This is a genomic window from Ensifer sp. VA4, from assembly GCF_055710065.1.
Window position 1 is genome coordinate 1 of record NZ_JBVQPO010000010.1, and the last position, 111,605, is coordinate 111,605.

107 protein-coding genes and 3 pseudogenes (1 of these 110 running past the window's edge) are annotated in these 111,605 nt (G+C 62.9%); 65 read left to right on the forward strand and 45 right to left on the reverse strand.

All coding sequences use genetic code 11. The annotated features are described in order from the left end of the window. Positions 1–689 (forward strand): annotated as a pseudogene (locus AC0C6X_RS18070) (adenylate/guanylate cyclase domain-containing protein); the annotation flags it as partial. 203 nt (positions 690–892) lie between these two features. On the opposite strand, the gene AC0C6X_RS18075 reads toward AC0C6X_RS18070, so the two are convergent. Continuing rightward, positions 893–1,468, reverse strand: coding sequence for a TetR/AcrR family transcriptional regulator (locus AC0C6X_RS18075; protein ID WP_472954467.1), 576 nt, complete (start codon positions 1,466–1,468; stop codon positions 893–895). Positions 1,469–1,565: 97 nt separating this feature from the next. Between AC0C6X_RS18075 and AC0C6X_RS18080 the strand changes: the two genes are divergently transcribed. Then, positions 1,566–2,354 (forward strand): SDR family NAD(P)-dependent oxidoreductase, encoded by a 789-nt coding sequence (locus tag AC0C6X_RS18080; protein ID WP_472954470.1) that lies wholly within the window; start codon positions 1,566–1,568, stop codon positions 2,352–2,354. 249 nt (positions 2,355–2,603) lie between these two features. Next, entirely contained in the window at positions 2,604–3,533 is a 930-nt protein-coding gene (locus AC0C6X_RS18085) for an aldo/keto reductase (RefSeq protein ID WP_472954472.1), read from the forward strand. Positions 3,534–3,720: 187 nt separating this feature from the next. Here AC0C6X_RS18085 and AC0C6X_RS18090 read toward each other — a convergent pair whose 3' ends face one another. From AC0C6X_RS18090 to AC0C6X_RS18150, 13 genes are all read right to left on the reverse strand, one after another. Next, positions 3,721–6,282 carry a GcvT family protein gene (locus AC0C6X_RS18090; protein WP_173517659.1) on the reverse strand — a complete coding sequence of 854 codons (2,562 nt, stop codon included), beginning with the start codon at positions 6,280–6,282 and terminating at the stop codon, positions 3,721–3,723. Positions 6,283–6,619: 337 nt separating this feature from the next. Continuing rightward, positions 6,620–7,000 carry a cytochrome C oxidase subunit IV family protein gene (locus tag AC0C6X_RS18095; protein WP_173517658.1) on the reverse strand — a complete coding sequence of 127 codons (381 nt, stop codon included), beginning with the start codon at positions 6,998–7,000 and terminating at the stop codon, positions 6,620–6,622. A 9-nt stretch (positions 7,001–7,009) separates the two neighbouring features. Then, a complete protein-coding gene (locus tag AC0C6X_RS18100) occupies positions 7,010–7,732 on the reverse strand; it encodes a heme-copper oxidase subunit III family protein (protein WP_173517657.1) in 723 nt (240 codons plus the stop codon). 11 nt (positions 7,733–7,743) lie between these two features. Beyond that, positions 7,744–8,448, reverse strand: a complete 705-nt coding sequence (locus tag AC0C6X_RS18105) for a cytochrome c oxidase subunit 3 (RefSeq protein ID WP_472954475.1) — start codon at positions 8,446–8,448, stop codon at positions 7,744–7,746. Next, the gene (gene ctaD / locus AC0C6X_RS18110; RefSeq protein WP_247958686.1) at positions 8,445–10,223 is read right to left on the reverse strand and encodes a cytochrome c oxidase subunit I; all 1,779 of its coding nucleotides are present in this window, start codon (positions 10,221–10,223) and stop codon (positions 8,445–8,447) included. Before ctaD ends, AC0C6X_RS18105 begins: the two co-directional genes overlap by 4 nt. Positions 10,224–10,335: 112 nt before the next feature. After that, on the reverse strand, positions 10,336–11,178 hold the full coding sequence (locus AC0C6X_RS18115) for a cytochrome c oxidase subunit II (RefSeq protein WP_472954478.1): 843 nt from the start codon (positions 11,176–11,178) through the stop codon (positions 10,336–10,338). 240 nt (positions 11,179–11,418) lie between these two features. After that, a complete protein-coding gene (locus AC0C6X_RS18120; protein ID WP_173517653.1) occupies positions 11,419–11,805 on the reverse strand; it encodes a c-type cytochrome in 387 nt (128 codons plus the stop codon). A gap of 201 nt (positions 11,806–12,006) precedes the next feature. Further along, positions 12,007–13,074 (reverse strand): ABC transporter ATP-binding protein, encoded by a 1,068-nt coding sequence (locus AC0C6X_RS18125; protein WP_247958684.1) that lies wholly within the window; start codon positions 13,072–13,074, stop codon positions 12,007–12,009. A gap of 9 nt (positions 13,075–13,083) precedes the next feature. Then, the gene (locus AC0C6X_RS18130) at positions 13,084–13,917 is read right to left on the reverse strand and encodes a carbohydrate ABC transporter permease (RefSeq protein ID WP_173517651.1); all 834 of its coding nucleotides are present in this window, start codon (positions 13,915–13,917) and stop codon (positions 13,084–13,086) included. Between the two features lie 5 nt (positions 13,918–13,922). After that, entirely contained in the window at positions 13,923–14,858 is a 936-nt protein-coding gene (locus AC0C6X_RS18135) for a carbohydrate ABC transporter permease (RefSeq protein ID WP_173517650.1), read from the reverse strand. A 96-nt stretch (positions 14,859–14,954) separates the two neighbouring features. Then, a complete protein-coding gene (locus AC0C6X_RS18140; RefSeq protein WP_247958683.1) occupies positions 14,955–16,217 on the reverse strand; it encodes an ABC transporter substrate-binding protein in 1,263 nt (420 codons plus the stop codon). Between the two features lie 67 nt (positions 16,218–16,284). Continuing rightward, positions 16,285–17,457 carry a PLP-dependent transferase gene (locus tag AC0C6X_RS18145; RefSeq protein ID WP_247958682.1) on the reverse strand — a complete coding sequence of 391 codons (1,173 nt, stop codon included), beginning with the start codon at positions 17,455–17,457 and terminating at the stop codon, positions 16,285–16,287. After that, entirely contained in the window at positions 17,454–18,170 is a 717-nt protein-coding gene (locus tag AC0C6X_RS18150; RefSeq protein WP_173517647.1) for a FadR/GntR family transcriptional regulator, read from the reverse strand. Before AC0C6X_RS18150 ends, AC0C6X_RS18145 begins: the two co-directional genes overlap by 4 nt. Positions 18,171–18,315: 145 nt before the next feature. Here AC0C6X_RS18150 and AC0C6X_RS18155 point away from each other — a divergent pair, with 145 nt between their 5' ends. Next, a complete protein-coding gene (locus AC0C6X_RS18155; protein ID WP_247958681.1) occupies positions 18,316–18,573 on the forward strand; it encodes a hypothetical protein in 258 nt (85 codons plus the stop codon). Between the two features lie 130 nt (positions 18,574–18,703). Here AC0C6X_RS18155 and AC0C6X_RS18160 read toward each other — a convergent pair whose 3' ends face one another. After that, positions 18,704–19,807: a M24 family metallopeptidase gene (locus AC0C6X_RS18160; protein ID WP_472954481.1), complete on the reverse strand. Its 1,104-nt coding sequence runs from the start codon at positions 19,805–19,807 to the stop codon at positions 18,704–18,706. A gap of 329 nt (positions 19,808–20,136) precedes the next feature. Further along, entirely contained in the window at positions 20,137–20,829 is a 693-nt protein-coding gene (locus AC0C6X_RS18165; protein WP_173517644.1) for a GntR family transcriptional regulator, read from the reverse strand. 175 nt (positions 20,830–21,004) lie between these two features. Between AC0C6X_RS18165 and AC0C6X_RS18170 the strand changes: the two genes are divergently transcribed. The 4 genes from AC0C6X_RS18170 to AC0C6X_RS18185 all read left to right on the forward strand — a co-directional run bounded on the left by AC0C6X_RS18170 (position 21,005) and on the right by AC0C6X_RS18185 (position 25,272). Continuing rightward, entirely contained in the window at positions 21,005–22,372 is a 1,368-nt protein-coding gene (locus AC0C6X_RS18170) for a glutamine synthetase family protein (RefSeq protein ID WP_173517643.1), read from the forward strand. Continuing rightward, positions 22,369–23,682, forward strand: coding sequence for an NAD(P)/FAD-dependent oxidoreductase (locus AC0C6X_RS18175; RefSeq protein WP_173518192.1), 1,314 nt, complete (start codon positions 22,369–22,371; stop codon positions 23,680–23,682). The genes AC0C6X_RS18170 and AC0C6X_RS18175 overlap by 4 nt, the downstream gene beginning before the upstream one ends. A 393-nt stretch (positions 23,683–24,075) precedes the next feature. Next, positions 24,076–24,990, forward strand: a complete 915-nt coding sequence (locus AC0C6X_RS18180) for a transglutaminase-like domain-containing protein (protein WP_173517642.1) — start codon at positions 24,076–24,078, stop codon at positions 24,988–24,990. Between the two features lie 132 nt (positions 24,991–25,122). Beyond that, complete coding sequence (locus tag AC0C6X_RS18185) at positions 25,123–25,272, forward strand: hypothetical protein (protein WP_173517641.1); 150 nt, start codon at positions 25,123–25,125, stop codon at positions 25,270–25,272. A 13-nt stretch (positions 25,273–25,285) separates the two neighbouring features. Here AC0C6X_RS18185 and AC0C6X_RS18190 read toward each other — a convergent pair whose 3' ends face one another. Beyond that, on the reverse strand, positions 25,286–25,678 hold the full coding sequence (locus AC0C6X_RS18190) for a YybH family protein (RefSeq protein ID WP_173517640.1): 393 nt from the start codon (positions 25,676–25,678) through the stop codon (positions 25,286–25,288). 67 nt (positions 25,679–25,745) lie between these two features. After that, on the reverse strand, positions 25,746–26,363 hold the full coding sequence (locus AC0C6X_RS18195; RefSeq protein ID WP_173517639.1) for a TetR/AcrR family transcriptional regulator: 618 nt from the start codon (positions 26,361–26,363) through the stop codon (positions 25,746–25,748). 115 nt (positions 26,364–26,478) lie between these two features. On the opposite strand from AC0C6X_RS18195, the gene AC0C6X_RS18200 reads away from it, so the two are divergent. The 7 genes and pseudogenes from AC0C6X_RS18200 to AC0C6X_RS18230 all read left to right on the forward strand — a co-directional run bounded on the left by AC0C6X_RS18200 (position 26,479) and on the right by AC0C6X_RS18230 (position 33,686). Beyond that, positions 26,479–27,576, forward strand: coding sequence for an ABC transporter substrate-binding protein (locus tag AC0C6X_RS18200; RefSeq protein ID WP_247958679.1), 1,098 nt, complete (start codon positions 26,479–26,481; stop codon positions 27,574–27,576). Between the two features lie 77 nt (positions 27,577–27,653). Next, entirely contained in the window at positions 27,654–28,568 is a 915-nt protein-coding gene (locus AC0C6X_RS18205; protein WP_246304329.1) for an ABC transporter permease, read from the forward strand. Positions 28,569–28,570: 2 nt separating this feature from the next. Then, positions 28,571–29,362: an ABC transporter permease gene (locus AC0C6X_RS18210; RefSeq protein WP_247958678.1), complete on the forward strand. Its 792-nt coding sequence runs from the start codon at positions 28,571–28,573 to the stop codon at positions 29,360–29,362. Next, positions 29,359–30,456 (forward strand): ABC transporter ATP-binding protein, encoded by a 1,098-nt coding sequence (locus AC0C6X_RS18215; protein ID WP_173517636.1) that lies wholly within the window; start codon positions 29,359–29,361, stop codon positions 30,454–30,456. The genes AC0C6X_RS18210 and AC0C6X_RS18215 overlap by 4 nt, the downstream gene beginning before the upstream one ends. Before the next feature lie 4 nt (positions 30,457–30,460). After that, positions 30,461–31,195, forward strand: a complete 735-nt coding sequence (locus AC0C6X_RS18220; RefSeq protein WP_173517635.1) for an MBL fold metallo-hydrolase — start codon at positions 30,461–30,463, stop codon at positions 31,193–31,195. A gap of 16 nt (positions 31,196–31,211) precedes the next feature. Beyond that, complete coding sequence (locus AC0C6X_RS18225) at positions 31,212–32,645, forward strand: aldehyde dehydrogenase family protein (RefSeq protein WP_247958677.1); 1,434 nt, start codon at positions 31,212–31,214, stop codon at positions 32,643–32,645. A 144-nt stretch (positions 32,646–32,789) separates the two neighbouring features. Further along, positions 32,790–33,686: pseudogene (locus AC0C6X_RS18230) on the forward strand (DMT family transporter). Positions 33,687–33,764: 78 nt separating this feature from the next. Here the strand turns inward: AC0C6X_RS18230 and AC0C6X_RS18235 are convergent. Both AC0C6X_RS18235 and AC0C6X_RS18240 read right to left on the reverse strand, forming a co-directional pair. Beyond that, entirely contained in the window at positions 33,765–34,943 is a 1,179-nt protein-coding gene (locus tag AC0C6X_RS18235) for an aminotransferase (RefSeq protein ID WP_472954488.1), read from the reverse strand. A 74-nt stretch (positions 34,944–35,017) separates the two neighbouring features. After that, positions 35,018–36,064, reverse strand: coding sequence for a LysR substrate-binding domain-containing protein (locus AC0C6X_RS18240; RefSeq protein ID WP_173517632.1), 1,047 nt, complete (start codon positions 36,062–36,064; stop codon positions 35,018–35,020). Positions 36,065–36,288: 224 nt separating this feature from the next. On the opposite strand from AC0C6X_RS18240, the gene speB reads away from it, so the two are divergent. The 11 genes from speB to AC0C6X_RS18295 all read left to right on the forward strand — a co-directional run bounded on the left by speB (position 36,289) and on the right by AC0C6X_RS18295 (position 46,275). Further along, entirely contained in the window at positions 36,289–37,350 is a 1,062-nt protein-coding gene (gene speB, locus AC0C6X_RS18245; RefSeq protein WP_472954490.1) for an agmatinase, read from the forward strand. Positions 37,351–37,442: 92 nt separating this feature from the next. Continuing rightward, positions 37,443–38,237 carry a transporter substrate-binding domain-containing protein gene (locus AC0C6X_RS18250; RefSeq protein WP_173517630.1) on the forward strand — a complete coding sequence of 265 codons (795 nt, stop codon included), beginning with the start codon at positions 37,443–37,445 and terminating at the stop codon, positions 38,235–38,237. A 61-nt stretch (positions 38,238–38,298) separates the two neighbouring features. Further along, positions 38,299–38,967, forward strand: a complete 669-nt coding sequence (locus AC0C6X_RS18255; RefSeq protein ID WP_247958720.1) for an amino acid ABC transporter permease — start codon at positions 38,299–38,301, stop codon at positions 38,965–38,967. Then, the gene (locus AC0C6X_RS18260) at positions 38,964–39,611 is read left to right on the forward strand and encodes an amino acid ABC transporter permease (RefSeq protein ID WP_472954492.1); all 648 of its coding nucleotides are present in this window, start codon (positions 38,964–38,966) and stop codon (positions 39,609–39,611) included. Before AC0C6X_RS18255 ends, AC0C6X_RS18260 begins: the two co-directional genes overlap by 4 nt. A gap of 73 nt (positions 39,612–39,684) precedes the next feature. After that, a complete protein-coding gene (locus AC0C6X_RS18265) occupies positions 39,685–40,764 on the forward strand; it encodes an ABC transporter substrate-binding protein (protein WP_472954494.1) in 1,080 nt (359 codons plus the stop codon). A 125-nt stretch (positions 40,765–40,889) separates the two neighbouring features. After that, positions 40,890–41,927, forward strand: a complete 1,038-nt coding sequence (locus AC0C6X_RS18270; protein ID WP_173517626.1) for an ABC transporter ATP-binding protein — start codon at positions 40,890–40,892, stop codon at positions 41,925–41,927. Then, on the forward strand, positions 41,924–42,778 hold the full coding sequence (locus AC0C6X_RS18275; RefSeq protein WP_173517625.1) for an ABC transporter permease: 855 nt from the start codon (positions 41,924–41,926) through the stop codon (positions 42,776–42,778). Before AC0C6X_RS18270 ends, AC0C6X_RS18275 begins: the two co-directional genes overlap by 4 nt. After that, complete coding sequence (locus AC0C6X_RS18280; protein WP_173517624.1) at positions 42,775–43,575, forward strand: ABC transporter permease; 801 nt, start codon at positions 42,775–42,777, stop codon at positions 43,573–43,575. The genes AC0C6X_RS18275 and AC0C6X_RS18280 overlap by 4 nt, the downstream gene beginning before the upstream one ends. Next, a complete protein-coding gene (locus AC0C6X_RS18285; RefSeq protein ID WP_247958673.1) occupies positions 43,572–44,351 on the forward strand; it encodes a carbon-nitrogen hydrolase family protein in 780 nt (259 codons plus the stop codon). Before AC0C6X_RS18280 ends, AC0C6X_RS18285 begins: the two co-directional genes overlap by 4 nt. 183 nt (positions 44,352–44,534) lie before the next feature. After that, positions 44,535–45,488: a ring-cleaving dioxygenase gene (locus tag AC0C6X_RS18290; RefSeq protein WP_472954498.1), complete on the forward strand. Its 954-nt coding sequence runs from the start codon at positions 44,535–44,537 to the stop codon at positions 45,486–45,488. Between the two features lie 223 nt (positions 45,489–45,711). Beyond that, complete coding sequence (locus AC0C6X_RS18295; protein ID WP_472954499.1) at positions 45,712–46,275, forward strand: NADPH-dependent FMN reductase; 564 nt, start codon at positions 45,712–45,714, stop codon at positions 46,273–46,275. A 12-nt stretch (positions 46,276–46,287) separates the two neighbouring features. Here AC0C6X_RS18295 and AC0C6X_RS18300 read toward each other — a convergent pair whose 3' ends face one another. From AC0C6X_RS18300 to cysQ, 5 genes are all read right to left on the reverse strand, one after another. After that, entirely contained in the window at positions 46,288–47,844 is a 1,557-nt protein-coding gene (locus AC0C6X_RS18300) for a VOC family protein (protein ID WP_247958671.1), read from the reverse strand. A gap of 92 nt (positions 47,845–47,936) precedes the next feature. Continuing rightward, a complete protein-coding gene (locus AC0C6X_RS18305; RefSeq protein ID WP_173517619.1) occupies positions 47,937–48,794 on the reverse strand; it encodes an SDR family NAD(P)-dependent oxidoreductase in 858 nt (285 codons plus the stop codon). 99 nt (positions 48,795–48,893) lie between these two features. Then, positions 48,894–49,127 carry a hypothetical protein gene (locus AC0C6X_RS18310; protein ID WP_173517618.1) on the reverse strand — a complete coding sequence of 78 codons (234 nt, stop codon included), beginning with the start codon at positions 49,125–49,127 and terminating at the stop codon, positions 48,894–48,896. After that, positions 49,097–49,609, reverse strand: coding sequence for a Dps family protein (locus AC0C6X_RS18315; RefSeq protein ID WP_247958670.1), 513 nt, complete (start codon positions 49,607–49,609; stop codon positions 49,097–49,099). The genes AC0C6X_RS18310 and AC0C6X_RS18315 overlap by 31 nt, the downstream gene beginning before the upstream one ends. 307 nt (positions 49,610–49,916) lie before the next feature. Further along, complete coding sequence (gene cysQ / locus AC0C6X_RS18320) at positions 49,917–50,693, reverse strand: 3'(2'),5'-bisphosphate nucleotidase CysQ (RefSeq protein ID WP_472954500.1); 777 nt, start codon at positions 50,691–50,693, stop codon at positions 49,917–49,919. 230 nt (positions 50,694–50,923) lie between these two features. On the opposite strand from cysQ, the gene AC0C6X_RS18325 reads away from it, so the two are divergent. The 24 genes from AC0C6X_RS18325 (at position 50,924) to ureG (ending at position 73,532) form a co-directional block, all read left to right on the forward strand. Then, positions 50,924–52,174 (forward strand): sarcosine oxidase subunit beta family protein, encoded by a 1,251-nt coding sequence (locus AC0C6X_RS18325; protein ID WP_472954502.1) that lies wholly within the window; start codon positions 50,924–50,926, stop codon positions 52,172–52,174. A 74-nt stretch (positions 52,175–52,248) separates the two neighbouring features. After that, complete coding sequence (locus tag AC0C6X_RS18330) at positions 52,249–52,527, forward strand: sarcosine oxidase subunit delta (RefSeq protein WP_173517614.1); 279 nt, start codon at positions 52,249–52,251, stop codon at positions 52,525–52,527. Further along, positions 52,524–55,481, forward strand: coding sequence for a sarcosine oxidase subunit alpha family protein (locus AC0C6X_RS18335; RefSeq protein WP_472954504.1), 2,958 nt, complete (start codon positions 52,524–52,526; stop codon positions 55,479–55,481). The genes AC0C6X_RS18330 and AC0C6X_RS18335 overlap by 4 nt, the downstream gene beginning before the upstream one ends. A gap of 10 nt (positions 55,482–55,491) precedes the next feature. Beyond that, positions 55,492–56,046 carry a sarcosine oxidase subunit gamma gene (locus AC0C6X_RS18340; RefSeq protein ID WP_173517612.1) on the forward strand — a complete coding sequence of 185 codons (555 nt, stop codon included), beginning with the start codon at positions 55,492–55,494 and terminating at the stop codon, positions 56,044–56,046. A 253-nt stretch (positions 56,047–56,299) separates the two neighbouring features. Continuing rightward, the gene (locus AC0C6X_RS18345; RefSeq protein ID WP_472954506.1) at positions 56,300–58,726 is read left to right on the forward strand and encodes a GcvT family protein; all 2,427 of its coding nucleotides are present in this window, start codon (positions 56,300–56,302) and stop codon (positions 58,724–58,726) included. A gap of 285 nt (positions 58,727–59,011) precedes the next feature. Further along, positions 59,012–59,914 (forward strand): branched-chain amino acid ABC transporter permease, encoded by a 903-nt coding sequence (locus tag AC0C6X_RS18350; protein WP_247958665.1) that lies wholly within the window; start codon positions 59,012–59,014, stop codon positions 59,912–59,914. Between the two features lie 4 nt (positions 59,915–59,918). After that, positions 59,919–61,304: a high-affinity branched-chain amino acid ABC transporter permease LivM gene (livM, locus tag AC0C6X_RS18355; RefSeq protein ID WP_173517609.1), complete on the forward strand. Its 1,386-nt coding sequence runs from the start codon at positions 59,919–59,921 to the stop codon at positions 61,302–61,304. Then, positions 61,304–62,197: an ABC transporter ATP-binding protein gene (locus AC0C6X_RS18360; protein ID WP_282439043.1), complete on the forward strand. Its 894-nt coding sequence runs from the start codon at positions 61,304–61,306 to the stop codon at positions 62,195–62,197. The genes livM and AC0C6X_RS18360 overlap by 1 nt, the downstream gene beginning before the upstream one ends. After that, complete coding sequence (locus tag AC0C6X_RS18365; protein ID WP_173517607.1) at positions 62,194–62,919, forward strand: ABC transporter ATP-binding protein; 726 nt, start codon at positions 62,194–62,196, stop codon at positions 62,917–62,919. Before AC0C6X_RS18360 ends, AC0C6X_RS18365 begins: the two co-directional genes overlap by 4 nt. A gap of 24 nt (positions 62,920–62,943) precedes the next feature. After that, positions 62,944–63,288, forward strand: a complete 345-nt coding sequence (locus AC0C6X_RS18370) for a DUF6867 family protein (RefSeq protein ID WP_173517606.1) — start codon at positions 62,944–62,946, stop codon at positions 63,286–63,288. A 115-nt stretch (positions 63,289–63,403) separates the two neighbouring features. Next, positions 63,404–64,522 carry a branched-chain amino acid ABC transporter substrate-binding protein gene (locus AC0C6X_RS18375; protein WP_173517605.1) on the forward strand — a complete coding sequence of 373 codons (1,119 nt, stop codon included), beginning with the start codon at positions 63,404–63,406 and terminating at the stop codon, positions 64,520–64,522. 485 nt (positions 64,523–65,007) lie between these two features. Continuing rightward, positions 65,008–65,841 (forward strand): urease accessory protein UreD, encoded by an 834-nt coding sequence (locus AC0C6X_RS18380; protein ID WP_472954510.1) that lies wholly within the window; start codon positions 65,008–65,010, stop codon positions 65,839–65,841. A gap of 121 nt (positions 65,842–65,962) precedes the next feature. Next, entirely contained in the window at positions 65,963–66,265 is a 303-nt protein-coding gene (locus tag AC0C6X_RS18385; protein WP_034794185.1) for an urease subunit gamma, read from the forward strand. A gap of 60 nt (positions 66,266–66,325) precedes the next feature. After that, positions 66,326–66,580, forward strand: a complete 255-nt coding sequence (locus AC0C6X_RS18390; RefSeq protein ID WP_173517602.1) for a DUF1272 domain-containing protein — start codon at positions 66,326–66,328, stop codon at positions 66,578–66,580. A 10-nt stretch (positions 66,581–66,590) separates the two neighbouring features. Further along, positions 66,591–66,896, forward strand: a complete 306-nt coding sequence (locus AC0C6X_RS18395; protein ID WP_173517601.1) for an urease subunit beta — start codon at positions 66,591–66,593, stop codon at positions 66,894–66,896. Then, positions 66,893–67,306, forward strand: a complete 414-nt coding sequence (locus tag AC0C6X_RS18400) for a lysozyme inhibitor LprI family protein (RefSeq protein WP_173517600.1) — start codon at positions 66,893–66,895, stop codon at positions 67,304–67,306. Before AC0C6X_RS18395 ends, AC0C6X_RS18400 begins: the two co-directional genes overlap by 4 nt. A 3-nt stretch (positions 67,307–67,309) precedes the next feature. Next, a complete protein-coding gene (locus AC0C6X_RS18405; RefSeq protein WP_472954516.1) occupies positions 67,310–67,954 on the forward strand; it encodes a Urease operon accessory protein in 645 nt (214 codons plus the stop codon). A 3-nt stretch (positions 67,955–67,957) separates the two neighbouring features. Further along, complete coding sequence (ureC, locus tag AC0C6X_RS18410) at positions 67,958–69,670, forward strand: urease subunit alpha (protein WP_472954517.1); 1,713 nt, start codon at positions 67,958–67,960, stop codon at positions 69,668–69,670. A 17-nt stretch (positions 69,671–69,687) separates the two neighbouring features. Next, positions 69,688–70,359: a TIGR02117 family protein gene (locus AC0C6X_RS18415; RefSeq protein WP_173517597.1), complete on the forward strand. Its 672-nt coding sequence runs from the start codon at positions 69,688–69,690 to the stop codon at positions 70,357–70,359. Positions 70,360–70,648: 289 nt separating this feature from the next. Further along, positions 70,649–71,188: a peroxiredoxin gene (locus AC0C6X_RS18420; RefSeq protein ID WP_173517596.1), complete on the forward strand. Its 540-nt coding sequence runs from the start codon at positions 70,649–70,651 to the stop codon at positions 71,186–71,188. 168 nt (positions 71,189–71,356) lie between these two features. Then, positions 71,357–71,653, forward strand: coding sequence for a putative quinol monooxygenase (locus AC0C6X_RS18425; protein WP_472954519.1), 297 nt, complete (start codon positions 71,357–71,359; stop codon positions 71,651–71,653). Position 71,654: 1 nt separating this feature from the next. Further along, positions 71,655–72,125, forward strand: a complete 471-nt coding sequence (ureE, locus tag AC0C6X_RS18430; RefSeq protein ID WP_472954520.1) for an urease accessory protein UreE — start codon at positions 71,655–71,657, stop codon at positions 72,123–72,125. Further along, a complete protein-coding gene (locus AC0C6X_RS18435) occupies positions 72,118–72,789 on the forward strand; it encodes an urease accessory protein UreF (protein ID WP_247958657.1) in 672 nt (223 codons plus the stop codon). Before ureE ends, AC0C6X_RS18435 begins: the two co-directional genes overlap by 8 nt. Before the next feature lie 131 nt (positions 72,790–72,920). Beyond that, positions 72,921–73,532 carry an urease accessory protein UreG gene (gene ureG, locus AC0C6X_RS18440; protein ID WP_247958656.1) on the forward strand — a complete coding sequence of 204 codons (612 nt, stop codon included), beginning with the start codon at positions 72,921–72,923 and terminating at the stop codon, positions 73,530–73,532. A 38-nt stretch (positions 73,533–73,570) separates the two neighbouring features. On the opposite strand, the gene AC0C6X_RS18445 is transcribed toward ureG, so the two are convergent. The 9 genes from AC0C6X_RS18445 to AC0C6X_RS18485 form a co-directional block, all read right to left on the reverse strand. Continuing rightward, on the reverse strand, positions 73,571–74,251 hold the full coding sequence (locus tag AC0C6X_RS18445) for a Crp/Fnr family transcriptional regulator (RefSeq protein WP_173517591.1): 681 nt from the start codon (positions 74,249–74,251) through the stop codon (positions 73,571–73,573). 264 nt (positions 74,252–74,515) lie between these two features. Then, the gene (locus AC0C6X_RS18450; RefSeq protein WP_173517590.1) at positions 74,516–77,833 is read right to left on the reverse strand and encodes an efflux RND transporter permease subunit; all 3,318 of its coding nucleotides are present in this window, start codon (positions 77,831–77,833) and stop codon (positions 74,516–74,518) included. A gap of 14 nt (positions 77,834–77,847) precedes the next feature. Next, the gene (locus tag AC0C6X_RS18455; protein WP_173517589.1) at positions 77,848–79,035 is read right to left on the reverse strand and encodes an efflux RND transporter periplasmic adaptor subunit; all 1,188 of its coding nucleotides are present in this window, start codon (positions 79,033–79,035) and stop codon (positions 77,848–77,850) included. 605 nt (positions 79,036–79,640) lie between these two features. Then, the gene (locus tag AC0C6X_RS18460) at positions 79,641–80,633 is read right to left on the reverse strand and encodes an ABC transporter substrate-binding protein (protein ID WP_173517588.1); all 993 of its coding nucleotides are present in this window, start codon (positions 80,631–80,633) and stop codon (positions 79,641–79,643) included. 99 nt (positions 80,634–80,732) lie between these two features. Next, positions 80,733–81,602: an ABC transporter permease gene (locus tag AC0C6X_RS18465; RefSeq protein WP_173517587.1), complete on the reverse strand. Its 870-nt coding sequence runs from the start codon at positions 81,600–81,602 to the stop codon at positions 80,733–80,735. Then, positions 81,599–82,483, reverse strand: coding sequence for an ABC transporter permease (locus AC0C6X_RS18470; RefSeq protein ID WP_173517586.1), 885 nt, complete (start codon positions 82,481–82,483; stop codon positions 81,599–81,601). Before AC0C6X_RS18470 ends, AC0C6X_RS18465 begins: the two co-directional genes overlap by 4 nt. Before the next feature lie 2 nt (positions 82,484–82,485). Next, complete coding sequence (locus AC0C6X_RS18475) at positions 82,486–82,821, reverse strand: hypothetical protein (RefSeq protein WP_173517585.1); 336 nt, start codon at positions 82,819–82,821, stop codon at positions 82,486–82,488. Further along, the gene (locus AC0C6X_RS18480; protein WP_472954523.1) at positions 82,818–83,282 is read right to left on the reverse strand and encodes a GNAT family N-acetyltransferase; all 465 of its coding nucleotides are present in this window, start codon (positions 83,280–83,282) and stop codon (positions 82,818–82,820) included. Before AC0C6X_RS18480 ends, AC0C6X_RS18475 begins: the two co-directional genes overlap by 4 nt. Continuing rightward, the gene (locus AC0C6X_RS18485; RefSeq protein WP_173517583.1) at positions 83,272–84,063 is read right to left on the reverse strand and encodes an ABC transporter ATP-binding protein; all 792 of its coding nucleotides are present in this window, start codon (positions 84,061–84,063) and stop codon (positions 83,272–83,274) included. The genes AC0C6X_RS18480 and AC0C6X_RS18485 overlap by 11 nt, the downstream gene beginning before the upstream one ends. Before the next feature lie 121 nt (positions 84,064–84,184). Between AC0C6X_RS18485 and AC0C6X_RS18490 the strand changes: the two are divergent. Further along, positions 84,185–84,593: pseudogene (locus tag AC0C6X_RS18490) on the forward strand (cupin domain-containing protein). A gap of 93 nt (positions 84,594–84,686) precedes the next feature. Here AC0C6X_RS18490 and hydA read toward each other — a convergent pair. Further along, positions 84,687–86,141, reverse strand: a complete 1,455-nt coding sequence (gene hydA, locus AC0C6X_RS18495; protein ID WP_173517581.1) for a dihydropyrimidinase — start codon at positions 86,139–86,141, stop codon at positions 84,687–84,689. An 81-nt stretch (positions 86,142–86,222) separates the two neighbouring features. Next, on the reverse strand, positions 86,223–87,473 hold the full coding sequence (locus AC0C6X_RS18500; RefSeq protein ID WP_173517580.1) for a Zn-dependent hydrolase: 1,251 nt from the start codon (positions 87,471–87,473) through the stop codon (positions 86,223–86,225). A gap of 283 nt (positions 87,474–87,756) precedes the next feature. On the opposite strand from AC0C6X_RS18500, the gene rutR reads away from it, so the two are divergent. Next, positions 87,757–88,410, forward strand: a complete 654-nt coding sequence (gene rutR, locus AC0C6X_RS18505) for an HTH-type transcriptional regulator RutR (protein WP_173517579.1) — start codon at positions 87,757–87,759, stop codon at positions 88,408–88,410. Between the two features lie 15 nt (positions 88,411–88,425). Here the strand turns inward: rutR and AC0C6X_RS18510 are convergent, their stop codons facing one another. From AC0C6X_RS18510 to AC0C6X_RS18520, 3 genes are all read right to left on the reverse strand, one after another. Next, positions 88,426–89,355: a DMT family transporter gene (locus tag AC0C6X_RS18510; RefSeq protein WP_472954526.1), complete on the reverse strand. Its 930-nt coding sequence runs from the start codon at positions 89,353–89,355 to the stop codon at positions 88,426–88,428. Positions 89,356–89,392: 37 nt separating this feature from the next. Beyond that, complete coding sequence (locus AC0C6X_RS18515) at positions 89,393–91,069, reverse strand: adenylate/guanylate cyclase domain-containing protein (protein ID WP_472954528.1); 1,677 nt, start codon at positions 91,067–91,069, stop codon at positions 89,393–89,395. Positions 91,070–91,421: 352 nt separating this feature from the next. Then, positions 91,422–92,321 carry a LysR family transcriptional regulator gene (locus AC0C6X_RS18520; RefSeq protein ID WP_173517577.1) on the reverse strand — a complete coding sequence of 300 codons (900 nt, stop codon included), beginning with the start codon at positions 92,319–92,321 and terminating at the stop codon, positions 91,422–91,424. A 106-nt stretch (positions 92,322–92,427) separates the two neighbouring features. Between AC0C6X_RS18520 and AC0C6X_RS18525 the strand changes: the two genes are divergently transcribed. After that, positions 92,428–93,450: a zinc-dependent alcohol dehydrogenase family protein gene (locus AC0C6X_RS18525; RefSeq protein ID WP_247958644.1), complete on the forward strand. Its 1,023-nt coding sequence runs from the start codon at positions 92,428–92,430 to the stop codon at positions 93,448–93,450. A 65-nt stretch (positions 93,451–93,515) separates the two neighbouring features. Here AC0C6X_RS18525 and preA read toward each other — a convergent pair whose 3' ends face one another. Together preA and AC0C6X_RS18535 are read right to left on the reverse strand one after the other, a co-directional pair. Further along, a complete protein-coding gene (preA, locus tag AC0C6X_RS18530; protein ID WP_247958643.1) occupies positions 93,516–94,829 on the reverse strand; it encodes an NAD-dependent dihydropyrimidine dehydrogenase subunit PreA in 1,314 nt (437 codons plus the stop codon). Positions 94,830–94,848: 19 nt separating this feature from the next. Next, positions 94,849–96,210, reverse strand: a complete 1,362-nt coding sequence (locus tag AC0C6X_RS18535; protein ID WP_472954531.1) for an NAD(P)-dependent oxidoreductase — start codon at positions 96,208–96,210, stop codon at positions 94,849–94,851. A gap of 205 nt (positions 96,211–96,415) precedes the next feature. On the opposite strand from AC0C6X_RS18535, the gene AC0C6X_RS18540 reads away from it, so the two are divergent. The 9 genes from AC0C6X_RS18540 (at position 96,416) to AC0C6X_RS18580 (ending at position 106,702) form a co-directional block, all read left to right on the forward strand. Further along, complete coding sequence (locus AC0C6X_RS18540; RefSeq protein ID WP_247958641.1) at positions 96,416–97,369, forward strand: sugar-binding transcriptional regulator; 954 nt, start codon at positions 96,416–96,418, stop codon at positions 97,367–97,369. 198 nt (positions 97,370–97,567) lie between these two features. Then, positions 97,568–98,878: an ABC transporter substrate-binding protein gene (locus AC0C6X_RS18545; protein ID WP_173517572.1), complete on the forward strand. Its 1,311-nt coding sequence runs from the start codon at positions 97,568–97,570 to the stop codon at positions 98,876–98,878. Between the two features lie 147 nt (positions 98,879–99,025). Continuing rightward, the gene (locus AC0C6X_RS18550; protein WP_173517571.1) at positions 99,026–99,898 is read left to right on the forward strand and encodes a carbohydrate ABC transporter permease; all 873 of its coding nucleotides are present in this window, start codon (positions 99,026–99,028) and stop codon (positions 99,896–99,898) included. A 5-nt stretch (positions 99,899–99,903) separates the two neighbouring features. Further along, positions 99,904–100,734: a carbohydrate ABC transporter permease gene (locus AC0C6X_RS18555; protein ID WP_173517570.1), complete on the forward strand. Its 831-nt coding sequence runs from the start codon at positions 99,904–99,906 to the stop codon at positions 100,732–100,734. Between the two features lie 11 nt (positions 100,735–100,745). Next, positions 100,746–101,747 carry an ABC transporter ATP-binding protein gene (locus tag AC0C6X_RS18560; RefSeq protein WP_173517569.1) on the forward strand — a complete coding sequence of 334 codons (1,002 nt, stop codon included), beginning with the start codon at positions 100,746–100,748 and terminating at the stop codon, positions 101,745–101,747. Then, entirely contained in the window at positions 101,744–102,517 is a 774-nt protein-coding gene (locus tag AC0C6X_RS18565) for an L-iditol 2-dehydrogenase (protein ID WP_472954534.1), read from the forward strand. Before AC0C6X_RS18560 ends, AC0C6X_RS18565 begins: the two co-directional genes overlap by 4 nt. Before the next feature lie 40 nt (positions 102,518–102,557). Beyond that, entirely contained in the window at positions 102,558–104,042 is a 1,485-nt protein-coding gene (locus tag AC0C6X_RS18570) for a mannitol dehydrogenase family protein (protein ID WP_472954535.1), read from the forward strand. 99 nt (positions 104,043–104,141) lie between these two features. Then, positions 104,142–104,810, forward strand: a complete 669-nt coding sequence (locus tag AC0C6X_RS18575; protein ID WP_247958638.1) for an HAD family hydrolase — start codon at positions 104,142–104,144, stop codon at positions 104,808–104,810. Positions 104,811–105,118: 308 nt separating this feature from the next. Then, positions 105,119–106,702 (forward strand): FGGY-family carbohydrate kinase, encoded by a 1,584-nt coding sequence (locus AC0C6X_RS18580; protein WP_472954538.1) that lies wholly within the window; start codon positions 105,119–105,121, stop codon positions 106,700–106,702. A gap of 368 nt (positions 106,703–107,070) precedes the next feature. On the opposite strand, the gene AC0C6X_RS18585 is transcribed toward AC0C6X_RS18580, so the two are convergent. Continuing rightward, positions 107,071–107,865, reverse strand: coding sequence for a response regulator (locus tag AC0C6X_RS18585; protein WP_173517564.1), 795 nt, complete (start codon positions 107,863–107,865; stop codon positions 107,071–107,073). A gap of 137 nt (positions 107,866–108,002) precedes the next feature. On the opposite strand from AC0C6X_RS18585, the gene AC0C6X_RS18590 reads away from it, so the two are divergent. The 3 genes from AC0C6X_RS18590 to AC0C6X_RS18600 all read left to right on the forward strand — a co-directional run bounded on the left by AC0C6X_RS18590 (position 108,003) and on the right by AC0C6X_RS18600 (position 110,472). Next, on the forward strand, positions 108,003–108,197 hold the full coding sequence (locus tag AC0C6X_RS18590) for a NepR family anti-sigma factor (protein ID WP_058320782.1): 195 nt from the start codon (positions 108,003–108,005) through the stop codon (positions 108,195–108,197). An 8-nt stretch (positions 108,198–108,205) separates the two neighbouring features. Next, positions 108,206–108,760: an RNA polymerase sigma factor gene (locus tag AC0C6X_RS18595; protein WP_173517563.1), complete on the forward strand. Its 555-nt coding sequence runs from the start codon at positions 108,206–108,208 to the stop codon at positions 108,758–108,760. A gap of 209 nt (positions 108,761–108,969) precedes the next feature. Beyond that, entirely contained in the window at positions 108,970–110,472 is a 1,503-nt protein-coding gene (locus tag AC0C6X_RS18600) for a sensor histidine kinase (protein ID WP_472954542.1), read from the forward strand. 41 nt (positions 110,473–110,513) lie between these two features. Here AC0C6X_RS18600 and AC0C6X_RS18605 read toward each other — a convergent pair whose 3' ends face one another. The 3 genes from AC0C6X_RS18605 to AC0C6X_RS18615 form a co-directional block, all read right to left on the reverse strand. Next, positions 110,514–110,945: a hypothetical protein gene (locus AC0C6X_RS18605; protein ID WP_472954544.1), complete on the reverse strand. Its 432-nt coding sequence runs from the start codon at positions 110,943–110,945 to the stop codon at positions 110,514–110,516. A gap of 129 nt (positions 110,946–111,074) precedes the next feature. Continuing rightward, entirely contained in the window at positions 111,075–111,443 is a 369-nt protein-coding gene (locus AC0C6X_RS18610) for an ElaB/YgaM/YqjD family protein (protein WP_173517560.1), read from the reverse strand. Between the two features lie 160 nt (positions 111,444–111,603). Further along, positions 111,604–111,605: a 2-nt sliver of a heme ABC transporter ATP-binding protein gene (locus AC0C6X_RS18615; RefSeq protein ID WP_472954546.1), read on the reverse strand. The gene runs 790 nt beyond the window's last position; only 2 of the gene's 792 nt are visible here; its start codon lies beyond the right edge, outside the window — the gene reads right to left on this strand; the stop codon is cut by the window's right edge — 2 of its three bases fall inside, at positions 111,604–111,605.

Here is a 111,605-nt window from a genome sequence, read left to right on the forward strand (position 1 = left end):
CAGCGCGTGAAAATGGCGTTGAAAGTCATCGTATCTACAGCGAGTTGGGGCACAAGGCCGGAATTGCGAATGCCGGGATCATTGCCGGCATTGCCAAAGCCACCACAGGTGACCCCGAGGCAGGCGGCGCTTTGATCGCGGAGTCATTCGAACTGGCAAAACTGATCGGCGACGACCATGGAACCGTGGTTGCCCTTATTGCAATTGGGGAAGGAACACGCGCCGAAGGGGACGACGCGGCTGCCGAGGCCTACTATCTGGATGCCCTCAAACTGCTCGACAAACTGGGTGACACCTATTGGCATGGCCACCTGTTGCAAAACCTTGCCCATTTCAGACTGCACAACGGTGACTGGAGGGACGCTGCGGCGCTCGCCGGCCAGGCCTTGGCGATCGGCGAGAGATATGACTACCCAATGGTCGTGAACCTCGCTATCGCAGCGATAAGCGGCGTGCTCGCAGCGAAAGAGGATTGGGACGGTGCTGCAGAAATCATCGGGGCAGTGAATGGTCGTCTTGCTCGCCTGGGCGTCCGGTTTGAACCGACAGACGATGCCGATTTTCAAAGAATCGTGTCTGCGGTTCGCAAGGCATCAGGAAACAAGCGATTCGCCCACTCGAGCGAAAAAGGCGCCAAGCGCCCATGGGAGGAGATACTCTCGTCATGCCGCGCCGCCGTTGCAAGTTAGGGGCTGTTCTAGGATCGTTTCTCGAATGGCGACCACGCCCGGTCAACCGTTCTCGATGCGGCGCGGAAGTACAAGTCTCGGTGCAATCAGGCCCCCGCAACCAAAGTCCAATACATACATAGAGCCCGCAAGGTGAAAGCCTGCGGGCTTTCGACGTTTAAAGGGCTGCAAAAAAAAGGGCGAGGGACAAGATACATTGCGTATCAGGCACTGCCGGCGGCCGTAGTCCCTTGGTGATCCCGCGCCGAAAGCCAGGTGCTGGTCTCCGTGAGGATCTCGTTGGACAGGGCAGGATCGTCGGCCATTCGGGCCAGGATCAGCGCGCCCACCATGGCAGACCAGGTTCCGATCGCGGCGCGGCGCCGATGTGCTTCGTCTGGGCCGGGTGCTACTTTGCTGAGGCGCGCGAATTGCCGCCTGAGTCCCGCGGTCATTTCGGCGCGCGCTTCCGCTGGTTGACGGATGACTTCCGATGCCAGAGCGGCAACCGGACAGCCATGGCCGAAATCGTCGCGATGCTCCGGGGAAAGATAACGGCTCGCAACAGTCGCCAGGTCCACGGACAGAGGCTCACCCTCACCTTGCAATTCGGCCAGCGTCTGGGCAATCAGATCGTCCTTGGATTTGAAGTAGCCGTAGAAGCCGCCATGGGTGAGACCGGCCGACTTCATCACATCCGTCACTGTGACGGACTCGAAACCACGCTCCCGGAACAGCCGACCGGCGGCCTCCAGAATGGTTCGCTTATTCTCTTCAACCTGCTGTCGGCTCACGCGCATCATCGTCTCCCAAAATTTCCTTTGACTTTATACATGATGTCCATCATATATCCAAATGCATGATGATCATCATGTATAAAACAAAGGAGCACACTCGATGAGCAAGAAGCCTGCAGTCCTCGTAACCGGTGCTTCCACCGGTATCGGCGCCGTCTATGCGGAGCGATTTGCGCGCCGCGGTCACGATCTCATTCTCGTCGCCCGCAATGCCGTTCGCATGGCAGCGCTTGCCGAGCGCTTGCGGAGCGAAACCGGTGTCGATGTGGACGTCGTTCCCGCCGACCTGACGGACGAGCAGGATCTGGCCAAGGTCGAGCAGCGCCTGAGAGAAGACGGTCGCATCGGTGTTCTGGTCAACAATGCCGGCACATCGATCCCGCGCGGCTTCCTTCAGCAGAAGAGCGAAGACATTTCGAAGCTGATCGCGCTCAACGTCACGGCCGTCACCAGGCTCGCGCATGCTGCAGCACCTCGTTTTACCGAGAGGGGAGACGGGGCGATCATCAACATTGCCTCGGTCGTTGGCCTTGCTCCGGAGATGGGCGCCACCGTCTATGGCGCGACCAAGGCCTTCGTGCTGTTTCTTTCCCAGGGGTTGAACGTCGAACTGGCAGGAAAGGGCGTCTATGTGCAGGCGGTCCTGCCCGCTGCGACGCGCACCGAAATCTGGGATCATGCGGGCGTCGATGTCGAGACGCTTGCCGGCGTGATGGAGGTCGGTGATCTCGTCGACGCAGCCTTGGTCGGCTTCGATCGCCGCGAGTTGGTGACGATCCCGCCGCTGCCGGACGCAGGCCAGTGGACCGGGTTCGACGCCGCGCGCCAGGCAATGCTCCCGAATTTCGCACAGTCCGAACCGGCTGAGCGTTATCGCTCTGCTGCATGATCAGATGGCGGGACCGGGAGCCGACGACCCTGTCGGCTCCCACGACGATAGGACAGCAAGGCGCTGGCCAGGCGGCCAGCGCCTTGCTGCCTTATCACCCGCCGTACCACCGTCGACAATGTCCGGACGTTTGCCAAGCGCCCCCGGACTGGTAGAGATTGAGGGGCAAGAATCGCCATTGCAGGCCGTTTGCGGCTGCGGTCGGGGATTCCGCCTTCAAAACGACGTCGATGATACGAGCGCAAATCGATGAAAAAGTTCAACCTGGGAACAACCGATCTCCCCGTTTCATCCGCCGTTCTCGGCCTCATGCGGATCGCCGATCTCAGCGACGATGCCATTCGCCGGCTCTATGGCAAGGCGCGCGACGTCGGCATCACCGTCTTCGATCACGCGGACATCTACGGCGGTGAGCTGCACGCCTGCGAGCGCCGCTTCGGCGACGCGCTCCAGCTGAAGGCCGCCGAGCGCGAACAGATCGTCGTCCAGAGCAAATGCGGGATCCGGCGCGGTTACTTCGATTTCTCCCGCGATCATATCCTCCAGTCGGTCGACCGGTCGCTCGCGGCACTGAAGACCGATTACCTCGATCTTCTGTTGCTGCATCGGCCGGATGCGCTGGTCGAGCCCGAGGAGGTGGCGGACGCCTTCGACAAGCTGCAGGCGGCCGGCAAGGTCAGGCATTTCGGCGTGTCCAACCACACGCCACGGCAGATCGATCTCTTGAAGACGGCCGTGCGCCAGCCGCTGGTCGCCAATCAGATTCAGCTCAGCATTGCGCACGCCCCGTCCGTTGCCTTCGGCATCGCTGCGAACATGGCGGGCCTGGAGCAGTCGATCGATCGCGACGGCGAGGTCGTCGTCTATTCGCGGATCAACCGCATGACACTGCAAGCCTGGTCGCCGTTCCAGCAGGGCTTTTTCGGTGGCGTCTTCGTCGGCGATGAGACCAATTACCCGGAGCTCAACCGTGTGCTGGACGAACTCTCCGGGAAATATGCCGTGTCGCCGTCGGCCATCGCTTTTGCCTGGATTGCCCGGCATCCGGCCAACATTCAGGTGGTCTTGGGAACGACGAGTCCTGAGCGGCTGGCAGACATCGTGCCCGGAGCCGACATCACGCTGTCGCGCGAGGACTGGTATCGCCTTTTCACCGCCGCAGGCCACGTGCTCCCCTGACATCCATCTTGCTGCTAAGCACATACGAAAGGGCCCGCTCGGATGTGAGCGGGCCTTTGGCTTTTGGGCGTAACGCGCTACAGCGTCGCGCGTCTTATGAGACGCGCAAAGGTCGCTGTAGCACTTTGATTTGCTGCATGTCTTTGTCGTTAAATCGAGGTCGATTTAAGGAGATATGCATAGTGGATCAGGTGCGCGGCTTCAGGTTCTCGGGATCGTAGAGCGGCTTGTAGCCGACACCCACGACTTCGACCGGATAGGTCTCGGCGAAATACTCGACATTCAGCTTGCGGCCGACCTGGCAATGGGACCAGGGCAGATAGGCAAGCGCGATGTTCTTGCCGATCGTGGGCCCAAAAGCGATGGAGGTGGTGTAGGAGCGACGGCCGAGTTCGTCGATCAGAACCTTGCCGGTTTCCGGGTCCATAACCGGCAAGTTACCGACCGGGTAGCGCTTCACGCCATTCCTGTCGGTGTTGTCAGTCATGACGAGCGTGCAGAGCATGGCGGGCTGGTGCTCGCGCGCCTTGTACTCCAGGTGCTTTGCCTTGCCGCGGAAATCCACGTCCTTGACCTTCGGACGGGCAAGGTCGGCCTCGATGAGGTTGTACTGGGTGAGAAGATCGGCGTTCTGCAGGCGCAGGCTCTTTTCCATGCGGCGCGAGTTCGCATAGGTTTCGACGCCGAAGGCCATGACGCCGGTGGCGCGCAGCGCGTCCCAAACGGCGAGGCCATCTTCGTACTTCATGTGCAGTTCCCAGCCCTGTTCGCCGACATAGGAGATGCGGAAGGCCGTGACCTTTTTGCCGGCGATCTCGATCGGCTTGATCGCGGCGAAGGGGAAGTTCTCGATATCGAGGCCGGCCGGATCGGCAACCACCTTCTTCAGCGTTTCGCGGGCGTTGGGCCCCCAGATGCCGATGGTGATGAACTTCTCCGAAACGTCGGTGATGGTGACGTCGAGGCCGCGATCTTCCGCGACGCGGCGCATGTAGTGGAAGTCGCGCGGCCCGGCATCGGCGCCGTTCACGAGGCGGCAGCGGTCGGCCATGCGGAAGACGGTGAAGTCGGCCCGCACCATGCCCTCGTCATCGAGGAAGTGGGTGTAGATGCCCTTGCCGATGTTGCCGTCGCCACCGATCTTGGCGGCGCAAAGCCACTCGAGCAGCTCGACATGGTCAGGACCCTCGATATCGACCATATGGAAGTGCGACAGGTTGACGATGCCGCAATCCTCGCTCATCGCCAGATGTTCGGCGTTGGAAACGCGCCAGAAGTGGCGGCTGTCCCACTCGTTCTCGCGCACCGGGACGCGGTCACCGTATTTTTCCAGCAGGTGCTCGTTGGCGGCGTAGCCATGGGCGCGCTCCCAGCCGCCGAGTTCCATGAAGTAGCCGCCGAGCTCCTTCTCGCGCTCGTAGAAGGGCGAGCGCTTGACGTTGCGGCCGGTGGCATAGGGCTCGCGCGTGTGCACGGCCGGGAAGTAGATCTTCTGCGCCGCCTCGAAGCAGCGGCCCTCGATGAACTTCTCCTCGAGCTGGTGCGGATAGAAGCGGGAATAGTCGATCGAGGCATGGTCGATCTCGGTGCGGCCGTCGGTCATCCAGTCGGCGATCAGCTTGCCGTAGCCGGGGCCGTCCTTCACCCAGATGGCGACGCAGTACCAGAGGCCGCGCACCTTCTGGCTCTCACCGCAGGAGGGGCCGCCGGCGGCCGATACTTGCAGCAGGCCGTTGAAGGAGTGGCTCTCGTTATAGCCGAGTTCGCCGAGGATCGGCGTCAGTTCCATGGCGCGCTCGAGCGGCTCGATGATCTGCTCCATCTCCAGGTCGCGCTGCGAGGGCGACAGGCGTGCCTCGTGCTTTTCGAGGATGTCGCGCGGATGGCAGAGGCGGGGATTGGTGGTCTCGTAATAGCCCCACTCGATCTGGCCGCCTTCGGTGGTCTTCGGGTCGCCGGTGTCGCGCATATAGGCCGAGTTGCCCTGGTCGCGCAGCAGCGGGAAGCCGATTTCCTTGCCGGTGCCTTCGAATTCGTTGTACGGGCCGAAGAAGGTGAGCGGATGGTCGACCGGCATGACCGGAAGGTCTTCGCCGACCATTTCGGCAATGAGGCGGCCCCAGATGCCGGCGCAGACGACGACGTGGTCGGCCATGATGGTGCCGCGATGGGTGACGACACCCTTGATACGGCCGTTCTCGACGATGAGCGACTTTGCCGGGGTGTTGCCGAAGACCTGCAGCTTGCCGGACTTTTCCGCCGCATCGACCAGCTTGCCTGCAACCGTCTGCGAGCGCGGGATGACGAGGCCGGCATCCGGGTCGAACATGCCGCCCATCACCTGGTCTTCCTCGATCAGCGGGAACATCTTCTTGATCTCGGCCGGCGAGACATAGTGTGCGCGGGTGCCGAAGGCCTTGGCGGAGGAAAGCTTGCGCTTGATCTCTTCCATCCAGACGTCGTCGCCGGTGCGGGCGACTTCCAGGCCGCCGATGCGGGCGTAGTGGCCCATCTTCTCGAAGAAGTCGATCGAATACTGCGTCGTCCAAACCGACAGATAATCGTGGCTGGTCGTGTAGCAGAAGTCGGAGGCGTGTGCCGTCGAACCGATATCGGTCGGGACGCCGGATTTGTCGATACCGACGATATCATCCCAGCCGCGCTCGATCAGGTGGTGCGCGATCGAGGCACCCACGATGCCACCCAGCCCGATGATTACGACCTTCGCCTTTTGCGGAAACTCTGCCATTGATTGCGACCCTAGTTGGATTGGATGCCGGATTTTAGGGCTTGATCCGCCGTGACTAGAGCCTGTCTACGACATTATCATCAAACTGCACGACCAGAGCCGGGCAATCTGTGGATGGCGAAGCGAGAGCTGTTGAGACGGTCATGCCACTGATTTCGTGAGAAAAAGCGCCCGCCGGCGCGAATGGGACTTTTCCACCATACAGCAAAATCGAGCGCATTCGAATGCGTCATCGCAGTGCGTCGATCATGTCGGTTTGAGATCGGAATGATCACTACAGCCGCACTGAAGCAATGGACGTTCAACGGCGCCACCTTTCGGTTGGCGCCGTTTGCGGTCACGGTGCGGCGCCGAAGAAGGCGAGGCGGGTGAAGAGCACGTAGTGCGATTCCGAAACCATGAGCGCCACGAGCACGAGCACCAGCAGGGGCGGCAGCAGGATCGCATAGATCAGCGCCAGCCGCTCCCAGGCCATGTGCATGAAGATCGCCACGATGAGCCCGGCCTTCAACACCATGAAGATCAGGATCAGGGACCATCTGAGATAGCCCTGCAGCCCGAGATAGTCGACGAGATAGGAGAAGGTGCTGAGCACGAAGAGCAGCAGCCAGACCACCAGGTAGAGCCCGATCGGGTGCTGCTGGTGTTCATGCGCTGGCGCCTGCACCTGCGCCTGAGCTTGCGGTACCGTGCCGGTGTGTGCCGTCGTCTCTGCCATGGCCATGCCTCACCACAGATAGAAGAACGCGAAAATGAAGACCCAGACGAGGTCGACGAAGTGCCAGTAGAGGCCGGTGATCTCGACGATCTCGTATTGTCCCTTGCGGCTCGTGAAGAAGCCGCGCCTGCCGGTGTCGAAGTCGCCGCGCCAGACCTTGCGGGCAATGATCAGCAGGAAGATGACGCCGATGGTGACGTGCGTGCCGTGGAACCCGGTGATCATGAAAAAAGTCGAGCCGAACTGGGCCGCTCCCCAAGGATTGCCCCATGGTCGCACACCCTCGGTGATCAGCTTCGTCCATTCGAAGGCCTGCATGCCGACGAAGGTGGCGCCGAAGAGGGCGGTCAGCAGCATGAGAAGCGCGGTCTTCTTGCGGTCGCGGCGATAGCCGAAGTTGACGGCCATCGCCATGGTTCCGCTGGAGGAGATCAGGATGAAGGTCATGATGGCGATGAGGATCAGCGGCACGTCGGTACCGCCGATGTGCAGCGCGAACACCTCGCTCGGATTGGGCCAGGGAACGGCGGTCGACATGCGCGCCGACATGTAGGCGATGAGGAAGCAGCCGAAGATGAAAGTGTCGCTGAGGAGAAAGATCCACATCATGGCCTTGCCCCAGGAGACGTTCTTGAACGCCCGCTGATCGGAGGCCCAGTCCGCGGCAAGGCCGGCAAGGCCGGTCGGGCGATGGAGCGGTTGTCTCACAGGCGAATGTGTCTCGGCGGACATGCCACGGCTCCTCAAGTCAAGAGTTGCCGGCAGAGCTCGACGAAATCATTGGCCCAGCCGGAAAAGAGCGCGAAAAGCACCAGCCAAACGGCCAGCATGAAATGCCAATAGGTGGCGCAAAGCGTGATCGACAGCACGGCCTTTTCGCCCATCGGGCCGGTACGCGTCTTAACGATCACCCGGGTAAGCGCGAACAGGCCGCCGAGGATGTGGAGGCCATGCATGCCAGATATCATGTAGAAAAAGCTGTTGGCCGGATTGTCGGCGAGCAGATAGCCGGCATCGCTGAGTTCGCGCCAAGCGAAGACCTGGCCGGCGAGGAAGGCCAGCCCCGCGGCAAGGGCGGCGATCAGTGCCGTGCGGCTCGTGTCGTCCTGGTGACGCTCGGCCGTCACCCGTGCTGCGTGGAGCAGCAGGCTGCCGAGCCCGAGGATGGCGGTGTTGAGCCAGAGGATCCGGGGCATCGGCGTCGACCACCAGTCGGTGGATGCCATGCGCATGAAATAGGCGCTCATGAAGAGGGAGAAGAGGGCTGCGACGACCGCGAGGAAGACGCCAAGGCCGATCTTCGCGGGCGGGATCGAAGGCCGATCGTGCGGGCGGAGATCGTAGGTGTGGCCGACCTCTAGCCACGGCTTGGAGAAGAGCCGCTGCCGGCTGAGCCACCAGCCAGCGATCGTGAGGATCACCACCAGGAAGATGAGGGCGACGTTCATGAGGCTCCCTCCGGCGCAAGGCCGGCCGAACCCGGCTGGTTCTGCGGAATGAAGTCTTCGGGCGCCCCGGGAACGCTGTAGTCATAGGCCCAGCGATAGACGACCGGCAGTTCCTTGCCCCAGTTGCCGTGACGCGGCGGCGTTTCCGGCGTCTGCCATTCGAGCGTCGTCGCCCGCCAGGGATTGCCGCCGGCCTCGCGACCATGGCGGATGCTCCAGACGAGATTGAACAGGAAGATGATCTGCGCGGCGCCGACCACCAAAACCATGATGGTGATGAATTCGTTGAGCGTATGGGCAGAGGCCGGGACGAAGGCGGTTTCGCCCATTTCATAGTAACGGCGGGGAACGCCGATCAGGCCGAGATAGTGCATCGGAAAGAAGATCAGATAGGCGCCGATGAAGGTGACCCAGAAATGCAGATGCCCCATTGGGCCGTTGAGCATCCTGCCGGTGATCTTCGGATACCAGTGATAGATCGCGCCGAAGATCACGAGGATCGGCGCGACGCCCATGACCATGTGGAAATGGGCGACGACGAACATCGTGTCGGAGAGCGGCACGTCGACGACGACGTTGCCGAGGAACAGGCCTGTCAGCCCGCCATTGACGAAAGTGACGATGAAGGCGAGTGCAAAGAGCATCGGCAGGGTCAGGTGGATGTCACCACGCCAGAGCGTCAGCACCCAGTTGTAGACCTTGATCGCCGTCGGCACGGCGATGATCAAGGTCGTCGTGGCGAAGAAAAAGCCGAAATAGGGGTTCATGCCGCTGACATACATGTGGTGCGCCCAGACGATGAAGGAGAGCGCGCCGATGATGACGATCGCCCAGACCATCATGCGGTAGCCGAAGATGTTCTTGCGGGCATGGGTGCTGATGAGATCGGAGACGATGCCGAAGGCAGGCAGCGCGACGATATAGACCTCCGGATGGCCGAAGAACCAGAAGAGGTGCTGGAACAGGATCGGGCTGCCGCCGCCGTGCTGCAACTGCTCTCCCATCTCGACGATCGCCGGCATGAAGAAGCTGGTGCCGAGCACGCGGTCGAACAGCATCATGACGCAGGCGACGAAGAGGGCGGGGAAGGCAAGCAGGGCCATGACCGTTGCCGTGAAGATGCCCCAGACGGTGAGCGGCATGCGCATCAGCGTCATGCCGCGCGCGCGGCCCTGGAGCACGGTCACGACATAGTTGAGGCCGCCCATGGTGAAGCCGATGATGAAGAGAATGAGGGACGAGAGCATCAGGATGATGCCCCAGTCCTTGCCGCCGGGTGTGCCCGAAAGCACTGCCTGTGGCGGATAGAGCGTCCAGCCCGCCCCGGTCGGTCCACCGGGCGCGAAGAAGCTCGCGACGAGCACGAGCACGGCGAGCAGATAGAGCCAGTAGCTCAGCATGTTGGCATAGGGAAAGACCATGTCGCGCGCGCCCAGCATCAGCGGGATCAGGTAGTTGCCGAAGCCGCCGAGGAAAAGCGCGGTCAGAAGGTAGATCACCATGATCATGCCGTGCATGGTGATGAACTGATAGTAACGATCCGCGTCGATGAAGGCGAAGGCACCGGGAAAGCCGAGCTGCAGCCGCATCAGCCAGGAAAGCACCAGGGCGACCATGCCGATGGCAATGGCGGTCGACGCATATTGTATGGCGATGATCTTCGCGTCCTGGCTGAAGACGTAGCGTGTCCACCAGCTATGGGGATGGTAGAGCTCCACGTCCTCCACTTCCGCCGGGCCAATCGGTTCGCCCGTACCTGACCGGATGTCGACCATATGCGAGAACCTCCCAACACCGGGTCATTTCAACGAAATGATCCAACGCTTTGAACCATGCAATTCCGCGTGGTGAGCCGCGGAATTGTTCTCGCCGTCGGGGCGCGTCGTCCTACTGCGCCGCGGCGGCGTTTTCTGCCTGTGCCGTTTGCTTCGTCTCAGTTGCTGCCATCATCTGCGAAAACGTTTGCTGGCTCGAAAGCCAGGTTTGGTAGTCGGCGGCGTTGTCGACGACGACCGTGCCGCGCATCTGTGGATGCCCGGTCCCGCACAGTTCGGCACAGAGCACCTCGAAGGTGCCGGTGCGCGTCGGCGTCAGCCAGAAATAGGTGACCATGCCCGGCACCATGTCCATCTTGGCGCGGAACTCCGGTACGTAGAAATCGTGCAGAACGTCGACGGAGCGCAGCAGGATCTTGACGGGCTTTCCGACTTCCAGATGCAGTTCGCCGCCTTCGATGATGACGTCATCCAGGGCTGCCGCATCATTGCGATTGAGGCCGAGCGAATTCTCCGGGGTGACGTCGCGCGTCTCGGAGGTTCCGAGCTTGCCGTCGGCGCCGGGCAGGCGGAAGCTCCACAACCATTGCTGGCCGACGACCTCGACCTCGGCGGCACCGTTTGGCACGGTGACGAACTGATGCCAGACGAAAAGGCCGGGTGTCAGCATGGCGGCGACGCCAAGCGTCGTGCCGCCGGCGAGCCATCCTTCGAGCTTCCGGTTTTCCGGTTCATAGGCCGCCCGGTTTCCCGGGCGATGGCGAAAACGGAGAACACAATAGGCCATGAAGAGCACCACGGCGACGAAGACGACGCCGGTGATCCAGAAGGTGATGATCAGCGTATTGTCGATGTAATTCCAGTTGGACGCGATCGGCGTCCACCACCATGGGCTCAACAGATGGAACAACACCGACCCGACGGCCAACAAAACCAGAATAACTACCACGGCCATTTCTGTCCCTCCTCGCCGCTCGCGGCTGTGGGCATGAATACGCAATCCGTAGAGCCTGCTGCATGTTTCCTTTAATCGTAGCCGATCAAAAGACCAAAACATGCAGGAATTCAAAGTTCTACAGCGACCTTTGCGCGTCTGATAAGACGCGCGGCGCTGTACTGCAATTATTGCACGAACGCAAAACAGTCGCAATTCGCCGTCTCGCCATGGGCGGCGCTTGCTTCTAATCTTTCTCGGCTACTGCGAATACTGCTTGAGATAGGCGATGAGGTTGGAGATTTCCGTGTCGTCCTTCAGTCCGGCAAAGGCCATCTTGGTGCCCTTCACCTTGGCCTTGGGGTTTTTGAGATAGTCGCGCAGCGTTGCCTCATCCCAGACAAGGCCGCCCTTACCGGCTTCGACCATCGCCTTGGAATAACTGAAATCGGGATGCGTGCCGGCGGTCCGCCCCAGCACGTGATTGAGCGAAGGGCCGACCTTGTTGGTATCGCTGTCGGCGATATGGCAGGTGGCGCATTTCTTGAACACGGTCTCGCCGGCGGCGGCATCGCCCTCTTGCGCGAGGGCAGCGATCGGACAGAGCGAAGTTGTCGAAAAGGCAAGGGCAACAACAAAATTTCGCATGACACTTCCTCAAAATCGCCGGGCGCAGGCAAGGAAGGCTATCGTCAGTTCGTCGTCTTGGCGGTGCTTGCTTCTCTCAATTGGCGCCACGGGCGGTTGATACTTGCGACATTGAAACGGTACGCCTCGCTTTGTGGAAGTCAACCGCCGCAGCCGACCGTTCGCCGGCTGCGCCTAAATTTTCACCAGAGGGATCGGCCGTCAGACGCGATTGCCGGCGGCGTTGAAGAAATGCAATCGCTCGACCGGCAGCCGTACGGGAAGCGAACCCGAGGCATTCAGGAACCTGCGGTCGTTGGTGAACGCCTTGAAGCCGGAGCGGCCGAAGGAGAGATGCAGGATGATGCCGAAGCCGGTCGGCTCGACCAGGTCGACGGTGGCCTTGAGCGCATCCGGTGCTTCCGCGCCGATTTCCACATGCTCCGGGCGGATGCCGAGGGTCGCCCGGGCGCCGTCGGTCAAGGCGGGATGCGGCTGTGCGGGGATGACAACGCCGCCTTCCGTTTCGAAGCGCGGGGCGGTGCCGTTCAGGTAGGTGCCCTCGAAGAAGTTCATTCCGGGCGAACCGATGAAGCCGGCGACGAAGAGGTTGGCCGGCCGGTCATAAAGATCGAGCGGGCTGCCGACCTGCTGCACGAAGCCGCCGTTCATGGCAACGATCCGGTCGGCAAGCGTCATCGCCTCGATCTGGTCATGGGTGACGTAGATCGAGGTCGCGCCGAGATCCTTGTGCAACTTCTTGATCTCGGCGCGCATCTGCTCGCGCAAGCGGGCGTCAAGATTCGAGAGCGGCTCGTCGAACAGGAACGCCTTCGGCTCGCGCACGATGGCGCGCCCCATGGCGACGCGCTGGCGCTGGCCGCCGGAAAGCGCGCGGGGCCGGCGTTCGAGCAGCGGATCGAGGCCGAGCTTGGCGGCCGCACTGGAGACGATGCTCGCGATCTTCTCCTTGGCGGTCTTCCGGAGCCTCAGGCTGTAGCTCATGTTCTTGGCGACCGACATGTGCGGATAGAGCGCATAGGACTGGAACACCATGGCGATGTCGCGGTCTTTCGGCGCCAGCTCGTTGACGCGTTTTCCGGCGATGCGGATTTCGCCCGAGGTCACGCTTTCGAGCCCGGCGATCATGCGCAACAGCGTGGACTTGCCGCAGCCGGACGGGCCGACCAGCACGACGAATTCGCCGTCGCCGATCTTCAGGTCGACATCGTGCAGGACCGGGTGGATGCCGTAGGATTTCTGGATGTTGGCGATATCGATGGAAGCCATGGGTAATCCTCAGCCTTTGACCGCGCCGGCCGTGAGGCCCTGGACGAGATAACGTTGAATGAGCAGGAAGAAGAGGCAGGCGGGGATGAGCGCAAGCACACCGGCGGCCATCATCTGCCCGAAGTCGACAGAGAACTTCGACACGAACGACAATAGTCCGACGGGGAAGGTCGCCTGGTCGTTGCCGGAGATCAGCATCAGCGAGAACAGGAGCTCGCTCCAGGCGGCGGTGAAGACGAAGCCGAGCGTCGCGGCGATGCCTGGCAGCGTCAGCGGCAGGATGATCTGGCGGAAGGCGACGAACTGCGTCGCGCCGTCGATCATCGCCGCCTCTTCCAGATCCTTCGGAATGCCGTCGAAGAAGGACTGCATCAGGAAGGTGGCGAAGGGCACGTTGAAGGCGGTGTAGACGATGACGAGGCCGGTCAGGCTGTTGGTGAGGCCGAGCGGCGACAGGATCTTGAAGATCGGCGCCACCAGCATCACCAGCGGGAACATCTGCGTCAGAAGCATCAGCGCCACCAGCCAGTACTTGCCGCGGAAGTTGAAGCGCGACAGGGCATAGCCGGAGAGCGAGGCGAGGATGGTGACGATGACGGCCGTCGAGCCGGAGACGATCAGGCTGTTCCTGAAGAACACCGGAAAGGCGCTGTGGCGCAGCACGAAATCGAAATGTTCGAGGCTGGCGTGCGACGGCCAGAGCCTGATGCCTTCGGAATAGAGCAGGTCGTTCGGGGTGACTGCGACCTTCAGCAGCCAATAGAGCGGGAAGAGCGCGAAGGCGATATAGGCGAGGATTGCCAGCCGGTGCGCGATCGTGAGGAAGAGAGGTTTGGCGCGCATTGGTCTCAATCCTTGCTCAAGAGCCACTGCCGCAGGATGACGATCAGCATCGAATAGGCGAGCAGCAGTGCCAGAAGCACCAGCGCGATCGCCGAGGCGTAGCCGAAATCCAGCCGCTTGAAGGCCTGGGTGAAGATATAGCTGGCGACAATCTGGGTGCGGTCGGCCGGTCCGCCATTGGTCATGACGATGATCAGGTCGGCGAAATTGGAGATCCACACCGTGCGCAGCAGAATGGTGATGGCGATCGTCGGCGCAAGGAAGGGAAGCGTGATCGAAAGGAACCGCTGCACCGGGCCGGCGCCATCGATGCTCGCGGCCTCATAGAGATCGCGGGGGATAGCCTGGAGGGCGGCAAGAAGCGTGATCGCGAAGAAGGGAATGCCCCACCAGACATTGGCGACGATCGGGCCCCACATGGCAAGCTGGGGATCGGAGAGAATGTTGCTCGGCCCGCTCATGATGCCGAGGCCGAAGAGCCAGTGCGGCAGCGGACCGACGACCGGATTGAACAGCCAGGCCCAGTTGAGGCCGGCGAGGAAGCTCGGCACCGCCCAGGGCAGGAAGACGAGGGCCTGTGCCAGGCCGCGGCCATAGAAGGGCTTGTCGAGCAGCAGCGCCAGAATCAGGCCGAAGACGAATTGAAGGAGAACCGAGGCGCCTGTCCACCAGAGCGTGTTGCGCAGCGCCCGGTAGAAGGCCTGGTCCTCGGAGAGTGCCCGGAAATGATCGAGGCCGACATAGGCACCGGAGAACGGGTTCAGGAGCTGGATGTCGCGAAAGGCGTAGGAGACGCCGAGCACCAGCGGCACCAGCATGACCGTGACGATCAGGATCAGCGCCGGCGCGCTATAGAGATAGGGCGCGGCGCCGTCGGCGATGCGCTTCATCAACGGCGTCCTGCTTTTGGGCAGGCCGCTTTGGCGGGCGACATAGTCCATCGATCGAATTTTCCCCTGTGCGGCCGCCGGTTTTTCGGGCGTGCCTATTTTCACGAATGAAAGGCCGGCGGCGGCAAGCCGCCGCCGGCCGAAGGCTTATTTCTTGCTGGCCAGGAACTTCTGCTGTGCCTTGGTCAGGTAGTCCGCCCACTGGTTGGCAAGTTCCTCCGGCGTGATGTCGCCGAGCAGAGCTTCCTGGGTGGTCTTGATGGCGAGCGAATCCTTGAAGAAGGCGAATTCTTCGAGGTAGGTCGGCATGACCGTCAGCACGACGTCCTTGTCGGCGAGCTCGTCGAACCAGCCCTTGAACTGCGGGCTTGCATAGAAGGGGTCCTTCTCGGCCGACTTGTGCACCGGCAGCGCGCCGGTGCGCTTGTTCCACTCGATGTTGCCTTCCGGTCCTTCGAGCGTCTCGATCAGCTTCCAGGAGAGGTCCTTGTTCTGGCTGGCGGAGAGCATCGACCAGCCGGCGAAGCCGATGGTGGTGAAAGCTTTGCCGCTCGGGCCCTTCGGCATGGTGGTGACGCCGAAATCGTCGGGCTTCATGCGCTCGGCAATGGCGATCAGCGCGTCCGGATCCTGGTCGAGGAAGGCGCAGGTGCCGCTGTAGAAACCGGCGACAATTTCGTTGAAGCCCCAGTTGACGCTGTCCTTTGGAGCCAAACCCTTCTTGTAGAGGTCGATAACCCAGGTCAGGCCCTTGACCCAGCCTTCGCTGTTCATGGTCGAGGTGCCGTCCTCGTTAAAGAATTTGTTGCTGCCGGCCATGGTGGCGCCGAACATCACCCAGCCATTGAGGCCGCCCGGACCGCCGCGCAGGCAGTAGCCGGATTTGCCCGGAAGCTTGGAGACGGCCTCGGACGCCTTGACGAAATCGTCCATGGTCTTCGGCGGCTCGCTGACGCCGGCTTCCGACAAGAGCTTCTTGTTGTAGAACATCGCCCGCAGATAGAAGCCGTAGGGCAGCATATAGGCGGTGTCGTTGACGTCGCGGCCGAGTTCGAGCGCGCGTTCGGTGAGGCCGCCGGTGTGTTCCCACTTGGCGAGGTAGGGCTCGAGGCTTTCGAGCATGCCGTTATTGGCGTAGAGCGACAGCCAGGTGTCGGGCATTTCCATCACGTCGGGCAGCTCGCCGGCGGAGACCATGGTGGCGAACTTCTGGAAGGCTTCGCCCCAGGGCAGCGAGATGATCTCGACCGTCGTGCCGGGGTTGGCCGCCTCGAACTTGGCAACGATCGACTTCAGCGTCTCGGTGCGCTCGGGGCTGGTGATGACCTCGACGAGTTTCAGCTTGGTGTCGGCGAGCGCGCTTCCGGCCATCAAGGTGGCAAGAAGCGTGGCGGTAATCAGTTTCTTCATTTTGTTCCCTCTTTTCTTCGTTGGTTTTGGTCAAAGTGGGGAGAGCGGGATCTGCATCCCGCTCCTGTCAGCCAGTCGAAGCGAAAGCGAGTGCCGCTTCGAGATCGCTCCAGAGGGCCTCCGTTCCCTCCAGGCCGACATGGAGCCGTACCGACCGCGGCGAGATGCCGAAGGCGGCCGCGGAATTGGGCTGGGCTTTCTGCGACAGCACGACTTCGCCCGGCACGATGAGGCTTTCATGTCCGCCCCAGGAAACGCCGAGCTTGAAGAGTTCGAGATGGTCCGCGAAACGCCTGACGTCGACGCCCTCGCGGAAGATGAAGGAGAACAGGCCCGAGGTGCCGGAAAGGCCCGGTGGCAAGGTGTTGCCGAGGCCGGGATGGCAGACCGTTTCGACCAGCGGATGGGCCTGCAGCCGCCGCGCCACGGTCAGCGCCGAGCGCTCATGCGACTTCATGCGGATCGGCAGCGTGCGCAGGCCGCGGATCAAGAGCCAAGCGTCGAAGGGCGAGAGCTTGCCGCCGAGATAGGGATAGGCCTCGGAGCGGATGCGGCCGATCAGTTCCTTCGATCCGGCGACGACACCGGCGACGACGTCCGAGTGGCCACTGAGATATTTGGACGCCGAATGGATGACGAGGTCGACGCCGAGCGAGATCGGCTGCTGGAAGATCGGACTTGCCCAACTGTTGTCGATCGCTGTGATGATGCCCTGGTCCTTGGCGAGGCGGGTAAGTGCGGCGACGTCATGGGTGTCCATCACCCAGCTCGTCGGGCTCTCCATGTAGAAGAGCTTGGCGCCGGGCAGGGCCTTCGCGACCGCTTCCTCGTCGCGGCCGTCGACATAGGTCACCTCGATCTTCATGCGCTTCAGATGCGTGCCGAACAGGCGGAAGGCATCGGGATAGACGTGGTTGACGGCGACGATGCGGTCGCCCGGCTCGACGAAGGAAAGCACGGTCGAGGAGATCGCCGACATGCCGCTGGCAAAACCGATCGCGTCCTCGCCGCCTTCGAGTTTCGCCAGCATCTCCTCGAACATGCGTACTGTCGGGTTGAGGCCGCGGGTATAGATCGGCCGCACGCGCTCACCCCGGTAGGAGGCGACCATGTCGTCGTAATCCTTGAAGGTGAAGAGCGAGGTCTGCACGATCGGCGGCACGACGGCATCGAAGGCGTGGCCTTCGTCATGCGCGACGATCAGCGAGGCGTGGTCGAACGGATCGAGGCCGTTGGTCATTTGGACATTTCCTTGATGTCTTCCTCGACGATCGCGAGGATTTTCAGCGTTTCTTCGCGCGCGGTGTCGGGATCCTGAGCCGCGATCGCGTTGAAGAGGGTGCGGTGGAAGGGGAAGGAGCGGCGGGCGAAGTCCGACCGGTCGAACGGTTCTTCCCAGAAGCGCTCGAAGGCCTCGCGCATCTGCTCGAGAAGCTGGCGGAAGAGCGGATTGTGGGTGGCATCATAGATCGCCAGGTGAAAGGCGAGGTCTTCCGGACCCGAGGTGCCCTTGGCGATATGCACCCGCTCCATCTCGTTGAGCTTCGTTTCGATGATCTTCAAGTCTTCGTCGGTGCGTCGGCGGGCGGCGACCATGTTCGCCTCGACCTCGATGCCGCGGCGGACCTCGAGCGTCATCAAGAGCACGTCGCGCAGATGCGCGGCGTCGAGCGTGAGCGGCATGTGGACGGTGGCGCCGGAGATCGTGCGCAGGAGATAGGTGCCGCTGCCCTTGCGCGCCTCGACGACGCCGAGCGCCTGGAAGTGGCGGATGACTTCGCGGATGGTGGAGCGGCCGACGGCCAGAGCCGTCATCAGCTCCCGTTCTGCCGGCAGGCGTTCGCCGGGTTTCAGGCCCGATTGTTCGATGTAGTCAGCCAACGCAGCAATGACCTGCTGGGCCCGGTCGGCCGGGGGCAGGGGCATCAGCGCCGCTCTTGCCGGTTCACTCATTCGGCTTCCTCCCAGAGGCCAAATTGGTCTGACATCCGAGCACTATGATCACGGCGGCGGAGGTCGTCAAGGGGGAACTGATAGACGCGCAGGTGTTGACCGCGCCCGCTCCCGGCGTAGACATGGAGGTAAGGAGCTTTTGGTGATGATGAAATCGGAATGTTGGTTCGTGATTGCAGCCGTGGTCGGCGCGTTCTTCATCGTGGTGACGGCCGCGGGCGAGGCCAAAGCGCAGATGCGCACCAGAAAGGGCGAGTATTACGAGGGAATCCAGCGCAAGCCCTATGGCCATTACTGGATCTGGCCGCCGGTCGAGCAGCGGGAGCCAGTCTATGGTCCTCGCCGCGGCAAGGAGGGTGCCGGAAGCGCGATGCCGAAGCCGCGCAAGCGACCGACCCAGTAGCCAGGCCGGCAGGGGAATAGGGCAAAGAAGAGCGGCGCCCGAAGGCGCCGCGAATTTCGTCAGCTCATTCCGTGTTCCGAAAAGTCGCGATTCCGACGGAAAACCGTTTCACACTTTTCCTGGAAGAGCCTTAGACCTTGGCGACGTGCACGTCGCGGGAGAGCGAGGAAAGAACCTCCGGCCCGTCTTCGCGCAGGATGACGATATCCTCGAGGCGGATGCCGAAGCGGCCGGGCAGGTAGATGCCGGGCTCGATCGAGAACACCATGCCCTCTTCCAGCACGGTTTCCGAGGTTGCGGTGATGTAGGGCGGCTCATGGCCGTCGATGCCCATGCCGTGACCGGTGCGGTGCACGAAGTATTCGCCATAGCCCGCATCGCTGATCACCTTGCGGGCGGCGGCATCCACGTCCTTGGCGAGCACGCCGGGGCGCGCGGCTTTCATTGCCGCCTGCACGGCCTTTTCGACGATGGTGTGGATCTGGCCGTACCCCTCGGGCGCGCGGCCGACGATCGCCATGCGGGTGATGTCGCTCGGGAAGCCCTGCTTGCGGCCGCCGATATCGATCACGACGGCATCGCCTTCCTCGATCACCCGCTCGCTTGCCGAGTGATGCGGGAAAGCGCCGTTGCCGCCGGCGCCGACGATCCAGAAGGCCGGTGCCGCGCCTTCGGAGGAGAAATGCCCGCGGATTTCGGCTGCCAGTTCCTTCTCGGTCATGCCGGGACGGATCTTCGAAAACGCCGCCTGCATGGCGCGGTCGGCGATGCCGGCGTTCATCTTCAGGAGTTCGTATTCGGTTTTGTCCTTGCGCATGCGAAGGCTGCCAAGCGTTGCCGGCGTGAACTCGCGGGCGGTATCTTCCGGCAGGGCATCGATCAGCAGCAGCGCGAAATCGGCACGCATGGTTTCGTCGAGCACGACGCGGCCGGGCTTTTCGGCACCGATATCGGCGAGCGCCGCCGTCAGGGCAGCGGCCGGGCCCTCGTCATCGGCCCAGTTGTGGAAAGCGATGTCGGTGTGTTCGCGTGTGCCTTCGGCGTTGAGCGCCGGCATCAGGAAAGCCTCCCTTTCCGGGCCGATCAACAGCAGGCAGGGCCGCTCGTCCGGATGCGGATGGTAGCCGATCAGCCAATCCATGTGCGATCCGGGCGCCAATGCGATGAGACCGACATCGTTTTCGGCCATCTTGCGGCGGAGCGCGGCAAAACGGGTCCTGGTGAGTTCCGTCATGGGGTTTCCTGTCTTGTTGGAGGCAATGGGATGCCGAACGTCATTCACGTCGCTGGCCGACGGACGGGTGGAGGACAGCGCCGACCGGTTCGGCGCGAAGTGTGTCTATGAGGAATGCTCGAGGCCGGTGCAGGTGTTGCCCCGGGATACGGATCTCTGGCTCTTCAAGCGGTCTCCTCCCCTCGAATGCACGCGCACAGGCTCGGAAAGCTGATCGCTTCCCGGCGCTATGCATTTGTATTTGCAAGACTTTGGTGCCGTGCTCCGGCATTGTCAATATAGAATTTTAGTCACACTAAAATTTGTGGATCTGCGGTGCCGGCGGCAGGTCAGGCGGCCAATCGCAGGAGACGCGCGACCGCCTGCTGGTCAAAGCCGCCGATGCCCTCCCTGATATCGGCAGCGATCGCATCGGCGACGGCCTCTTCGTCGCGCCGCCGAAGTGCCTCGATCGCTTCACGATGCCGGTCCACCACATAGAGTTCGGTGACGTGTTCCATGGCAATCCCGAGGATGGGGCCAAGCTGCAGCCAGACGCTTTCGATCAGCGGCATGGCGACCGGATCGGGGTTGGCCGTGTAGATCTTGCGGTGAAATGCCTGGTTGGCGATCAGTGCGGCCACCTTGTCGCCCCTGCGGATTTCCGTCTCGATACTGTCGTCGATTGCCGTGATGTTTTCGATCTGGCGCTCGGAAAGATGGGCGACGGCCCGGCGGGCCGCATGGCTTTCGAGCGCGATGCGCAGCGAGATCAACTCCTCGAACCGGGCGGGCGTAATGTGCGGCACGACGATGCGGCGGTTTTCCAGGAACTGCAGCGCGCCGATCGAGGTCAGCTGGCGCAGCGCCTCGCGCACGGGCGTCGGGCTGCTTTCGAGCGCTTCGGCAAGGCCGCGGATGGTGACAGAAGTGCCGGGCCGGAAGGCGCCAACCATGATCGCCTGGCGCAACCGGTTGAAGGCGTAGTCGTGCGTGGTCATGCCGTCGGGTCGCGCAAGTGGCGGCAAAACAAGGGGTTTCAAGTGCGCATGTCCTTCTGCCTGGTCCACGGTGGGAGCGGGATGCGAGCGGAGAGCCGCATACACTTGCCGGCGCCTCGCTCTACGTCACACGCCTGATAGCATTGCTCATGCTTGACTCCAACTCCTGAACTATGTCAACTTTCTGAAAATGTGATCACAAAAAGAGATTTGAGATATGTCGCTCGACGCGGAAGACCCCAGCGCATTCAAGGCATGGCTCGAGCAGAACGGGCCGATCGAGAGCATTCAAGCCGTCGTCTGCGACCTCAACGGCATCATGCGCGGCAAACGCGTTCCCGTGGAGCAGGCGGCGAAGGTCTTGGGCGGCGGCATCCGCATGCCGCTCTCGATCGTTGGCGTCGACGTCTGGGGTGAGGACATCATCAACAGCGAGCAGGTGTTTGCGAGCGGCGACCGCGACGGCATCTGCGGCGTCACCGGCCGCGGAGCGCTGCCGGTCAACTGGACCTCGCGGCCGAGCGCGCTGGTGCCGCTCTGGCTACAGCTCGAGGACGGCAAGCCGTTCCTTGCCGATCCGCGCCAGGCGCTGGCGGCGGTCGTGCGCGAATATCAGGAACTCGGCCTGCGCCCCGTCGTTGCGACCGAGCTGGAATTCTATCTGATCGATCCGGAGCCGGACAGCGCGGTGCCGCCGATCTCGCCCTATACCGGCAAGCGGCTCGATTCCGACGCGATCCTCTCGATCGACGAGCTCGACGATTTCGGTGAGTTCTTCTCCGACGTCTACAAGGAGTGCGCCCGGCAGAACGTACCGGCGGACGCAGCGATCGCCGAGAACGGCATCGGCCAGTTCGAGATCAACCTGTTGCACACCGACGATCCGCTGAAGGCGGCCGACGACGCCATTTTCTTCAAGCGCATCGTCAAGGGTGTGGCGCGCAAGCACGGGCTTGCCGCCACCTTCATGGCGAAACCTTACGGCACGCGTTCGGGCAACGGCATGCACATCCATTTCAGCCTGCTCGACGAGGAGGGCAACAACGTCTTCAACGACGGCAGCGACGAAGGTTCGCCGGTGCTGAAGCACGCCGTTGCCGGCCTCTTGCGCGGCATGGCAGAGACGACCCTGCTTTTTGCGCCGCATTTCAATTCCTATCGGCGGCTGAGGCCCGACACGCATGCGCCCACGGCCGTCTGCTGGGGATACGAGAACCGCACATCGGCGATCCGCATTCCCGGCGGCAACCCCAATGCGCGCCGTATCGAACATCGCGTCGCTGGCGCGGATGCCAATCCCTATCTCGTCATCGCCGCGATCCTCGGCGCCGCACTCGTCGGCATCCGCAACAAGTGGAAGCCGCCGGCGCCGGTTTCGGGTCGCGCCTATTCAGCGGAGAAACTGTCCAAAATTCCCGCCGATTGGGGGCAAGCGGTCGATACCTTCGAGGCAGGACCGATTGCCGCCGAGATCTTCGACCCCGTGCTGCGCTCGATGCTGATCGCCTGCAAGCGCCAGGAGATCGCCGGCTTTGCCGAGCAGGTCACGGATTACGAATTCAGCGCCTATCTGGAAATCGTCTGATGCTTACCAAACAGAAATCCTATGCCGGCGACGGCAGCTATCCGACCAGCTACTACGCCGCTTCCCGCAATATCATCCGCACACCGGTCCGGCTTAAGGGTCGCGTCGAGACCGACATCTGCGTCGTCGGTGCCGGTTATTCCGGCCTGTCGACGGCGATCCATCTTGCCGAGAAGGGCTACAAGGTCGTCGTCGTCGAGGGCGCGCAGGTCGGCTGGGGGGCGTCGGGCCGCAATGGCGGCCAGGTCGTCAACGGCCTCAACGCCAGCCTGTCGACCATCCAGCGCCGCTACGGCGAGGATGCGGCGCGATTCATCGGCGGGCTGGTGCAGGAGGGCGGCAAGATCATCCGCCGCCTCGTCAGCCAGTATCAGATCGACTGCGACCTGAAGCCGGGCAACATCTATGCCGCCTATACGCCTGCGCATATGAAGGAGCTCGAAGCCAAGCAGGCGCTCTGGCGCAAATACGGCATGGACGACCACCAGCTTCTCGACCGCGAAGCGCTCCGCAAGCTCGTCAAATCGGATGCCTATTGCGGCGGCATGCTCGATACGACCGGCGGCCACATGCATCCGCTCAATCTCGTGCTCGGCGAGGCGCGCGCATTCGAAAGCATCGGCGGGACCATCTATGAACAGTCGCCGGTGACGCGGGTCGACCACGAGGCGTCTCGGCCGACCGTCTACACTCAGAACGGCGAGGTTTCGGCGCGCATCGTCGTGCTTTGCGGCAATGCCTATCTCGGCGACGCGGTGCCGAAGCTCGTCTCGCGGGTTATGCCGGTCTCGACGCAGATAATCACGACGGCGCCGCTCGGCGAGGAACTGGCGCACGCGCTGATTCCGAGCGACATGTGCGTCGAGGACGTGCGTTACATCCTCGATTATTTCCGCCTCTCTGCCGACAAGCGGATGATCTTCGGCGGCGGCACCGTCTATGGCGGCACCGATCCGGCCGATGTGGTTGCGAAGCTCAAACCCAATCTCGAAAAGGTGTTCCCAGAGCTCAAGGGCGTGAAGATCGACTATGCCTGGAGCGGCAACTTCGCGCTCTCCTTCACCCGCGTGCCGCAGATGGGCCGGATCGGCTCCAATACCTACTTCGCCCACGGCTACAGTGGCCACGGCGTCACCGGTTCGCACCTTTTCGGCCGCACGCTCGCCGAGGCGATCGATGGCGACACCACGCGCTACGACGTCTTCGCGAAACTGCCCTGGTATCCATTCCCGGGCGGGCGGATGTTCCGCGCGCAATATTCGACGATCGGTTCCTGGTGGTACCAGTTCAAGGATGCGGTCGGATTGTAAGGCGAAAGACCGACGCCCCGCGAAGGAGTGGCTTGCCAGGAAGGCGCGCCCTTTGCGCGCGAGTCGGACAGTCGATTTCCCGCGGAGCGCAATTTCGCGTCGCCGGTCGTTGCGCTACTATCAAGCCTCTACTGCATGTTTCCTTAAATCGTCGCCGATTTAAGGAGAGAAACATGCAGCGATTCAAAGTGCTACAGCGACCTTTGCGCGTCTGAGAAGACGCGCGTCGCTGTAGGGCATCGGCCCGTCGGCTGGATGGGCCCGTTGCATCTTTGGCATGTGGCCAGTCCTTGGGAGTGACCGCATGCCAACGGATACCAAGGAGGGCCCGCATTCCCGCGGGCAAGGCAGGCGGGGAGCATTTGACTCCCGGTTGATCCTGGGAGGTCTCAGATGTTCGTGCGCTTTGGCTATGAGATCGGCATACGCTGTCCGCAACCGACTCCGATGATGACCTATCTTTCCGTAGTGCCCGAGCGGCGACGGACCCTTCGCCGCGAACATGGCCCGGTGTCTTCACCGCTGGTGAAGATGGAGCAGATCACTGATCCGCATGGCAACAATTGTCTGCGGATGACGGTGCCTGAAGGCGACTTCAAGCTGTCCTATGATGCAGTCATCGAGGACGATGGCAGGCTCGATGCCTCCGATCCGCTGGCCGAGGCGGTGCCGGTCGAAAATCTGCCGGCAGCGTGGCTGCCCTATCTCGCGGCGAGCCGCTATTGCGAAACGGACCGGCTTGGCGCGCTCGCCTGGCGGCTGTTTGGCGACGTGCCGCCGGGCTGGCAGCGCGTCCAGGCGATTTGCGACTATGTGCATGAGCGGCTCGTGTTCAGTTACGGCTATGCGCAGGCAATGCGAACGGCGCTCGAAGCCCATGAGGATCGCCTTGGCGTCAGCCGCGACTATGCGCATCTGGCGATAACCTTCTGCCGCTGCATGAACATGCCGGCGCGCTATGTGAACGGCTACATGGCCGATATCCCGGAGAGCGACAATCCGGCGCCGATGGACTTCAACGCCTGGTTCGAGGTCTTTCTCAGTGACCGGTGGCATACGTTCGACGCCAAGAACAACCAGCGGCGGGCGGGGCGCATTGCGGTGGCCCGCGGGCGCGACGCGGCGGATATTCCGCTGATCCAGACTTTCGGCAAGCATGAGCTGACGGCCTTCACCGTCTGGACCTGCGTCGAGACGGACAGCGCGCTGACGCGCTCGCATCGTGCCTCCGACGTTTCGCTGTTGACCCCGTGGTTCAGCGAGACCTGGTCGAAACATCTGCAGGAGCGCAAGCGCAACCGGCATTGAAGGCGCCGGTGTCGAACCGATTTTTTTACGGTTTGCGCCAATTGCGGAAAATAATATCTACAAACTCAATGGAGAATATAGGAGAACAAGACAGTCGATGGGCGCTGGCCCGCGCATGAACGGAGAGACGCGATGAACGCTGCTAAACCGATGGTCCAGTCCCGATACACGCTTTATGCAACCGCACCTCAGCGCCGGCCGCTTGTCCACCTAGTTCCGCACGCGATCGCCATCCTTGCCGCCTTTTCCTTTGTCAGCGCCATTGTCTTTGGCGCCATCTGATCTCCCGCCGTTATCAGCCGAGCCGCGACAGATGCTCGTGCACGGCAATCCATTCGCCTGAAGATTCCCGTTGGAACACGATCGTTTCCCGCTCGTCGGCGGTCGCGGGCTTGCCATTGAACTCCAGCTCGGTGTCGACGCGGTGCGTGAAGACTGCGACATTGCCGATCACCTGGACATGCCGCTCGCTCGACCGGCAGGCGCGCACGCGAAAACCATCCCGCTTCTCCCAAAGCGACCATTCCGCCTCGTATTCCGCCCGGCTCAAGAGTGGCCGGTTGAGTGTGTGGAAGATGAAGGTGGCGTTGGGCGCGAAGGCTGAGAAATAGGCGACACGGTCGTGCTGCGCAAAGGCGGCAACCAGCCCGTCGGCGGCGGCGAGCACCGACTGTTCGAGATCTTGCATCCGATTCCCTTTGTTTTTCCGCGGAGCGAGGTTCGCTCCGGTTCGTGTTCTCGTGAGGCGAGCGGGCTCAGCGTGCGGCGATCAGCGTCGCCAGCGGCCGGTTCTGACGGGAAACGCGCGCCTTCAGGTCGTCGAGCGACATCGTCTCGCGCTTGGCGAACTCAGTGAACATCATGTTGAGATTGTTGAAGAACATCTCGCCGACCGCTTCGACATCGACATCAATGGCGACGACTCCTTTGGCCTTCAGCTTGAGGATGAGGGTCGAGATCTGTTCGCAGAGCCGGCGATCGAGTTCGGTGTAGCGTTTGCTGAACGGGCTTTCCGGCTGCTGGATGGCGATCGCCATGGCCGTGCGCCACATCTCCTTGCTGAGATAATAGAGCGAGTGGTCGTAATATTCGCCGATCAGCGCATCGAGCGCGCCCATGACGGAGGCGGGCGGATTGTCGACGATCGAGCGACCCGCGGCAAGCACTTCCTCGACTTCCATCGACACGGTGGCGAGCAGGATGTCGCCCTTGTTTTCATAGTAGTTGTAGAAGGTTCCGACCGAGATCTCGGCGCGCTCGGCAATGTCCTCGATGCGCGCGCTGTCATAGCCGACCTCGCGAAAAAGCGCGGCGGCGGCGTCGAGAATACGCCGGTTCCGATCGGCCTTTTGCCGTGCGCGCAGTCCCGTCATCTGATGTTTCCCCGAATTATGAATTGGTTCAAAATTGAGATTGACTTAAAAAATGAATTCATTCAATCTTTTTTTGAAGACGCCGGAACGAGCGTCAAAACAAGAGGGCAACAGCATGATGCAGTCAGTTCGTGACGGTGCGCGCCTGCGCCGTTTTTTCTCCTCCACGGCGGCCATCGCCATCGCCGCGCTGTCGACGGCCGCAGCGCCCGCGCCGGCTTTTGCCCAGGAAGAGCTCAACGCGCTCGTCTGGTGCGACCACACCGATCCGGTACTGCTGGAACCATTCGAGAAGGCCAACGACGTCAAGGTGAACGTCAAGGTCTATGAGGGCACCGGGGCGGGGCTCTCGATCCTCGACCAATCGCAGCCGGGCGACTGGGATGTGCTCGTCATCGATGGCGTCGACGTTCATCGTGCTATCGACCTCGACCTGCTCGCCGAAATGCCGGCAGATGCGCTGCCGACCGCCGACATCTTCCCGGAAGTGCGCATGGAGGCGAACAACACCAAGGACGGCAAGATCTACGCCGTCACCGAGAAGTTCGGCTACAACACGATTTCCTACGACAAGACCAAGGTCGACCCGAAGGACATGCAGGACCTGTCGATCATCTGGTCGGACAAGTACAAGGGCCGCATCGCGCTCTATGATTATTACCTGCCGATGATCGGTCTCGTCGGTCTCGGGCTCGGCAAGAAGACCGCCGAACTCAGCGAAGCGGACATGCCGGCGATCAAGGAAAAGCTGGCGGCGATGCGCGCCGTGTCGAAGCAGGTGAGCGACGTCGTCTCCTCGCAGACGGCGCTTGCGACCGGCGAGGTCGATATTCTCGTCGGCGGCGGCGAGTGGATCACCGCCGTTCTCTCCGCCGACAAGCCGAGCCTCGACTGGACCATTCCCGAACAGGGCGCGGTACGCTGGGCGCAGTCGATCGGCGTGATGAAGGATTCGACCAAGCAGGACCTGGCGCTGAAATTCGTGCAGTACATCCTGAGCCCCGAGGGCCAGGCACGGCTTGCCACCTCTTCCTGCTACTGGGCGATGCCGGCCAATGCCAGGGCGGGCGAGCACCTCACCGACCAGCAGAAGGCGGCGCTGCGCTTCGACCAGCAGGCGGAATATCTGAAGAAGACGCAGCTTTACCCGATCCCGTCGGCCGAACTCGACCAGCAGTTCCAGGATGCCTGGACCGAAATGCTGCAGCAGTAATCATGGATGCGGGCGCGATTAACGCCGCGCCCGCCTGATCTTCGTTGTGAGCCGCTGCGGCGGCGCGGGGGCAAATCATGCCCGCAACCCTTGAGCCCGGGATAGCCATGGCAGACGCCGGAACCTTGAGATCAGCGACAGCGCTCGAAGACGCGGACCGACGCAAGGCCTGGGGCTTCGTCGCGCCGGCGCTTTTGTGGACCTTGGCCTTCTTCGTCGTGCCTTTTGCCTTCATGGCTGCCATGAGCCTCTGGAAGCGGGAAGGGCGGGATCTCGTCCGCATCTGGAACTTCGACAACTACGTGCGTTTCTTCTCCGAGAACGCGTTGTTCCAAGGGCTCGTCAATTCGCTCGAAATCACCGTGATCGTCACCGTGATTTCGGTGCTGCTCGCCTATCCGCTGGCCTGGATCATCGCCGAACGCGTGCCGAAGCGGCTGCAGCGCCTGGCACTGATCCTGGCGATCCTGCCGTTCTGGACCTCCTATGTGGTGCGCTCCTATTCCTGGCTGCTGGTCTTGTCGAAGAACGGCGTCATTAACCAGATGTTCATGAGCATCGGGCTGATTTCCGAGCCGCTGGAGCTGGCCAGTACCCGCACGGCGACGGTTATCGGTTTCGTGCATTTCTTCGTCATGCTCTTGACGCTGACGATCTATTCCAACCTGATCCAGCTATCGCCGAACTACCGCCGCGCGGCCGCCGATCTCGGCGCCAATGCCTTCCAGACCTTCTGGCACGTGGTGCTGCCGCTGACGCTCCCCGGCATCATGACCGGCGCCTTCCTCACCTTCGTGCTCTGCATTGGCGACTACGTCACGCCACAGATCCTCGGCGGCAACAACGAGCTGGTGCTGCCGCAGATCATCATGCTGCAGCTCGGGCGCCGGGCGGATTTCCCGATGGCTGCCGCATTGTCGATAGTGCTGATGCTGGCCGTCACCTTCGCCTACGTGGCCTGCGCCCGCTGGCTGAAGATCGAGAGGGCCTGACGATGCTGCGCCGGATCTTCGCAAACGTTCTCTCCTGGACCTACCTCGTCCTCGTCTACGCCTTCATCTTCCTGCCGGTCGCCGTGCTGGTGCTCTTCTCCTTCCAGGATGGCCGCCTGCCGGTGCCGCCGTTCAACGGCTTTTCGCTGCAGTGGTACGGGGCGGTCTTCGCCGACCGCAAGCTGATGGCGGCGCTCGGCAATTCGCTTGCCGTGGCGCTCGTCTCCTCCGTCATTTCGGTGCTGCTCGGCTTTCTCGCCGCCTATGCGCTGGCGCGCTACAAGCTGCCGGGCTCGGCGCTGCAGCGGGGACTGCTGATCGCGCCGATGACGGTCAGCTACCTGATCATTGCGCTCGGCCTGCTGTCGCTCATGAACGCGCTCCATATCCCGCTGTCGCTGATGACGGTCGGCATCGGCCATGTAGTGATCAACCTGCCGCTCTGCTTTGCCATCATCTATGCTTCGATGGGCGATCATCACATCAATATCGAGCGGGCGGCGCGCGACCTCGGCGCCAGCGATTTCAAGGTGATGGCGCTGGTGACCGCGCCGATGCTGATGCCGTCGATCCTCGCCGCCTTCTTCCTCTCCGTCACCTTCAGCTGGGACGAGTTCATCATCGCCTTCCTGCTGTCGCGCTTCGACGTGACTCTGCCGGTTGAGATCTGGAGCATGCTACGCTCCGGCCTCAACCCCAAGACCAATGCCATCGGCTCGCTGGTGTTTCTAGCCTCGGTGGCCGTGCTGCTCATCCTCGAGCTTTCCCTGTTCGGAAGGACGAAAAAGTCATGACCGCTCCCGTCTCGATCGAAACCGTCAGCAAGATCTTCGGTGCCTTCACGGCCCTCGACGCGGTCTCGCTCGATATCCGCGCCGGCGAATTCATCGTGCTGCTCGGACCTTCCGGCTGCGGCAAGACCACGTTGCTCTCGATCCTCGGCGGCTTCCTGTCGCCGACTTCCGGTCGCGTAACGATCGGCGGGCAGGACATGACCTACGTTGTTCCGTCGAAGCGCCCGACGACGACGATGTTCCAGGACTATGCGCTGTTTCCGCATATGCGCCTCGTCGACAATGTCGGCTTCGGGCTCAGGATGCGCGGCCTTGCCAGGGCCGAGCGTGACGAGAAGGCGCTCGGTTTCCTCGATCTCGTCGGGCTGAAGGCGTCCGCCGGCAAGAGGCCGCACGAGCTTTCCGGCGGTCAGCGCCAGCGCGTGGCGCTTGCCCGCGCGCTTGCCGTCGATCCCGACGTGCTGCTTCTCGACGAGCCGCTCGGCGCGCTGGACCTGAAACTCCGCCGCCAGATGCAGGACGAGTTGAAGGCGATCCAGAAGCGCGTCGGCACGACCTTCGTGCACGTCACTCACGACCAGGAAGAGGCGATGGCGATCGCCGACCGCATTGTGGTGATGAACCAGGGGCGGATCGAGGATTTCGGTCCGCCGTCGCAGATCTACATGCGGCCGCGCTCGCTGTTTTCGGCGGGATTCATGGGCGAGGTCAATTTCGTTTCGGGGCGCGTCGCGGCGGCGGATGCGAGTTCCGCCAAGGTCGAAACCGCGCTCGGCAGCCTGGCGCTTCCGGCTGATAATTTCACTGCATCCGCGCCGAAGGCCGGCGACCGCATCACGCTCACCATCCGTCCGGAGCATTTCCGCGCTGACGATCGGGCGGAAGGGCCGACCGTGACGCTCGGCGAAGCGCGCGTTGCGGGCAGCGCCTTCTTCGGCACGCATTATCGCTGCCATCTGCAGCCATGCGCCACGGATACCCGAGCCCTGGTCGCTCATCTGCCGCAATCGGCAAGCGTGCGCGAGGGTGAGATCGTGCCGCTTGCCGTGCGCGCCGCCGACGTCGTAGCCTTGCCCGCCACAGGACATGCGTAGCGCGATGCGGAGAATTGCCCCTCAGGACTGGTACCGGGTGAGACGGCTCGACGACGATGTCACCGCCATCGACGAGCCCTATATCCAGGAATTCTATCGCTGCAACATCTGGCATGTGCGCGGCCGCGACCGCGACATGCTCGTCGATAGCGGCATGGGCGTCGTGTCGCTCAGAGAATGGGTGCCGCTCGTCACCGAGCGTGCCCTGACCGCCGTCGCCAGTCACACCCATTTCGATCACATCGGCTGCCATCACGAATTCGACTGCCGCTGTGTGCATGCTGCCGAGGCGGATCTTCTGGCGCACCCGACGCGCAAGAATACGCTCGCCGATCCCTATGTCGCCGACGAGATCTTCGACGCGCTGCCGCCCGAACCCTATGCTTCCACCACCTATGCGGTAAAGGCGGCGCCGGCGACGCGGCTCTTGGAAGATGGCGACCACATCGATCTCGGCGACCGGGTCTTCGAGGTCATCCACACGCCCGGCCATTCGCCCGGCGGTATTGCGCTTTTCGAGGCGAAGACCGGTATCCTGTTCTCCGGCGATATCCTCTACGATGGGCCGCTGATCGAGGACACCTATCATTCCAATGCCGGCGACTATCTGGCGTCGATGGAACGCCTGCTTACGATCCCCGCACGTATCGTTCACGGCGGACATTTTCCGAGCTTTTCCGGCGAGCGCTACAGAGCGCTGATCCGCGACTGGCTTGCTGAAAAACAAAAGACAAACTGACGGGAAGGAGGAGCGAATGCTCGACAAACGCAAGTTCTACATCAACGGCGCCTGGGTGGACCCGGTCGTTGCCAACGACCTGGAGGTCTTGAACCCCGCGACTGAAAAGCCTGTTGCGGTGATCTCGATGGGCACCGCCGAGGATATCGATCGCGCGGTAGCCGCCGCCAAGAAGGCCTTTGCAGCCTATAGCCAAACAAGCGTCGAGGAGCGGCTGGCGCTGCTCGAAAAACTGCTCGCCGTCTACAAGCGCCGCTACGACGAGATGGTCGACACGATCACCATGGAACTCGGTGCGCCGAAGACTATGACCCGCGAGCAGCAGGCCGATGTCGGCGTCGGTCACCTCCAGGGCTTCATCGACGCGCTGAAGCGTCTGAAGACCCGCGACCGGCTGCCGAACGGCGACGTGATCCTGCGCGAGCCGATCGGTGTCTGCGGGCTGATCACACCCTGGAACTGGCCGATCAACCAGATCGCCCTGAAGGTGGTGCCGGCGCTGGCGACCGGCTCGACCTGCATCCTGAAGCCGAGCGAATTCACGCCGCTGAACGCCATGCTCTATGCGGAGATGGTGCATGAGGCGGGCTTCCCGGCCGGTGTCTTCAACCTCGTCAATGGCGACGGCATCCATGCCGGTGCCGCACTGTCGAAGCATCCCGACATCGACATGATGTCGTTCACCGGCTCGACCCGCGCCGGCATCGCCGTCAGCAAGGATGCGGCCGAGACCGTCAAGCGCGTGACGCTCGAGCTTGGCGGCAAGTCGCCGAACATCGTCTTTGCCGATGCCGATCTCGAAGATCGCGTCACCGGCAGCGTGCTGGAATGCTTCAACAATTCCGGCCAGTCCTGCGATGCCCCGACCCGCATGCTGGTGGAGCGCAGCGTCTACGACAAGGTGGTCGAGATCGCCAAGCGCGTCGGCAAAGAGGCGAAGGTGGGCGATCCGACCAAGGAAGGCAGCCATATCGGCCCGCTCGTCAGCCATATCCAGTTCGGCCGGGTGCAGGCGCTGATCGAGGCGGGTATCGCCGAAGGTGCGCGTCTTCTCGTCGGTGGTGCCGGCAAGCCCGAAGGCTTCGAGACCGGTTACTTCGTCAAGCCGACGATTTTTGCCGACGTCAACAACGACATGCGCATCGCTCGCGAAGAGGTTTTCGGTCCGGTGCTTGCGATCATTCCCTTCGACACCGAGGAGGAAGCGATCGCTATCGCCAACGACACGAACTACGGCCTCGCGGCCTATGTACAGACGGGCGATCCGAAGCGCGCCGAGCGCGTCGCTGCGCGCCTGCGCGCCGGCATGGTGCATATCAATGGCGGACCGCATCGCTACGGCAGCCCGTTCGGCGGCTACAAGCAGTCGGGCAATGGCCGCGAAGGCGGTATCTTCGGGCTCGAGGACTTCCTCGAAGTGAAGACCATCCACGTTCCGGACGCCGCCTGAGCAAGGCATAACGCCCCTTGAAAGACGGCCGTCGCAATCCGCGGCGGCCGTTTTTCTTTCAGGCCTCGACGCACAAGGACTGTCACCGCAAGCCGGCATCTGATAGCTCGTCGGCTTCCCGCCTCAGACGACGCTCCTTTCCGGATGCCTCCCGTGACCCACGCACATCATTCCTCCGCCCACAATCGCGTCGCCATGGCGGCCCTTCTCATCGGCGGCGCTGCGATCGGTGGCTCGCCAATCTTCGTGCGGCTGTCGGAGGTGGGGCCGCTGGCGACCGCCTTCTGGCGTGTGGCGCTGGCCTTGATTCCGCTGCTCGCCTGGACCTAGTTCCGTCCTGAGGGTGCTGGCGGGCGGCGACCGGAAAAGCTGTCGGAATATGCGCTCTTGATCCTGCCCGGCGTATTTCTCGCGATCGATCTCGGCGCCTGGCACTATGCGCTGACCAAGACATCCGTCGCCAACGCCACGCTTCTCGCCAATCTCGCGCCCGTTTTTGTGACGCTTGCGAGTTGGCTGCTGTTTCGCGCGCGGATCAGCGCCATTTTTGCGATCGGCCTCACAACGGCAGTCGCGGGCGTGGTGATCCTCAAGGGCGGGCCGATGGCGCTCGGCGAGGGTAATCTACTGGGCGACGGCATCGCCGTCGTCGCGGCCATGTTCTATGCCGGCTATATCCTGGCGATCGGCCGGCTGCGCAGCCTTTTCAGCACTGTGCGCATCATGATCTGGAGTACGGCCTCGGCGGCGATCTGCATGCTGCCGATGGCAGTGCTCTTCGAGCCGTCGCTTTTGCCGCCGACCGCCTTCGGCTGGGCGATGCTCTTCGGCCTCGCCTTCGTCAGCCATGCCGGCGGGCAGGTGGCGATCACCTATGCGCTCGCCTATTTGCCGCCCGCCTTTTCGTCGCTGACCCTGCTCTTGCAGCCGGTCGTGGCGGCGATCCTGGCCTGGATCCTGCTTGCCGAGCCGGTCGGGCTGATGCAGGCGATCGGCGGGGCGATCGTCCTTCTCGGCATCCTGATCGCGCGGCGAGGATAACGCCGCGCGCTTTCTTCAGAGCAATTCCAGAAAAAGTGTGAAACGGTTTTCCGTCCGGAATTGGGCTACCTCAAAGTCTTAAAGGCCCGGCGGCGTGAAGTTCGCCAGCCGCTCTTCGAGCTTGCGGATCGTTTCGGCATCCGCATTGGCGAAGGCGAAGCGCAGGTAGTTTTCCTGGCCTTCGCCGAAATAGTCGCCCGGCAGGCAGACGACGCCGGCGAGCTTTGCGAGCTTCTCCGCGATGAACTGGGAATCGATATCCGGGAAGGGGTGGCGGACATAGGCGAAATAGGCGCCGACCGCCTGCAGCTTCCACTTCGGCAGGCGGCTCATCACCTCCCTCAGTGCGTCGGCGCGGGCGGCGATCTCGGCGCGGTTCGTCTGGCGCCAGTCGGCAAGCGCCGGAATTGCTTTGGCAACGGCGGCCTGGGCGGAGCGCGGCGCGCAGATCTGCAGGTTGTCCATGATCTTCGCCACCTGTTCGATCACGGCCGGGCCGGCGGTGATCGCGCCCAGGCGATGACCCGGGATGCAGAAGGACTTGGAGAAGCTGCAGAGGCCGATGAAGCTCTCCTGCCAGCCTTCGCCCGCAAGCAGGCCATGCGGCGCGGCAGAGGCATCAGGCAGGAAGTCGCGATAGGTCTCGTCGAGGATCAGCCAGACGCCCTTGGCGCGGCAGGCCGCGTGAATGCGGGCAAGCAGTTCCGGGGGATAGACAGCGCCGGTCGGGTTGTTGGGCGAAACCAGCGCGAGTGCGCGGATGCCGGGGCGAAGCGCTGCGGCAATTGCATCGACCTCGGGCAGGAAGCCGGCGCCGGCGTCGCAGGGCACGAGTTCGACGTTGATGCCGAGCATCGAAAGCGTCGTTTCCTGGTTGAAGTAATAGGGGTTGGTCATCAGGACCGTATCGCCCGCGCCGGCGATCGCCATCGCCGCGCAGATGAAGGCCTGGTTGCAGCCCGAGGTGACGTGGATATTGTCGGCCGTGACCGCCGCGCCGTAGAGCGCTGCCACATGGGCGGCATAGGCGTCACGCAGTACCGCTTCGCCCTCGATCGCGCCGTAGCCGGTATAGGCGGTGGAGGCGGCCGCCTCGCCGAGCCAGGCCAGCATGTTCGGATGGGCAGGGTAGCCGGGCACCGCCTGCGACAGGTCGATCAACGGGCCACGAGAGCCGTCGTAGGATTTCGCCCAGGCCAGCACCGAGGGCACGGGCGGCGGCGAGAGCTTTTCGACGAGCGGGTTGAAATGCGGCATGGCGGATGTTCCTGCGTTAGATAGTTTCAAGCGGGATGCGGGCGGAAAACCGTATACGCTTTTCCTCATCCCGCTTAGGCCTTGGCTCTACGTTTCTGTGGGCGATCGGGGCGGCGGGCACGGCTCGGCGCCGAGACCGGCTGAAAGCCGTCGGTCCCCGATTTACGATCTGCCGGCTCGGATTTCGAGGTACGGCTGCGAATAATTGTGCGTGCCGAGGTCTGGAGTTCGGGCATCGGGTCGTTTTCGAGCGCCGCGAACATCCAGTCGATGAAGATGCGCACGATCGGGGCTGCCAACACTTCGTTGCGGCAGGCGACGAAGAAGGCGTCGTTGGCAGGCACCGTCAGGTCGAAGGGCGCGATCAGTTCGCCGCGCGCGATCAGGCTGCCGGCGGTGATCGTGTCGCCGAGCGCCACGCCCTGGTTGTGCAGCGCCGCTTCGGTCGAGAGCCGCGCGTCGCTCATGAAATGCTGCCGGCCGCGCTGCAGGTCGCTGGCGTCGGCCGCAGCGAGCCAGGTGTTCCACTCGCGACCATCGTCGCCATGCAGCATCACGTGATCGCGCAGGTCCCGCACCGAACGCAGCGGCCGCATGTTGAGGAGCGTCGGGCTGACGACCGGGAACAGTTCCAGCCGGCTCCAGAGCTTGGCCCAGGCGCCCGACCAATTGCCGTCGCCATAGATCACGCAGACGTCGACATCGGGCGAATGCAGATAGGCGTCGTCATTGGAGGCGATCAGCGTCAAGCGTACGTCCGGATACTGCTCGGTGAAGAGGTGCAGCCGCGGGATCAGCCAGAAGGAAAGGAGAGCGGGGACGCAGGTTATCCGGAGTTCACCGCTCGTCGTCGGCCGCGTCATTGCCGCGGTCGCCGCGGCGATCTCGGCGAAGGCATGAGTCACCGCCGGCAGCAGCAATGCGCCCTGTGGCGTGAGCTTCAGCCGCTTGCCGCCGCGCTCGAAGAGGGCTGCCTTGACCGAGAGTTCCAGCGCGCGGATCTGATGGCTGATCGCGCCGTGGGTGACGTTCAGTTCGCGTGCAGCCGCCGACACGGAGCCCCGCCGCGCCGTCGCTTCGAAGGCGCGCAAGGGGTTGAGCGGTGGCAGGCGGCTGGACAAGGCGGCGGGTTCCGGCGAGGTTTGGTTGTGTGAGTTTTTCTCACACGAAACGCTATAACAATGTCAATTGATTTTCCAGAGGAATTGCCGCCTAATATTCATCAACGAAGGCGAAAAAGCCTGGGGAACATGATCGCGCCGGACGAACCGGCTTCATCCGCAGTGAGATATCTGTGGCGCTTTTCAGCGCATGCCCGGGCTATGGATGACGGAGGACTGCACCAATGGCTTGGGACGAGAACAAGCTTGCCGAACTGAAGGCGAAATACGGCGAGAGCCATGGCGGCGAACTGTTCGATCCGACCTTCCGCAAGGTTGCCGACAAGATCTTCAACAAGAGCGGCACGCGCCTTGCGCCCTATTCCGGCATCCCGACCTTCCTGACCGCGCCGCACATGCCTGTTGATGCGGATAACCCGGATTTCGGCAATCTGCAGGTGGCGATCGTCGGCATCCCCATGGATCTCGGCGTCACCAACCGGCCGGGCTCGCGTTTCGGACCGCGGGCGCTGCGTGCCATCGAACGTATCGGCCCCTACAACCACGTGCTCGGCTGCACGCCGGTGCAGGAACTCCGCGTCGCGGATATCGGCGACGTGCCGTTCCAGAGCCGCTACCGGCTGGAGCTCAGCCATGATGATATCGAGAAGCGCATCAACCAGATCGTCGATGCCGGCGTGCTGCCGCTCTCGGTCGGCGGTGACCACTCGATCACGCATCCGATCCTGAAGGCGGTCGGCAAGAAGCGTCCGGTCGGCATGATCCACATCGATGCGCACTGCGATACCGGCGGCGCTTACGACCTGACCAAGTTCCACCACGGTGGCCCGTTCCGCAATGCCGTGCTCGACGGCGTTCTCGACCCGACCCGCGTGGTGCAGATCGGCATTCGCGGCTCTGCCGAATATCTCTGGGAGTTCTCCTACGAGTCCGGCATGACCGTCATCCACGCCGAAGAAGTGACCGGCCTCGGCATTCCCGCGATCATCGAAAAGGCGAAGAAGATCGTCGGCGACGGCCCGACCTATCTCTCCTTCGATATCGACAGCCTCGATCCGTCCTTCGCGCCGGGCACCGGCACGCCGGAAGTGGGCGGCCTTACGACCCGCGAAGTGCTGGAACTGATCCGTGGCCTCAAGGGCATCAACCTCGTCGGCGGCGACGTCGTCGAAGTGGCGCCGCAGTATGACTCGACCACCAACACGGCCCATGCCGGCGCCCAGGTGCTCTTCGAAATCCTGAGCCTCATGGTCTTCAGCCCGGCGATCACGGGCAGGTCTGCCTGAGGCTTGGCAAAAGGTTCGTCGGCTGCCGGACCGGAAACGGCGGCCGACCACCAGACATCACAATCACAAAGCTTCCGGGTAGGGGAATAACCATGACGATCCAAACAAAACTGAAGACAGCATTGGCCGCCGCCCTGATGCTGGGGGCTGCTGCCGGCATCGCCAAGGCCGATGCGCTCGCCGACATCAAGTCCGCCGGCCAGATCAATGTCGGCATCTTCTCCGACTTCCCGCCCTTCTCCTCGGCCAGCGCCGACATGAGCATCAAGGGCTACGACGTCGACGTGGCCCAGCGGATCGCCGACGATCTCGGCGTCAAGCTGAACCTCGTCAGCGTCACCGGCCAGAACCGCATTCCCTATCTCAACGACAAGCGCGTCGACATTCTGATGAGCGTCGGCTTTTCCAAGGAGCGCGCCGAGGTGATCGACTTCGCCGCCGCTTACGCGCCTTATTACATCGCCGTCATCGGTCCGGCGGAACTCAAGGTCGCCGGCAAGGAAGACCTCGCGGAGAAGACCATTGCGGTCAACCGCGGCACGCTGGAGGATACCTCGCTCACCGAGGCGGCGCCCACCAATGCCGACATCCAGCGTTTCGACAACTACAATGCGGTGATCCAGGCCTTCATCTCCGGCCAGACCCAGCTGATGGTCGTCGGCAACGACGTCGGCGCCCAGGTGCTGGCCCGCCAGGAAGCCCTGAAGCCGGAGCAGAAGTTCCAGCTCCTGACCTCGCCGTCACATATCGGCCTCAACAAGAATGAAGAGGGCTTGAAGAAGGCGGTCAATGACGTCGTCGCCAAGATGCTGGCCGACGGCAAGCTGAATGCGAGCTCCGAGGCCTGGCTGAAGACGCCGCTCAACCCCGAGAACCTCAAGGACTAAGAGAGCTTGATGGGGGCGGGGAGCAACGCTCTCCGCTTCTCTCTTGAGGAAGGTTGCGATGATGGGTTACGGCCTCAGCTTCGGTTGGCTCAAGGACGCCGCGGGTGCGATCGCCCATGGTGCGGCCATGACCATGTTCCTGATCGCCTGCACGACGGTGCTCGGCATCCTGATCAGCATTCTCTTTGCCGCCGGCCGCCGCAGCCGCTACGGCGTCTTGCGCCAAGCGGTGGCGGTTTATGTCGAAGTCATCCGCAACACGCCGTTCCTGGTGCAATTGTTCTTCATCTTTTTCGGCCTACCGAGCCTCGGCATCCGGCTCGATCCGATCGTCGCGGCGATCCTGGCGATGACGCTCAACATGGCCGCCTACACGACGGAGATCGTCGGCGCCGGGCTCGACGCGGTGCCGAAGGGGCAGAGCGAGGCGGCCTACGCGCTCGGGCTCAAACCGCGCCAGGTCTTCGTCAAGATCATCCTGCCGCAGGCGCTGAAGGTGATCTTTCCGGCGCTCACCAGCCAGGTCATCATCATGATGCTGGAATCGGCCGTTGTCTCGCAGATCGCGGTGCGGGAGCTTGCGCATGAGGCGGATCTTCTGCAGGCGCGCACCTTCCGGTCCTTCGAGACCTATTTCGTTGTCACGCTGATCTATCTTGGCCTGTCGATGGCGATGCGACGGCTCTTCGTTGCCGGTGGTCGGCAGGTGCTCGGAGCCGGCGTGTCATGATCGAATTCACCTTCTGGGACATCCTGCGCAACCTGATCTTCGCCACACGCTGGACGGTGCTTTTGTCGATCGTCGCCTTCGTGGGCGGGGCCGCGGTGGGACTCGCCATCCTGGCGGCCCGCATCGCCGAACGCCCGTGGCTGCGCCGATTCGGTTCCGGCTACATCGCGCTCTTCCAGGGCACGCCGCTTTTGATGCAGCTCTTCCTGATGTTCTTCGGTCTGCCGATGCTCGGCTTCCGCATCGAACCCTGGACGGCGGCGGCACTCGGGCTCACCTTCTATGCCAGTGCCTATCTCGCCGAGATCTGGCGCGGCGGGGTGGAGGCACTGCCGCGCGGCCAATGGGATGCCGGCGCGAGCCTCGGTCTGCACCGGTTTCAGGAACTGCGCCTCGTCATCCTGCCGCAGGCCTTCGCCATCACCCGGCCAGCGGCGGTCGGGTTCCTCGTGCAGTTGATCAAGAGCACGGCGCTCACCTCGATCATCGGCTTCGAGGAGCTTCTCAGAACCGCCAATGCGATCAATAATGCGACCTTCGAACCTTTCACGGTCTATGGGCTGGTCGCGGTCATCTTCTTCGTGCTGTGTTATCCGCTGACGCAATATGCACGGATGCTGGAGCGCAAAACACCCGCGCACTGAGACTGAAAATATGCAAGAAATCAAACAGAACAGGGAACAAGGCGGATCACCGCCGGAACAAAGGAGACTGATGATGATCACCACTTCCATCAAGCGGCGGACGCTGCTCGGCGCCGGTCTTGCCGGCGCCTCCATGCTGGCGATGCCGTCGATCCTCAGGGCGCAGGACAAGTCGCTGAAGGTCGGCGTCTATGGCGGCTACTTCAAGGATTCCTTCGACAAGAACATCTTCCCGGAATTCACCAAGGCGACCGGTATCGCGATCGAATCGATCGCCGAGCCGACCGGTGAAGCCTGGCTCGTCCAGCTCGAACAGGCCGCTCGCGCCGGCCAGGCACCGGCCGATGTCTCGATGATGTCGCAGGTGGCGATGCTGAAAGGCCAGGCGACGGACCTCTGGACGCCGATCGACACCGCCAAGATCAAGAACGCCTCGAACCTGCTCGATCGTTTCGTCAACAAATATCCTGACGGACGCATCGCCGGCATTGGAGCGGTCTCCTGGTACATCACCCTGGTGACCAACACCGACGTCTACAAGGAAGCGCCGACCTCTTGGTCCGCCTTCTGGGATCCGGCAAACGCCGACAAGCTCGGCCTGCTGGCGCTCGTCTCCAACTCGTTCCTGCTCGAAGTGACGGCCAAGACCTTCATGGGCGGCACCAACGCGCTCGATACGGAAGAGGGTCTGTTGAAGGCGTTCGAGAAGCTCGCCGAAGTCAAGCCGAACGTCCGGCTCTGGTACCGCGACGAAGCGCAGTTCGAGCAGTCGCTGAAGTCGGGCGAAATCCCGATGGGCCAGTATTATCATGACGTGACCGGCCTTGCCGCCGCCGACGGCCAGCCGGTGCGCTCGACCTTCCCGAAGGAAGGCGGCATCCAGGATTCCGGTTGCTGGGCGCTGTCGCGCGCCTCGCAGAAGTCGGAAGAGGCCCATATCTTCATCGACTACATGTGCCAGCCCTCGATCCAGGCGACGCTGTCGCGTAAGGTCGGAACGTCGCCGACCGTCAAGCGCGAGGTTACGGATCTGACCGACAAGGAATTCGCATCCGTTTCGTCCGACATCGAGCCGATCATTCCGCGCTACGATCTCTACCAGACGAAATCGGATTGGCTGAACCAGAAGTGGACCGAGCTGATCGTCGGCTGAGCTTGACCGACGCCCTTCCTTGATCTTCAGGGAAGAACTGAACCCAACGACGGGGAGCGGCTGCCGGCCGCTTCCCGCCTGAACCCCTCCCATGAGCAGGAGGGGACCATCCTCGCGGAGAAACAATGTCCGGACTTGCCCTTCAAAACGTCGTCAAGGAATTCGGAGCCTTCAGGGCCGTCAACAATGTCGACCTGACCGTGCCGCACGGCACCTTCGTCTGCATGCTCGGACCTTCCGGCTGCGGCAAGACCACGCTGCTCCGGATGATCGCCGGCCTCGACCTGCCGACGGACGGCGCGATCCGGCTCGACGGCGAGGACATCACCCGCGTCCCGACGCACAAGCGCAATCTCGGCATGGTGTTCCAGTCGCTAGCGCTGTTTCCGCATCTGACCGTCGGCGAGAACATCGCCTATCCCTTGCGCATCCGCGGGAAAGCCAAGGAAGAACAGAAGAAGCGCGTCGACGAACTTCTGGCGATGATCCATCTCTCCGGCTACGCCGATCGTCCCGTCGCCAAGCTCTCGGGCGGCCAGCGTCAGCGCGTGGCGATCGCACGCGCCTTGTCGATCTCGCCGAAACTCTTCCTGCTCGACGAGCCGCTCTCGGCGCTCGATGCGAAGCTGCGTGAGGCGATGCAGGTGGAACTGCGCCAGCTTCAGCAGAAGCTCGGCATCACCACCATCGTCGTCACCCACGACCAGCGCGAAGCGATGACCATGGCCGACACCGTCGTCGTCATGAACGGCGGCGAGATCCGCCAAGCGGCGTCGCCGATCGAGATCTATCGCCGACCGGCCGACAGTTTCGTCGCCGACTTCATCGGCCAGACGAACCTCCTCGATGTCCAGGCCGACAGCGCTGGCGGCGCCGCGGTGCTCGGCCACGTGGTGCCCGGCCTCGTCCTGCCGGCAGGGGCCAGCAAGGGCACGCTTTCGGTGCGCCCGGAAGACGTGCATCTGACCGCGCCCGGCGCCGGTGCGCTCACCGGCAAGGTCACGTTCGTGCGCGATCTCGGCGGCACGATCGAGACCTTCGTCGACATTGCCGGCCGCCAGATCGTCGCCGTCTCCACGCCGCGCGAGCGGCCGGAAGTCACCGTCGGCCAGGAAGTCGGCATCGCGCTCACCCCCGACGTCTGCGTGGTGCTGAAGAAATGAGACGCGAACCACCCCAGACTCCCGGCGATTACGCGCCGCTTCTCTTTCCGGCGGCGATGCTCACCATCTTCTTCGTCGTGCCCTTCGGCACGATGATCGCCGTCAGTTTCTTCCAGCGCCAGCAGGGCGGCTTCTATACGCCGGCCTTCGTCTTCGACAACTATGCCCGCTTCCTCTCGGCCTTTTTCGGCGGGGTGCTCGGCTTCTCGCTGATGCTTGCGATCACGGTCGCGATCTGCTGCGTCGTGCTCGCCTTGCCCTTCACCTATATGCTGACGCGCATGTCGCGGAAGGTGCAGGTGGTCTGGCTGGTGGCGCTGCTGTCGATCCTGTCGCTCTCGGAAGTCATTATCGGCTTTGCCTGGTCGACGCTGTTCTCGCGCACCGCCGGGATCACCAACATCCTCGTCGCCCTCGGCATCATGGCCGAAGCCAAGGCCCTGACGCCGAGTTTTGGGGCGGTTTTGACCGGCATGGTCTATCAGGCCTTCCCCTATACGGTGCTGGTGCTCTTCCCGGCGCTTGTCCGTCTCGATCCGACGTTGACGGAAGCGGCCCGCACGCTCGGTGCCTCGCCGCTGAAGGCGTTTTTCACCGTGGTCGTGCCGGCGCTTCGCAACACCATCACCGCCACCTTGATCATGGTCTTCATCTTCGCGCTCGGCTCCTATCTGTTGCCGCAGCTTCTCGGCCGGCCGCAGCACTGGACGCTGTCGGTGCTGATTACCGACCAGGCGATCTACCAGTCGAACATGCCGTTCGCTGCCGCCATGGCCGTGTTCCTGGTGCTCGTCACGCTCGGCCTCGTAGCGCTCACCGTGATTGCCGGACGCAAGGGAGAAGCGGCATGACCTCGATCTTCCGCAGGGCCTATTTCTTCGCGATCGGCCTGTTCCTGTCATTGCCGCTGATCGTGGTTGCCGGCGTCTCGGTCAATCAGAAACAGACGCTCGCCTTTCCGCCGCAGGGCTTTTCGCTCTCCTGGTATGGCGAGATCTTCCTCAATCCGGAATGGCGCAACGCGCTCTTCGCATCGGTGACGCTGGCGGTGCTTTCGGCAGCACTTGCGGTGGCGATCGCGCTGCCGCTCTCCTGGTTCCTGTGGCGACGTATCGCGCCCTGGGCGAATATCTTCCAGCTTCTCGGCGTCGCGCCCTTCACGCTGCCGCCGGTCATCACCGCGCTCGGCATGCTCACCTTCTGGGCGACGGTCGGTTCCTACGGTCAGCCTTGGACGGCGGTGGTCAGCCACGCGATCTTTTTCGTCACACTGCCGCTGGTGACGCTGTCGCTGGGCTTCACCTCGATCGACCGTTCCCTCGTCGAGGCAGCCTCGACCATGGGGGCCGACGAGCGCACCATCTTCCGCACCGTCGTGCTGCCGCTGATCCTGCCTTACATCGTTTCCGGTTATGCCTTCGCCTTCGTGCTGTCGCTCAACGAATACATCGTTGCCTACATGACCGTCGGCTTCACCGTGGAGACGCTGCCGATCAAGATCTTCAATGCGCTTCGCTACGGCTACACGCCGACCATGGCGTCTGTGACGGTTCTCTTCGTCACGACAGCCGCGGTGATCTTCGGCCTTGTCGCCCGCTTCGGCGACCTGCCAAAGCTGCTTGGCGCCATGTCAACGGACGGAAAATGATGAAGCTCGCCGCCCTTCAGATGCAATCGGCGCCGGGAGACGTCGCCGCCAATCTCGATCGTATCGCGGGCGCCGCGGCGGAAGCCGCGACACGAGGGGCGACGCTGTTGCTGACGCCCGAACTCGGCATCACTGGCTACGGCGCCGGAGAGGCACTGGCGACGATCGCCGAAGCGCCGGACGGTGCGATCGTAACGCGTCTCGAGGCGATCTCGTCTGAGACCGGCATCGCCCTTATCGCCGGCTTTGCCGAACGCGACGGGAGCGATGTCTATAACAGTGCCGTCTATGTCGATGGCGACGCGGCGCCGGTCGTCTACCGCAAGTCTCACCTCTACGGCGACTACGAGCGCTCGATCTTCAAGGCGTCCGCACCCGAGACCAGGCTGTTCGTGCATCGCGGCGTCACCTGCGGCATGCTGATCTGCTACGACGTCGAGTTTCCGGAGAACGTCCGGCGGCTGGCGCTGGCCGGTGCCGAGGCCGTGCTGGTGCCGACGGCGCTGCCGGCGGGCTGGTCCGGTTCCTTCATCGCCGAGCACATGATCCAGACGCGGGCCTTCGAGAACCAGGTTTTCGTCGCCTACATCAACCATCACGGCTCGGATCCGCTGTTCTCCTTCGCCGGGCTGTCGCGCATCGCCGCTCCCGACGGTCAGCTTCTCGCCAAGGCCGATGCCGGTCACGAGACCTTGCTGATCGTGGATATCGATCCCCAAGCCTATGCGATCTCTCGCCTCGAAAACACCTATCTCGGCGATCTGGACCGGCGCTGAAACTGCGCCGGTTGGCCGTGCGGGCTTGGCTGCGGCCGCTTCGAGATCGATGTAGGTTCAGGAACAAAGTGCCGGGCGATTGTTCACTTGGCGGGAACGTTCCGTTCTTTATTGATCCACTGTCGGAAACGATACGGCATCCCATATTGTGCTCAACAGTAATGCCACGCATTGGAGGCAATCATGAGCTTGCAACTGACCGGGATCCATCACCTGACGGCGATCACCGCCAACGCCCCGGAGAACCTGCGTTTCTACACCGAGACGCTCGGCCTGCGGCTGGTCAAGAAGACCGTCAACCAGGACGATACCACCGCCTACCATCTGTTCTATGCCGACGGGCGCGCAACGCCCGGAACGGACCTGACCTTCTTCGACTGGCCGGTTGGGCCGGAGGGGCGCGGCACGCACAGCATCTCGCGCACGGGCGTGAGGGTCGGCAGCGCCGAGAGCGTGCGCTGGTGGAAGCGTCGCTTCGACGACCTCAAGGTCACGGCCGGTGAGATCACGGAGATCGATGGACGTGTCTCGCTCGACTTCGAAGACGGCGAAGGCCAGCGCTTCCGGCTGATCGACGACGGTGGGCTTGAGCCCTCGCATCCGTGGGAGAAAAGCCCGGTTCCAGCCGAGCACCAGATCAAGGGCCTCGGGCCGATCACCATCAGCGTGCCCGACATCACCAACACGCAGTTGGTCCTGACCCATGTGATGAACATGAGTGAGGCCCGCACCTATCCGTCACCGGATGGTCAAGGCCAGGTCCATGTCTTCACCATGGGCGAGGGCGGTCCCGCGGCCGAACTGCACGTTGCGGTCCAGCCGGGCCTGCCGATTGCCCGGCAGGGCGCCGGTGCCGTGCACCATGTCGCCTTCCGGGCGCCCGACAACGCGGCCCTCACGGAATGGACGGAGCGGCTCAACGGTTTCCGCCTGCCGTCGAGCGGCGAAGTCGAACGTTACTACTTCCGCTCGCTCTATTTCCGCGAGCCGAATGGCGTTCTCTTCGAGATCGCGACCGACGGGCCCGGTTTCGCGGTTGACGAACCGATGGAAACGCTGGGTGAAAGCCTGTCGCTGCCGCCGTTCCTGGAGCCGAAGCGGGCCGAGATCGAAGCGCGCTTGAAGCCACTGGTCTAACAATTGGGCTCGAGCGACAAGCCGGGGATTCTTCCCCGGCTTACTTGTGTCTATCCCTCTGATCCTGTTGGACATCGTCTTCGAGCGGACCCATCATGGCGGCTGCTGCGTTATGCGTCTGAGCACGAGGAGGAAGAGTGGGTCCGGATTTCCGCCCGCATCCCGCCCTCACGTATCGAGGCGCACCCGCAAGGACCCCGCAGAGTAGGAAGGATCAAATCTCATGACGAAAATCCTCGGCATATCCGGGAGCCTGCGCAAGGCCTCGTTCAACACTGGCCTCATGCGGTCGGCTGCGGAGAACGTGCCGGATGGCGTCGATTTCGACACCGCGACCCTGCACGGGATTCCGCTCTATGACGCCGATATCGAGACGGAAAGCGGTATTCCCGACGCCGTGACGGTGCTCAAGCAAAAGGTGATGGCCGCCGATGGTGTCATCCTGTTCACGCCGGAATACAACAACTCTATCCCCGGCGTGTTCAAGAACGCGATCGATTGGCTGAGTCGCCCGTCTACCGATATCGCCAAGGTGTTTCGCGGCCGTCCCTTCGCGCTCGCCGGCGCGTCGCCTGGCAATTTCGGCACCATCCTCAGCCAGAACGCCTGGCTGCCGGTCATGCGCACGCTCGGTGCCGAACTCTGGTCGGGCAAGCGGCTGATGTTGCCGAGGGCGGAGACGCTTTTCGATGCGAACGGGACCCTGACAGATGAGGGCGCGCGCGATCGGCTCACCGCCTTCGTCAAGGCGTTCGCCGACTTTGCGGGTGCGGGGAAAGGAGCCTGAGGCGAAGCCCCCTCAGGGCCCCTTGTCCTCCAGCCATTGCTGGATGGCCGCAATATCCGGAGCGCCGATTTCGTGCCCCATGTCGAGTTCGGCCGCCGTCAGGTCCGCGCCCGTGCGTGACAGCTCCGCCTTCAGCCGGGGCGCGAATTCTCCATAGCTGTCGTGCTTGCCCGTGAGCAACAGCACCTTCGTCCCAGTAAGATCCGGCGGCGGCACGTCGTCGATGACGAGCATCGAGCGCATCAGCACGACGTTGCGGATGAGGCCGGGATGTAACAGCATCAGTGCCACCAGCAGGTTGGCGCCGTTGGAATAGCCGATGAAGACGGTCTTCTCGAGATCGATCCGGTAGCCGTCCGCAGCCCCTTCGACGAAGGCGGCGAAGGCGTCGGCCTCCGCGCGCACGTCCTTCTGGTCGAAGGTCGTCGGCGAATAGCGCCGGAACCAGCGCGGCATGCCTTCTTCGTTCGCCCGGCCGCGAATGCCGACCAGCGTCGCTTGCCTGTCGACCTGGTGGGCGAGGTGGAGAAGCTGTGTCTCGTTGGCGCCGCTGCCGTGAAGCAGCATGAAGGTGCGGTCATCCAGCACGTCAGGATGATAGAAGCGGTGCACGAAGGGCAGGTCGCGCTCCGTTAGCCGCGGTTCTCCCGGCAGCGCGAATTGCGGCATGGCGAGCAGCATCTCTTCCCTCGCGGCGCCGAAATGCGCGGGGACGAAAAGCTCGGTGCCGAGCGTTTCCTTGGGTTCGTCGACGGTGAAGCCGGGCACGTCGCTTGCCAGTTCGTAGAGCGAGCCGCCCGGCTCGCGCACATAGAGCGAATAGAAGTATTTGCGGTCATGCGCATTGATGGCCCCGGCACCATCGCGCTGCAGCTCGTCGCGCACCCGTTCCACCGCTGCCCGATCGGGAGCGCGGAAGGCGATGTGATCGATCGTTCCGGTGCCGGGCGCCGACGTCCAGAAGCCGGTCGCGTCGCGTACGTCGATGACGTCGCCGGAGGCGGAGGTGAGGCGACGGATCGTGTCGCTGGAGGCGGTCTCGCTGTAACCGAAATGCGTTTTCAGGAAGCGAACGGACTCTTCCGGTCTTTCTGTGAGGATCGTGGCGCCGCGCAGGCGTCGGATCGCATCTTCCTCCGGGATGTCGCGCGTGTTCCGGGGGGCGGTGGCCGAAACCGCCTCGGTGCCGACGAGCTTGACGATGACACCGTCCGGATCCTTGAGCCGCAGTACCGGTTCGCCGAACTCCTGCGACGGCCCCGAGGTGGCGATGTTGAATTGCAGCGCCCGGGTTAGCCAGAAGCCGATGCTCTCCGGCCGGATCGCGAAGGCGATTTCGCTTGGCTGGCTGTGACCGACCCGGCCACGGCCGCCATCCTCCCACATCAGGAACGTGACGAGCGATCCGGGTGAGCCCTCGGCATCGCCATAGAAGAGGTGCAACTGGTTGGCATCCTCGTAGCCGCCGGTCCGCTTGACGAGCCGCAAGCCCAGGAAGCCGACATAGAAATCGACGTTTGCCTGAACCTTCCGGGCGATCAGAGTGATGTGGTGGATGCCGCTCGTCATTGTCGGTCCCTCGTTGGTATGCGCTCACAAAACACGAGACGGAGCGCCGGCGCCAGAAGCGCTGCGGAGAACGCTGTGTTTACGCGCGAGGATCAGTCGCGGTCCTTTTCCAGGAATGCCTTGAAGGCATCCGCGTGGTCCGGATGCCAGCGCGACAGCGGCGGCCGGTTCTCGACGATATCGCCGGCGGCCCACAGGATACGGCGCTCGTCGGTGGGGCGGGGGACGTCGTTGTCGGGGCAGAGAATGTAGAAGTCGCCGCGCGCCAGGCTTTCCATCATGAAGTCGACGGTCTGCTCCGGCGTCCAGGCGCCGGCCGGCTTTTCGCTGCGGCCCTGGGCCGTCAGCCCGGTATAGACGAAGCCGGGGATCAGGAGATGGGCGTGGACCTGGCTTCCGGCGGTGTTGCGCAACTCATGCTCGAGCGCCTCGGTGAAGACCTTCACGCCCGCCTTCGAGACATTGTAGGCCGGGTCGCCCGGCGGCGTGGTGATGCCTTGCTTCGAGCCGGTGTTGATGATGACGGCCGGTTTGCCGTGCGCGATCATGCCCGCTGCGAAAACGCGAGAACCGTTGATGACGCCCCAAAGGTTGACGCTAAGCGTCGCTTCCCAGGCAGCCAATGGACCGAGGATCGCGCTGCCGGGCTGGATGCCGGCATTGTTCATCAGCACATGCACCTCGCCGAACCGCTGACGCACGCCGCGTTCGAGTGCTTCCAGGTCTTCGAGCCGCGACACGTCGGTCGGCATTGCCACGATGTGTTGCACTCGATCGGGGGAGGCGGCAGCGACTTCGGCCGCCGCCTTGTCGAGCTTATCGCCGGCGAGATCGGCGAGCACGACGCGCATGCCGAGCGAGGCGAAGTGACGAGCGGCGGCCAGACCGATGCCGGAGGCGGCGCCGGTGATGACGGCAAGATTGTTGGGGGCGAAGGCAGGATGCGACATGACGGAACTCCTGTGGCGGGATCGCGTGCAAGACATAGGGCGCCGCAGACGACCTGTCCATTGGCGTTCCCGGAACCTGCTCCTGAAAACCATGTGTTTTCAAGCCTGTCCCTTGCGCAAGCTCGACCAATTCTGCGCCTTCACAAAGGAGGAACTTGCGTTCGTATCGCAATTCAAGACCGAGTCGACGGCGGCAAAACCATCGTCGTCGAAGGCGCGCACGGCGCCCACCTGCTGAAGGGCCGGGAACGTTTCTTTCCGATGCAGCGCCGTCGCCGCATCGATGCCAGGCGCCGAAAGGATCAGGCCGCAACGATAGCCCGCAGCATCCATAGCGCTTTTTCGTGAAATTCGAGGCGCTCGGACAGCATGTCGGTGGTGACGAGGTCGCCGTTCTCGTCGGCCTTGGTGCCGGCCTCGCGCATGCGGCGCGCCGCCGCCTCGTGATCGGCAATCAGGTCCGCCACCATTTCGGCCGCGGTCGTATGACTGACCGAGGCTGCGCTGGGCGCGAAAGTCTTCGCTTCGGCAAGTTTTGTCGGGGCGAGATGGCCAAGAGCACGGATGCGTTCGGCGATGATGTCGGTCGCCTTGAACAACGCATTGTAGTGTTCTTCGGTCAGTTCGTGCAACGGCTTGAACAGTGGGCCAACTACATTCCAATGGTAGATGTGGCTCTTGATCACCAGCTTGTAAGTTTCGGCCAGGATGTCGGAAAGCGCTGCGGCCATGTGTTGGCGATAGGCCTTGGTCAGACCGATGTCGAATTCCTCGTCCCTGACCTTGGGCTTCAGCACGGCGGCTGTCTGTTTCATTCTCCTGCTCCAGTTCTGTCTTTGAAAACGTCGAGCGGATGCGGCAGTGTCCGGCCGCCTATGTTGAACGCCGTGGCGGGGCGGTTGTTCCGGCCGCATAGGCGGCCGTCACATGCCTTTTAGCCGAATGCCAGGGTAGGGCAGGGAGACGGCGTGACCGCCCAGCGCGCGCAGAAAACAGGCCCCGACCACGTCGCGGTTCCAACCGGACGCGGAGAGGATCGGGGCAGCGTTACCTCAAAGTGAAATATGGAGTGACCGCGGAAGGGCGGCGCGCCGACACCGGCTCCGTCGAAGAAAGAAGCGATCAGGGCTTGCCGCGCGAGACGAACCAGGGGTTGGCGAAGTCGCTGTCGTTCTTCTGGTTGCGCTTGCCGTAGGTGAGCGGTGCACCGTCCATCGTCAGTGTTTCGCCGCCGGCTGCCCGAAGGATGGCATCGCCCGCGGCCGTGTCCCATTCCATCGTGCGGCTGAAGCGTGGATAGACGTCGGCGAGACCCTCGGCGAGAAGGCAGAACTTCAGGGACGAACCGACCGTCCTGTAGTCGACGATGCCGTGCTCGGCGAGGTAGGCGATCGTTTCGGCGCTGTTGTGCGAACGGCTCGCGAGCCCCACCATGCGATCGCCGCAACTGCGGCAGCCAATGACGGTTTCATTGTCGAGGTGGAAGGTCTCGTCGACGACCGCCTTTACGGCCTTGCCGTGGTGGGCGGCGTAGAGGATGCCGAGTGCCGGGGCATAGACGACGCCGGCCACGGGCGCGCCGTTCTCGATCAGCGCGATATTGACGGTAAAGTCGTCATGCCGGCCGATGAACTCCTTCGTACCATCGAGGGGATCGACCAGGAAGAAGGACCTGCCGGATATATCAGGCACGAAACCGGCGGCGACCGCTTCCTCGGCGACAACGGGAATCTCCGGAAAGGCGCGGGCGAGATCCGCGAGGATGATGCGCTCGGCGCAGGCGTCGGCGTCGGTGACCGGCGAACAGTCCGGCTTGTAGGTGACCTCCGGGCCAGCGTTATAGATGTCGAGAATGGCCCGGCCCGCTGATATCGCCGATTGTTGCAGTATCTCCAGCATTTGCCCTTACTTTCCGTCCGTCATCAGCCTCATAACATATCGGGAACAGGAAGGTAGTCATGCTTTGGCGGTAGGCGCATTCCATTCGCGACAATCATCGATTCGTTCCGTCGGGCAGCCAGCCGCATGATGAGCCGGCGAAGGGTTTTTTGCCCCTGCGAGACGCTTGTGTCTTTGCTTCCGCCGCGCGGCTGTGCAAATGTGCCGATGCAACTGAACTGGATGCCTTCATGCGTTATTCCGCCTTCTCGCTTGTCAGGAACGCCCTTTCCGGAAACCTGAATTGGAAGCCGCAATGGCGCCAGCCGCAACCGAAACCGCACTATGACGTCATCATCGTCGGCGGCGGTGGACATGGCCTTTCGACGGCCTATTACCTTGCCAAGGAATTCGGCGTGAAGAACGTCGCCGTTCTGGAGAAGGGCTATCTCGGTTCGGGCAATGTTGGCCGCAACACGACGATCGTGCGCTCCAACTACATGCTGCCCGGCAACGAGCCTTTCTACGAGTTCTCGATGAAGCTCTGGGAGGGGCTGGAGCAGGATCTCAACTATAATGTGATGCTGTCGCAGCGCGGCGTCATCATGCTTTATCACAGCGACGGCCAGCGCGACGCCTATGTCCGGCGCGGCAACGCGATGTGGATGGAGGGGGTGGCGGCCGAACTCATCGAGCGTGCGCAGTTGAAGAAGATGATCCCCTTCCTCAATTACGATCACGCTCGCTATCCGATCCTTGGCGGCCTGTTGCAGCGGCGCGCCGGCACCGCGAGACATGATGCGGTCGCCTGGGGCTACGCCCGTGGCGCCGACCGGCACGGCGTCGACATCATCGAACATTGCGAAGTGACCGGCATCCGCCGTGAAAATGGCGTCGTCACCGGCGTCGAGACCACCAAGGGCTTCATCGGCTGCGGCAAGCTGGCGCTGGCGGCGGCCGGAAATTCGTCGCGGGTCGGCGAGATGGCGGGTCTCAAGCTGCCGCTCGAAAGCCATGTGCTGCAGGCCTTCGTCACCGAGGGGCTGAAGCCCTGCATCGATCACGTGATCGTCTATGGCGGCGGCCACTTCTACATCTCGCAATCGGACAAGGGCGGCCTCGTCTTCGGTGCCGAAATCGACGGCTATTCCTCCTACGCCCAGCGCGGCAACCTCGCGACCGCCGAGCACGTGATGGAGGAGGGGGTGGCGATGATCCCCGGCCTGTCGCGGGTGCGGGTGCTGCGCGCCTGGGGCGGCGTCATGGACATGAGCATGGACGGATCGCCGATCATCGACCGTACCTCGATCGACAATCTCTACCTGAACTGCGGCTGGTGCTATGGCGGCTTCAAGGCGACGCCGGCTTCCGGCTATTGCTTCGCCCACCTGATCGCCAGGAACGACACCCACCCGGTGGCCCGCGCCTTGAGGCTCGATCGCTTCGCCCGCGGCTATGCCGTCGACGAGGCCGGCGCCGGCCCACAACCCAATCTTCACTGACAGCACGTGGCCGACCCGCCGGCCCGCATGGAATGAACAGGAAGCCGAACCGCGGCTTCAGGACACGGAAGACGATGGCAAGCCTGATTACCTGCCCGCATTGCGGGGTCCGACCGAAGGAAGAGTTTGCGATCCGCGGCGACGCGTCGCGCGGCCGCCCGGAACCGATGGATTCGGATGAAGCCTGGCACGACTACGTCTATGTGCGCGCCAATCCGCGCGGCCGCACCTTCGAGCATTGGCATCACATCGCCGGCTGTCGACGCTTCCTCGTGGTCGAGCGCGATACGGCCACCCATGAGGTCTATTCCGTCGTCGATGCGGTGGAGTTTCTGCAGAGGGCCGAGCGATGACCGGCTATCGTCTTTCCTCCGGTGGCCTCGTCGATCGCAGCCAGTCGTTGAGCTTCACCTTCGACGGCCGACCGCTGCGCGGCTTTGCCGGCGATACGCTCGCCTCGGCGCTGCTTGCCAATGATCAACTGCTCGTCGGCCGCAGCTTCAAGTACCATCGGCCGCGCGGCATCGTCAGCGCCGGACCCTCCGAGCCGAACGCGCTCGTTACCATCGGTTCCGGTGCGCGCACCGATGCAAACACCAAGGCGACGGTCGCCGAACTCTACGGCGGGCTCACGGCCAATAGCCAGAACCGCTGGCCCTCGCTCGGCTTCGATGTCGGTGCCGTCAGCGGCCTGCTGTCGCCGTTCCTCGGCGCCGGCTTCTACTACAAGACCTTCATGTGGCCGAAGCAATTCTGGGAGCGCGTCTACGAGCCCTTCATCCGCCGCGCCGCCGGCCTCGGCCGGGCCGTGCTGGAGCCTGACCCGGAGACCTACGAGAAGTCCTGGGCGTTCTGCGATCTGCTCGTCGTCGGTGCCGGTCCGTCCGGCCTGATGGCGGCGCTGACGGCCGGCCGTGCCGGGCTGCGCGTCATCGTCGCGGACGAGGATTTCCGGCTCGGCGGTTCCCTGCTTTCAACCACCGAGACCATCGACGGCGGCGCGGCTTCGGTCTTTGCCGATCGGGCAGTTGCAGAGTTGCAATCGCTGCCGAACGTCACGCTGCTTTCGCGCACCACCGTTTTCGGCTGGTACGACGACAATGTCTTCGGGGCAGTCGAACGCGTGCAGAAACATGTCGCCGAACCGTCATCGAAGCTTGTGAGCGAGCGCGTCTGGCGCATCGTTGCCAAGCGCGCGCTGCTTGCCACCGGTGCCGAGGAACGGCCGCTGGTCTTTGGCGGAAACGATCGCCCCGGCGTGATGATGGCCGGTGCCATGACCACCTATGCCGAACGCTACGGTGTCGCAGCGGGCAAGTCGGTCGCGATCTTCACCAGTGGCAACGCCGGCTATCGCACGGCGCGGGCGCTTTCTGCGAAAGGCGTCGCGATTGCGGCGATCGTCGATGCCCGGGCGGAATCCGGTGATCGGGCGCCCGATGGCATTAGGGTCATCCGCTCGGCCTCGATCGTCGATACCAAGGGCAGGCAACGCCTCAAGGGCATCGTCGTCGAACGCTCCGGTTTCGAGGAACTGATCGCCTGCGATGCGGTCGGCATGTCCGGCGGCTGGAGCCCGGTCGTGCATCTTGCGTGCCAGCGCGGTGCCAAGCCTATCTGGTCGGAGGAATTGCAGGCGTTTACTGCCCCCGATGTCGGTGGTGGCCTTCGTCCCGTCGGCGCTGCCAATGGCGTCTATACGCTCGCCGGCTGCCTATCTGATGGCGCGGAAAAGGCCGCAGCAGTGGCGGCGGAACTCGGTTTAAACGTCACGCCGGCCGCACCACCCGTCGTCGATGGCGAGGAGACCTCTTCCTTTGTCGCGCTCTGGTACGTGCCGGGCGCCAAGTCGAAGGCCTTCGTCGACTTCCAGAACGACGTGCATGCGAAGGATCTCGGCCTCGCGCTGCGCGAAGGCTTCGGCCATGTGGAACATGCCAAGCGCTATACGACCAACGGCATGGCGACCGACCAGGGCAAGCTTTCCAACATCAATGCCGTCGGCATTCTCGCCGGCATGCGTGGCGTCAGCCCGGCCGAGGTCGGCACAACGACCTTCCGGCCTTTCTACACGCCGGTCTCCTTCGGCGCACTTGCGGGCGCGGCGCGCGACGAACATGCGGTGCCGGCACGGAAATCGCCGCTGCACGGCTGGGCGACGAAAAACGGTGCGACCTTCGTCGAGGCAGGGCTTTGGTACCGCTCTGCCTGGTTCCCGCGCGCCGGCGAGAAGACCTGGCGCGAAAGCGTCGATCGCGAAGTGCTGAACGTACGCGCCAATGTCGGCCTCTGCGACGTCTCGACGCTCGGCAAGATCGAGGTTTTCGGTCCGGACGCCGCGGAGTTCCTCAACCGGCTCTATTGCAACCCGGTCTTGAAACTGCCCGTCGGCAAGGCGCGCTATGGCCTGATGCTGCGCGAAGACGGCTTCGTGTTCGACGACGGCACGGTGAGCCGGTTCGATGAGGAGCATTTCTTCGTGACCACGACGACGGCGATGGCCGGTCCGGTGATGGCCCATATGGAATATTGTGCCCAGGCGCTCTGGCCGGAGCTTGAGGTCCGGTTCACCTCGTCGACAGACCAATGGGCGCAGATGGCGGTCGCCGGTCCGAAGGCGCGCGCGGTATTGCAGCAGATCGTCGATGGCGACATTTCCGACGACGCATTTCCGTTCCTTTCCGCCCGGAAGATCGTTCTGAAAAGCGGCGTTTCCGCGCGGCTCTTCCGCATCTCCTTCTCCGGGGAGCTCGCCTTCGAGCTGGCAGTGCCGGCGGGTTACGGCGAGGCGGTCGCGGACCAGATCATGGAGGCCGGCCGGCCGCACGATATCTGTGCCTATGGCGTCGAAGCGCTCAATGTGCTGCGGCTGGAGAAAGGGTTGCTGACGCATGCCGAATTCGATGGCCGCGTGACGCCCGACGACGCCGGCCTCGGCCGCATGCTGTCGATGCAGAAGGCCGACTTCATCGGCAAGCGCCTGTCGACGCGCTACGGGTTGACGGCGGCCGACCGCATGCAACTCGTCGGGCTGAGGCCGGTCGATGCCGACAAGGACATGCGTGCCGGTGCCCATCTCCTGAAGGAGGGAACGAAGCCCTCGACGCTGAACGATCAGGGCTGGGTGAGCTCGGCCGGCTTCTCGCCGGTCCTGGGGCACGCCATCGCGCTTGCCTTCCTGAAATCCGGGCGCGAGCGCTATGGCGAGAAGGTCATCGTTTTTGACAAGCTGCACGATCAGGAGATCGTCGCCGAGGTCTGCGATCCGGTCTTCGTCGATCCGCAAAACATGAAGCTGAAGGCCTGAGGAGGCGGGGATGGTTCGCGACTACAACAACCGCCACGCTTTGGAGCAGAAGTTGCGTTCTGCACCGACGCCTCCAGCGGCCGATCACCTGATGGTCGGCCATTGGCGCACGATCGCGACGGTTCTCGCCCGCACCGGGCAGGAAGAGGCGGTGCGGCAGGCGATTGCTTCGGTACCCGAGCTGTCGCTCCGTTTCTCAGGTCCCGGGGAATGGCTGGTGGTTTCGGAGGTGGAGGCGCCGAGCGGACTGATGCGGCACCTAGAAGAGCTGTGCGGTGGGCGGGCCTATGTCGTCGATCAAAGCGACGGACGCGCCGTCTTCCGCCTTGCCGGCCCGAATGCGCGCAGCATCCTCGCCAAGGGCATCGGCCTCGATCTGCATCCTGCCGTTTTTGCGCTCGGGGGCAGTGCCAACGTGCTGTGCGGCCACATCCCGGTCAATCTCGCCCGGACGGACGAAAATGCGTTCGAACTGATCGTGGCGCGAAGCTACGCGGAATCGCTGTTCGACGACCTGATGCGGATGGGGCGGGCGTTCGATCTCACGGCCGCCTTTTCGGACTGAACCGGCCTCCAGCGATAGGCTGAAAACAAATGCGGCATGATATGCCGCAAACGGGTCGCCCATCCGCCAGCAAACGGCGGAAATGGACAAGCGTCCTTCGCAGTCGTGTCTTTATCGCCGCCGCCTTTCTGACTAGGCTGCCATCATTCGCTGCCTGAGCTTCCATGGCGGAAGGCAAGCGGCCGCCGTGCCTGATTTTTCCTGACAATTTGGCCATGCCTCCGGCAGGAGCATGGAAAGACGGAGTGTACGCATGAAAAGCCATGCCAAGGTCGTCGTTATCGGAGGCGGTGTCGTCGGTTGTTCGGTGCTTTATCACCTGACGAAGTTCGGCTGGACCGATGCTGTTCTGCTCGAACGATCGGAGCTGACCTCCGGCTCCACCTGGCACGCGGCCGGCGGCATGCACACGATCAACGGCGACCCGAACGTCGCCAAGCTGCAGAAATACACGGTCGAGCTCTATAAGGAGATCCAGGAATTCTCCGGTCAGGATGTCGGCCTGCACATGACGTCGGGCATGATGCTGGCAGCCACCAAGGAGCGCTTCGACTGGATGAAGTCGATCCTCGCCAAGGGCCGCTATATGGGGCTCGAGGCCGAGCTGCTGACGCCCAGGGAAGCGCATGACCTGATGCCGCTGCTCGATCCTGACCAGTTCGTCGGCGCGGTCTTCGATCCGGTCGAGGGCCATCTCGATCCCTACGGCACGACCCATGCCTATGCCAAATCGGCGAAGAAGAACGGTGCAGAAATCTATCTGCACACCGAGGTCGAGGATCTGGTGCAGCGGGAGGACGGCTCTTGGCGCGTGATCACCAACCAGGGCGAGGTTATCGCCGAGCATGTCGTCAATGCCGCCGGGCTCTGGGCGCGTGAAGTGGGGCGCATGCTCGGCCTCGAGCTGCCTGTGCTCGCCATGGAGCACATGTATCTCATCACCGAAGATATGCCCGAGGTCATCGAGTTCAACCGGACGCGCGGCAAGGAACTGATGCATTGCGTCGATTTCGACGGCGAGATCTATCTGCGCCAGGAACGCAACGGCATGCTGATGGGCACCTATGAGAAGGCATGCCGCCCCTGGTCGCCGGTGACGACCCCCTGGGACTTCGGCCATGAGCTGCTGGCCGAGGATATCGATCGCATTTCGCCGGAGCTCGAAGTCGGCTTCCGGCATTTTCCGGCCTTCAACCGGGCCGGCATCAGGAAGATCATCAACGGCCCCTTCACCTTCTCGCCGGATGGCAATCCGCTGGTCGGTCCCGTGCGGGGCTTGCGGAACTTCTGGTCGGCCTGCGCCGTCATGGCCGGCTTCAGCCAGGGCGGCGGTGTCGGCCTGGCGCTTGCCAACTGGATGATCCATGGCGATCCCGGTTTCGACGTCTTTGCCATGGACGTCGCCCGCTACGGCGATTTTGCCACACTCGCCTATACCAATGCCAAGGTGCGCGAAAACTATTCGCGCCGCTTCTCGATCCGCTATCCGAACGAGGAGTTGCCGGGCGCGCGGCCGCTGCTGACGACGCCGATCTACGACAGGCTGAAGGCGGCCGGCGCCGTTTTCGGCGCGTCCTACGGTCTCGAAACGCCGCTGTGGTTCGCACCCGAAGGGGTAGAGGATGCCTTTTCCTGGCGGCGCTCGACGGATTTCGAGACGGTTGGAGCGGAGGCGCGCGCCGTGCGTGAGGGCGTCGGCCTGATGGAGACTTCGGGCTTTGCCAAATATGCGATCACCGGCAAGGGCGCCGAGGCCTGGCTCGACCGGATGCTTGCCTGCCGCATCCCGCAGGCGGGACGCATGACGCTGGCGCCGATGCTGAAGGAGGACGGCAAGCTGATCGGCGACTTCACGCTGGCAAATCTCGGGGAGGGGGATTTCCTGCTCGTCGGCTCCGACATCGCCGAGGACTACCACATGCGCTGGTTCGAGGCGCATCTGCCTTTGGACGGCTCGGTTTCGCTGAAGCCGCTGAAGCTGGAACTGGTCGGCCTGTCGATCGCAGGGCCGAAGGCGCGCGAGGTGCTTGCCAGCCTCACCCATCTCGACGTCTCGGACTCCGCCTTTCCGTTCCTGGATATCCGCCGGATGGACCTCGGCATGGCACCCGTCATCATCGGCCGCGTCAGCTACACCGGCGATCTCGGCTACGAGATCTGGATGAAGCCGGAGTATCAGCGCTATCTCTTCGAACTCCTGATGGAGAAGGGGGCGTCGTCCGGGATCAGATTGTTCGGCCTCAGGGCGCTGAACGCATTGCGGGTCGAGAAGTCCTTCGGCAGCTGGGCGCGCGAGTATCGACCGCTTTACGGTCCGGTCGAGGCCGGCCTTGGTCGCTTCGTCGCAACCGGCAAGGAGGCCGATTTCATCGGCAAGGCGGCGGCGACCAAGGAGAAGACCGACGGCGGCGTGCTGCGTCTCAGGACCTTCGTCCTCGAGGCGAGGGATGCCGACGTCATCGGCGACGAACCGATCTATCTCGACGGTGTCGTGCGCGGCTGGGTGACGTCGGGCGGCTATGCGCATACGAGCGGCGTCTCGGTGGCGATGGGTTACGTGCCGAAGGAGATCGCCGACCGCAGCGACGGCTGGTCGATCGAACTCCTGGGCGAGATCCTGCCGGCGCGCCTGCAGCCGAATCCCTTGTTCGACGCAAGCGGTCAACGGATGCGCACTTGAGCGGTGGGGCGGCCGCTGGTCCGGCCAGTTCGTAGCCAGACCTCCGCAGGTCTCACGGCATTTACGACCAAAGTTGATGATTTTGCGGGCGAAAGCTGCGGACGGTTTGATTTTTCTGGCTTTAAAAGCGTCAAATCGATTTTATCGAGGAAGATTTTGCCGAAGCCGCGTTTTTTAGCTTTCCTTTTCGTTTGAAAGAGGTATGGAATCGAACAAACACAGCGCTCACAAGAGCTCAAAAAACAAAGAGACCAGACCTTAGGGATCTGGTCCAGGGGAAGATTGATGGAGTATTTCGTCCAGCAGCTCGTCAACGGGCTGACTCTTGGGTCTATTTATGGTATGATCGCAATTGGTTATACCATGGTCTACGGCATCATTGGCATGATCAACTTCGCCCACGGCGATATCTTCATGCTTGGCGGCTTTGCTGCTTTGATTGTCTTTCTGCTTCTCACTTCATTTATAGCAGGCGTGCCGGTTGTACTTGCGCTTTTGCTGATGATGATCGTGGCGATGCTCGCGGCGTCGCTGTGGAACTGGACGATCGAGCGAGTGGCGTATCGTCCGCTGCGCGGGTCGTTCCGGCTGGCGCCGCTGATTACCGCGATCGGCATGTCGATCGTCTTGTCGAATTTCATCCAGGTGACGCAGGGGCCGCGCAACAAGCCGATCCCGCCGCTCGTCTCGTCCGTCTATGACGTGTTCGGCATCGCCATTTCGCTGAAGCAGATCATCATTATCATCATCACCGCGATCCTGCTTTCCGTCTTCTGGTACATCGTCAACAGGACGCCGCTTGGTCGTGCTCAGCGCGCCACCGAGCAGGATCGCAAGATGGCGGCCCTGCTTGGCGTCGACGTCGACCGAACGATCTCCGTGACCTTCATCATGGGCGCCGCACTCGCTGCTGTCGCGGGAACCATGTACCTGATGTATTACGGCGTGGTCGTTTTTACCGACGGCTTCGTCCCCGGGGTCAAGGCATTCACCGCCGCCGTTCTCGGAGGCATTGGCTCGCTGCCGGGCGCTGTATTGGGCGGACTTCTGATCGGCCTGATCGAGTCTCTATGGTCGGCCTACTTCACCATCGACTACAAGGACGTTGCGACCTTCTCCATTCTCGCAATCGTCCTGATCTTCAAGCCGTCGGGTATTCTCGGACGACCGGAAGTCGAGAAGGTATAATTCAATGGCAAACATTGCTTCTACAACTGCAAGCGCCGGCACCGAGGTGACGGCGCGGGCCCTGCGCGAGTCTGTCTTCGCGGGCCTCATCACGCTCGGACTGTTCGTCCTCTTCGTCGGCCTCAAGACCGACCAGAACATCCGCAACGAGCTGATCCTGACCCAGCGTTGGGGCCTGTTGGCGATCTTCGTGATCATTGCCATGGTTGGCCGCTTCCTCATGGTCGCCTACGTCCAGCCGTGGCTTGCCCGGCGAAAGGCTGCAAAGGCGGCAGCGCCGGAAGTCGCCAAGGAAGAGAGCTTCTTCAGCCGCAATTTTTCGAGGATTGCGATCGTTGCCTTGATCCTTTATCCGCCGGTCATCGTCGCGCTCTTCGGTATTCAGGGCTCGCTGAAATGGGTGGACAATTTCGGCATCCAGATCCTGATCTATGTGATGCTCGCCTGGGGGCTCAACATCGTCGTCGGCCTCGCCGGCCTGCTCGACCTTGGTTACGTCGCTTTCTATGCGGTCGGTGCCTATTCCTACGCGCTGCTGTCGACCTATTTCGGCTTGTCCTTCTGGGTGCTGTTGCCGGTCGCCGGCCTGCTCGCCGCCTGCTGGGGCTTGGTCCTCGGCTTCCCGGTGCTGCGCCTGCGCGGTGACTATCTGGCGATCGTCACGCTCGCCTTCGGCGAAATCATCCGACTGGTGCTCATCAACTGGACCGAGGTCACCAAAGGCACCTTCGGCGTGTCCGGCATTGCCAAGGCGACGCTGTTCGGCATCAAGTTCGATGCCTCAAAGGATGGCTTTGCCGCATTGATGGGCCTGCCGATCTCGTCGGTCTACTACAAGATCTTCCTGTTTTACCTGATCCTCGGTCTTTGCTTGATCACGGCCTTCGTGACAATCCGCATGCGTCGGATGCCGATCGGCCGCGCCTGGGAAGCGCTGCGCGAAGATGAGATCGCCTGCAAGTCGCTCGGCATCAACACGGTCACCACCAAGCTGACGGCTTTCGCCATGGGCGCCATGTTCGGCGGCATCGCCGGGTCCTTCTTCGCGGTACGCCAGGGCTTCGTGTCACCCGAATCGTTCGTGTTCCTCGAATCGGCGGTGATCCTCGCGATCGTCGTGCTCGGCGGCATGGGATCGCTGACCGGCATTGCGGTCGCGGCGGTCGTCATGATCGGCGGCACCGAAATCCTGCGTGAGCTCGCCTTCCTGAAGGTCATCTTCGGACCGAACTTCACACCGGAACTCTACCGCATGCTGATCTTTGGCCTGGCCATGGTCGTCGTCATGGTCTGGAAGCCGCGCGGCTTCGTCGGATCGCGTGAACCGACCGCGTTCCTGCGCGAACGAAAGGCCGTCTCCGGCAGCTTTACCAAGGAAGGGCATGGCTGATGGCCCTCGAGACCACGACGATGACAATGACACAAGACCCAATTCTCAAGGTTGAGCACCTGTCGATGCGCTTTGGCGGTCTGATGGCGATCAACGACTTCTCCTTCGAGGCCCATCGCGGTGACATCACCGCGCTGATCGGCCCGAACGGAGCAGGCAAGACGACGGTGTTCAACTGCATCACCGGCTTCTACAAGCCGACGATGGGTATGATCACGATGAAGCAGCGGTCCGGGAAGGAGTATCTCCTGGAGCGGCTGCCGGACTTCGAGATCACCAAGCATGCGAAGGTGGCGCGCACGTTCCAGAACATCCGGATGTTCTCCGGCATGACCGTGCTCGAAAACCTCTTAGTCGCCCAGCACAACAAGCTGATGCTGGCATCGGGCTATACCGTGCTCGGGCTCCTTGGATTCCCCGCCTATCGGCAGGCCTCCAGGGAGGCGACCGAGCTCGCCAAGCATTGGCTCGAAAAGGCGTCGCTGATCGACCGGGCCGACGACCCGGCCGGGGACCTGCCCTATGGCGCGCAGCGGCGGTTGGAGATTGCCCGTGCCATGTGCACGGGACCGGAGCTGCTTTGCCTCGATGAGCCTGCGGCCGGCCTCAATCCGCGCGAATCGCATGCCCTCAATGAACTGTTGCAGGGCATCCGCCGTGACACCGGCACGTCCATCCTGCTGATCGAGCACGACATGTCCGTGGTCATGGAGATATCGGACCATGTCGTCGTGCTCGAATATGGACAGAAGATTTCCGACGGCACCCCGGATTTCGTCAAGAACGATCCAAAGGTCATCGCGGCCTATCTGGGTGTCGAGGATGAAGAGGTTGAAGAGGTGATCGAGCAAATCGAGGAAATCGAAGGCGGGCAGGGAGGCACCAAGCAATGACTGCGCCGCTGCTGCAAGTGAAAGCCGTCGAAACCTACTACGGCAACATTCGGGCGCTGAGCGGCGTCGACGTCGAGGTCCATCGCGGCGAAATCGTTTCGCTGATCGGTGCCAACGGTGCGGGCAAGTCGACCTTGATGATGACGATCTGCGGCAGTCCGCAGGCGCGCACCGGCACCGTGATGTTCGACGGTCATGACATCACGCGCCTGCCGACCCACGAAATCGCACGCATGAGGATTGCTCAGTCGCCGGAAGGCCGCCGCATCTTCCCGCGCATGACCGTATTCGAAAACCTGCAGATGGGCGCGAGCCTCGACAACCTCAAGCATTTCGACGAGGACGTGGAAAAGATCTTCAGGCTTTTTCCGCGACTGAAGGAGCGTCAGGCGCAACGCGGCGGAACGCTGTCGGGCGGCGAGCAGCAGATGCTGTCGATCGGCCGCGCGCTGATGGCCCGCCCGAAGCTTCTGCTTCTCGACGAGCCGTCGCTGGGTCTCGCGCCGCTGATCGTCAAGGGCATCTTCGAAGCGATCAAGAAACTCAACAAGGAGGAGGGCCTGACGGTGTTCCTCGTCGAGCAGAACGCCTTTGGGGCGCTCAAGCTTTCGGATCGCGCCTACGTGCTGGTCAACGGCCGGGTGACGATGAGCGGCACCGGCAAGGACCTGCTGGCGAACCCGGAAGTTCGCGCGGCCTATCTCGAAGGCGGCCGTCATTGACGGGCTGCATCTGGAGCAAGTGACATGCAGGGAATTCTCTACGAAGAACCGTCGATCTGGCAGTTTTTTTTCATCAGCTGCGTGATGGGCGGTTGGACCGCCTGGCGAACCGGCAAGAGCGTTGCCGAAAGCTGGCAGGGCGTGCCACGGCTGCTGCTCTACGTGGCGTTGCTGGGGCTGGCGATCCGTTTCGTGCATCACGCCCTCTTTGGCGGCACGATGTTCAGCCTGCAATACTATATCGTGGACACGGTCGTGCTTTTGTTGTTTGCTACCGCAGGTTTCCGGTACTATCGGACCAAGCAAATGACCAAAATCTACTACTGGCTCTACGAGAAGGTTTCGCCCTTCTCTTGGAAGACCAAATAAAGGGAACAGCGCGTGCCGGTCCGCCGCGGCCGGTGCGAAGGAAACACCGGCGCAACTATGGTGGGCATTGCGCAGGTTGATAACGAGACCCGCTCGAATATTTGGGAGTAACAAGATGAAAAAATCTCTTCTGTCGGCCGTTGCGCTGACGGCTATGGTTGCCTTCAGCGGCACCGCCTGGGCCGATATTCTCGTTGGTGTCGCCGGCCCGCTGACTGGCCCGAACGCAGCCTTCGGTGCACAGCTCCAGAAAGGTGCCGAACAGGCCGCTGCCGACATCAACGCGGCTGGCGGTATCAACGGGGAACAGATCAAGCTTGTGCTCGGCGACGACGTTTCGGACCCGAAGCAGGGCATTTCGGTCGCCAACAAGTTCGTTGCTGACGGCGTGAAGTTCGTCGTTGGTCACTTCAACTCAGGCGTGTCGATCCCGGCATCGGAAGTCTATGCCGAAAACGGCATCCTGGAGATCACGCCTTCTGCGACCAACCCGCAGTTCACTGAGCGCGGCCTGTGGAACACCTTCCGCACCTGCGGCCGTGACGACCAGCAGGGCGCAGTTGCCGGCGCGTACCTCGCCGCCAACTTCAAGGACGCCAAGATCGCCGTCGTTCACGACAAGACGCCCTATGGTCAGGGCCTTGCCGACGAAACCAAAAAGGCGATGAATGAAGCTGGCCTCACCGAGGCCCTCTATGAAGGTGTCAACATCGGCGACAAGGACTTCTCCGCACTGATCGCCAAGATGAAGGAAGCCGGCGTTTCGGTCGTCTACTGGGGCGGCCTGCACACCGAGGCCGGCCTGATCATGCGCCAGATGAAGGACCAGGGCCTCAAGGCAACCATGATGTCCGGCGACGGTATCGTTTCCAACGAACTGGCCTCGATCGCCGGCGACGCCGTCGACGGCACGCTGATGACGTTCGCTCCGGATCCGCGCAAGAACCCGGCCGCCAAGGAACTCGTCGAAAAGTTCCGCGCAGCCGGCTTTGAACCGGAAGCCTACACCCTCTACTCCTATGCCGCTCTTCAGGTCATCGCCGAAGCCGCGAAGGCTTCGGGCGGCAACGACCCGCAGGCCGTTGCCGAAGCCATCAAGGCAAAGGGTCCGTTCAAGACCGCAATCGGTGAACTCGGCTACAACGAAAAGGGCGACATCACCCGCCCGGACTACGTCATGTACACTTGGAAGAAGGGCGACGACGGCAAGTTCACCTACTTCCAGAACGAGTAGTTCTGATTTCGGACATTGCGCCCGCTTTGTCAGGCCCGGCGAGCGATCGCCGGGCTTTTCTGTAGGCAAAGCGACCTCCACCTCTGGTCGAGGTCATGGGTTTTCGTGATAAGTGTTTCGCCTGTCGAGATGGCTGTCGCGTCGCGCCGTTTCGTGCTCTCTCTCTCTCTCTCTCTCTCTCTCTCTCTCTCTCTCTCTCTCTCTCGAATCTGATCCGGAAGCGGCCATGAGCTCGAAACCCTGCATTCTCGTCACCCGTCGGTCGTCAACGTCGCCGGTTTTTTCAGAGTCGCCGGATCGGATAGCGTAAGCGGCTGCCTGTTTTTCGCGCAGCGCTTGCACGGAAATGCAGCATTCTGACGATTTTCTTTGCAAAACAATAACTTGACTTGTCATGCCGCGATGCAGACGATAGCGCGAAGGCAAGGCGATCTGCCCAACGGGTGCAGCGCCAGGGATTGAAGGACACCGCTCGGCGGTCGAGGATGAACAAGGCAACAAGCATCGCTCCGCAACGGGCCTGGGGTAAGGGCCGGCTGGTCGCCAAGGCGGCGCTCGGCCAGAGCCGCATTGCCGAACTCTACCAGGAAGGCTGCGCCAAGATCCGCCTGCCGAAGACCTTCGATGCCTCCATGGAGGCCGTGCTCATCAATTCATCCGGCGGTCTCACCGGCGGCGACCGCATGGTCTGGGAAGTGGCGGCAGGGGCGGGAACCGATGTGACGGTGACGACGCAGGCCTGCGAAAAGATCTACAAGGCAAGCGCAGATACGGTCGCGGTGGCCACGCGTATCGAGATTGCCGCCGGCGCCCGCGTCGACTGGCTGCCGCAGGAAACGATCCTTTTCGACCATGCCTCGCTGTCGCGTTCGCTGGATGTGGAACTTGCCGCGGATGCGACGTTCCTGGCGGTGGAGGCGGTTCTTCTTGGCCGCAAGGCGATGGGGGAGGTGGTGCATGCCGGGCTCTTTCGTGATCGCTGGCGCGTCCGCGTCGAGGGCAAGTTGCTGCATGCGGACAATCTGGCGCTTTCCGGAGAGATCGCCAGCCTCGGTCAGCGACGGGCGGTGCTCGATGGCGCGTCCGCCTTTGCCACGCTCCTCTATGTCGGTCCCGATTGTGAGCCCTTGTTGCCGCGTCTCCGGTCGCTCCTTGACGGCGAGGCTGGCGCTGGCATCAGCCATTTCCAGGTCGATGGCCGCGACAAGCTGGTTGCCCGCTTCGTGGCGCCGGATGGGTTCGCGCTCAGAAAAATCCTCATCCCCATCATTTCGCACTTGCGCAAGCAGAAGACAGTGCCGAAAGTCTGGGTTCTCTAGGTCATTTCATATTTTTATTGAAACTGTGAAATGATCTAACACATTGAAACTCTGTAATTCCTGACGGAAACCCGCTCCGCAGATTTCCTGGAATTGCTTCACGAACAACCGGTGGCGACGCATGAATCTTACTCCGCGCGAAAAGGACAAATTGCTGATTTCCATGGCGGCGATGGTCGCGCGCCGACGCCTGGAGCGCGGCGTGAAACTCAACCATCCGGAGGCGATCGCGCTGATCACCGATTTCGTCGTCGAAGGCGCGCGCGACGGGCGCTCGGTTGCCGAACTGATGGAGGCGGGCGCCCAGGTGCTGACGCGCGATCAGGTGATGGAGGGTATCCCCGAGATGATCCACGACATCCAGATCGAAGCGACGTTTCCCGACGGCACCAAGCTCGTCACCGTTCACGAACCGATCCGCTAGACGAAGGAAACACGGCCCTTTCGGTCGTATCCGTCCAACCCATGATCTCAGGAGGCAAGCATGCTGGCTTTGCGCCCCAATTGCGAGTGCTGCGACAAGGACCTGCCGCCGGATAGCCGCGAGGCGATGATCTGCACGTTCGAGTGCACCTTCTGCGTGGATTGTGTCGATGGAAAGCTCGGCGGCGCCTGCCCGAATTGCGGCGGCGAATTCATGCGGCGGCCGGTGCGCCCGGCAGCCCTGCTTGAAAAATATCCGGCCTCCACCGAGCGGGTGCTGAAGCCTGAGGGCTGCGCCGGTGCGAAGGCGGCTTGAGGAGAGAACCATGATCCCAGGAGAAATCATCGCGGGTGCCGGAGAGATCGAGCTCAATGCCGGTCTCGACACGACAACCATCGAGGTGGCCAATACCGGTGACCGCCCGATCCAGGTCGGCAGCCACTACCATTTCGCCGAAACCAACGCCGGACTGCAGTTTGACCGGAAGGCCGCCTATGGCAGACGACTGGACATTCCGGCCGGCACGGCCGTTCGTTTCGAGCCGGGGCAGACGCGCCAGGTGACGCTGATCCCCCTTTCCGGCAAGCGCGAGGTCTACGGCTTCCGCCAGCAGGTGATGGGCAAGCTATGAGAGCAGTGGTTCCGGTCCTCGGCTTGCTTCTCATTTCCGCGGCTTCCGCGCCGGCTCAGGAACCGCCGAAAGTGGATTGTGCGAACGCAACCGCGCAGCTGGATCTGAATATGTGCGCCGATCAGGAATACCAGGCGGCGGATGCTGAACTGAACAGGATCTACAAGCAGGCGATGACGGCAGTGCAAGCGATCGACTCCGATCTGGAGGGCGCCGAGGTCGGAGCTGTCGAGGCGTTGAAAAAGGCCCAGCGCGCCTGGATCGGTTACCGCGACGGCCAATGTGAACTGGCCGGCTTCCAAGCGCGAGGCGGCCAGGCGGAGCCTATGCTGGTTTCGGGCTGCCTTACAGACCTGACGCAAAAGCGCACCGCCGAATTGAAAGAATTCCTCGAAAATCAAGGAAACTGACCCGTGCAAGGGCGCCGCGTCATCATGATCGTGGGTAATGGCGAAGTGCCTGACGGCGCTGGCGCGACGATCGATGCAGCCGATCTTGTCGTCCGTTTCAATGATTGCCGTTCCGTCGGTTCCGGTGGCCGCAAGACCGATATCGTCGCCGTCTGCAACACCGGGCGCCCCGGGCTTGCCATGCTCGGCGGCGGCCGCTGGAAGACGAGTTCGGCGGTGCGTAAGGCGCGCGAAATCTGGTGCGTCCGCACTGGTGCGAAGTTTGCCGCGATGCGGGCCACCCTGGCGAAAACGCATCCGGACCTCGATGATTTCTGTGACGATTACACCGTCGGTTTCGAGAGTTTCAGCCGTTCGACCAACCGCGGTTTTCGCATCGTCCCCGCCGCGGTGCATGAGCAACTGGACCATGACCTCGCCCGCTTCTCACCGGATCCCTACGTCGTTCCGTCCAGCGGCCTGGTCGTCATTGCCGATATCCTGTCCAATGTCGCGACAGCCGATGACGACGTCGTGCTCGCCGGCTTCGGCCATGTCGGGTGGCAATGGCATCCCTTTGCTGCCGAGCGCCGCTATGTCGATGCCCTGGCAGCAAGAGGCCGCCTTCGCCGCCTCCATCCACTTTCTTCTTCGTCCCAAGGAGCCTGAACCATGCCCTACAAGATGTCGCGCGCGGCCTATGCCGCCATGTTCGGTCCGACGGTCGGTGACAAGGTGCGGCTTGCGGACACCGAACTCTTCATCGAGGTCGAGAAGGACTTCACCACCTATGGCGAGGAGGTGAAATTCGGCGGCGGCAAGGTCATTCGCGACGGCATGGGGCAGAGCCAGGTGACCCGTGCCGAGGGCGCCGTCGATACGGTCATCACCAATGCGCTGATCGTCGACCATTGGGGCATCGTCAAGGCCGATATCGGCCTTAAGGACGGGCGCATCGCCGGGATCGGCAAGGCCGGCAACCCGGATTCCCAGCCGGGCGTGACCATCATCGTCGGTCCCGGGACCGAGGTGATTGCGGGCGAAGGCAAGATCGTCACCGCCGGCGGCATGGACAGCCACATCCACTTCATCTGCCCACAGCAGATCGAGGAGGCCCTGGTCAGCGGGCTTACCTGCATGCTGGGCGGTGGCGCCGGTCCGGGGCATGGCACGCTTGCCACCACCTGCACGTCCGGCCCGTGGCATCTCGCCCGCATGATCGAGGCGGCCGATGGTTTTCCGATGAACATCGCCTTTGCCGGGAAGGGCAATGCCTCGCGGCCGGGCGCATTGGTCGAGATGGTGCTTGCCGGGGCCACCTCGCTGAAGCTGCACGAGGACTGGGGCTCGACGCCGGCGGCGATCGATTGCTGCCTGGGTGTGGCCGACGAATACGACGTGCAGGTGATGATCCACACCGACACGCTGAACGAGAGCGGTTTCGTCGAGGATACGATCGCGGCGATCAAGGGCCGCACGATCCATGCCTTCCACACGGAAGGCGCCGGCGGCGGCCACGCGCCCGACATCATCAAGATCTGCGGCCAGCCGAACGTCATTCCGTCGTCGACCAACCCGACGCGGCCCTACACCAGGAACACGCTGGCCGAGCATCTCGACATGCTGATGGTCTGCCACCACCTGTCGCCGTCGATCCCCGAAGACATCGCCTTTGCCGAGAGCCGCATTCGCAAGGAAACGATTGCGGCCGAGGACATCCTGCACGATATCGGCGCGTTTTCGATCATCTCCTCCGACAGCCAAGCCATGGGCCGCGTCGGCGAAGTGGCGATCCGCACCTGGCAGACGGCCGACAAGATGAAGCGCCAGCGCGGGCCCTTGCCGCAGGAAACCGGCGACAACGACAATTTCCGGGTAAAGCGCTATATCGCCAAATACACGATCAACCCGGCGATCGCCCACGGTCTCAGCCATGAGATCGGTTCGCTGGAGGTCGGCAAGCGCGCCGATCTCGTCATCTGGAACCCGGCCTTTTTCGGCGTGAAGCCGGACTTCGTGCTGCTCGGCGGTTCGATCGCCATGGCGCCGATGGGCGACCCGAACGCCTCCATCCCGACGCCTCAGCCGGTGCACTACCGGCCGATGTTTGCCGCTTACGGCAAAAACCGCACGAGCTCCTCCGTCACCTTCGTGTCGCAGGCTTCGCTGGATGCCGGGCTTGCCGCCAAGCTTGGCGTCGCCAAGCAACTCGTGGCCGTCAGGAACACCCGTGGCGGCATCGGCAAGGCGTCGATGATCCATAACAGCCTGACGCCGCATATCGAGGTCGATCCGGAGACCTATGAAGTACGCGCCGACGGCGAGTTGCTGACCTGTGAGCCGGCGACGATCGTGCCGATGGCGCAGCGCTACTTCCTGTTCTGAGCGAGCAGGAACCGAGCATGAAGCGCGGCCTGAAATGGGCTTTCATCGGCCTGCTGGCGGCGGTGCTGGCGCTTGTTCTCGGAACCCTCCTGCCGCGGCCGCTTTTGCCGGCATCCGCCGTCGCGGCGGGAGCAGGGGGTACGCGCATCCTGGTGCTCTCGGGTCCGATCCACACGGATATCGCCGTGCCCTTGACCGAGGAAACGAGGGCCCGGTTCGGCTTCATCGAGCCTGCCGGCGTACCGATTGCCCATCCTCAGGCACAATGGTTGATCTTCGGCTGGGGCGGGCGTTCCTTCTATCTGGAAACGCCGACCTGGTCGGAGCTGAAGACCATACCGGTCTTCAGGGCGCTGACGCTCGACCGCTCGGTGATGCATGTGGATGTCGCCGGCCGGATCGCCGAACCGCAAGCGTCCGTCGCCGGCTTCGAGCTGGACGCGGCAGGGTACGAGCGGCTGCTTGCTTTCATTGCCGAGAGCTTTACGGGTGACGCCGGGGCTGCCGTCCCGATTGACGGCTTTTCCTACAATGGCAACGACCGCTTCTTCGAAGCGGAGGGCAGTTTCAATGCGCTTTTCGGCTGCAACACCTGGACGGCGCGGGCACTGCGCGAAGCAGGCTTGAGAACAGGCTTGTGGAACCCGATCCCGCCGAGCCTCGGACTGTCGTTGCGCATCCACAATTGAGGCCTCGTGGGATGAGCAGAAGCCATGCGGCTCTTGCATGGCTGCCATGCCCGCATGTGAATCGGGGCGTTTCGTGCTGCGCCGCAGCGCAAGATCGGATAGGAAAGCGGCTAACCTTTTCTCGGTTGCCAGCAATCCTCCCAAGACCTGCCGACCGAGAGCCGCTGGAGCGGGATGAGGAAAAGTGCTTGCGGTTTTCCGCCCCCATCCCGCTCTGACTTATGAGATGCGATCACGTTCATGATTGGGTCAATCCGACCCAAATCATCGTGATCTGAAGGAGATGACGATGCTTGGCAGAAAAGTACCCGCTGTAACGTTCCGCACCCGCGTTCGCGACGAAGCCGTTGGCGGCCCCAACCCGTTCCGCTGGGAGGACGTGTCCACCGACGATTATTTCGCCGGCAAGCGCGTCGTGCTGTTCTCGCTGCCCGGCGCCTTCACGCCGACCTGCTCGACCTATCAGCTCCCGGACTTCGAAAAGCTGGCCGCCGATTTCCGCGCTGAAGGCATCGACGAGATCTATTGCATCTCGGTCAACGACGCCTTCGTCATGAATGCTTGGGGCAAGTCCCAGAACCTCGAGAACGTCAAGCTGATCCCGGATGGTTCGGGTGAATTCACCCGCAAGATGGGTATGCTTGTCGCCAAGGACAATCTCGGCTTCGGCATGCGCTCCTGGCGCTACGCCGCCGTCGTCAACAACGGCGTCGTCGAGCAGTGGTTCGAGGAAGAAGGTTACTCCGACAATTGCGACAGCGACCCCTATGGCGTTTCCTCGCCGCAGAACATTCTTGAGACGCTGAAGTCACAGAAACTTGCTGCGTGATGGCAGGGGCGTACCGTTCCTGATTTGAGAAAGCCCGAGGATCGGATCCGGTCGTCGGGCTTTTTCTTGTCCGATGCGAGCGGGGCAGACCTTGAAAAGCGGCCCCCACGACTGGCGTCGAGGCTTTTTCTTGCTAGACTAGCGCATAGAAAAGATATCGAGGGTTCAATGGTTTACGTTATCGCCCACCTGACCGCGCATCCGGGCAAAGGAGATGAAGTCGTGTCGCTGGCAGCACCACTGATCGAGGCTACGCGGCGCGAGGCCGGCTGCATCACCTATGACTTTTACCGCAAGCCGGCCGACCCCGATGCCCTGGTGTTCGTCGAGACCTGGCAGAGCAAGACGGCCGTCGATGCGCATTTCGAGGAGCCGCATCTGAAAGCCTTCCAGGCGGCGATGGCGGACCTGCTGGTCGAGGCGCGCATCGAGCTCGTGACGCCGGAAAAGGTCGAGGTGCTCTGAGATGCCGTATCGTTCGACGGAAGTTCTCTCGCCGGGGCCGGGCGACAAGACGCCGCTCCACAGCGTAACGCTGGCGCACGACGCGCGGCACCTGCGGCGCAAGCTCCTGCATCTCGAAAACGACGACGTGGTGATGCTGGACCTCAGGGAACCGGTGATGCTCGCCGACGGCGATCTCCTGGTGCTCGACGGTGGCGGCTATATCCGGATCGTTGCCGCGCCGGAGGCGCTTTACGAAATCCTCCCGCGCGACCCGCTGCATCTCATCGAGCTCGCCTGGCATCTCGGCAATCGCCATCTGCCGGCGCAGATCGAGGCGAAGCGCATTCTGATTGCCCGTGATCCGGTCATCCGCCAGATGCTCGAAGGTTTGGGCGCGGAGGTGAGCGAGGTTTCGGAACCCTTCCAGCCGATGCGCGGCGCCTACCACGCCGGCGGTCACAACCACGGCCACGGCCATCACCATGGCTGAACGGGCCGATACGCAGGCGCTGCTGCGGCTTGCGACCTGGCTGTCCCCGGCCTTCCCGGTCGGTGCTTTCTCCTATTCCAGCGGGCTCGAACAGGCGGTCCATGATCGTTTGGTCACGGACGCGGTGGAGCTTCGCTCCTGGCTGGAGACGGTCATCTGCCGCGGCTCCGGCTGGAACGATGCCCTGCTTCTTGCCGAAAGCTATCGGGCCTCCGATGATGCTCCCCGGCTGGCTGCGGCCGCAGAACTTGCCGAAGCCCTGGCGGGAAGCCGCGAGCGGCATACGGAAACCATGCTGCAGGGCCAGGCGTTTCTGGCGGCTGCGCGGTCGTGGCCGCACCTGGTCTTCGATGCCCTCAGCGAGACCGTCGCCTATCCGGTGGCCGTCGGTGCCGTTGCCGGTGGTCATCAGACCGGTCTCGAGCCGGCGCTTGCCGCCTTTCTCAACGCTTCCGTTTCAAACGCCGTTTCGGTGGCGATCCGCTGCGGCGTCACCGGCCAGCGCGATGGCATGGGCGTCATCGCAGCGCTCGAGCCGGTCATCGCGGCGACGGCAAGTAAGGCCGCAACCGCCTCGCTGGACGATCTTGGCTCAGCCACGATCATCGCCGATATTTCGGCATTGAGACACGAAACCCTGCATTCGCGGCTCTTCCGCTCCTAGATCATTTCACTGTTTCACAGGAACAGTGAAATGATCTAACCTTTTGAAATTACGCAACTCCGGACGGGAAACCGTTTAACACTTTTCCTGGAATTGCTCTTAGGAAGAGATCGCCTCGAAAGGACATCCAGATGACATCGAAGAACGGTCCCCTTCGCGTCGGCATTGGCGGGCCGGTGGGCTCGGGCAAGACGGCGCTGACCGACAAGCTCTGCAAGGCGATGCGGGAGAAGTACTCCGTCGCCGTCGTCACCAACGACATTTATACCAAGGAAGACGCAGAGGCTCTGGTGCGCATGCAGGCGCTGCCGTCCGAGCGCATCGTCGGCGTGGAAACCGGGGGCTGCCCGCATACGGCGATCCGCGAGGACGCCACGATCAATCTGCAGGCAATCGCTGACCTCAACCGGCGCATACCCGATCTCGACATCGTCTTCATCGAATCTGGCGGCGACAATCTCGCGGCGACCTTTTCCCCTGATCTTGCCGATCTGACGATCTACGTCATCTCCGTCTGTCAGGGCGAGGAGATCCCGCGCAAGGGGGGGCCAGGCATCACCAAGTCGGATCTGCTTGTCATCAACAAGAAGGATCTCGCTCCCTATGTCGGGGCCGATCTCGACGTGATGCAGCGGGATGCGACGCGGATGCGGGCGGAAAAGCCCTTCGTCTTCACCGACATGAAACGCGGCGACGGCGTCAACCGGATCGTTGATTTCCTGGCGCTGCACGGCGGGCTGTGACGCTCCCAGGCTGGTGACAGCCGAACCTCGTCGGCGCGTCAGAATCGTTCGAGCGCCTGCCGGTCGTGGATTTCGATGACGCGGCCCTTGACCGTGACGCCCGAGCGGCGGAGTGCGGAGAAGGCGCGCGACAGCGCTTCCGGCGCCAGGCCCAGCTTGCCGGCCAGCACATTCTTCTGGAAGGGCAGGCGGAAGGAAAAGTTCGTGATGCCGTCCGGGCAGTTGCCGAGAATATAGCTTGCTACCCGCTGTGGCGCCGTCAGCAGCCGGTCTTCGGCCAGGCAATCCTCGGCCATTTGCGCGTGCCGGCAGAGAAGCTGCATCAGCGCGTCGGCGATTTCAGGTGTCTGCTCGGCGAGCTTGCGCAGCTTGCGGCTGTCGATCCTTGCAAGCATCGTCGTCTCGATCGTCTGGGCGTTGGCGGTGGCGCGGTTTCCGAGGAACATGGCGCTTTCGCCGAAAAGCTCACCCTTCGGAAACACGGCGATATCCGCCTCGCGTCCGTCCTTGCCCAGCCGGTAGAGACGGACCAGGCCGGAAAGAACGAAGAAAACGTGATCGAGCGGCTCGCCATGGCCAAAGAGGATGTCGTGCTCTTCGTGGGTGGAAACGACCACATCGTCCAGAATTGCGTTCGTTGCCGCCAAGGGCAGCTTCTCGAAGAAGCAAGAACCGAGCAGCACAGCCCTATCGTTCGAGTTCAATCGCAACGTCTTCATTACACCCGTCCTGAGCAAGATCCAGATGCAAGGTAATAAAGCTTGGCGGAAGGCGGTTTGACCTCGATCAAATAAAATCGACAAAAAGCCCGCGCTTGCGGGGCGCGGGCTCGTACTTGGATTGTGACAGTTGCGGGCGAAGCGCCGGTTCGGCCACTACAGCGCTGCGCGTCTTATGAGACGCGTAGAGGTCGCTGTAGCACTTTGATTTGCTGCATGTCTTTGTCCTTAAATCGAGGTCGATTTAAGGAGACATGCAGTAGCCTATTCGGCGGCGAGCGCCGGATGGTTGATGACCTTGCTGCCGGATCGTCCCTTGGTCTGGTCCGACTCCAGCGTCTTCAGCCGATCTTCCAGGCCTTCGATCGTCTTGCTCTGCTCCTGGACCAGGCCCGTCAGGGTCCCGCGATCGAGCGGCAGGTTCTCCTCGTCCTTCTGGCCGACGAAACGGCCGAAGATGCGGGCGAGCAGCCGCGAGAGGTCGTCCATGATCAGGAAGAACGACGGGACGATCACAAGGCTCAGCACCGTCGAGACGATGATGCCGCCGATCACGGCAATTGCCATCGGGGCGCGGAACGAGCCGCCTTCGCCGACGCCGAGCGCGGAGGGGAGCATGCCCGCCGACATGGCGATCGAGGTCATGATGATCGGGCGGGCGCGCTTGCGCCCGGCCTCGATCATCGCGAGCTGACGGTCCATGCCGTGGTGCATCATCTCGATGCCGAAGTCGACGAGCAGGATCGCGTTCTTGGTGACGATGCCCATCAGCATCAGGATACCGATCAGCACCGGCATCGACAGCGCGTTCTGCGTCAGGATCAGAGCGGCGGCGACGCCGCCGATGGCAAGCGGCAGCGAGAACAGAATGGTGAACGGCTGGATCACGTCCTTGAAGAGCAGGATCAGCACCACCAGCACCAGCATCAGGCCAAGCAGCATGGCATTGCCGAAGCTCTGCTGCATCTCCGCCTGAACCTCGGCGTCGCCGCTTTCGAGGAACTGCACGGATTTGGGCAGTTCGGCCTGACCGGCGATCTGCTTGAAGCGGTCCGAGGCGGTGTTGAGCGCGACGCCGATCGGCAGGTCCGCGCCGAGCGAGACGACGCGGTTGCGGTCGTAGCGTTTGATCGAGCTCGGGCCTTCCGAATAGTTGATGTCGGCAACGCTCGACAGCGGCACGGTGGCACCCGCTGCCGTCGTGATCTTGAGGTTGCGGATCGCCGCGATATCAGTGCGGAAATCGCGGTTGATCTGCACGCGGATCGGGATCAGCCGTCCGTCGAGCGCGATCTTGGTGAGCGCCGCGTCGATATCGCCGATGGTGGCCACGCGGATGACCTCCGAGATCTGCGCCGTGGTGATGCCGAGGCGCGACATCTGTTCGTCACGCGGGCGGATCTGCAGTTCCGGACGGGGGAGCGCCCCATCCGGGCTGACATTGGCGAGCAGCGGATCGCTGCGCAGCTTCGCTTCCAGGATCGCGACGCCCTGGTCGAGATCGGCCTCGTTGTTGGAGAGCAGGTTGAACGCAAGGTCGCGCTGGCCGCGGTCGTTGAGCTTGATGACCCGCACGTCCGGTATGTCGCGAACGCGGGCGAAGATTTCCTTTTCGATCTCCGATTGCGGGACGATGCGGCCGGCGGGGGTCATCTTCGGCAGGTAAGGGCCGATCAGCGGCGCGCGGCCGATGACGTCGTTGACGACCTTGTTCAAGAGCGAATGGTCGAGCTTTTTGAGAAGCACAGTGACGGTGGCGCGGCGCAGTTCCAGATCGCCTTTCGGCGAGGCGCCGCCGAGGACGAAAATGTTGTCGACCCCATCGATACCCTTGATCCGGTTGTAGATCTCCGTCGTGGTCCGGTCGGTGTCCTCGAGCATGGCATCCGGCGGCAGCTCGATCGACAGGCTGACGCGCGAAGCGTCTTCCGGCGGCAGGAAGCTGCCGGGCACATAGAGGATCAGCGCAAAGACGGAGCCGACCGAGAAGGCGATTGCGGCAAGCAGCGTCAGGTAACGCGTGTACCAATGTTTGGTCGTGACCTGCACGAGGCGCGTGTAGTTGCGCATCATGAAGCCGTCTTTGTTGTGGTGGTCGGGGCCCGCGTCCGAAGCACGCATCAGATAGGCGGCCATCACGGGCGTGATCAGGCGGGCGACGAGCAGCGAGAAGAACACTGCGACGGCAACCGTCAGGCCGAACTGGATGAAATACTGGCCAGGAATGCCCGGCATGAAGGACACGGGCACGAAGACCGCAATGATCGTGAAGGTCGTCGCGATAACCGCCAGGCCGATCTCATCCGCCGCCTCGATCGCGGCCCGATAGGGCGACTTGCCCATATGGATGTGCCGCTCGATGTTCTCGATCTCGACGATCGCGTCATCGACGAGGATACCGGTCGCAAGCGTCATCGCCAGGAAGCTGACGAGGTTCAGCGAGAAGCCGAGCAGGTCCATGACCCAGAAGGTCGGGATCGCCGACAGCGGCAGCGCAACGGCCGAGATCAGCGTGGCGCGCCAGTTGCGCAGAAAGAGCATGACGACGATGACGGCGAGCAGCGCGCCTTCCATCAGCGTGTGCAGTGCCGCTTCGTAGTTGCCGTAGGTAAAGTAGACGGAATCGTCGACCATCTCGATGGTGACGTCGGGGTTCGCCGCACGGATCTTGTCGAGCGACTTGGCGACCGTCTCGGCGACGCTGACCTCGCTGGCGCCCTTGGCGCGGAAGACCGCGAAGGTCACGCCGGGATTGCCGTTGAAGCGCGAGAAGGAGCGCGGCTCCTCATAGGTGTCGGTGACCGTGCCGAGATCGGAGAGGCGCACGAAGCGACCGCTCGGCACCGAGATCATCGTATTGGCGAGCTGGTTGACGTTGCGGGTGTCGCCGAGGGTGCGGATCGCCTGCTCGCTGCCGCCGACCTGGCCGCGGCCGGAGCCGAGGTCCATGTTCATGCGGCGAAGCTGGCCGTTGACGTCGGCGGCGGTGATGCCGAGCGAATTCAGCTTGTCGTCGTTGAGTTCGATCCGAACCTCGCGGTCGGCGCCGCCATAGCGGTCGACACGGCCGATGCCCTTCTTGCCCTGGATCTCGCGCTTGATGACGTCATCGACGAACCAGGAGAGCTCTTCCAGCGACATGCCGGGCGCGGAGACGGAGAAGGTCTGGATCGCCTGGCCTTCGACGTCGACCTTGGAGACAATCGGTTCCTCGATCGAGGTGGGGAGATCGCTGCGGATGCGGTCGATTGCGTCCTTGACGTCCTGCACCGCCTGGGTCGTCGGCACTTCCATGCGGAAGATGACCGCGGTCGTCGATGTGCCGTCGTTGATCGTCGACTCGATGTGGTCGACGCCGGTGACGCTCGCGACCGCGTCCTCGATTTCCTTGGTGACCTGCGTTTCGAGCTCGGCCGGTGATGCGCCGCTCTGCGTCACGTTGATCGAGACGATCGGCACGTCGATATTGGGGAAGCGGGTGATCGGCAGCGATTCGAAGGACTGATAGCCGAGCACCATCAGAACGACGAAGGCAAGGATCGGCGCGATCGGATTGCGTATGGACCAGGCTGAGAAGTTCATGGTCACGGTTCCTGTCAGTTGGTCGCTGATGCAGCGGACTTGACGGGGTTGATGTGGTCGCCGTCGCGGACATAGGCTCCGGCCCTCGCCACCACTTCTTCGCCGGCCTTCAGGCCTTCGAGGACTTCGATGAACTTGCCGTCGGAAATCCCTGTCTTGACCGGCAGGATGCGGATGACGCCGTTTTCGACCTTGCGGACGATCGTGCGGCCGTTCTCATTGGTAACGGCCGTTTGCGGCAGGACCACTGCCTGCTTCTGTTCGGCGGTGATCAGAGCGCTCGCATACATGCCGGCGCGTGCCTTCTCGGTGGCCGTCAGGCTGATGAAGACGGTTCCAAGGCGGCTGACGGGATCGACGGTCGGCGCGATCAGGCGGATCGTGCCCTCGACCTTGGTGTTGCCGCCGGCGAGCGTCACGGTTGCCGGCTGGCCGACAGCGAGCTTGATGATATCGGCTTCGGCGACGTCGGCCTTCATCTCGATCGCGCCATCGCGGATCATGGCGAAGAGTGGCTCGCTATTGCCGGTGGCGATCGCGCCGACCTTGGCGTTCTTGGCGGAGATCACGCCGGCGACAGGCGCCTTGACCTCGGTACGGGCGAGGCGAAGGTCGATGTCGTCGATCTGGGCTTCGGCCACCTTGATGTCGGCATTGGCAACGGCGACGGCCTGCTCGGCGGAGAGGACGCGTGCGTGGGTCGCGATCGCGAGCGCCCGCACCCGGTCCGCCTCGGCCGTCGAAACGGTGCCGTTCTTGGAGAGTTCGGCGGCGCGGTCGCTGACCCGCTTGGCCTCATCGGCGTTCGCCCTGGTTTCGCTGAGTTGTGCGTTCAACTGAGCAAGCCCGGCTTCCGCCTTGGCAAGCGACGCTTCGAGTTCGCTCTTCTGCAGGCGAAGCGCGTCGTCGTTCAGGACCACGAGCACGCTGCCGGCTTCCACCTCGTCGCCGACATCGACATTGAGTGTGCGGATGGAGAGGCCGTCGACCATCGGGGCGACATAGACCTGCTCGACGGCCTGGATGGTGCCGGTCGCAACGACGCGGTCGCTGATCGACTGGTCGACCGCCGAGGTGACGACGATGGACGGGAGGCTTTGTGTCGGCTTCGCTTCTATCGCGTCCTCCGCTCCGGCAACGGAAAGCGAACCAAAGGTCATCGCAGCGCACAGGCTGAGAATAGGCAGTACTTTTTGAGCCATCGGCTTCATAGTCCCGGCAATGAAAACAACTTTGAGCGGATCACAGCTCGAGGCAGGATCCACGGGCAATCAGGCGATTTTATCACGCGGACATCGCGCCCCGGCTGATCGCGCGGGGACAGGAGACTGCGCTTTTCCTCATTTCGCGCTCCGCGTGTACGGTATCAGACCGTAGACGCCGGCGGAACTGGGACCGGTTACCGCAGGCAATGCATCGGGAAAAGTACGTCCTCCGCCATGCCTGCCTCCAACAAACATCGGGGCCTATGTAATCTCGGCTCTTGACGCTTACAAGAGCGCACGAAGCGATGGTGCCTCAATATTCAAGCTGTTCTGCGGTTATGGTTGCGATCTTGACACGATCTTGACAATAGCAAGCAAGGGTAGCGCCGTTGTCAGCCGGGTTACCACCCCCACGCCCGGTATCTGGCGGCAACATGGCGGATGCGAACGGCCGCCCGCTGCATGTTTCCTTAAATCCTGACCGATCTGAGGATAAGAACATGCAGCAGCGACCTTCGTGCGTCTGGGAAGACGCGCGGCGCTGCAGAAACGGAAGAGGGCCGCACGATCGTGCGACCCTCTTCTGACCTTTTGGCGATCGCCTATTTCAGTGCGGCATCGGTGATCTCATGCGTCCAGGCGCCTTCCGGCTCCTTGGAGATCACGGGATCGGAACCGCCGGCAAGCAGCGACTGCACCGTGCGCTTGTAGTCGGCCTCGTCGAGCGCGCCGCTGGAGCCCGATGTCAGTTTCGCCACTTCGCCCATCATGCGCTTCTGGTGCTTTTCCGTCTGCGCGCCGGTGGAGTCGTTTTCGAGAACGATATCCGCAGCTTCGTCCGGGTTCTCCTCGGCGTACTTCCAGCCCTTCATCGAGGCGCGCACGAACTTGACCATCTTCTCCTTGAAGGCGGCGTCCTTGAGCTTGTCTTCGAGCACATAGAGGCCGTCTTCGAGCGTTGCCACGCCCTGGTCTTCATATTTGAAGGTGACCAGGTCCTCCGGCTTGATGCCGGCATCGATGACCTGCCAATATTCGTTATAGGTCATGGTCGAGATGCAGGCGGCCTGCTTCTGGATCAACGGATCGACGTTGAAGCCCTGCTTCAGGACGGTGACGCCGTTCGGGCCGCCATCGGTCGGGATCTTCAGCTGCGACATCCAGGAGAGGAACGGGTATTCGTTGCCGAAGAACCAGACGCCGAGTGTCTGGCCCTTGAACTTGTCAGGGCTGGTGACGCCGGTTTCCTTGAGGCAGGTGAGCATCATGCCCGATTTCTTGAAGGGTTGGGCGATGTTGACGAGCGGCACGCCCTTTTCGCGGGTGGCAAGGGCTGAGGGCATCCAGTCGACGATCACATCGGCGCCGCCGCCGGCGATCACCTGTGCGGGTGCGATATCAGGACCGCCGGGCTTGATCTCGACGTCAAGGCCCTCCTCTTCGTAGAAGCCCTTGTCCTTGGCGACGTAGTAGCCGGCGAACTGCGCCTGGGTCACCCACTTCAGCTGCAGCGTCACCTTGTCAGCGGCTTCGGCCTGGAACGCTGCAAGCGAAAAGACGCCTGCGGCGAGAAGCGATGCAAGTCTTTTGTTCATGTCAGTTCCCTCTTGTTTTTGCTTCATTTTCTTTCAACTGCGCAATTCCGGACGGAAAACCGTTTCACACTTTTCCTGGAACTGCTCAGGCAGTATGCGTCAGGCGCGCCCTCCGCGGATGGAAGGATGCCAGAAGGTGACGGCACGCTCGATGAGCGCGACCACCCCGTAGAAGGCGGAGCCGGCGACGGCCGCAACGGCGATCTCGGCCCAGACCATGTCGACATTCATGCGTCCCACTTCCGTGGAAATCCGGAACCCCATGCCGACGATGGGGGTCCCGAAGAACTCGGCGACGATGGCGCCGATCAGCGCCAGCGTCGAATTGATCTTCAGCGCGTTGAAGATGAACGGCCAGGCGGCCGGCAGGCGCAGCTTGACGAGCGTCTGCCACCAGGACGCCGCATAGGTGCGCATCAGGTCGCGCTCCATGTGGCTGGCGGCGGCAAGGCCGGCAACGGTGTTCACCAGCATCGGGAAGAAGGTCATGATGACGACGACCGCGACCTTCGATTGCCAGTCGAAGCCGAACCACATGACCATGATCGGCGCCACGCCGATGACGGGGAGGGCGGAGACGAAGTTGCCGAGCGGCAGCAGGCCCTTCTGCAGGAAGGGCGAGCGGTCGATGAGGATCGCGACGGCGAAGCCGAGGCCGCAGCCGAGCGCGTAGCCTGACAGCACGGCCTTCAGGAAGGTCTGGCGGAAATCGGCACCGAGCGTCGGCAGCGAGTTGATCAGCTTGTGCCAGATCATCGAGGGCGCCGGCAGCAGCACCGATGGCACGGAGAAGCCGCGCACGATGCCTTCCCAGAGGACAAGGATGGTGACGCCGAAGATCAGCGGCACGGCAAAGCGCGCAGCACTCTTGGCGGCTTCGCTCTGGAAGGTTTGGCGCACCAGCCATTCGTTGAAAGCCCAGGCGGTGAGCCAGAAGATGATCGCGGCCGCAAGGATGGGAAGGTTCATGGCTTGGCTCCCATGCGCTTAAGGACGGCCGTGTGGGCGAAGCCGACGATCATGACGAGGACTGCGGCGAGTGCTGCCGCCATGAACAGCGCCGCCCAGATCTGCACCGTCTGTCCGTAATAGGAGCCGGCGAGCAGGCGGGCGCCGAGGCCGGCGACGGCGCCGGTCGGCAGTTCGCCAACGATGGCGCCGACCAGCGAGATGGCGACGGCAACCTTCAGCGAGGTGAAGAGATAGGGCATCGACGACGGCCAGCGGAGCTTCCAGAAGGTCTGCGCCGAGGAGGCGTTGTAGGTGTGCATCAGGTCGAGCTGGATCGTCTCCGGGCTCCTTAGCCCCTTCACCATGCCGACGACCACAGGGAAGAAGGAGAGGTAGGTGGAGATCAGCGCCTTCGGCAGCAGGCCGGAAATGCCGACGGCATTGAGCACGACGATGATCATCGGCGCGATGGCGAGGATCGGGATCGTCTGGCTGGCGATCACCCAGGGCATCAGCGAACGGTCCATCGCGCGGTTGTGCACGATCCCGACGGCGAGCAGGATGCCGAGAGCCGCGCCGATGCCGAAGCCGAGCAGGGTCGCCGAAAGCGTGATCCAGGCGTGGTAGATGAGGCTGCGTTTCGAGGTGATCGCCTTGTTGACAGTCGTATTCCAGATCTCGGCGATCACCTGGTGCGGCGCCGGCAGCACCGGGCGTTCCTGCGCCATGGTGTTGCGCACGATCTCGGAGAAGGTGATCTCGGTGCCGGCGCGTGCAGCCGTGTCACGCTCGAAGGGCGCGTTCAGGAACACGGCGGCGACGTACCAGAGTGCGATCAGCAGCACGATGACGGTGCCAACCGGCAGCAGTTTGTCCCTGAGGAAGCTTGGTTCCTGCATCGTCACGCCTTTCCGCTTGCCGGGATCATCATCAGGCCCATCGCGGCGATGCCGAGAGCGACACCGGCCGCCTGTGTGAGGCTCAGCCTTTCACCGAAGACGGCAAAAGCGATGATGTTGACGAGCACGAGTTGCACCACGGCCGAGAGCGAGATCGCAAGGCCAAGGCCGCCATCGCGCATCAGCTTCACCATGATGATGTTGCCGATCATGTAGAGCCCGAGCGCAAGGCCGAGCATGCCGAGATGGTCGTTCGAGACATAGGCGCGAGAGGCCGTCGCGCCCCCGAGGAAGATCGTCGTTGCGAACAGCAGCCAGAGGCCATAGGCGAGGTTCATGCCTGCATCTCCCGGGCTCGCCAGCGATAGAGGATATCCGGCAGTTGCTCTTCGTTGTCGCCATCGGTGCGGCTGACCGCCTGAAAACCCTGGCGCTCGTAGAAGCGCTGGGCTTCACGATTATGTTCGAAGGTCCAGAGACTGAGCTCGTCAGGAGACAGTGCCTTCGCGGCCTCGATCAGTCGGGTGCCAATGCCTGAGCCCCGATCCGATGCATCGATATAGAGCGCGGTGACGTGGTTGTCGGCGGCGAGCGAAAGGAAGCCGGCAATGGTGCCGTCATTTTCCGCCAGCAGCACCGTGCGTTCGGCAAAGACCGTATCGGCGTAGAACCGCTCGACGTCGGCATGATCGTGCACGCGCGGCATCCACGGCGTTGCGTCGATCCAGCGGTTGAGGATGCCGGCGCAGGCGGTCATGTCGCCCCGCTCGGCCCGGCGGATCTCGACGCTATTCGTCATAGCTGTGTCCTGCGCGCAGGCCCTCGCGAACGCGGTGGGCGATTTCCAGAAACTCCGGCGTTTCGCGGATGCCGAGCGGCCGTTCGCGCGGCAGCGGCGACTCGATCACGTCGGTCACCCGACCGGGGCGCGGGCTCATCACCACGATCTTGGTGGAGAGATAGACCGCTTCCGGGATCGAATGGGTGACGAAACAGATCGTCTTGTTGGTGCGGGCCCAGAGCTTCAGCAACTGTTCGTTCAGGTGGTCGCGCACGATCTCGTCCAGCGCGCCGAAGGGCTCGTCCATCAACAGGAGATCGGCGTCGAAGGCGAGCGCTCGGGCGATCGATGCGCGCTGCTGCATGCCGCCGGAGAGCTGCCAGGGATATTTCTTGCCGAAGCCCGAGAGATTGACGAGTTCGAGCGTGCGCTCGATGCGCGCTTTCTTCTCTTCCTTGGAATAGCCCATGATCTCCAGCGGCAGGGCGATGTTGTTCTCGATCGTGCGCCAGGGATAGAGCGCTGCCGCCTGGAACACGTAGCCATAGGCGCGTTGCTTGCGTGCTTCTTCCGGTGTCATGCCGTTGACGCTGATCCTGCCGGAGGTCGCCTTTTCGAGATCGGCGATGACCCTGAGGAACGTCGTCTTGCCGCAGCCGGACGGGCCGATGAAGGAAACGAAATCGCCCTTGGCAACGTCCAGGTTGACGCCGGTCAGCGCATTGACCGGCCCGTCGGCGGTTTCGAAAGTCAGGCAGAGGTCCCGGGCCGAAACCACGGATGCGGTGTTGGACGTCATCGGCAAATACTCATTCTGGCTGGTCTGTGTCAGACTGCTATCCGGACCGGCAACATGCAATCGCGGATTTGGGTGCGAAGCCGTTTGTTGCTGGTTTTTCAGGGAATTCTGGAGAACGTTCATGTCTCGATCATCCAATCCGGGCTGTCGCGTGGTTCGTCCTGAAGGCATCACGGCCGGCCAGCAGGGGCTCAACTATTTTGAGGGCGGCCGAGACCGTCGGTGCGATCGGGCTCTGCATGCATATCGTCACGATCCCGCCCGGCGCGCGGGCCAAGGCGCACCTGCATGAGAGCCACGAGACGGCGATCTACGTGCTTTCGGGCGAGGCCTGGACCTGGTTCGGCGAGCGGCTGGAGGAATCCGTCGTCGCGCGCGCCGGCGACATGGTCTACATCCCCGCCGGCATGCCGCATCTGCCGGAGAACCGATCGAGCGAAGCCTGCACGGCGGTCATTGCGCGCACGGACCCGAACCAGCGGGAAAGCCTCGTGCTGCTGCCCGAGCTGGACGCGCTCGTGCCCGCCTGACGCAACCCGCGCCGAAGCGCCCCACCGGCCTGGCGGGACATGTCCGGTGGGACAGAGCGGCGCGAAGAAGTGCAGGCCGCGAAACATGAGGCCTCAGACGCCGGTGGCCGGAATGCCGGTGCGCTGGACGGCGCGGGGCGCGGTGACTTCCTTCCAGGTGGAAAGGGCGGAGCTGACCGCCGGGAAGGGATCGCGGCGGACGAATTCGCCGTGGCCTTCGCGGGTCTTGATCGTGCCTTCCTCGATCGCGACGACGCCGCGGGTCAGCGTGTAGCGTGGCAGGCCCTTCACCTCCTTGCCCTCGAAGACGTTGTAATCGATCGCCGATTGCTGGCTCTTGGCGGAGATCGTCTTCGAGCGGTTCGGATCCCAAACAACGAGGTCGGCATCGGCGCCGACGAGGATCGCGCCCTTCTTCGGGTAGATGTTGAGGATCTTGGCAATGTTGGTCGAGGTGACCGCCACGAACTCGTTCATGGTGATGCGGCCGGTATTGACGCCATGGGTCCAGAGCATCGGCATGCGGTCTTCGAGGCCGCCGGTGCCGTTCGGGATCTTGGTAAAGTCGCCGACGCCGAAGCGCTTCTGCTCGGATGTGAAGGCGCAATGGTCGGTCGCCACCACCTGCAGCGAGCCCGAGGCAAGGCCGGCCCAGAGACTGTCCTGGTGCAGCTTGTTGCGGAAGGGCGGCGACATCACGCGGCGGGCCGCATGGTCCCAGTCCTTGTTGAAGTATTCGCTTTCGTCGAGCGTCAGGTGCTGGATCAGCGGCTCGCCGAAGACGCGCATGCCCTTGGCGCGGGCACGGCGGATCGCTTCATGCGCCTGCTCGCAGGAGGTATGCACGATGTAGACGGGGCAGCCCGCCATGTCGGCGATCATGATCGCGCGGTTGGTCGCTTCGCCCTCGACTTCGGCCGGCCGCGAATAGGCATGCGCTTCCGGCCCATTGTTGCCTTCGGCCAGCAGCTTCGCCTGGAGCTGGGCAACGACGTCGCCGTTTTCGGCATGCACGAGCGGCAGCGCGCCGAGTGCTGCGCAGCGCTGGAAGGACGAGAACATCTCGTCGTCATCGACCATCAGCGCGCCCTTGTAGGCCATGAAGTGCTTGAAGGTGTTAATGCCCTTGTCCTTGACGATGGTCTCCATCTCGTTGAAGACCTGCTCGCTCCACCAGGTGATCGCCATGTGGAAGGAATAGTCGCAATTGGCGCGGGTGGACTTGTTGTCCCACATGGTAAGCGCTTCGAGCAGCGACTGGTTGGGCGAGGGGAGCGCGAAATCAACCACCATGGTCGTGCCGCCGGCGAGGGCCGCGCGCGTGCCGCTTTCGAAATCGTCGGAGGAGTAGGTGCCCATGAAGGGCATTTCGAGGTGCGTGTGCGGGTCGATGCCGCCGGGCATGACATAGCAGCCGCTCGCATCCAGCGTTTCGTCACCCGAGAGGTTCGGCCCGATCTCGACGACCCTGCCGCCCTCGACCTTGACGTCGGCCTTGTAGGTCAGGTCGGCCGTGACGATGGTTCCACCCTTGATGACAGTGCTCATGGTTCTTGATCCCCGCGATTGCGCTTCCGGCGCCTACAGCGCCGCCACGAAAAGGGCGGAACTTTCGTCCCGCCCGCAAACTCACTCGACGATTTCGGCCGTTTCGACGACGGCGTGGAAGAGGACGTCAGCGCCGGCGCTGGCCCACTCCCTGGAGATGTCCTCCGCCTCGTTGTGGCTCAAGCCTCCGACGCAGGGGCACATGATCATCGTCGTCGGCGCCACCTTGGCGGCCCAGCAGGCATCGTGGCCGGCGCCCGAGATGATGTCCATATGGCTATAGCCGAGATGTTCGGCGGCGTTGCGCACGGCGCTCACCAGCTTCGGATCGAAGGTTACCGGCTCGAAATGGCCGATCGCCTCGATGGAACAGCCGACACCGAGCGGTTCGGTGATCTTTGGCGCTTCGGCCTCGATCTTGGCTCGCATGCGGTCGAGCTTGGCCTTGTCGGGCGAACGGATATCGACGGTGAAGACCACCTTGCCCGGCAGCACGTTGCGGGAATTGGGAGAGAAGATCACCTGGCCGACACCGCCGACGGCGCCCGGTTGGTTCTCCATGGCGACGCCCTGGACCATTTCCATGATGCGGGCCATGGCAAGGCCGGCATTGACGCGCATGTTCATCGGGGTGGAGCCGGTATGGGCCTCGCGGCCGGTCAGCGTGAATTCCAGCCACCACAGGCCCTGACAGTGGGTGACGACGCCGATATCCTTGCCCTCGGCCTCGAGAATCGGGCCCTGTTCGATGTGGTATTCGAAATAGGCGTGCATCCTGCGGGCGCCGACCTCCTCATCGCCGACCCAGCCGATGCGCTTCAATTCCTCGCCGAAGGTTTTTCCCTCCGGATCCTTGCGGCCGTAGGCGAACTCCTGGGTGTGGACGCCGGCAAAGACGCCGGAGGCAAGCATCGCCGGCGCGAAGCGCGCGCCTTCCTCGTTCGTCCAATTGGTGACGACGACCGGGTGCTTGGTCTTGATGCCGAGGTCGTTCATCGAGCGTACGACTTCGAGGCCGGAAAGCACGCCGAGCACGCCGTCGAACTTGCCGCCGGTCGGCTGCGTGTCGAGATGCGAACCGACATAGACGGGGAGCGCTTCCGGGTCGGTGCCGGGCCGGGTGAAGAACATGTTGCCCATGCTGTCGACGCCCATGGAGAGGCCAGCCTTCTCGCACCAGGACTCGAACAGCCGGCGACCTTCGGCGTCCGCGTCGGTCAGCGTCTGGCGGTTGTTGCCGCCGGCGACACCAGGGCCGATCTTGGCCATTTCCATAAGTGAATCCCACAGGCGGTCGGCATTGACGCGCATGTTCTCGCCAGGTGCAGCCACGGCGCTCTCCTCATCTTTTTCAGGACAACGCCCTAGGTGGCGTGCCCTCCTGTTCCCGTGGTCAAATCCAGGCTTGGTTTTTTCTGGTGCCCTTCGATCAGCCGTTGCCTTTGGCGGCGAACTGGCTGATAATTTGACCGGTTGGTAAACATTACAACTTCCGTTGCGGCACTCAAGCCGGAAAAACAAAAAAACGAAGTTGTTGCCCAAGAAGATGGCGGGGCCAGAAATTGGGCAGACCGGTTCCTGCGTGACGAATGCGCGGGTATCGCCAGGGGGACAGATGGTATTACCGAGAGCGGCGAAGACCCAGAGGCGGACACGCATCCAGGAGGAGAAGGAAGAGCGCATCCTGGAAGCCGCGCTCGAAGTCTTCTCGGCCAACGGTTTCCGCGGCGCGACGGTCGACCAGATCGCCGAAGTGGCGGGCATGTCGAAGCCGAACCTGCTCTATTATTTCCGCACCAAGGAAGCGATGCACCGGGCCCTGATCGACCGGGTGCTCGATACCTGGCTCGACCCCTTGCGCGAGTTCAATGCCGAGGGAAATCCGGTCGCCGAAATCCGCAGCTACATCCGGCGCAAGCTCGAAATGGCGCGCGACTATCCGCGTGAAAGCCGGCTCTTCGCCAACGAGGTGCTGCAGGGCGCACCGCATATCGAGGACGAACTCAAGGGGCCGCTGAAGGCGCTGGTCGACGAGAAGGCGGAGGTGATCCGCGCCTGGGCCAAGGCCGGCAAGATCGCCAAATGCGATCCCTACCACCTGATCTTCGCGATCTGGTCCACCACCCAGCATTATGCCGACTTCGACGTGCAGGTGCGCGCCGTGCTCGGCCAGGGCAACGCTGGCGAGGGACGGTTCGAAGATGCGGCCCGCTTTCTCGAACGGTTGTTCGTCGACGGGCTACAGGTGAGCGAGCAGCCGGCGGCCTGAGCCGCTTTCTTATTTTCAATCGGGCAGCAGCGCCATCAACAGCAGGCCGCAGGCGGTGGTGAGTGCGCCGGCGAGAACCGGCAGGCTGGTCCAGCCGTGGCCGAGCAGTCCTTCGAGCAGAATGATGAAGCTCGGCGTCAGATAGCCGTAGCCGAGCACTTTGGACGCCGGCAGCCGCATCGAGGCGTATTGCAGGAGCAGGAAGGTGATCGCGGTGGTGACCACCGCGAGATAGAGGACGGCGATCCAGACGACCGCAGGCAGGCTTGCAAAGTCCGTGGTGACGAGGCCGACGCCGCCGGGAACCAGCAGCCAGGGCACGGTGAACACCGCAACCCAGAAACCGAAGGCGAAGGGGCTCTCCTCGCGGCCGAACTTGCGGATCAGCGGCACATAGACCGCGTGGCACACGACGCCGACGAAGAAGATCAGCTCGCCCCGGCCGACATCGAAGGCAAGGATCGCCTGGATATTGGCGCGGAAGATCACCCAGACGGCGCCGAGTGCCGCAATGATGAGGCCGGCAAGCACGCCCGGACGCGTGCGCTGGCCAAGGAGCAGGTAGGCGAAGCCGGCGCTCAGCAACGGCATCAGCGTGAAGACCGCGCCTGTCGAAACCGGATTGGTGAACTCCAGCGCCTTGAACATCGTCAGCATGTAGACGGCGATCAGGCCGCCGAGGATGAGGAAGCGCCACCACTGTTTCGGGAAATGGAAAGGCACCCGCGCATAGCCGAAGGTCATCATCCCCAGCACGACGACGGTGAGCAGGTAGCGCCAGAGCGTCAGCGGGCCGGCGCCCATGTGCTGGGTCGCAAGGCCGCCGAAGGAAAAGGAACCGGCAATCAGAATGGCGAAGGTCAGCATCGCCAGATGTGCCCGGAGCTTCTCGATGCCTTTCGCGTGAACCTGATGAGCCGTTTTCGGGGACACGTCCTGCTTCATTCGAGCTTCCGGGAGGTGTGAGGGCGGGGATCCCAACCTAAGCGTTCGATGGCGCTGGTTGCAAGGCCGCGGAGATGCGAACGGCGTCCGCGACGATCCAGGTTTCGAGCGTCGCCTGGCGGCCGCGCAGGCTGATGTCCAGCCGTTCGTGTCCTTCGATCACGAGACCCGCGCGGTTGACGAGTTCGGCGGAAACGGCGAGTTGCGCGTCGTGCTCCTTGGCGAGGCCCTCGAGCCGGCTGGCGGTGTTGATCGTATCGCCGACGGCGGTCAGCGAGGTTGCCTGGCCGTAGCCGATCTCGCCAATGATGGCGGGGCCGGCATGCAGCCCCATGGCGATGCGCAGCGGCTCGTCGAGTTCGCCGCGGAAGGTCTGGTTGAGCGTCTCGATACCCCTGGATATCCGCACGGCGGCAGCGAGCGACTGCCGGCAGGCCTCGGTGTAGGAACTCTTGAGGCCGAAGATCGCAAGCGCGCCGTCGCCGATGAACTTGTCGACCACCCCGCCGGAATCCTCGATCGCTTCGCCGACCATCTCGAAGTAGCGGTTGAGCAGGAACACGGTGTCGAAGGGCAGCTTGTGTTCGGCAATGCTGGTGAAGCCGCGCAGATCGCAGAACAGCACGGCAATCCGCCGCTCCCGACCTTCGCCGCCCTCGCGCCCGAGCTGCTTCTTGATGCCGAGACTGTCGCTGTCGAGGATCGGCACGACGGTCACGTTGTGCACAGGGCGGAACTGGCAGGCGAGACGGACATTGTCGGGCGCGCCGATCCGGGTCAGCGTCGCAAGCTCGGCGTCCTCAGGGGCAGGCTGGTCTTCCAATCCCTGGATGACGCGCACGCGGCAGGTCGAGCAACGCCCCCGGCCGCCGCAGACCGAGACGTGTGGAATACCTGCGGCGCGGCTCGCTTCGAGCACGCTGAAACCGAGATTGACGGTTGCGACCCGGCCATCGGGATAGCGGACGCGAATGCGGCCGCCCTTCGGCATGGCGCGCAACAGGAAGGTGCCGCCGATCAGCCCGCTGAAGCCGAGATAGAGACCGAGGCGGATATCCTCGAGAAGCGTGAGATCGACTGCCGGCCTCGTGTAGGCCCTGTCGCCGTAGCCGCCATGTTCGGCATAATCGCTCTCGATCGATCGGGCGCCGCTGACGAAGCCGAGCAGCGCGAAGATCGGCACGAGGATTGCGACCGTGTAGAGCAGGATTTCATAGCGCGGGAACCAGGTCCGGCCGCGCATCCAGAACCAGGCGCCGAGGCAGCCATGGCCCCAGACGAGCAGCAGGGCGACCGATTGTCTGGTGGCATTGACCGAGTTCGACCAGAGCAACCGCAGCATGTTCGGATAATCGGCATCGACACCGGTCAGCAGTGGTTCGACGCGCGCGGCGCTGACGTGGCCTATCAGCAGGAAGGGCAGGCAGAGACCGAAGACGATCTTCAGCGCTTCGCGCGCGGGCATCCTCAGCGTCTGGCGGCGATAGATGCTTTCGAGCGCCATGGCGAAATGCAGAAGCAGGGCGCCATAGAGCAGCACCGTGCCGGGCACGCTGTGCCAGATCAGGTTGAAACCCTTGCGCGCGGTCTCCATCGCCTCGATGGAGATCAGGCCGAGCGAATGATTGAAGAAGTGCGCCACCACGAACGAACCGAGTATGGCCCCGGAGACGAGGTGCATTCGCTTGCGTCGGTTGGCCGAAATGATCGTCAAACAGCAGGTCCGGCTCTGCCGGAGCGTCGTCCGGCCGCAGTGTCAAAACCGTCGGAACATGCGCAGCGGTCCCTGATCGAACGCATCGCGCACTCCGGATGATTTCTCCCTTATTATCCAGATCGTGCGGGCCGACAACTTACCATTTTTACACAATCTGTTTCGTTTTCGTGTCCTGTTCGTTATCGGCGGAGAACGCTATTCAGCGGGATTCGGCTGCCGGAGCCCGACCGGGCCGCCTTCGTGATCGTAGAGGCGGGCGAGGTGGCCGTTGGCTCCGGGATGCCGAACGGCTTTTGGCGGTGGACTTGCGGTGGTAATGCCGGAACGAGTTGCACTCGTTTCGTTGCCGTCATTCCATCATGGCAGGCAAGCGCGCGGCAAGCGTATCGATGAGCAGACGCAGCTTCGGCGGCATGTACTGGGTTTTCGGCCAGACGGCATAGGTGCCGTAGGACAGCGCCGGCGCGTCGGTGAGGATCCGCACCAGCGAGCCGGAGGCGATGCGATTGCCGACGAGCCAGCACGGCAGCCAGGCGATGCCGAAGCCGTCAGCCGCCGCATCGGCGATCGACGTCAGGTCGTCGAGCCGCAGCCGCGCCGGCGGTGTGATGGTCCGCACCTGACCGGCCTTTACCGGAAAGGACCAGGCGAGCGGCTGCCCGCTGCGCCGATAGAGGATCGCCTGATGCGACATCAGGTCATCGATCGTTTTGGGCGTGCCGTTTGCTTCAAGATAGGCCGGAGCGGCGCACACGGTCATGCTCTGGTCGGCAAGCTTGCGCATCATCAATTCCGGTTCGCCAGGCAGTGGACCGGTGCGGATGGCAAGATCGAACCCGTCCTCGACAAGGTCGACGTTGCGATCGCTGAAGTTGAGGTCGAATTCCAGGCGCGGATGCAGCCGCAGCAGTTCCGACAGCAGCGGCATGATGCATTGGCGGCCGAAATGCACGGGCATCGACAGGCGCAGACGGCCCTGGATCTCCTGTTTTCCGGATTCCAGCAGCGCCTCGCCGGCCCGGATCTCGCTGAGCGCCCTCAGGCAGTTTTCATAGAACAGTTGGCCCTCGTCGGTGAGGCTCTGCGTCCGGGTGGTGCGATGAAACAGGCGAACGCCCAGCCTCTGTTCCAGCTTGGCAACGGTCTTGCCGACCGCCGAACGCGACAGGTTGAGCCTTTCGGCGGCGGCAGAAAACCCGCCGGCGTCGGCCGCTTCCACGAACACCGAGACCCCATTCAGGTAACTCATCTTTGTATCCTCTATGGAGCCAATATGGCGAAATCTTATCGCAACTGGAGAGATAATTTCAACGCTATGATTTCTTCATCAAATCAAACCGATGAAAGGAAAGACCATGGCAAGACTGATGAAGGCGTGGACCATCGACTCGTTCGGCGCTTCGAACCTGAAGGTCACCGAGCGGCGCGTTCCTGAGGCAGGTCCCGGCGAGGTGCTGGTTCGCACGACCGCCCTGTCGCTCAACTACCGCGACAAGCTGGTGCTCGAAAGCGGCATGGGCATGCCGCTCGCCTTCCCCTTCGTGCCGGGATCCGACATGGCCGGTGTGGTCGAGGCGGTCGGCCGGGGGGTGACCCGCTTCCAGCCCGGCGATCGCGTGATTTCCGTCTTTGATCCCACCTGGATCGACGGTCAGAAACCGGGGACTGCCCGCCATCCGACCTCGTTTGCGCTTGGCGGCCTCAACCCGGGCGTTGCTTCCGAATATGTCGCCTTCCCGGAAGATTGGTTCGTGAAGGCACCCGAGAGCCTCGACGATGGCGAGGCGAGCACCTTGCCCTGCGCCGGGGTGACCGCCTGGTTCGCGCTGGTCGAGAAGGGTCACCTGAAGGCCGGCGATCGCGTCGTGGTGCAGGGGACCGGCGGTGTTTCACTGTTCGGCCTGCAGATCGCCAAGGCCCATGGGGCCGAAGTCATCGTGACCTCGGCCAGTCAGGAGAAGCTCGAGCGCGCCCTCGCTCTCGGCGCCGACCATGGCATTGATCGCGTGAAAGAGGACTGGGCAGAGCGTGTTCTTGGGATCACCGCCGATCACGGCGCCGACCACATCCTCGAGCTTGCCGGCGGCGCCAATCTCGGCAAGTCGCTGCAGGCGGTGGCCGTGCAGGGGCGGATCTCGGTGATCGGCGTGCTCGAAGGCGGCGAGATCTCGGCGCCGGCACCGTTCGTGCTGCTGAAGTCGCCGGTCATTCAGGGCATCGGCGTCGGCCATCGCCGGGCGTTGGAGGATCTGGTCGGCGCCATCGACCGGACGGGCATCAAGCCGGTCATCGATGCCCGCTACCGGTTCGCAGAGTTGCGCGAGGCGCTGGCGCATCTCGACCGTGGGCCGTTCGGAAAGGTGGTCGTCGAGTTCTGACCTCGCAACGGAATACGCCGCCGGATTTTTAGGTCCGGCGGCGCTCGATTGGTTGGACCGAGACCTTACTCGGCCGCCTGGCGGGCCATCGGGTTGTTCGGGTGGGTCGTCCAGTTGGCGTAGTTCGGATCAACCGGCTTGCCGGTGCGCTGGTCGATCGTGCCGGCCGGCAGCTCTTCCATGGTGATGCAGTTCTCGACGGGACAGACGTTGACGCAGAGATTGCAGCCGACGCACTCGTCCTCCATCACCTCGAAGTGGCGCACGCCGTTGACGAACTGGGTGATTGCCTGGTGCGAGGTGTCCTCGCAGGCGATGTGGCAGCGACCGCACTTGATGCAGGCATCCTGGTCGATCTTCGCCTTGGCGACGTAGTTGAGGTTCAGATACTGCCAGTCGGTGACATTCGGAACCGCACGACCGGTGATGTCGTCGAGCGTGCGGTGGCCCTTGGCATCCATCCAGTCGGAGAGGCCGGAGATCATCTCCTGGACGATCTTGAAGCCGTAGGTCATGGCGGCGGTGCAGACCTGGACGTTGCCGGCGCCAAGCACCAGGAATTCGGCCGCGTCGCGCCAGGTGGTGACCCCGCCGATGCCCGAGATCGGCAGGCCGTAGGTTTCCGGATCGCGGGCGATCTCGGCGACCATGTTGAGCGCGATCGGCTTCACCGCCGGGCCGCAATAGCCGCCGTGGGTTCCCTTGCCGCCGACCGTCGGGTTCGGGGCGAAGTTGTCGAGATCGACGGAGACGATCGAGTTGATCGTGTTGATCAGCGACACGGCGTCGGTTCCACCCGCCTTGGCGGCACGTGCGGGCTTGCGGATGTCAGTGATGTTCGGCGTCAGCTTGGTGATGACGGGCATGCGGGTGTACTGCTTGCACCAGCGCACGACCATCTCGATGTACTCTGGCACCTGTCCGACCGCCGAGCCCATGCCGCGCTCGGACATGCCGTGCGGACAGCCGAAGTTGAGTTCGATGCCGTCGGCGCCGGTTTCCTCGACGAGCGGCAGGATCGCCTTCCATGCCTCTTCCTCACAGGGCACCATGATCGAGGCGATCAGTGCCCGGTCCGGCCAGTTCATTTTCACCTGCTTCATCTCGCGCAGGTTCACATAGAGGTCGCGGTCGGTGATGAGCTCGATGTTGTTCAAGCCCAGCAGCCGGCGGTCGGCGCCCCAGATCGCGCCGTAGCGCGGTCCGTTGACGTTGACGACGGGCGGTCCTTCCTCGCCGAGCGTCTTCCAGACGACGCCGCCCCAGCCCGCCTTGAAGGCGCGCTCGACGTTATAGGCCTTGTCCGTGGGCGGGGCGGATGCCAGCCAGAACGGGTTCGGGGATTTGATGCCGACGAAGTTGTTGCGAAGATCAGCCATTGGTTTCTCCTCCCGATCCTTAGGCAACTGCGCTCGCGCGCGGCGCGGCCGCGGCGAAGACCCGGTTGATCGATTCAGCGGCATCGCGGCCCATGGCAACGGCCGAGACCGTCAGGTCTTCGCCGCCCAGCACGCAGTCGCCGCCGGCCCAGACGTTGTCGATCGAGGTTCGCCCTTCGGCATCAGTGACGATACGGCCGCCTTCGAGCTTCAGGGCGCCGAGGCCGCTTCCGAGGAAGCTCTGGCCGATCGCCTTGAAGATCTGGTCGGCGGCAATGATACCGGTTTCGCCCGTCGCCGTCAGCTTTCCGTCTTCGAGCGTCGTGTACTCCAGCTCGATGCCGGCGACCTTGCCGTCCTTCTCGGCAATGCGCTTCGGCTGCAGCCAGTGGCGGATGGTGACGCCCTTGGAGGCGGCCAGATCCTGCTCGAACTCGGAAGCGTTCATGTGCTCCTTGCCGCGACGATAGCAGATCGTCACCTCTTCGGCGCCGAGCAGTTTCGCCTGGACCGCCGCGTCGATCGCGGTCATGCCGCCGCCGAGAACGACGACGCGGCGGCCGACCGGGATATCGGCCTTGGTCTTCGACTGGCGAAGGGCCGCGATGAAATCGACGGCGTCCTCGACGCCCTCCGCATTTTCGCCTTCGAGGCGCAGCGCGTTGACGCCGGCAAGGCCGAGACCGAGGAAGACGGCGTCATATTGTTCCTGAAGTTCGGCGAGGGTGAAATCGCGGCCGAGTGCCTGGCCATTGCGCACCTCGATGCCGCCGATCGACAGCACGTAGTCGACTTCCTTCTGGGCGAAGTCGTCGACCGACTTGTAGGCGGCAATGCCGTATTCATTGAGGCCACCCGATTTCGGGCGGGCGTCGTAGATCACGACGTCGTGGCCCTTGACGGCGAGCCGATGGGCGGCCGCAAGGCCTGCCGGGCCGGCGCCGATGACGGCGACCTTGCGGCCGGAGGAGGCGGCGCGGGTGTAGAACTGCTTGTTCTCCTTCATCGCCACGTCGGTCGCATAGCGCTGCAGGCGGCCGATCTCGACCGGGCGCTCCTCGGCGGTGTTGCGAACGCATGCCTGTTCGCAGAGCGTTTCGGTGGGACAGACGCGGGCGCACATGCCGCCCAGGATGTTCTGGTCGAAGATCGTCTTGGCGGAGCCGATCGGGTTGCCCGTCGATATCTGCCGAATGAACAGCGGGATATCGATGGAGGTGGGACAGGCTGTCATGCACGGTGCATCATGACAGAAGTAACAGCGGTCGGAAGCGACGAGGGCCTCGTGCTTGTCGAGCGGCGGATGGAGGTCGGAGAAATTGCTCTCGTACTCCCCGAGCGGCAGGCGGCCGCCGAGGATCCCAGATTGTGTCGTTCCCATTTTTGGCTCCCAATGTTTTCTCAGGATGATGGAACGGTAACACGCTTTATTTTTTTATCAAACGGTAAAATTTTGAGGTCGAACGGGCTCAAATCCCTTGAGATCAGGGCGTTTGAGGAGGCTCGCCGGCCGGTTGTTCCGACGCTTTGTTTGACAGGGTGGGGCAAATAGTGGCAGCAAATCAAGGGGGAAGGAGAACAAGGATATGGCGCGCAGGGGCGAGGCGAACAACAGGCTGGATGATGCTGCCCGCGCGGGCTGGCTGTACTATGTTGCCGGCCGCACCCAGGACGAGATCGCCGCGATCATGGGGATTTCGCGCCAGTCGGCGCAGCGGCTCGTTTCGCTGGCAATGGCGGAGCGCTTGATCAAGGTCAGGCTCGATCACCCGATCGCCGCCTGCCTGGAAGCGGCCGCGGGCCTGCGGGACAAATACGGGCTGAAACAGGTGGAGGTGGTGCCAAGCGACCCCGGCTCGACCTCGACGACCGTCGGCATCGCCGAGGCGGGCGCCGCCGAAATCGAGCGCTGGCTGAAATCGCCGGAGCCGCAGGTGCTGGCAATCGGCACCGGCCGCACATTGAAGGCAGCCGTCGACCAGTTGCCGCCGATGGAATGTCCGCAGCACCGCATCGTGTCGCTCACCGGCAATATCGGCCTCGACGGTTCGGCCGCCTATTACAACGTCATTTTCAGCATGGCCGATGCGGTCAAGGCGCGGCATTTTCCGATGCCGCTGCCGGTTCTTGCCTCCTCGCCGGAGGAGCGGGAAGTACTGCACAGCCAGAGCCTGGTGCAGGTGGCGCTGAGGCTCGGGGCAGAAGCCAATGTCGCCTTCGTCGGCGTCGGCGAACTCGGCCCGGATGCACCGCTCTGCCAGGATGGGTTCCTGGCGCAGGACGAAATGGCTGAGCTCACCAAGGCTGGCGCTGCCGGCGAGATCTGCGGCTGGATGTTCGACCATGACGGCGTATTGCTTTCGGGAAGCTTCAACGAGCGCGTCGCGTCGGTGCCGCTTCCATCGCGGGACAAGGCGTCGGTCATCGGCCTCGCCAAGGGGCGGCGCAAATACGAAGCGCTGAGAGCGGCCGTGAAAGGCGGAATCATCAACGGCCTCATCACCGATGAGGCGACGGCGAGCTATCTACTCAACGCCTGATCGCAATACGAAACGTTTGAAAAGGCCGGCCGATGCGCCGGCCTTTCGCTTTTGCGTAAAGAAAAAATCGGCAATCAAAACAGCCCTCTAATGTTTCTGTGTGCGACGCAGCAACGATTGCGCATTGACATTTTGCCACGAGAGGTGAGTAATTGCTCACGAGCGAGGCAAATGCTCAAATCTTCTGGGAGGAAGTCGATGAACTTGAAAACTTTCCTGCTGGGCACGTGCTCGGCAGTCGCGCTGTCGGGTCTGGCCCAAGCAGAAACCCTGACGATCGCGACCGTGAACAACGGCGACATGATCCGGATGCAGAAGCTGACGGAGGATTTCACGTCCAAGAATCCGGACATTCAACTCGAGTGGGTAACGCTCGAGGAAAACGTGCTGCGCCAACGCGTGACGACCGATATCGCCACCAAGGGCGGCCAGTACGACATCATGACGATCGGCACCTATGAAGTGCCGATCTGGGCGAAACAGGGCTGGCTGCTGCCGCTCGAAAATCTCGGCGCCGACTACGATGTCGACGATCTCCTGCCGGCGATCCGCTCCGGTCTCACCATCGACGGCAAGCTCTATGCCGCGCCGTTCTACGGCGAAAGTTCGATGGTGATGTATCGCAAGGACCTGTTCGAGAAGGCGGGGCTGACGATGCCCGACGCGCCGACCTGGGACTTCATCGCGGACGCCGCGCGCAAGATCACCGACAAAGGCAACGAGGTCTACGGCATCTGCCTGCGCGGCAAGGCAGGCTGGGGCGAGAACATGGCCTTCCTGACGGCGACCGCGAACGCCTTCGGCGCCCGCTGGTTCGACGAGAACTGGAAGCCGCAGTTCGACCAGCCGGAATGGAAGAACGCGCTCGACTTCTACGTCAAGCTGATGAACGACGCTGGCCCGCCCGGCGCTTCCTCCAACGGCTTCAACGAGAACCTGTCGCTGTTCCAGACCGGCAAGTGCGGGATGTGGATCGATGCGACGGTGGCCGCGTCCTTCGTCACCAACCCGAAGGAATCGACGGTTGCCGACAAGGTCGGCTTCGCGCTCGCTCCGGACACTGGGCTCGGCAAGCGCGGCAACTGGCTCTGGGCCTGGAACCTCGCAATCCCCGCAGGCTCGCAGAAGGCCGCTTCGGCCGAGAAGTTCATCGCCTGGGCAACCGGCAAGGACTATCTGAAGCTGGTCGCTGAAAAGGAAGGCTGGGCAAACGTTCCTCCGGGCACGCGCACCTCGCTCTACGCAAACCCCGAGTACCAGAAGGCGGCGCCGTTCGCGAAGATGACGCTTGACTCGATCAACGCGGCTGACCCGAAGAACCCGGCTGTGAAGCCCGTTCCCTATGTCGGCGTGCAGTTCGTGGCGATCCCGGAATTCCAGGGTCTCGGCACGGCGGTCGGCCAGCAGTTCTCGGCAGCGCTTGCCGGGCAGATGAGCGTCGACCAGGCGCTTGCCAGTGCCCAGCAGCTCACCGAGCGTGAGATGACGAAGGCCGGCTACATCAAATAGGGCTCCCAAGGGCCCGGGGTGCTGGCCGCAAATGGCCGGCGCCCCGGTAATTCTCCTTCAGGTCTGTGCCTGGAGGCAGGCGCCTGACAAGCCCGCGCCTGGTCCGAGCTCTCGAAACAGCGTTGAATTCCATCATTGGGGGACGCCATGGCGACCTTGCACACCCGCTCCGCCGCGCGGCTGATGATCGCGCCCTCGGTGCTTCTGCTTCTGGCCTGGATGATCGTTCCCCTGGCCTTGACCATCTATTTCTCGTTCCTGCGCTACAATCTGTTGATGCCGGGAATGGAAGAGTTCGCCGGCTTCTCGAACTACAGCTACTTCCTCACCGATCCCGCCTTCTTCCAGGCGATTTTCAACACGCTCGCGATCGTGCTCGGCGTGCTGTTCATCACCGTGATCGGCGGCATCGCGCTGGCGCTGCTGCTCGACCAGCCGATGTTCGGGCAGGGGATCGTGCGCATCCTTGTCATCGCACCCTTCCTGATCATGCCGACGGTGGCGGCGCTCGTCTGGAAGAACATGTTCATGAACCCGGTCAATGGGCTCTTTGCCTGGGTTGCCAAGCTTTTCGGGCTGCAGCCATTCGACTTCCTCGCCAACGCGCCGCTGCTGTCGGTGATCCTCATCGTCGCCTGGCAATGGCTGCCCTTTGCGACGCTGATCCTGCTGACGGCGCTGCAGTCGCTCGACGAGGAGCAGAAGGAAGCGGCGCAGATGGACGGCGCCGGCGCCTGGAGCCGTTTCATCTATCTGGTGCTGCCGCATCTTTCCCGCGCGATCACGGTCGTCATCCTCATCCAGACGATCTTCCTGCTTTCGGTCTTCGCCGAGATCCTGGTGACCACCAATGGCGGGCCGGGCACGCAGAGCACCAACCTGACATTCCTTGTCTATGCGCAGGCACTGTTGCAGTTCGACGTGGGCGGTGCCTCCGCCGGCGGCATCATCGCAGTCATCCTCGCCAACATCGTCGCATTCTTCCTGATGCGCATGATCGGCAAGACGCTGGAGGCTTGAGAACCATGGCACGCAACGTCTCAACCCGACGCAAGGTGGTCGTCACGGTCGTGGCCTGGACGATCGGGATCCTGATCTTCTTCCCGATCCTCTGGACGTTCCTGACGAGTTTCAAGAGCGAGGCCGAAGCGATCGCTTCGCCGCCGTCCTTGCTGTTCTTCGACTGGACGACGGAAAATTACTTCGAGGTGCAGAGCCGCTCGAATTATTTCCGCCACTTCATGAACTCGGTCGTCGTCTCCTTCGGGTCGACGCTGATCGGCCTCGTCATCGCCATTCCGTCCGCCTGGGCGATGGCGTTCTCGCCGACCAAGCGCACCAAGGACGTCCTGATGTGGATGCTCTCCACCAAGATGATGCCGTCGGTCGGCGTGCTGGTGCCGATGTATCTGATGTTCCGCAACACCGGCCTGCTCGACACCCGCACCGGCTTGGTGATCGTGCTGACGCTGATCAACCTGCCGATCATCATCTGGATGCTCTACACCTACTTCAAGGAGATTCCGGGCGAGATCCTGGAGGCCGCGCGCATGGACGGCGCCTCGCTCTCCAAGGAGATCATCTACGTGCTGACGCCGATGGCGATTCCAGGCATCGCCTCGACGCTGCTACTCAACATCATCCTCGCCTGGAACGAGGCGTTCTGGACGCTGAACCTCAGCGCCGCGAAAGCCGCGCCGCTGACGGCCTTCATCGCCTCCTATTCGAGCCCCGAAGGCCTGTTCTACGCCAAGCTCTCGGCCGCCTCGACCATGGCGATCGCCCCCATCCTCATACTCGGCTGGTTCTCGCAGAAGCAGCTCGTACGCGGCCTCACCTTCGGCGCGGTCAAATAAGGGATACGACAATGGGAAGCATTACACTCAGCAAGGTTTCGAAGGTTTTCGGCGCCCATGCCGTCATCCCCTCGATCGACCTCGACATCAACAATGGCGAGTTCGTCGTCTTCGTCGGGCCGTCCGGATGCGGAAAGTCGACGCTGCTCAGGCTGATCGCCGGCCTGGAAGACGTCAGTGACGGCGACATCGTCATCGACGGCAAAAACGCCACCGAACTGCCGCCGGCCCAGAGGGGTCTCTCGATGGTGTTCCAGTCCTATGCGCTCTATCCGCATATGAGCGTGCGCTCGAATATCGCCTTTCCCCTGAAGATGGCGGGCGAGGACAAGGCCGTCATCGACAAGAAGGTGGCGGATGCCGCCCGCGTGCTCAACCTCACTGATTATCTCGACCGCAAGCCGCGCCAGCTTTCCGGCGGCCAGCGCCAGCGTGTCGCGATCGGCCGGGCGATCGTGCGCCAGCCGAAGGCCTTTCTGTTCGACGAGCCGCTGTCGAACCTCGATGCGGCGCTGCGCGTCAACATGCGGCTGGAAATCAGCCAACTGCACCAGGATCTGAAGACGACGATGATCTACGTCACCCACGACCAGGTGGAGGCCATGACCATGGCCGACAAGATCGTGGTGCTGAATCGCGGTCGCATCGAACAGGTCGGTTCGCCGCTCGAGCTCTATCACAAGCCGGACAACCTGTTCGTCGCCGGCTTCATCGGCTCGCCGCGCATGAACTTCGTAAACGGTGCCGCAGCGGCCGCCCATCAGGCGCACACGATGGGCATCCGCCCCGAACACCTGGCGCTTTCCAAGGACAGCGGCGCCTGGCAGGGCACGGTCGGTGTTGCCGAACACCTCGGCTCCGATACGTTCCTGCATGTCAATGTCGACGGCATCGGCACGGTGACGGCGCGGGTCAGCGGCGATTTCGCCGTGACCCATGGCGATCGCGTGTTCCTGACGCCGGATCCGCAGCGCGTCCACAGATTCGACGACAAGGGGCTGGCAATCCGATGAGACGGCTCGAAGGAAAGAGCGCGCTGATCACCGGGTCTGCGCGGGGGATCGGCCGTGCCTTCGCCGAGGCCTATGTCCGCGAAGGTGCGACGGTCGCGATCGCCGACATCAACATCGATCGGGCGCGGCAGACGGCCTTCGAGATCGGTGCGGGCGCTTACGCGGTCGAGATGGACGTGACACAGCAGGCATCGATCGATGCGGCGATCGCAGCGGTCGTCAGCCAAACCGGCGGGCTCGACATCCTCGTCAACAATGCCGCACTCTTCGACCTCGCGCCGATCGTCGAGATCACCCGCGAAAGCTATGACCGGCTGTTTTCGATCAATGTCGCCGGCACCTTGTTCACCCTGCAGGCGGCGGCAAAGCAGATGATCGCGCAAGGCCGGGGCGGCAAGATCATCAACATGGCGAGCCAGGCGGGACGCCGCGGCGAAGCGCTGGTCGCGATCTATTGCGCCACGAAGGCGGCGGTCATCAGCCTTACCCAGTCGGCCGGACTCAACCTCATCAAGCATCGCATCAACGTCAACGCGATCGCGCCCGGCGTGGTCGATGGCGAACATTGGGACGGCGTCGACGCGCTGTTTGCCAAATACGAGAACCGTCCACTCGGCGAAAAGAAGCGGCTCGTCGGCGAGGAAGTGCCCTTCGGCCGCATGGGAACGGCCGAGGACCTGACGGGAATGGCGATCTTCCTGGCGTCTTCGGAAAGCGACTACGTCGTCTCGCAGACCTACAACGTCGACGGCGGCAACTGGATGAGCTGAGCCTGTGCACGCAGGCAAGGCCTCGAAAGGATACGAGACCATGACGACCAAACTCTCACTTGCCGCCCTCGACACGATCAAGGCCAAGGCCGGCGTGCCGAACTACGACCGGTCGCAACTGACGGCGGGTATCGTGCATTTCGGCGTCGGCAACTTCCACAGGGCGCACCAGGCCGTCTATCTCGATGATCTCTTCAATGCCGGACACGATCTGGACTGGGCCATCATCGGTGCCGGGGTTCTTCCTTCCGATGCAACGATGCGCGCCAAGCTTGCGGCGCAGGATTTCCTGACGACCGTGGTGGAGCAGGACAACAACCGCACCGGGGCTCATGTCACCGGCGCGATGATCGACTATCTCGAGCCCGGCGACATCCGGGCGATCGTTGCGAAGCTCACCGATCCGGCGATCCGCATCGTGTCGCTGACCATCACCGAAGGCGGCTATTTCATCGATCCGGCCTCGGGCGTGTTCAACCCGACCCATCCATCCATCGTTGCCGACGCGCAGAATCCGGCGGCCCCGAAGACGGTGTTCGGGCTGATCGTTGCCGGGCTGAAAGCGCGCAGGGACAAGAACGTTCCGCCCTTCACCGTGATGTCCTGCGACAATATTCCGGGCAATGGCGAGGTCACGCATGCGGCGGTCGCGGGGCTCGCTCGGCTCTTCGACCCGGCCTTTGCCGATTGGATCGACGCCAATGTCGCTTTCCCGAACGGCATGGTGGACCGGATCACGCCGGCGACCGGCGCACGCGAGATCGGCATCGTCGCCGACGAATACGGCATCGAGGATGCCTGGCCGGTGTTCTGCGAGGAATTCAAGCAATGGGTGCTGGAGGATCATTTCCCGCTCGGCCGCCCGGCGCTGGAGAAGGTGGGCGTCCAGTTCGTGCCTGACGTGGCGCCCTACGAGCACATGAAGATCCGCATCCTCAACGGCGGTCATGCGGCGATCGCCTATCCAGCCGCCTTGCTCGATATCCATTTCGTGCATGAGGCGATGGAGGAACCGCTGATCCGCGCCTTCCTTGCCAAGCTCGAACATGACGAGATCATCCCTGTCATCCCGCCGGTGCCGAACACCGATCTCGGTGACTATTACAGGCTGATCGAGACACGCTTCTCCAATCCGAAGATCGGCGACACGATCCCGCGCCTGGCGCAGGACGGCTCGAACCGGCAGCCGAAATTCATCCTGCCCTCCACCGCCGACCGGCTGGAGCGCGGCGAGGATGTCGTCGGCCTCTCGCTCGTTTCGGCGCTGTGGTGCCGCTATTTCGCCGGCACGTCGGATAGCGGCAAGGCGATCGTCTTCAATGACCAGAGTGCCGACCGGCTGAACAAGGCGGCGCTTGCCGCCAAGGACGATCCGATGGCCTTCCTGGCGCTCGGCGACATCTTCGGCGATGTCGCGCGCTCCGATCTCTTCCGCCGCCGCTTCGCTCATGCATTGAAAACGCTCTGGGAAAAGGGTACGCGCGCTACGCTCCAGCTTTATCTGGACAACAAGCTTACCGCATAATTCCTTGGATCGGATTTGATGCAGGGATGAATTATGCGCCAATTCAAAGCGTTACGGCGACCTTGCGTGGTGCGCGTCGCTGTAAGGGGTAGGGGTGTTATGGCGGATGCGGCGTCCGGGCTGGTGATCTTCGATTGCGACGGGGTGCTCGTCGATAGCGAGCCGATCTCGCTGGAAGTGCTGGTGGACGTCCTCTCGGCCGCCGGTGTTTCGATGACAACCGAGGAGGCGACGGAACGCTTTCTCGGGCGCAGCCTGAAAAGCATGTCGGCGATCCTGCACGACGAATACGGACTCGCCACCGACGACGCGTTCCTCGAGCGCATGCGCCTTCGTCTCTACGATCGCTTTCGTTCGGAACTGCAGCCAATTGCAGGCATTCGCGAAGCGGTCGAGGGGCTCGAGGGCGCGTGCTGTGTCGCCTCGTCCAGCCAGCCGGAACGCATCCGCCTGTCGCTGACCGTCACCGGCCTCATCGACCTCTTCGAGCCCAACATCTTTTCCGCCACCATGGTCAAACATGGCAAGCCGGCGCCTGATCTCTTCCTGCATGCGAGCCGCGAAATGGGTTTCGCGCCCAAGGATTGCGTCGTCGTCGAGGACAGTCCGGCGGGCATCGAAGCGGCGAAGGCGGCGGGCATGCGGGTCTTCGCCTTTGCCGGCGGCAGCCACGCGCGCACGGACAAGCATCGGCAAAGTCTCTCCGACCTCAGCCCCGACGTGCTGTTTGACGACATGGGCGAATTGTTACAGTTTGTCGGCCGATAGCAGGGACGGAACTACAGCGCCGCGCGTTCTATGAGACGCGCAAAGGTCGCTGTAGCATTTTGAAGTGCTGCATGTTTTGTCCTTTAATCGGCGGCGATCAAAGGAAACATGCAGTAGAGCGGGGTGAGGAGAATGTGTGCGGATTCCGCCCATATCCCGCTCGAACTTATGACAATCGATCACGGTTTGATTTTGGGTCGATCCAACCGAAAACCACCGTGATCTAACCTTTTGAAATTAAGCAATTCCGGACGGAAAACCGTTTCACACTTTTCCTGGAATTGCTCTAGGGGGCGAGACATTCATTGATGCGTGAATTCGTCGTTGCGGTCGATGTCGGCACCGGCAGTGCGCGCGCCGGTATCTTTGACCGAGAAGGGGCGCTGCTTGCGCGTGCCGACCTGCCGATCGCCATGAACCGGCCGGAAGAAAACCACGCCGAGCATGACTCTGAGGATATCTGGCGCGCCGTCTGCGGCGCGGTCAAGGCGGCCAAGGATAGGGCTGGTATCGCCGCGCAAGACGTTGCGGCGATCGGTTTCGACGCCACTTGCTCGTTGGTGGTGCGCGACCGGGACGGCAAGCCGCTTTCCGTCAACCGCAAGGGCGAGGCACGCTGGGACACGATCGTCTGGCTCGACCATCGGGCGCTGGCAGAGGCTGACTTTTGCACGGCCACCGGTCACCCGGTGCTCGACTTTTCCGGCCGGGTCATGTCGCCGGAAATGGAAATGCCGAAGCTGATGTGGCTGAAGCGCAATCTGCCAGAGCAATGGCAGAAGGCCGGCTTCTTCTTCGATCTCGCCGACTATCTCTCCTGGCGGGCGACCGGAAGTGCTGCGCGCTCGCGCTGCACTTTGACGGCAAAATGGAACTATCTGGCGCATGAGACGCGTGGCTGGCAGCCCGACTATCTCTCAAGGATCGGGCTCGAGGATCTCATCGAACGCGGCGGTCTGCCGGAAGAGAGCTTGCCGATCGGAAGTTCGGTCGGCCACTTGAATGCAGCGGCGGCGGCCGAGCTCGGACTGGACGAAGGCTGCCAGGTGGCGCCGGGTCTGATCGACGCCTATGCCGGTGCGCTCGGCGTCGTTGGCGGGTTCGTCGGTGCGCCGGAAAAGCTCGAAAGGCAACTGGCGCTGATTGCCGGCACGTCGAGCTGCATCGTCGCCTTCTCCAGGGACATGAAGCCCGGCTTCGGCATGTGGGGCCCCTATTACGAAGCGGTTCTTCCCGGCGCCTGGCTGATCGAAGGCGGGCAATCGGCGACCGGCGCGCTGCTCGATCATATCGTGCGGCTGCATGGCGGCGGTCTCGAGCCGACCGCCGAGACGCATGGCCGGATCATCGCCCGCGTCCAGGAACTGCGGGCGGAGCAGGGGACCGCTTTTGCCGATCGCCTGCATGTGCTTCCCGATTTCCATGGCAACCGCTCGCCGCTTGCCGATCCGCACGGGCTCGGCGTTATCAGCGGCTTGCCGCTCGATTCCTCCTTCGATGCGCTCTGCCGGCTTTATTGGCGCACCTGCGTTGCGATCGCACTCGGCATCCGTCACATCCTGGAGATGATGCGCGAAGTCGGCTATCAGCTCGACACGCTGCACGTTACCGGCGGCCACGTGCGCAACGCGCTTTTGATGGAGCTCTATTGCGATGCGACCGGCTGCCGCGTGGTGGCGCCGCAGGCGCCGGACGCGGTGCTGCTGGGTACGGCGATGGCGGCGGCCGTTGCCGGCGGCATCCATCAGGACCTCGCGGCCGCGGGCACGGCAATGGCGTCGGACGGACATGAGCGCGCGCCGGATGCAAGCGTTCGCGCCACCTATGACCGCGATTACCGTCGGTTCCTGGCGCTCTACCGCCACCGTGACGAACTCGACAAGATGCTATGAGTCGGTAGGCGAAACAGCCAGCGCAAGCGCATGGAACCTTTTGCCGCGTCGCGCATTTTGTTTGCGACCGGACGGTGGCGCGCATAGCCCCCAATGCCGCGCCGGAGGCAGACCGCCGGCCTACAACTCACACTCCCCGAGTGAGTTGCACATACCAGCCAGTGCCTTCCCTCGGCACTGGCTGTCGTGTGTTTGGGGGGTAATCGAAGAACGGGTGTCCGCCCAAGTACGATGCCGCAGGCGCAGGCTTGTGAGCAGGTGCTGCTGCCAAGGTCGATTGCGGGAAAGGTGGAGGTGTTGTCCCGAAGGGTGCCGTCCAGCAAAGGGTGGTCATTTCGCCGTTTCGGGAACGGCGAAATGACCCGTGCTCAGGCCGCCGCCTTGGTCGATTCGTTGAAGAACAGCGCTTGGCTGATCAGTGCCTTGACCATGTCCGGGTTGAAGGGCTTGGTGACGAGGAAGGTCGGTTCCGGCCGTTCGCCGGTCAGCAGCCGTTCCGGGAAGGCGGTGATGAAGATCACCGGAATGGCGCTCGTCTTCAGGATGTCGTTGACGGCGTCGATGCCCGAGCTGCCGTCGGCGAGCTGGATGTCGGCAAGCACCATGCTTGGCCGGGTCTTCTTGTAAAGGGCGATCGCTTCGTCGCGCGTCCGGGCGATGCCGGTGACGCGATGGCCGAGGCTCTCGACCATCTGCTCGATGTCGATGGCGATCAGCGGTTCGTCCTCGATGATCATGATATCGGTCGCGACCTGCCGCGAGATTTCCTGCGAGGCGCGGTCGAGCAGGGCGCCGACCTTATCGGTGGAGACGTCGAGCACTTCGGCGGCTTCCTCGGGACGGAAACCTTCGACCGAGACGAGCAGGAAGGCCTGGCGGGCAAGGGGCGAGACCGTTGCAAGATTGATCGACGCACGCTGTTCCCAGGCAAAAGGCGAGACCGGCTCGGGCACGAGGACGGACGAGGAACCGAAAAGTGAAGTGAAGAGTCGGAACAGGCCGACGCGGTCATTGCTTGCTTCCGGGAAAATCGACGTGTCGGCGATCAGCGCTTCGAGAACGGCAGCGACATAGGCGTCGCCGGAGGTCTGCGAGCCGGTCAGCGCGCGTGAGTAACGGCGCAGATACGGCAGAAGCGGTGCGATCCGCGTGGACAATGTCATAGGGGGAACTCCCTCGAATATCTTTCTACGGTGACGTTGCGAGAACGCCGGACGTAAAAAAAGGTTCCCCAAGGGGAACATTTCAATTTTCCGCCGCGTTATGGCGGCTATGGACACTCGAAGGCGACAGTTTGACAATGAAATATAAAACAGGGGCAGGGCGGACTACCGGCACGACCTTATGGACAGAAGATCCAAACGCGCAGATCGCAGCAAAGCTGAAAGCGCTTTATCAGTCCGTGCAGGAAGAGGCGATACCCGCGCGTTTTCTCGATCTTCTGGAAAAACTCGACGCGGCCGAGCAGCAGTCGGCACTGCAGGGCAGGGAGTAAGTGCCAGAATGTCGTCCGAAAAGAATGATTTCAAGCGAGAGATGCTTGCCGCCTTGCCGAGCCTGCGCGCCTTCGCCATGTCGTTGATCGGCCGCCACGACCGCGCCGACGACCTCGTCCAGGACACGATCATGAAGGCCTGGGCGAAGCAGGACCATTTCGAGATGGGCACCAATATGAAGGCCTGGCTCTTCACGATCCTGCGCAACGAGCTCTACAGCCAGATGCGCAAGCGTGGGCGCGAGGTGCAGGACACCGACGGGCACTTCACCGAGTCGCTGGCCCATCATCCCGAGCAATACGGATCTCTCGACCTGCAGGACTTCCGGCGCGCGCTCGATATGCTGCCGCCGGACCAGCGCGAAGCGATCATCCTGGTCGGCGCTTCCGGCTTCTCCTACGAGGAGGCGGCGACGATCTGCGGCTGCGCTCTAGGTACGATCAAGAGCCGGGTGAACCGCGCGCGTCAGCGGCTGCAGGACATCCTCCAGGTGAAGGGTGAAAACGACTATGGACCTGACGAAACCTCGGCTCCGGTCACGTCGCGCGCCTTCGTCTCCTGAGAGAAGAAATTCGGGCCGGATACCGTTGCAAAAGCGGCGGCGTCCTGCTTTCACTGGCGGCTGGGACCCGAGGGGATAGGCGGTGACGGCTGATATCGACTGACGAATGCGCAGTCGTGACGACATTGGGTCGAGACGCTCCAAATCGAGCGGGATGCGGTTGACCCCGGCGGCTTCCTCATCTCGTTCAGATTGAGAATTGAGACCGTATGCACGTGAGGACAGAGAAAACGGATCCGCCTGTGACGAGGCTGCTCGAGGCGCCCGAGCGTCTTGGCGTCCTGCATGCGACCGTGCCTGACATGGCCGTTCCGGACCGGGACTTCGACGGGATCGCCGAAATCGCTGCCGGGCTTTTCGACGCACAGGTCGCACTGGTGACGCTGATCGACCGCCAATGGCAGTGGTTCAAGGCAGCCGTCGGCACCGATGAGACCCGTGCCCCGGCCGAAGACGCATTTTGTGCGCATGTAGCCGCTGCGGCCGATGCAAGCCTCGTCGTCCTCGATGCCTCGACCGATCCGCGGTTCGCGCGCCATCGGCAGGTCAAGGGGCCGCCATTCCTGCGCTTCTATGCCGGCGCGCCGATCATGCTCGACGGGCAGGCGGTGGGCACGGTTTGCGTGCTCGACGACAAGCCGCGCGCTGACGTATCGCAATCGCTCATCCACCAATTGCGCCGGCTTGCCGCGCTCGCAGCCTCGCTCTTCAAGGTCAAGGACGAGGCCCGTCGACGCGCGTTGAAGGAGGCGGCATTGTCGCGCGAGGAGCAGCGGCACGCGATGGCGCTGGAAGCGGCCAACATCGGCAGCTGGCTTTGGGATATCCGCTCGGGTGCGATCGCCGGCAACAGCGCCTTGAAACGCATGTTCGGACTTTCGGCCGACAGCTCGGTTGGCGCCCGGGACATCTTCGGCGCGATCCACGTCGACGATCGCGGCGCGACTTTCGCCAAGCTTCGCCAGGCGATGAAGGCCGACGACGAATATGACGGCATGTTCCGTATCGGCGACACGGGACGCTGGCTGCTCGGCCGCGGCCGCGTGCACGACCGGGACGCCAAAGGCAATCCGCTGACGTTCATCGGCGTGACGATCGATGTCACCGACCAGCAAGCTTCGGCGCAGCGCACCCGGCTCCTGCTGAAGGAGCTCAATCACCGGGTCAAGAACACGCTCGCCATGCTGCAATCGCTTGCGCGCCAGACGCTTCGCCAGACGAGCGATCCGGCCGAATTCATGACCGCGTTTGCCGGTCGCTTGCAGGCGATCTCCGAGGCGCATGGTCTGCTTTCCGATCACGAGTGGGGCACGATCCGGCTTGCCGACCTGATCGCCAAGCAACTGCTGCCGCATGTGAGCGCCTATGCGGACCAGATCGAACTGCATAAGGACGAAGTGTCGCTCGGTCCCGACCAGGCGGTCGGTCTCGGGCTGGTGCTGCACGAACTTGCAACCAACGCCGTGAAATACGGATCGCTTTCGGTGCCGAAAGGCAAGGTCGTGTTGACGGCACGCAACGTCGTCGAAGACGGCGACACCGTCCTTCATCTTACCTGGAGCGAGGTTGGCGGGCCGCCGGTGCGTGAGCCCAAGCGGCGCGGCTTCGGCTCCATCCTGATCGAGCGCAGCCTCGACAAGGTGCTGGGCAGTTCGGTGAAGGTCGAGTATCTCCCCGCCGGTGTCACGGCGCTTATCCGGTTGCCGCTCTAACGGGATCGCGCCCGCCGATTAAGACGACGACTGGCTGTGCATCAATCGTCGTGTTTGCGTCCACGCCGCTTGCCGGTTCCCAAGAGAGCGCCGACTGCGAGAGCGATGGCGACGGCAAGAAGCGGCTGCTTGCGCAAGATGCCGGCTACTGCGAGCAGCGTCAGATTGGTTTGCATCTGCGTGCGGCGGCGGCGTTCTTCCTGAAGACGGCGGTCTCGGTTCTGCAGGGCGATGAGGATGGCAACAAACACCAGGGCGGTGACGACCAGCGCCCCGGCGATTGCCGCTGCGGCCGCGACCGGGGAGTAGCGAACACTCAGAAACAGAAAGGTGGCTGCGAGGGCGAAGACATAGGCGGTGACGAGCAACAGCCCTATGACGCTCCATAGGGCTGCGTTGCGCTTCACACGAGAGGCGGTGGCGCCGATGTCGGCGGCCAAGAGGCTGGCGAGGGCGGCCGTCAATGATCCCATGCGTTACTCCCCGTCGTGCTCGACTCTCAGAGGTTGGGGCGAGATACTGGTGGAAAAGCTACATGCCTTTCCTCATCTCGGCCGGACCTGCGAGCCATTGCCCGCAGGTCCAGTTCGACCGATTGCAAGTCAGCGACGAAGCAACGCCGCCACGGCGAGCCCGATCAGGGCAGCCGCGCCGAGCGTGGCGACGGGATGCTCGCGAACAGCATGGCGGACCTGCTTTTCTGTGCCGGCATAGCGGTCGCGAAGCTCGGCCAGCAGGTCTTCGCCGCTTGCCAGCAAATCGCTGATGCCGGCTTCGGCCTGTTCACGGGCATCCTGCACCTTGCCGCGCGCCTGCTTTGAGGCGGCCAATCCGCGATCGGCGAGCAAGGCGACGAGCGTTGCGACATCGCTCCGCAACTCGCCCAGTTGTTCCTCGATGGAGAGATCGGCGAGCTTGCCGTTGCTTTTGGTCGATCGCGAGCCCGAACCGGAGAAGAGGCCTAGCGCCATGATGAATACTCCCTTTCACGCCTGCGCCGGCCGCGAGCGGTCGGCGCCGTCTGATGGAACCGGTGGGCACAACTAGAGACCCTTTCCGGCGCTTCGGGAGAACAACGCACAAGTGCAGAAATTGTTTCGTGAAAACTTGACCTTGGCCGATCGAACGCGGTT

Excerpts from the sequence above, each read along its gene's own strand:
- AC0C6X_RS18075 (WP_472954467.1), bottom strand. The coding sequence starts at position 1,468 with ATGCGCGTGAGCCGACAGCAGGTTGAAGAGAATAAGCGAACCATTCTG.
- AC0C6X_RS18080 (WP_472954470.1), top strand. The coding sequence starts at position 1,566 with ATGAGCAAGAAGCCTGCAGTCCTCGTAACCGGTGCTTCCACCGGTATC.
- AC0C6X_RS18085 (WP_472954472.1), top strand. The coding sequence starts at position 2,604 with ATGAAAAAGTTCAACCTGGGAACAACCGATCTCCCCGTTTCATCCGCC.
- AC0C6X_RS18090 (WP_173517659.1), bottom strand. The coding sequence starts at position 6,282 with ATGGCAGAGTTTCCGCAAAAGGCGAAGGTCGTAATCATCGGGCTGGGT.
- AC0C6X_RS18095 (WP_173517658.1), bottom strand. The coding sequence starts at position 7,000 with ATGGCAGAGACGACGGCACACACCGGCACGGTACCGCAAGCTCAGGCG.
- AC0C6X_RS18100 (WP_173517657.1), bottom strand. The coding sequence starts at position 7,732 with ATGTCCGCCGAGACACATTCGCCTGTGAGACAACCGCTCCATCGCCCG.
- AC0C6X_RS18105 (WP_472954475.1), bottom strand. The coding sequence starts at position 8,448 with ATGAACGTCGCCCTCATCTTCCTGGTGGTGATCCTCACGATCGCTGGC.
- ctaD (WP_247958686.1), bottom strand. The coding sequence starts at position 10,223 with ATGGTCGACATCCGGTCAGGTACGGGCGAACCGATTGGCCCGGCGGAA.
- AC0C6X_RS18115 (WP_472954478.1), bottom strand. The coding sequence starts at position 11,178 with ATGGCCGTGGTAGTTATTCTGGTTTTGTTGGCCGTCGGGTCGGTGTTG.
- AC0C6X_RS18120 (WP_173517653.1), bottom strand. The coding sequence starts at position 11,805 with ATGCGAAATTTTGTTGTTGCCCTTGCCTTTTCGACAACTTCGCTCTGT.
- AC0C6X_RS18125 (WP_247958684.1), bottom strand. The coding sequence starts at position 13,074 with ATGGCTTCCATCGATATCGCCAACATCCAGAAATCCTACGGCATCCAC.
- AC0C6X_RS18130 (WP_173517651.1), bottom strand. The coding sequence starts at position 13,917 with ATGCGCGCCAAACCTCTCTTCCTCACGATCGCGCACCGGCTGGCAATC.
- AC0C6X_RS18135 (WP_173517650.1), bottom strand. The coding sequence starts at position 14,858 with ATGGACTATGTCGCCCGCCAAAGCGGCCTGCCCAAAAGCAGGACGCCG.
- AC0C6X_RS18140 (WP_247958683.1), bottom strand. The coding sequence starts at position 16,217 with ATGAAGAAACTGATTACCGCCACGCTTCTTGCCACCTTGATGGCCGGA.
- AC0C6X_RS18145 (WP_247958682.1), bottom strand. The coding sequence starts at position 17,457 with ATGACCAACGGCCTCGATCCGTTCGACCACGCCTCGCTGATCGTCGCG.
- AC0C6X_RS18150 (WP_173517647.1), bottom strand. The coding sequence starts at position 18,170 with ATGAGTGAACCGGCAAGAGCGGCGCTGATGCCCCTGCCCCCGGCCGAC.
- AC0C6X_RS18155 (WP_247958681.1), top strand. The coding sequence starts at position 18,316 with ATGATGAAATCGGAATGTTGGTTCGTGATTGCAGCCGTGGTCGGCGCG.
- AC0C6X_RS18160 (WP_472954481.1), bottom strand. The coding sequence starts at position 19,807 with ATGACGGAACTCACCAGGACCCGTTTTGCCGCGCTCCGCCGCAAGATG.
- AC0C6X_RS18170 (WP_173517643.1), top strand. The coding sequence starts at position 21,005 with ATGTCGCTCGACGCGGAAGACCCCAGCGCATTCAAGGCATGGCTCGAG.
- AC0C6X_RS18180 (WP_173517642.1), top strand. The coding sequence starts at position 24,076 with ATGTTCGTGCGCTTTGGCTATGAGATCGGCATACGCTGTCCGCAACCG.
- AC0C6X_RS18185 (WP_173517641.1), top strand. The coding sequence starts at position 25,123 with ATGAACGCTGCTAAACCGATGGTCCAGTCCCGATACACGCTTTATGCA.
- AC0C6X_RS18190 (WP_173517640.1), bottom strand. The coding sequence starts at position 25,678 with ATGCAAGATCTCGAACAGTCGGTGCTCGCCGCCGCCGACGGGCTGGTT.
- AC0C6X_RS18195 (WP_173517639.1), bottom strand. The coding sequence starts at position 26,363 with ATGACGGGACTGCGCGCACGGCAAAAGGCCGATCGGAACCGGCGTATT.
- AC0C6X_RS18200 (WP_247958679.1), top strand. The coding sequence starts at position 26,479 with ATGATGCAGTCAGTTCGTGACGGTGCGCGCCTGCGCCGTTTTTTCTCC.
- AC0C6X_RS18205 (WP_246304329.1), top strand. The coding sequence starts at position 27,654 with ATGCCCGCAACCCTTGAGCCCGGGATAGCCATGGCAGACGCCGGAACC.
- AC0C6X_RS18210 (WP_247958678.1), top strand. The coding sequence starts at position 28,571 with ATGCTGCGCCGGATCTTCGCAAACGTTCTCTCCTGGACCTACCTCGTC.
- AC0C6X_RS18215 (WP_173517636.1), top strand. The coding sequence starts at position 29,359 with ATGACCGCTCCCGTCTCGATCGAAACCGTCAGCAAGATCTTCGGTGCC.
- AC0C6X_RS18220 (WP_173517635.1), top strand. The coding sequence starts at position 30,461 with ATGCGGAGAATTGCCCCTCAGGACTGGTACCGGGTGAGACGGCTCGAC.
- AC0C6X_RS18225 (WP_247958677.1), top strand. The coding sequence starts at position 31,212 with ATGCTCGACAAACGCAAGTTCTACATCAACGGCGCCTGGGTGGACCCG.
- AC0C6X_RS18235 (WP_472954488.1), bottom strand. The coding sequence starts at position 34,943 with ATGCCGCATTTCAACCCGCTCGTCGAAAAGCTCTCGCCGCCGCCCGTG.
- speB (WP_472954490.1), top strand. The coding sequence starts at position 36,289 with ATGGCTTGGGACGAGAACAAGCTTGCCGAACTGAAGGCGAAATACGGC.
- AC0C6X_RS18250 (WP_173517630.1), top strand. The coding sequence starts at position 37,443 with ATGACGATCCAAACAAAACTGAAGACAGCATTGGCCGCCGCCCTGATG.
- AC0C6X_RS18255 (WP_247958720.1), top strand. The coding sequence starts at position 38,299 with ATGGGTTACGGCCTCAGCTTCGGTTGGCTCAAGGACGCCGCGGGTGCG.
- AC0C6X_RS18260 (WP_472954492.1), top strand. The coding sequence starts at position 38,964 with ATGATCGAATTCACCTTCTGGGACATCCTGCGCAACCTGATCTTCGCC.
- AC0C6X_RS18265 (WP_472954494.1), top strand. The coding sequence starts at position 39,685 with ATGATCACCACTTCCATCAAGCGGCGGACGCTGCTCGGCGCCGGTCTT.
- AC0C6X_RS18270 (WP_173517626.1), top strand. The coding sequence starts at position 40,890 with ATGTCCGGACTTGCCCTTCAAAACGTCGTCAAGGAATTCGGAGCCTTC.
- AC0C6X_RS18275 (WP_173517625.1), top strand. The coding sequence starts at position 41,924 with ATGAGACGCGAACCACCCCAGACTCCCGGCGATTACGCGCCGCTTCTC.
- AC0C6X_RS18280 (WP_173517624.1), top strand. The coding sequence starts at position 42,775 with ATGACCTCGATCTTCCGCAGGGCCTATTTCTTCGCGATCGGCCTGTTC.
- AC0C6X_RS18285 (WP_247958673.1), top strand. The coding sequence starts at position 43,572 with ATGATGAAGCTCGCCGCCCTTCAGATGCAATCGGCGCCGGGAGACGTC.
- AC0C6X_RS18290 (WP_472954498.1), top strand. The coding sequence starts at position 44,535 with ATGAGCTTGCAACTGACCGGGATCCATCACCTGACGGCGATCACCGCC.
- AC0C6X_RS18295 (WP_472954499.1), top strand. The coding sequence starts at position 45,712 with ATGACGAAAATCCTCGGCATATCCGGGAGCCTGCGCAAGGCCTCGTTC.
- AC0C6X_RS18300 (WP_247958671.1), bottom strand. The coding sequence starts at position 47,844 with ATGACGAGCGGCATCCACCACATCACTCTGATCGCCCGGAAGGTTCAG.
- AC0C6X_RS18305 (WP_173517619.1), bottom strand. The coding sequence starts at position 48,794 with ATGTCGCATCCTGCCTTCGCCCCCAACAATCTTGCCGTCATCACCGGC.
- AC0C6X_RS18310 (WP_173517618.1), bottom strand. The coding sequence starts at position 49,127 with ATGGATGCTGCGGGCTATCGTTGCGGCCTGATCCTTTCGGCGCCTGGC.
- AC0C6X_RS18315 (WP_247958670.1), bottom strand. The coding sequence starts at position 49,609 with ATGAAACAGACAGCCGCCGTGCTGAAGCCCAAGGTCAGGGACGAGGAA.
- cysQ (WP_472954500.1), bottom strand. The coding sequence starts at position 50,693 with ATGCTGGAGATACTGCAACAATCGGCGATATCAGCGGGCCGGGCCATT.
- AC0C6X_RS18325 (WP_472954502.1), top strand. The coding sequence starts at position 50,924 with ATGCGTTATTCCGCCTTCTCGCTTGTCAGGAACGCCCTTTCCGGAAAC.
- AC0C6X_RS18330 (WP_173517614.1), top strand. The coding sequence starts at position 52,249 with ATGGCAAGCCTGATTACCTGCCCGCATTGCGGGGTCCGACCGAAGGAA.
- AC0C6X_RS18335 (WP_472954504.1), top strand. The coding sequence starts at position 52,524 with ATGACCGGCTATCGTCTTTCCTCCGGTGGCCTCGTCGATCGCAGCCAG.
- AC0C6X_RS18340 (WP_173517612.1), top strand. The coding sequence starts at position 55,492 with ATGGTTCGCGACTACAACAACCGCCACGCTTTGGAGCAGAAGTTGCGT.
- AC0C6X_RS18345 (WP_472954506.1), top strand. The coding sequence starts at position 56,300 with ATGAAAAGCCATGCCAAGGTCGTCGTTATCGGAGGCGGTGTCGTCGGT.
- AC0C6X_RS18350 (WP_247958665.1), top strand. The coding sequence starts at position 59,012 with ATGGAGTATTTCGTCCAGCAGCTCGTCAACGGGCTGACTCTTGGGTCT.
- livM (WP_173517609.1), top strand. The coding sequence starts at position 59,919 with ATGGCAAACATTGCTTCTACAACTGCAAGCGCCGGCACCGAGGTGACG.
- AC0C6X_RS18360 (WP_282439043.1), top strand. The coding sequence starts at position 61,304 with ATGGCCCTCGAGACCACGACGATGACAATGACACAAGACCCAATTCTC.
- AC0C6X_RS18365 (WP_173517607.1), top strand. The coding sequence starts at position 62,194 with ATGACTGCGCCGCTGCTGCAAGTGAAAGCCGTCGAAACCTACTACGGC.
- AC0C6X_RS18370 (WP_173517606.1), top strand. The coding sequence starts at position 62,944 with ATGCAGGGAATTCTCTACGAAGAACCGTCGATCTGGCAGTTTTTTTTC.
- AC0C6X_RS18375 (WP_173517605.1), top strand. The coding sequence starts at position 63,404 with ATGAAAAAATCTCTTCTGTCGGCCGTTGCGCTGACGGCTATGGTTGCC.
- AC0C6X_RS18380 (WP_472954510.1), top strand. The coding sequence starts at position 65,008 with ATGAACAAGGCAACAAGCATCGCTCCGCAACGGGCCTGGGGTAAGGGC.
- AC0C6X_RS18385 (WP_034794185.1), top strand. The coding sequence starts at position 65,963 with ATGAATCTTACTCCGCGCGAAAAGGACAAATTGCTGATTTCCATGGCG.
- AC0C6X_RS18390 (WP_173517602.1), top strand. The coding sequence starts at position 66,326 with ATGCTGGCTTTGCGCCCCAATTGCGAGTGCTGCGACAAGGACCTGCCG.
- AC0C6X_RS18395 (WP_173517601.1), top strand. The coding sequence starts at position 66,591 with ATGATCCCAGGAGAAATCATCGCGGGTGCCGGAGAGATCGAGCTCAAT.
- AC0C6X_RS18400 (WP_173517600.1), top strand. The coding sequence starts at position 66,893 with ATGAGAGCAGTGGTTCCGGTCCTCGGCTTGCTTCTCATTTCCGCGGCT.
- ureC (WP_472954517.1), top strand. The coding sequence starts at position 67,958 with ATGCCCTACAAGATGTCGCGCGCGGCCTATGCCGCCATGTTCGGTCCG.
- AC0C6X_RS18415 (WP_173517597.1), top strand. The coding sequence starts at position 69,688 with ATGAAGCGCGGCCTGAAATGGGCTTTCATCGGCCTGCTGGCGGCGGTG.
- AC0C6X_RS18420 (WP_173517596.1), top strand. The coding sequence starts at position 70,649 with ATGCTTGGCAGAAAAGTACCCGCTGTAACGTTCCGCACCCGCGTTCGC.
- AC0C6X_RS18425 (WP_472954519.1), top strand. The coding sequence starts at position 71,357 with ATGGTTTACGTTATCGCCCACCTGACCGCGCATCCGGGCAAAGGAGAT.
- ureE (WP_472954520.1), top strand. The coding sequence starts at position 71,655 with ATGCCGTATCGTTCGACGGAAGTTCTCTCGCCGGGGCCGGGCGACAAG.
- AC0C6X_RS18435 (WP_247958657.1), top strand. The coding sequence starts at position 72,118 with ATGGCTGAACGGGCCGATACGCAGGCGCTGCTGCGGCTTGCGACCTGG.
- ureG (WP_247958656.1), top strand. The coding sequence starts at position 72,921 with ATGACATCGAAGAACGGTCCCCTTCGCGTCGGCATTGGCGGGCCGGTG.
- AC0C6X_RS18445 (WP_173517591.1), bottom strand. The coding sequence starts at position 74,251 with ATGAAGACGTTGCGATTGAACTCGAACGATAGGGCTGTGCTGCTCGGT.
- AC0C6X_RS18450 (WP_173517590.1), bottom strand. The coding sequence starts at position 77,833 with ATGAACTTCTCAGCCTGGTCCATACGCAATCCGATCGCGCCGATCCTT.
- AC0C6X_RS18455 (WP_173517589.1), bottom strand. The coding sequence starts at position 79,035 with ATGGCTCAAAAAGTACTGCCTATTCTCAGCCTGTGCGCTGCGATGACC.
- AC0C6X_RS18460 (WP_173517588.1), bottom strand. The coding sequence starts at position 80,633 with ATGAACAAAAGACTTGCATCGCTTCTCGCCGCAGGCGTCTTTTCGCTT.
- AC0C6X_RS18465 (WP_173517587.1), bottom strand. The coding sequence starts at position 81,602 with ATGAACCTTCCCATCCTTGCGGCCGCGATCATCTTCTGGCTCACCGCC.
- AC0C6X_RS18470 (WP_173517586.1), bottom strand. The coding sequence starts at position 82,483 with ATGCAGGAACCAAGCTTCCTCAGGGACAAACTGCTGCCGGTTGGCACC.
- AC0C6X_RS18475 (WP_173517585.1), bottom strand. The coding sequence starts at position 82,821 with ATGAACCTCGCCTATGGCCTCTGGCTGCTGTTCGCAACGACGATCTTC.
- AC0C6X_RS18480 (WP_472954523.1), bottom strand. The coding sequence starts at position 83,282 with ATGACGAATAGCGTCGAGATCCGCCGGGCCGAGCGGGGCGACATGACC.
- AC0C6X_RS18485 (WP_173517583.1), bottom strand. The coding sequence starts at position 84,063 with ATGACGTCCAACACCGCATCCGTGGTTTCGGCCCGGGACCTCTGCCTG.
- hydA (WP_173517581.1), bottom strand. The coding sequence starts at position 86,141 with ATGAGCACTGTCATCAAGGGTGGAACCATCGTCACGGCCGACCTGACC.
- rutR (WP_173517579.1), top strand. The coding sequence starts at position 87,757 with ATGGTATTACCGAGAGCGGCGAAGACCCAGAGGCGGACACGCATCCAG.
- AC0C6X_RS18510 (WP_472954526.1), bottom strand. The coding sequence starts at position 89,355 with ATGAAGCAGGACGTGTCCCCGAAAACGGCTCATCAGGTTCACGCGAAA.
- AC0C6X_RS18520 (WP_173517577.1), bottom strand. The coding sequence starts at position 92,321 with ATGAGTTACCTGAATGGGGTCTCGGTGTTCGTGGAAGCGGCCGACGCC.
- AC0C6X_RS18525 (WP_247958644.1), top strand. The coding sequence starts at position 92,428 with ATGGCAAGACTGATGAAGGCGTGGACCATCGACTCGTTCGGCGCTTCG.
- preA (WP_247958643.1), bottom strand. The coding sequence starts at position 94,829 with ATGGCTGATCTTCGCAACAACTTCGTCGGCATCAAATCCCCGAACCCG.
- AC0C6X_RS18535 (WP_472954531.1), bottom strand. The coding sequence starts at position 96,210 with ATGGGAACGACACAATCTGGGATCCTCGGCGGCCGCCTGCCGCTCGGG.
- AC0C6X_RS18540 (WP_247958641.1), top strand. The coding sequence starts at position 96,416 with ATGGCGCGCAGGGGCGAGGCGAACAACAGGCTGGATGATGCTGCCCGC.
- AC0C6X_RS18545 (WP_173517572.1), top strand. The coding sequence starts at position 97,568 with ATGAACTTGAAAACTTTCCTGCTGGGCACGTGCTCGGCAGTCGCGCTG.
- AC0C6X_RS18550 (WP_173517571.1), top strand. The coding sequence starts at position 99,026 with ATGGCGACCTTGCACACCCGCTCCGCCGCGCGGCTGATGATCGCGCCC.
- AC0C6X_RS18555 (WP_173517570.1), top strand. The coding sequence starts at position 99,904 with ATGGCACGCAACGTCTCAACCCGACGCAAGGTGGTCGTCACGGTCGTG.
- AC0C6X_RS18560 (WP_173517569.1), top strand. The coding sequence starts at position 100,746 with ATGGGAAGCATTACACTCAGCAAGGTTTCGAAGGTTTTCGGCGCCCAT.
- AC0C6X_RS18565 (WP_472954534.1), top strand. The coding sequence starts at position 101,744 with ATGAGACGGCTCGAAGGAAAGAGCGCGCTGATCACCGGGTCTGCGCGG.
- AC0C6X_RS18570 (WP_472954535.1), top strand. The coding sequence starts at position 102,558 with ATGACGACCAAACTCTCACTTGCCGCCCTCGACACGATCAAGGCCAAG.
- AC0C6X_RS18575 (WP_247958638.1), top strand. The coding sequence starts at position 104,142 with ATGGCGGATGCGGCGTCCGGGCTGGTGATCTTCGATTGCGACGGGGTG.
- AC0C6X_RS18580 (WP_472954538.1), top strand. The coding sequence starts at position 105,119 with ATGCGTGAATTCGTCGTTGCGGTCGATGTCGGCACCGGCAGTGCGCGC.
- AC0C6X_RS18585 (WP_173517564.1), bottom strand. The coding sequence starts at position 107,865 with ATGACATTGTCCACGCGGATCGCACCGCTTCTGCCGTATCTGCGCCGT.
- AC0C6X_RS18590 (WP_058320782.1), top strand. The coding sequence starts at position 108,003 with ATGAAATATAAAACAGGGGCAGGGCGGACTACCGGCACGACCTTATGG.
- AC0C6X_RS18595 (WP_173517563.1), top strand. The coding sequence starts at position 108,206 with ATGTCGTCCGAAAAGAATGATTTCAAGCGAGAGATGCTTGCCGCCTTG.
- AC0C6X_RS18600 (WP_472954542.1), top strand. The coding sequence starts at position 108,970 with ATGCACGTGAGGACAGAGAAAACGGATCCGCCTGTGACGAGGCTGCTC.
- AC0C6X_RS18605 (WP_472954544.1), bottom strand. The coding sequence starts at position 110,945 with ATGGGATCATTGACGGCCGCCCTCGCCAGCCTCTTGGCCGCCGACATC.
- AC0C6X_RS18610 (WP_173517560.1), bottom strand. The coding sequence starts at position 111,443 with ATGGCGCTAGGCCTCTTCTCCGGTTCGGGCTCGCGATCGACCAAAAGC.